At 65.9% G+C, this 112,259-nt stretch carries 114 protein-coding genes, 1 tRNA gene and 1 riboswitch (2 of these 116 running past the window's edge); of the genes, 73 read left to right on the forward strand and 42 right to left on the reverse strand.

Going from position 1 to position 112,259, the window contains the following annotated elements:
- The 12 genes from ptsP to EV665_RS13650 form a co-directional block, all read left to right on the forward strand.
- Positions 1-1,911, forward strand: partial view of a phosphoenolpyruvate--protein phosphotransferase gene (ptsP, locus tag EV665_RS13595; RefSeq protein ID WP_064331810.1) — the 3' portion only. The gene continues 357 nt to the left of window position 1, outside the view; only the last 1,911 of its 2,268 coding nucleotides appear in the window; its start codon lies beyond the left edge, outside the window; its stop codon occupies positions 1,909-1,911.
- 22 nt (positions 1,912-1,933) lie between these two features.
- Positions 1,934-3,016 (forward strand): peptide chain release factor 1, encoded by a 1,083-nt coding sequence (prfA, locus tag EV665_RS13600; RefSeq protein WP_064331809.1) that lies wholly within the window; start codon positions 1,934-1,936, stop codon positions 3,014-3,016.
- Positions 3,013-3,885 (forward strand): peptide chain release factor N(5)-glutamine methyltransferase, encoded by an 873-nt coding sequence (prmC, locus tag EV665_RS13605; RefSeq protein ID WP_133034501.1) that lies wholly within the window; start codon positions 3,013-3,015, stop codon positions 3,883-3,885. The genes prfA and prmC overlap by 4 nt, the downstream gene beginning before the upstream one ends.
- A gap of 328 nt (positions 3,886-4,213) precedes the next feature.
- Positions 4,214-4,891 (forward strand): DUF4167 domain-containing protein, encoded by a 678-nt coding sequence (locus EV665_RS13610; protein ID WP_133034502.1) that lies wholly within the window; start codon positions 4,214-4,216, stop codon positions 4,889-4,891.
- 252 nt (positions 4,892-5,143) lie between these two features.
- The gene (clpB, locus tag EV665_RS13615) at positions 5,144-7,750 is read left to right on the forward strand and encodes an ATP-dependent chaperone ClpB (RefSeq protein WP_133034503.1); all 2,607 of its coding nucleotides are present in this window, start codon (positions 5,144-5,146) and stop codon (positions 7,748-7,750) included.
- Positions 7,751-7,895: 145 nt separating this feature from the next.
- Positions 7,896-8,555 (forward strand): thiamine diphosphokinase, encoded by a 660-nt coding sequence (locus EV665_RS13620; RefSeq protein WP_133034602.1) that lies wholly within the window; start codon positions 7,896-7,898, stop codon positions 8,553-8,555.
- A 3-nt stretch (positions 8,556-8,558) separates the two neighbouring features.
- Positions 8,559-10,385, forward strand: a complete 1,827-nt coding sequence (locus EV665_RS13625; RefSeq protein ID WP_133034504.1) for an ABC-F family ATP-binding cassette domain-containing protein — start codon at positions 8,559-8,561, stop codon at positions 10,383-10,385.
- A 130-nt stretch (positions 10,386-10,515) separates the two neighbouring features.
- Positions 10,516-10,764: a hypothetical protein gene (locus EV665_RS13630; protein WP_064331804.1), complete on the forward strand. Its 249-nt coding sequence runs from the start codon at positions 10,516-10,518 to the stop codon at positions 10,762-10,764.
- Positions 10,765-10,864: 100 nt separating this feature from the next.
- Positions 10,865-10,942, forward strand: a riboswitch (SAM riboswitch).
- Positions 10,943-11,001: 59 nt separating this feature from the next.
- Positions 11,002-11,925, forward strand: a complete 924-nt coding sequence (gene metA, locus EV665_RS13635; RefSeq protein ID WP_064331803.1) for a homoserine O-acetyltransferase MetA — start codon at positions 11,002-11,004, stop codon at positions 11,923-11,925.
- A 3-nt stretch (positions 11,926-11,928) separates the two neighbouring features.
- On the forward strand, positions 11,929-12,381 hold the full coding sequence (locus EV665_RS13640; protein WP_133034505.1) for a GNAT family N-acetyltransferase: 453 nt from the start codon (positions 11,929-11,931) through the stop codon (positions 12,379-12,381).
- Between the two features lie 97 nt (positions 12,382-12,478).
- Positions 12,479-13,495: an aldose epimerase family protein gene (locus EV665_RS13645; protein ID WP_133034506.1), complete on the forward strand. Its 1,017-nt coding sequence runs from the start codon at positions 12,479-12,481 to the stop codon at positions 13,493-13,495.
- 141 nt (positions 13,496-13,636) lie between these two features.
- Positions 13,637-15,544 carry a methyl-accepting chemotaxis protein gene (locus tag EV665_RS13650; RefSeq protein ID WP_133034507.1) on the forward strand — a complete coding sequence of 636 codons (1,908 nt, stop codon included), beginning with the start codon at positions 13,637-13,639 and terminating at the stop codon, positions 15,542-15,544.
- Between the two features lie 67 nt (positions 15,545-15,611).
- Here the strand turns inward: EV665_RS13650 and EV665_RS13655 are convergent, their stop codons facing one another.
- Positions 15,612-16,679 (reverse strand): alpha/beta hydrolase family protein, encoded by a 1,068-nt coding sequence (locus tag EV665_RS13655; RefSeq protein WP_133034508.1) that lies wholly within the window; start codon positions 16,677-16,679, stop codon positions 15,612-15,614.
- A gap of 86 nt (positions 16,680-16,765) precedes the next feature.
- On the opposite strand from EV665_RS13655, the gene EV665_RS33265 reads away from it, so the two are divergent.
- Positions 16,766-17,251 (forward strand): hypothetical protein, encoded by a 486-nt coding sequence (locus EV665_RS33265; RefSeq protein WP_380686062.1) that lies wholly within the window; start codon positions 16,766-16,768, stop codon positions 17,249-17,251.
- A gap of 68 nt (positions 17,252-17,319) precedes the next feature.
- Positions 17,320-17,829 (forward strand): helix-turn-helix domain-containing protein, encoded by a 510-nt coding sequence (locus EV665_RS33270; RefSeq protein ID WP_380686059.1) that lies wholly within the window; start codon positions 17,320-17,322, stop codon positions 17,827-17,829.
- 68 nt (positions 17,830-17,897) lie between these two features.
- Here the strand turns inward: EV665_RS33270 and EV665_RS13665 are convergent.
- Positions 17,898-17,972: transfer RNA gene (locus tag EV665_RS13665), tRNA-Gly, on the reverse strand.
- Positions 17,973-18,192: 220 nt separating this feature from the next.
- On the opposite strand from EV665_RS13665, the gene EV665_RS13670 reads away from it, so the two are divergent.
- The 4 genes from EV665_RS13670 to EV665_RS13685 all read left to right on the forward strand — a co-directional run bounded on the left by EV665_RS13670 (position 18,193) and on the right by EV665_RS13685 (position 20,728).
- Positions 18,193-18,702, forward strand: coding sequence for a prolyl-tRNA synthetase associated domain-containing protein (locus EV665_RS13670; protein WP_024271118.1), 510 nt, complete (start codon positions 18,193-18,195; stop codon positions 18,700-18,702).
- Between the two features lie 57 nt (positions 18,703-18,759).
- Positions 18,760-19,722, forward strand: a complete 963-nt coding sequence (gene trxA / locus EV665_RS13675; RefSeq protein ID WP_133034509.1) for a thioredoxin — start codon at positions 18,760-18,762, stop codon at positions 19,720-19,722.
- 127 nt (positions 19,723-19,849) lie between these two features.
- On the forward strand, positions 19,850-20,530 hold the full coding sequence (locus EV665_RS13680; RefSeq protein ID WP_133034510.1) for an LON peptidase substrate-binding domain-containing protein: 681 nt from the start codon (positions 19,850-19,852) through the stop codon (positions 20,528-20,530).
- A gap of 9 nt (positions 20,531-20,539) precedes the next feature.
- Entirely contained in the window at positions 20,540-20,728 is a 189-nt protein-coding gene (locus tag EV665_RS13685; RefSeq protein ID WP_064331796.1) for a Trm112 family protein, read from the forward strand.
- 20 nt (positions 20,729-20,748) lie between these two features.
- On the opposite strand, the gene EV665_RS13690 is transcribed toward EV665_RS13685, so the two are convergent.
- Complete coding sequence (locus EV665_RS13690) at positions 20,749-21,969, reverse strand: ubiquinone biosynthesis hydroxylase (RefSeq protein WP_133034603.1); 1,221 nt, start codon at positions 21,967-21,969, stop codon at positions 20,749-20,751.
- A 99-nt stretch (positions 21,970-22,068) separates the two neighbouring features.
- On the opposite strand from EV665_RS13690, the gene tesB reads away from it, so the two are divergent.
- The 6 genes from tesB (at position 22,069) to EV665_RS13720 (ending at position 29,489) form a co-directional block, all read left to right on the forward strand.
- A complete protein-coding gene (gene tesB, locus EV665_RS13695; protein ID WP_133034511.1) occupies positions 22,069-22,956 on the forward strand; it encodes an acyl-CoA thioesterase II in 888 nt (295 codons plus the stop codon).
- Between the two features lie 219 nt (positions 22,957-23,175).
- Positions 23,176-23,526 (forward strand): P-II family nitrogen regulator, encoded by a 351-nt coding sequence (locus EV665_RS13700; protein ID WP_064331794.1) that lies wholly within the window; start codon positions 23,176-23,178, stop codon positions 23,524-23,526.
- 28 nt (positions 23,527-23,554) lie between these two features.
- A complete protein-coding gene (locus EV665_RS13705; protein WP_133034513.1) occupies positions 23,555-24,916 on the forward strand; it encodes an ammonium transporter in 1,362 nt (453 codons plus the stop codon).
- A 239-nt stretch (positions 24,917-25,155) separates the two neighbouring features.
- Entirely contained in the window at positions 25,156-27,819 is a 2,664-nt protein-coding gene (locus EV665_RS13710) for a DNA translocase FtsK (RefSeq protein WP_133034514.1), read from the forward strand.
- A gap of 112 nt (positions 27,820-27,931) precedes the next feature.
- Complete coding sequence (locus EV665_RS13715; RefSeq protein ID WP_084438343.1) at positions 27,932-28,588, forward strand: outer membrane lipoprotein carrier protein LolA; 657 nt, start codon at positions 27,932-27,934, stop codon at positions 28,586-28,588.
- A 94-nt stretch (positions 28,589-28,682) separates the two neighbouring features.
- Positions 28,683-29,489: an exodeoxyribonuclease III gene (locus EV665_RS13720; RefSeq protein WP_133034515.1), complete on the forward strand. Its 807-nt coding sequence runs from the start codon at positions 28,683-28,685 to the stop codon at positions 29,487-29,489.
- Between the two features lie 152 nt (positions 29,490-29,641).
- Here EV665_RS13720 and EV665_RS13725 read toward each other — a convergent pair whose 3' ends face one another.
- Both EV665_RS13725 and EV665_RS13730 read right to left on the reverse strand, forming a co-directional pair.
- Entirely contained in the window at positions 29,642-30,097 is a 456-nt protein-coding gene (locus tag EV665_RS13725) for a cyclic nucleotide-binding domain-containing protein (RefSeq protein WP_064331789.1), read from the reverse strand.
- 70 nt (positions 30,098-30,167) lie between these two features.
- Complete coding sequence (locus EV665_RS13730) at positions 30,168-30,851, reverse strand: response regulator transcription factor (protein WP_024271121.1); 684 nt, start codon at positions 30,849-30,851, stop codon at positions 30,168-30,170.
- Positions 30,852-30,961: 110 nt separating this feature from the next.
- Here EV665_RS13730 and EV665_RS13735 point away from each other — a divergent pair, with 110 nt between their 5' ends.
- Both EV665_RS13735 and EV665_RS13740 read left to right on the forward strand, forming a co-directional pair.
- A complete protein-coding gene (locus tag EV665_RS13735; protein ID WP_133034516.1) occupies positions 30,962-31,507 on the forward strand; it encodes a L,D-transpeptidase family protein in 546 nt (181 codons plus the stop codon).
- Between the two features lie 130 nt (positions 31,508-31,637).
- Positions 31,638-32,468 (forward strand): aldo/keto reductase, encoded by an 831-nt coding sequence (locus EV665_RS13740; RefSeq protein ID WP_133034517.1) that lies wholly within the window; start codon positions 31,638-31,640, stop codon positions 32,466-32,468.
- Positions 32,469-32,645: 177 nt separating this feature from the next.
- Here EV665_RS13740 and EV665_RS13750 read toward each other — a convergent pair whose 3' ends face one another.
- The 5 genes from EV665_RS13750 to rplS all read right to left on the reverse strand — a co-directional run bounded on the left by EV665_RS13750 (position 32,646) and on the right by rplS (position 37,193).
- Complete coding sequence (locus EV665_RS13750; RefSeq protein ID WP_133034519.1) at positions 32,646-33,194, reverse strand: SixA phosphatase family protein; 549 nt, start codon at positions 33,192-33,194, stop codon at positions 32,646-32,648.
- A gap of 38 nt (positions 33,195-33,232) precedes the next feature.
- Positions 33,233-34,642, reverse strand: a complete 1,410-nt coding sequence (leuC, locus tag EV665_RS13755; RefSeq protein ID WP_064331785.1) for a 3-isopropylmalate dehydratase large subunit — start codon at positions 34,640-34,642, stop codon at positions 33,233-33,235.
- A 268-nt stretch (positions 34,643-34,910) separates the two neighbouring features.
- Entirely contained in the window at positions 34,911-35,717 is an 807-nt protein-coding gene (locus EV665_RS13765) for an amino acid ABC transporter permease (RefSeq protein ID WP_133034521.1), read from the reverse strand.
- A 9-nt stretch (positions 35,718-35,726) separates the two neighbouring features.
- Entirely contained in the window at positions 35,727-36,524 is a 798-nt protein-coding gene (locus EV665_RS13770) for a transporter substrate-binding domain-containing protein (RefSeq protein WP_064331783.1), read from the reverse strand.
- 150 nt (positions 36,525-36,674) lie between these two features.
- A complete protein-coding gene (gene rplS / locus EV665_RS13775; protein ID WP_064331782.1) occupies positions 36,675-37,193 on the reverse strand; it encodes a 50S ribosomal protein L19 in 519 nt (172 codons plus the stop codon).
- Between the two features lie 407 nt (positions 37,194-37,600).
- Here rplS and EV665_RS13780 point away from each other — a divergent pair, with 407 nt between their 5' ends.
- Positions 37,601-38,347, forward strand: a complete 747-nt coding sequence (locus EV665_RS13780; protein ID WP_064331781.1) for a sulfite exporter TauE/SafE family protein — start codon at positions 37,601-37,603, stop codon at positions 38,345-38,347.
- Here EV665_RS13780 and trmD read toward each other — a convergent pair.
- From trmD to ffh, 5 genes are all read right to left on the reverse strand, one after another.
- The gene (gene trmD, locus EV665_RS13785) at positions 38,329-39,024 is read right to left on the reverse strand and encodes a tRNA (guanosine(37)-N1)-methyltransferase TrmD (protein WP_133034522.1); all 696 of its coding nucleotides are present in this window, start codon (positions 39,022-39,024) and stop codon (positions 38,329-38,331) included. The two genes, EV665_RS13780 and trmD, sit on opposite strands and share 19 nt — an antisense overlap.
- 1 nt (position 39,025) lies before the next feature.
- Entirely contained in the window at positions 39,026-39,604 is a 579-nt protein-coding gene (gene rimM, locus EV665_RS13790; protein ID WP_064331779.1) for a ribosome maturation factor RimM, read from the reverse strand.
- 179 nt (positions 39,605-39,783) lie between these two features.
- Positions 39,784-40,149, reverse strand: coding sequence for a 30S ribosomal protein S16 (gene rpsP / locus EV665_RS13795; RefSeq protein ID WP_064331778.1), 366 nt, complete (start codon positions 40,147-40,149; stop codon positions 39,784-39,786).
- A 34-nt stretch (positions 40,150-40,183) separates the two neighbouring features.
- Positions 40,184-40,507: a chorismate mutase gene (locus EV665_RS13800; protein WP_133034523.1), complete on the reverse strand. Its 324-nt coding sequence runs from the start codon at positions 40,505-40,507 to the stop codon at positions 40,184-40,186.
- An 11-nt stretch (positions 40,508-40,518) separates the two neighbouring features.
- Entirely contained in the window at positions 40,519-42,078 is a 1,560-nt protein-coding gene (gene ffh, locus EV665_RS13805; protein WP_133034524.1) for a signal recognition particle protein, read from the reverse strand.
- A 309-nt stretch (positions 42,079-42,387) separates the two neighbouring features.
- Here ffh and EV665_RS13810 point away from each other — a divergent pair, with 309 nt between their 5' ends.
- The 8 genes from EV665_RS13810 (at position 42,388) to EV665_RS13845 (ending at position 52,270) form a co-directional block, all read left to right on the forward strand.
- A complete protein-coding gene (locus EV665_RS13810; RefSeq protein ID WP_133034525.1) occupies positions 42,388-43,470 on the forward strand; it encodes an MBL fold metallo-hydrolase in 1,083 nt (360 codons plus the stop codon).
- A gap of 79 nt (positions 43,471-43,549) precedes the next feature.
- The gene (gene dapF / locus EV665_RS13815; protein ID WP_133034526.1) at positions 43,550-44,449 is read left to right on the forward strand and encodes a diaminopimelate epimerase; all 900 of its coding nucleotides are present in this window, start codon (positions 43,550-43,552) and stop codon (positions 44,447-44,449) included.
- Positions 44,446-45,723, forward strand: coding sequence for a tRNA (N(6)-L-threonylcarbamoyladenosine(37)-C(2))-methylthiotransferase MtaB (gene mtaB / locus EV665_RS13820; protein ID WP_133034527.1), 1,278 nt, complete (start codon positions 44,446-44,448; stop codon positions 45,721-45,723). Before dapF ends, mtaB begins: the two co-directional genes overlap by 4 nt.
- 14 nt (positions 45,724-45,737) lie before the next feature.
- Entirely contained in the window at positions 45,738-47,258 is a 1,521-nt protein-coding gene (gene ftsY / locus EV665_RS13825) for a signal recognition particle-docking protein FtsY (protein WP_133034528.1), read from the forward strand.
- Positions 47,255-47,905: a septation protein A gene (locus tag EV665_RS13830; RefSeq protein WP_064331771.1), complete on the forward strand. Its 651-nt coding sequence runs from the start codon at positions 47,255-47,257 to the stop codon at positions 47,903-47,905. Before ftsY ends, EV665_RS13830 begins: the two co-directional genes overlap by 4 nt.
- A gap of 116 nt (positions 47,906-48,021) precedes the next feature.
- On the forward strand, positions 48,022-49,584 hold the full coding sequence (locus EV665_RS13835; protein WP_133034529.1) for an alkaline phosphatase D family protein: 1,563 nt from the start codon (positions 48,022-48,024) through the stop codon (positions 49,582-49,584).
- A gap of 134 nt (positions 49,585-49,718) precedes the next feature.
- On the forward strand, positions 49,719-51,548 hold the full coding sequence (gene typA, locus EV665_RS13840; RefSeq protein WP_064331769.1) for a translational GTPase TypA: 1,830 nt from the start codon (positions 49,719-49,721) through the stop codon (positions 51,546-51,548).
- Positions 51,549-51,763: 215 nt separating this feature from the next.
- On the forward strand, positions 51,764-52,270 hold the full coding sequence (locus EV665_RS13845; protein ID WP_064331768.1) for a GNAT family N-acetyltransferase: 507 nt from the start codon (positions 51,764-51,766) through the stop codon (positions 52,268-52,270).
- A 3-nt stretch (positions 52,271-52,273) separates the two neighbouring features.
- Here the strand turns inward: EV665_RS13845 and EV665_RS13850 are convergent, their stop codons facing one another.
- Positions 52,274-52,879, reverse strand: coding sequence for a hypothetical protein (locus tag EV665_RS13850; protein WP_133034530.1), 606 nt, complete (start codon positions 52,877-52,879; stop codon positions 52,274-52,276).
- A gap of 135 nt (positions 52,880-53,014) precedes the next feature.
- On the opposite strand from EV665_RS13850, the gene ppa reads away from it, so the two are divergent.
- Positions 53,015-53,551, forward strand: coding sequence for an inorganic diphosphatase (ppa, locus tag EV665_RS13855; protein WP_064331766.1), 537 nt, complete (start codon positions 53,015-53,017; stop codon positions 53,549-53,551).
- Between the two features lie 4 nt (positions 53,552-53,555).
- On the opposite strand, the gene EV665_RS13860 is transcribed toward ppa, so the two are convergent.
- From EV665_RS13860 to hemC, 8 genes are all read right to left on the reverse strand, one after another.
- Complete coding sequence (locus EV665_RS13860) at positions 53,556-53,882, reverse strand: DUF167 domain-containing protein (protein ID WP_133034531.1); 327 nt, start codon at positions 53,880-53,882, stop codon at positions 53,556-53,558.
- On the reverse strand, positions 53,879-54,175 hold the full coding sequence (locus EV665_RS13865) for a YggT family protein (RefSeq protein WP_133034532.1): 297 nt from the start codon (positions 54,173-54,175) through the stop codon (positions 53,879-53,881). The genes EV665_RS13860 and EV665_RS13865 overlap by 4 nt, the downstream gene beginning before the upstream one ends.
- Positions 54,176-54,300: 125 nt before the next feature.
- A complete protein-coding gene (locus EV665_RS13870) occupies positions 54,301-55,017 on the reverse strand; it encodes a glutamine amidotransferase (RefSeq protein ID WP_064331763.1) in 717 nt (238 codons plus the stop codon).
- A 3-nt stretch (positions 55,018-55,020) separates the two neighbouring features.
- The gene (locus tag EV665_RS13875) at positions 55,021-55,506 is read right to left on the reverse strand and encodes a tellurite resistance TerB family protein (RefSeq protein ID WP_133034533.1); all 486 of its coding nucleotides are present in this window, start codon (positions 55,504-55,506) and stop codon (positions 55,021-55,023) included.
- 180 nt (positions 55,507-55,686) lie between these two features.
- Positions 55,687-57,294 carry a heme biosynthesis protein HemY gene (locus EV665_RS13880; protein WP_133034534.1) on the reverse strand — a complete coding sequence of 536 codons (1,608 nt, stop codon included), beginning with the start codon at positions 57,292-57,294 and terminating at the stop codon, positions 55,687-55,689.
- Between the two features lie 13 nt (positions 57,295-57,307).
- A complete protein-coding gene (locus EV665_RS13885) occupies positions 57,308-58,582 on the reverse strand; it encodes a COG4223 family protein (RefSeq protein ID WP_133034535.1) in 1,275 nt (424 codons plus the stop codon).
- Positions 58,583-58,680: 98 nt separating this feature from the next.
- On the reverse strand, positions 58,681-59,406 hold the full coding sequence (locus tag EV665_RS13890) for a uroporphyrinogen-III synthase (RefSeq protein WP_162853058.1): 726 nt from the start codon (positions 59,404-59,406) through the stop codon (positions 58,681-58,683).
- Between the two features lie 5 nt (positions 59,407-59,411).
- Positions 59,412-60,341, reverse strand: a complete 930-nt coding sequence (gene hemC / locus EV665_RS13895) for a hydroxymethylbilane synthase (RefSeq protein WP_133034537.1) — start codon at positions 60,339-60,341, stop codon at positions 59,412-59,414.
- Positions 60,342-60,414: 73 nt separating this feature from the next.
- On the opposite strand from hemC, the gene tsaD reads away from it, so the two are divergent.
- The 5 genes from tsaD to EV665_RS13920 all read left to right on the forward strand — a co-directional run bounded on the left by tsaD (position 60,415) and on the right by EV665_RS13920 (position 63,984).
- Positions 60,415-61,509, forward strand: coding sequence for a tRNA (adenosine(37)-N6)-threonylcarbamoyltransferase complex transferase subunit TsaD (tsaD, locus tag EV665_RS13900; RefSeq protein ID WP_133034538.1), 1,095 nt, complete (start codon positions 60,415-60,417; stop codon positions 61,507-61,509).
- Positions 61,506-62,492 carry an NAD(P)H-dependent glycerol-3-phosphate dehydrogenase gene (locus EV665_RS13905; protein WP_064331756.1) on the forward strand — a complete coding sequence of 329 codons (987 nt, stop codon included), beginning with the start codon at positions 61,506-61,508 and terminating at the stop codon, positions 62,490-62,492. The genes tsaD and EV665_RS13905 overlap by 4 nt, the downstream gene beginning before the upstream one ends.
- 34 nt (positions 62,493-62,526) lie before the next feature.
- The gene (locus EV665_RS13910; protein ID WP_050745545.1) at positions 62,527-62,820 is read left to right on the forward strand and encodes a YciI-like protein; all 294 of its coding nucleotides are present in this window, start codon (positions 62,527-62,529) and stop codon (positions 62,818-62,820) included.
- Positions 62,821-62,825: 5 nt separating this feature from the next.
- On the forward strand, positions 62,826-63,257 hold the full coding sequence (locus tag EV665_RS13915) for an EVE domain-containing protein (RefSeq protein WP_064331754.1): 432 nt from the start codon (positions 62,826-62,828) through the stop codon (positions 63,255-63,257).
- A 64-nt stretch (positions 63,258-63,321) separates the two neighbouring features.
- Positions 63,322-63,984 (forward strand): class I SAM-dependent methyltransferase, encoded by a 663-nt coding sequence (locus EV665_RS13920; protein ID WP_133034539.1) that lies wholly within the window; start codon positions 63,322-63,324, stop codon positions 63,982-63,984.
- A gap of 15 nt (positions 63,985-63,999) precedes the next feature.
- Here EV665_RS13920 and EV665_RS13925 read toward each other — a convergent pair whose 3' ends face one another.
- Positions 64,000-64,458, reverse strand: coding sequence for a hypothetical protein (locus EV665_RS13925; protein ID WP_133034540.1), 459 nt, complete (start codon positions 64,456-64,458; stop codon positions 64,000-64,002).
- A 300-nt stretch (positions 64,459-64,758) separates the two neighbouring features.
- Between EV665_RS13925 and sdhC the strand changes: the two genes are divergently transcribed.
- The 17 genes from sdhC (at position 64,759) to EV665_RS14010 (ending at position 82,177) form a co-directional block, all read left to right on the forward strand.
- Positions 64,759-65,151, forward strand: a complete 393-nt coding sequence (sdhC, locus tag EV665_RS13930; protein ID WP_064331751.1) for a succinate dehydrogenase, cytochrome b556 subunit — start codon at positions 64,759-64,761, stop codon at positions 65,149-65,151.
- 10 nt (positions 65,152-65,161) lie between these two features.
- Positions 65,162-65,542 (forward strand): succinate dehydrogenase, hydrophobic membrane anchor protein, encoded by a 381-nt coding sequence (gene sdhD / locus EV665_RS13935; RefSeq protein WP_064331750.1) that lies wholly within the window; start codon positions 65,162-65,164, stop codon positions 65,540-65,542.
- 6 nt (positions 65,543-65,548) lie between these two features.
- Complete coding sequence (gene sdhA, locus EV665_RS13940; protein ID WP_064331749.1) at positions 65,549-67,390, forward strand: succinate dehydrogenase flavoprotein subunit; 1,842 nt, start codon at positions 65,549-65,551, stop codon at positions 67,388-67,390.
- Positions 67,391-67,408: 18 nt separating this feature from the next.
- The gene (locus tag EV665_RS13945; RefSeq protein WP_064331748.1) at positions 67,409-68,188 is read left to right on the forward strand and encodes a succinate dehydrogenase iron-sulfur subunit; all 780 of its coding nucleotides are present in this window, start codon (positions 67,409-67,411) and stop codon (positions 68,186-68,188) included.
- Between the two features lie 143 nt (positions 68,189-68,331).
- Complete coding sequence (locus EV665_RS13950) at positions 68,332-68,874, forward strand: AprI/Inh family metalloprotease inhibitor (RefSeq protein WP_133034541.1); 543 nt, start codon at positions 68,332-68,334, stop codon at positions 68,872-68,874.
- A 38-nt stretch (positions 68,875-68,912) separates the two neighbouring features.
- Positions 68,913-70,106, forward strand: coding sequence for a cell division protein ZapE (gene zapE / locus EV665_RS13955; RefSeq protein WP_133034542.1), 1,194 nt, complete (start codon positions 68,913-68,915; stop codon positions 70,104-70,106).
- A 166-nt stretch (positions 70,107-70,272) separates the two neighbouring features.
- Positions 70,273-71,235, forward strand: a complete 963-nt coding sequence (mdh, locus tag EV665_RS13960) for a malate dehydrogenase (RefSeq protein ID WP_064331745.1) — start codon at positions 70,273-70,275, stop codon at positions 71,233-71,235.
- A 67-nt stretch (positions 71,236-71,302) separates the two neighbouring features.
- Entirely contained in the window at positions 71,303-72,496 is a 1,194-nt protein-coding gene (sucC, locus tag EV665_RS13965) for an ADP-forming succinate--CoA ligase subunit beta (RefSeq protein ID WP_064331744.1), read from the forward strand.
- Between the two features lie 17 nt (positions 72,497-72,513).
- Positions 72,514-73,416, forward strand: a complete 903-nt coding sequence (gene sucD / locus EV665_RS13970) for a succinate--CoA ligase subunit alpha (protein ID WP_133034543.1) — start codon at positions 72,514-72,516, stop codon at positions 73,414-73,416.
- A 137-nt stretch (positions 73,417-73,553) separates the two neighbouring features.
- Positions 73,554-76,550, forward strand: a complete 2,997-nt coding sequence (locus EV665_RS13975; protein WP_064331742.1) for a 2-oxoglutarate dehydrogenase E1 component — start codon at positions 73,554-73,556, stop codon at positions 76,548-76,550.
- 51 nt (positions 76,551-76,601) lie between these two features.
- The gene (odhB, locus tag EV665_RS13980; protein WP_133034544.1) at positions 76,602-77,840 is read left to right on the forward strand and encodes a 2-oxoglutarate dehydrogenase complex dihydrolipoyllysine-residue succinyltransferase; all 1,239 of its coding nucleotides are present in this window, start codon (positions 76,602-76,604) and stop codon (positions 77,838-77,840) included.
- A gap of 12 nt (positions 77,841-77,852) precedes the next feature.
- Positions 77,853-78,266, forward strand: a complete 414-nt coding sequence (locus tag EV665_RS13985) for an MAPEG family protein (RefSeq protein WP_064331740.1) — start codon at positions 77,853-77,855, stop codon at positions 78,264-78,266.
- Between the two features lie 13 nt (positions 78,267-78,279).
- Positions 78,280-78,924 (forward strand): LysE family translocator, encoded by a 645-nt coding sequence (locus EV665_RS13990; RefSeq protein WP_133034545.1) that lies wholly within the window; start codon positions 78,280-78,282, stop codon positions 78,922-78,924.
- Positions 78,925-78,927: 3 nt separating this feature from the next.
- Positions 78,928-79,416 (forward strand): hypothetical protein, encoded by a 489-nt coding sequence (locus EV665_RS13995; protein ID WP_133034546.1) that lies wholly within the window; start codon positions 78,928-78,930, stop codon positions 79,414-79,416.
- The gene (locus EV665_RS14000; RefSeq protein WP_064331737.1) at positions 79,413-80,165 is read left to right on the forward strand and encodes an SDR family oxidoreductase; all 753 of its coding nucleotides are present in this window, start codon (positions 79,413-79,415) and stop codon (positions 80,163-80,165) included. Before EV665_RS13995 ends, EV665_RS14000 begins: the two co-directional genes overlap by 4 nt.
- 24 nt (positions 80,166-80,189) lie before the next feature.
- A complete protein-coding gene (gene lpdA / locus EV665_RS14005) occupies positions 80,190-81,596 on the forward strand; it encodes a dihydrolipoyl dehydrogenase (protein ID WP_133034547.1) in 1,407 nt (468 codons plus the stop codon).
- Positions 81,597-81,679: 83 nt separating this feature from the next.
- Entirely contained in the window at positions 81,680-82,177 is a 498-nt protein-coding gene (locus tag EV665_RS14010; RefSeq protein WP_133034548.1) for a DUF2867 domain-containing protein, read from the forward strand.
- A gap of 3 nt (positions 82,178-82,180) precedes the next feature.
- Here the strand turns inward: EV665_RS14010 and EV665_RS14015 are convergent, their stop codons facing one another.
- Both EV665_RS14015 and EV665_RS14020 read right to left on the reverse strand, forming a co-directional pair.
- The gene (locus tag EV665_RS14015; RefSeq protein ID WP_133034549.1) at positions 82,181-83,263 is read right to left on the reverse strand and encodes a TraB/GumN family protein; all 1,083 of its coding nucleotides are present in this window, start codon (positions 83,261-83,263) and stop codon (positions 82,181-82,183) included.
- Positions 83,264-83,453: 190 nt separating this feature from the next.
- A complete protein-coding gene (locus EV665_RS14020) occupies positions 83,454-84,389 on the reverse strand; it encodes a tyrosine recombinase XerC (protein ID WP_133034550.1) in 936 nt (311 codons plus the stop codon).
- A 146-nt stretch (positions 84,390-84,535) separates the two neighbouring features.
- Here EV665_RS14020 and EV665_RS14025 point away from each other — a divergent pair, with 146 nt between their 5' ends.
- The 9 genes from EV665_RS14025 to EV665_RS14065 all read left to right on the forward strand — a co-directional run bounded on the left by EV665_RS14025 (position 84,536) and on the right by EV665_RS14065 (position 95,490).
- On the forward strand, positions 84,536-85,672 hold the full coding sequence (locus EV665_RS14025) for an AAA family ATPase (protein WP_133034551.1): 1,137 nt from the start codon (positions 84,536-84,538) through the stop codon (positions 85,670-85,672).
- Between the two features lie 61 nt (positions 85,673-85,733).
- The gene (locus EV665_RS14030) at positions 85,734-87,938 is read left to right on the forward strand and encodes a primosomal protein N' (protein WP_133034552.1); all 2,205 of its coding nucleotides are present in this window, start codon (positions 85,734-85,736) and stop codon (positions 87,936-87,938) included.
- Positions 87,939-88,041: 103 nt separating this feature from the next.
- Complete coding sequence (locus tag EV665_RS14035; RefSeq protein ID WP_133034553.1) at positions 88,042-88,425, forward strand: AGROH133_08824 family phage infection protein; 384 nt, start codon at positions 88,042-88,044, stop codon at positions 88,423-88,425.
- 261 nt (positions 88,426-88,686) lie between these two features.
- Entirely contained in the window at positions 88,687-89,253 is a 567-nt protein-coding gene (locus EV665_RS14040; protein WP_084438156.1) for a F0F1 ATP synthase subunit delta, read from the forward strand.
- Positions 89,253-90,782, forward strand: a complete 1,530-nt coding sequence (gene atpA, locus EV665_RS14045; RefSeq protein WP_064331730.1) for a F0F1 ATP synthase subunit alpha — start codon at positions 89,253-89,255, stop codon at positions 90,780-90,782. Before EV665_RS14040 ends, atpA begins: the two co-directional genes overlap by 1 nt.
- A gap of 115 nt (positions 90,783-90,897) precedes the next feature.
- Positions 90,898-91,779, forward strand: coding sequence for a F0F1 ATP synthase subunit gamma (locus tag EV665_RS14050; RefSeq protein WP_064331729.1), 882 nt, complete (start codon positions 90,898-90,900; stop codon positions 91,777-91,779).
- Positions 91,780-91,805: 26 nt separating this feature from the next.
- Positions 91,806-93,335: a F0F1 ATP synthase subunit beta gene (gene atpD, locus EV665_RS14055; RefSeq protein WP_084438154.1), complete on the forward strand. Its 1,530-nt coding sequence runs from the start codon at positions 91,806-91,808 to the stop codon at positions 93,333-93,335.
- A gap of 97 nt (positions 93,336-93,432) precedes the next feature.
- On the forward strand, positions 93,433-93,840 hold the full coding sequence (locus EV665_RS14060) for a F0F1 ATP synthase subunit epsilon (RefSeq protein ID WP_064331727.1): 408 nt from the start codon (positions 93,433-93,435) through the stop codon (positions 93,838-93,840).
- A gap of 222 nt (positions 93,841-94,062) precedes the next feature.
- On the forward strand, positions 94,063-95,490 hold the full coding sequence (locus EV665_RS14065) for a mannose-1-phosphate guanylyltransferase/mannose-6-phosphate isomerase (protein WP_133034554.1): 1,428 nt from the start codon (positions 94,063-94,065) through the stop codon (positions 95,488-95,490).
- Here EV665_RS14065 and EV665_RS14070 read toward each other — a convergent pair.
- The 4 genes from EV665_RS14070 to EV665_RS14085 all read right to left on the reverse strand — a co-directional run bounded on the left by EV665_RS14070 (position 95,487) and on the right by EV665_RS14085 (position 98,754).
- Positions 95,487-96,236 (reverse strand): metallophosphoesterase family protein, encoded by a 750-nt coding sequence (locus tag EV665_RS14070; RefSeq protein WP_133034555.1) that lies wholly within the window; start codon positions 96,234-96,236, stop codon positions 95,487-95,489. The genes EV665_RS14065 and EV665_RS14070 overlap by 4 nt on opposite strands.
- 57 nt (positions 96,237-96,293) lie before the next feature.
- On the reverse strand, positions 96,294-96,899 hold the full coding sequence (locus EV665_RS14075) for a thermonuclease family protein (RefSeq protein ID WP_133034556.1): 606 nt from the start codon (positions 96,897-96,899) through the stop codon (positions 96,294-96,296).
- Between the two features lie 23 nt (positions 96,900-96,922).
- Complete coding sequence (locus tag EV665_RS14080; RefSeq protein WP_133034557.1) at positions 96,923-97,684, reverse strand: DUF6030 family protein; 762 nt, start codon at positions 97,682-97,684, stop codon at positions 96,923-96,925.
- A gap of 146 nt (positions 97,685-97,830) precedes the next feature.
- Positions 97,831-98,754, reverse strand: coding sequence for a LysR substrate-binding domain-containing protein (locus EV665_RS14085; protein WP_245507715.1), 924 nt, complete (start codon positions 98,752-98,754; stop codon positions 97,831-97,833).
- A gap of 91 nt (positions 98,755-98,845) precedes the next feature.
- Here EV665_RS14085 and EV665_RS14090 point away from each other — a divergent pair, with 91 nt between their 5' ends.
- The 4 genes from EV665_RS14090 to ubiG all read left to right on the forward strand — a co-directional run bounded on the left by EV665_RS14090 (position 98,846) and on the right by ubiG (position 103,490).
- Positions 98,846-99,988, forward strand: a complete 1,143-nt coding sequence (locus EV665_RS14090; protein WP_133034558.1) for an iron-containing alcohol dehydrogenase — start codon at positions 98,846-98,848, stop codon at positions 99,986-99,988.
- 8 nt (positions 99,989-99,996) lie between these two features.
- Entirely contained in the window at positions 99,997-101,496 is a 1,500-nt protein-coding gene (locus EV665_RS14095; RefSeq protein ID WP_133034559.1) for an aldehyde dehydrogenase, read from the forward strand.
- A 25-nt stretch (positions 101,497-101,521) separates the two neighbouring features.
- Complete coding sequence (locus EV665_RS14100) at positions 101,522-102,646, forward strand: mandelate racemase/muconate lactonizing enzyme family protein (protein WP_133034560.1); 1,125 nt, start codon at positions 101,522-101,524, stop codon at positions 102,644-102,646.
- A gap of 94 nt (positions 102,647-102,740) precedes the next feature.
- Entirely contained in the window at positions 102,741-103,490 is a 750-nt protein-coding gene (ubiG, locus tag EV665_RS14105; RefSeq protein WP_133034561.1) for a bifunctional 2-polyprenyl-6-hydroxyphenol methylase/3-demethylubiquinol 3-O-methyltransferase UbiG, read from the forward strand.
- Positions 103,491-103,514: 24 nt separating this feature from the next.
- Here the strand turns inward: ubiG and EV665_RS14110 are convergent, their stop codons facing one another.
- The 5 genes from EV665_RS14110 to EV665_RS14130 are packed head-to-tail and all read right to left on the reverse strand — an operon-like array spanning position 103,515 to position 106,470.
- Positions 103,515-104,093: a DUF3291 domain-containing protein gene (locus EV665_RS14110; protein WP_133034562.1), complete on the reverse strand. Its 579-nt coding sequence runs from the start codon at positions 104,091-104,093 to the stop codon at positions 103,515-103,517.
- Positions 104,093-104,521, reverse strand: a complete 429-nt coding sequence (locus EV665_RS14115; RefSeq protein ID WP_064331717.1) for a DUF1178 family protein — start codon at positions 104,519-104,521, stop codon at positions 104,093-104,095. Before EV665_RS14115 ends, EV665_RS14110 begins: the two co-directional genes overlap by 1 nt.
- Positions 104,518-105,375: a carbon-nitrogen hydrolase family protein gene (locus EV665_RS14120; protein WP_133034563.1), complete on the reverse strand. Its 858-nt coding sequence runs from the start codon at positions 105,373-105,375 to the stop codon at positions 104,518-104,520. The genes EV665_RS14115 and EV665_RS14120 overlap by 4 nt, the downstream gene beginning before the upstream one ends.
- A 10-nt stretch (positions 105,376-105,385) precedes the next feature.
- Positions 105,386-105,643 carry a glutaredoxin 3 gene (grxC, locus tag EV665_RS14125; protein WP_064331715.1) on the reverse strand — a complete coding sequence of 86 codons (258 nt, stop codon included), beginning with the start codon at positions 105,641-105,643 and terminating at the stop codon, positions 105,386-105,388.
- A 35-nt stretch (positions 105,644-105,678) separates the two neighbouring features.
- Positions 105,679-106,470: a ComF family protein gene (locus EV665_RS14130; protein WP_133034564.1), complete on the reverse strand. Its 792-nt coding sequence runs from the start codon at positions 106,468-106,470 to the stop codon at positions 105,679-105,681.
- A gap of 62 nt (positions 106,471-106,532) precedes the next feature.
- Here EV665_RS14130 and EV665_RS14135 point away from each other — a divergent pair, with 62 nt between their 5' ends.
- Positions 106,533-107,402, forward strand: coding sequence for a methyltransferase domain-containing protein (locus EV665_RS14135; RefSeq protein WP_133034565.1), 870 nt, complete (start codon positions 106,533-106,535; stop codon positions 107,400-107,402).
- Between the two features lie 4 nt (positions 107,403-107,406).
- Here EV665_RS14135 and EV665_RS14140 read toward each other — a convergent pair whose 3' ends face one another.
- The 6 genes from EV665_RS14140 to EV665_RS14165 form a co-directional block, all read right to left on the reverse strand.
- Positions 107,407-107,589, reverse strand: a complete 183-nt coding sequence (locus EV665_RS14140; protein ID WP_064331712.1) for a Flp family type IVb pilin — start codon at positions 107,587-107,589, stop codon at positions 107,407-107,409.
- 38 nt (positions 107,590-107,627) lie between these two features.
- Complete coding sequence (locus EV665_RS14145; RefSeq protein ID WP_064331711.1) at positions 107,628-107,945, reverse strand: hypothetical protein; 318 nt, start codon at positions 107,943-107,945, stop codon at positions 107,628-107,630.
- 112 nt (positions 107,946-108,057) lie between these two features.
- Positions 108,058-108,480, reverse strand: coding sequence for an 8-oxo-dGTP diphosphatase MutT (gene mutT / locus EV665_RS14150; protein ID WP_064331710.1), 423 nt, complete (start codon positions 108,478-108,480; stop codon positions 108,058-108,060).
- Positions 108,477-109,256 carry a GNAT family N-acetyltransferase gene (locus EV665_RS14155; RefSeq protein WP_245507716.1) on the reverse strand — a complete coding sequence of 260 codons (780 nt, stop codon included), beginning with the start codon at positions 109,254-109,256 and terminating at the stop codon, positions 108,477-108,479. The genes mutT and EV665_RS14155 overlap by 4 nt, the downstream gene beginning before the upstream one ends.
- A gap of 67 nt (positions 109,257-109,323) precedes the next feature.
- On the reverse strand, positions 109,324-110,556 hold the full coding sequence (gene argJ / locus EV665_RS14160) for a bifunctional glutamate N-acetyltransferase/amino-acid acetyltransferase ArgJ (protein ID WP_133034566.1): 1,233 nt from the start codon (positions 110,554-110,556) through the stop codon (positions 109,324-109,326).
- Positions 110,557-110,604: 48 nt separating this feature from the next.
- On the reverse strand, positions 110,605-111,504 hold the full coding sequence (locus tag EV665_RS14165) for a peptidylprolyl isomerase (RefSeq protein WP_064331707.1): 900 nt from the start codon (positions 111,502-111,504) through the stop codon (positions 110,605-110,607).
- 237 nt (positions 111,505-111,741) lie between these two features.
- Between EV665_RS14165 and secA the strand changes: the two genes are divergently transcribed.
- Positions 111,742-112,259: the beginning of a preprotein translocase subunit SecA gene (secA, locus tag EV665_RS14170; RefSeq protein ID WP_064331706.1), read on the forward strand. Its footprint extends 2,209 nt past the window's final position; 518 of the gene's 2,727 nt are visible here — the first part of the coding sequence; it begins with the start codon at positions 111,742-111,744; the stop codon falls past the right edge of the window.

Consider the following 112,259-nt stretch of genomic DNA (forward strand, 5'->3'; position numbering starts at 1 on the left):
CCTATCTTGCGCACCGGCAGGGCGCTCGGCGTGCTTGTCGTGCAGAACAAGGCGAGCCGCACCTACCGCGAAGACGAGGTGGAGGCGCTCGAAACGACGGCGATGGTGATTGCGGAAATGGTGGCGACCGGGGAGCTGAAGAAGCTCACCAAGCCCGGCCTGGAGCTGGACCTGTCCCGTCCCGTCGCGATCGAGGGGTCGAGCTTCGGCGAGGGCATCGGCCTCGGCTATGTCGTGCTGCACGAGCCGCGCATCGTCGTCACCAACCTTCTGAACGAGGATTCCGAACACGAACTCGGCCGGCTTGCCGAAGCGCTCGGGTCGCTACGCATCTCGATCGACGACATGCTGTCGCGCCGTGAAGTGTCGATGGAGGGCGAGCACCGCGAGGTGCTGGAAACCTACCGCATGTTCGCGCATGACCGCGGCTGGGTGAGGAAGCTCGAAGAGGCGATCCGCAACGGCCTGACCGCGGAAGCGGCGGTCGAGCGCGTGCAGAGCGAGACCAAGGCGCGCATGATCCGCCTGACGGATCCCTATCTGCGCGAGCGCATGCACGATTTCGACGATCTCGCCAATCGCCTGCTGCGCCAGCTCACCGGCTATGGCGCGAAGCTTTCGGCCAGCAGCTTCCCGAACGATGCGATCGTCGTGGCGCGCGCCATGGGGGCGGCGGAGCTGCTCGATTATCCGCGGCAGAACGTGCGCGGTCTGGTGCTTGAGGAAGGTGCCGTCACCAGCCATGTGGTGATCGTCGCGCGGGCCATGGGCATTCCGGTGGTCGGCCAGGCGGCCGGCGCCGTGGCGCTGGCGGAAAACGGCGACCCGATCATTATCGACGGGGACGACGGCCGGGTGCATCTGCGGCCGCTGCCGGACCTCCAGCGCTCCTACGAGGAGAAGGTGCGCTTCCGCGCCCGCCGGCAGGAGCAGTACCGGGCGCTGCGCGCAGTCGAGCCTGTCACGAAGGATGGCCGCGCGATCAGCCTCCAGATGAATGCAGGCCTGCTCGTCGATCTGCCGCATCTCAACGAATCCGGCGCATCCGGCATCGGCCTCTTCCGCACCGAGCTCCAGTTCATGATCGCCTCGACCATGCCGAAGGCGGAGGAGCAGGAGGCGTTCTATCGCAACGTGCTGAAGCAAGCCGGCGGCCGCCCCGTCACCTTCCGCACGCTCGATATCGGCGGCGACAAGGTCGTGCCCTATTTCCGCGCGGCGGAGGAAGAGAACCCGGCGCTCGGCTGGCGGGCCATCCGCCTGTCGCTCGACCGGCCGGGCCTCCTGCGCACCCAGCTTCGCGCCATGCTGCGCGCCGCGGCGGGCGCCGATCTGCGGCTGATGCTGCCGATGGTGACCGAGGTTTCCGAACTGAAGGAGGTCCGCGACCTTCTCCAGAAGGAAATCCAGCGCCAGTCGAAGATCGGCGAGCAACTGCCCAAGAAGCTGCAGTTCGGCGCCATGCTGGAGGTGCCGGCGCTGCTCTGGCAGCTCGACGAGCTGATGGCCGAGGTCGATTTCGTCTCGGTCGGCTCGAACGACCTCTTCCAGTTCGCCATGGCTGTCGACCGCGGCAATGCCCGCGTCTCCGACCGCTTCGACACGCTCGGCCGGCCGTTCCTGCGCATCCTGCGCGATATCGTGCGCGCCGGCATACGCAACGACACGCCAGTGACGCTTTGCGGCGAGATGGCGAGCAAGCCGATCTCGGCCATGGCGCTGCTCGGCATCGGCTTCCGCTCGGTCTCAATGTCGCCGGCGGCGATCGGCCCGGTCAAGTCGATGCTGCTGTCGCTCGATGCGGGCAAGCTCGAAGCGGTGCTGATGCCGGCGCTCGACGACACCAGGCCGACGGCCTCGATCCGCCAGATCCTCACGGATTTCGCGGCCGAGAACGGCGTTCCGCTTTAAAGACCTGACTGGAGTTTGAACGGTGGCGAAGCTTCCCGTTGAAAAGATGCGCGAACTCGAACGCCGTTTCGGCGAGATCGAGGCGCGCATGTCGGCGGGACCGGATTCGGAGACCTATGTGCGTCTTGCCTCCGAATATTCCGAGCTTCAGCCCGTTGTGGCGAAGATCCGCGAATACCAGAAGGTCAGCGGCGAGATCGCCGATCTCGACGCGCTGCTTGCCGACAAGGCGACGGATCGCGAGATGCGCGATCTTGCGGAGATGGAACTGCCGGAGCTGAAGGAACGGCTGGAGGGCCTGGAAAAGGAGATGCAGATCCTGCTTCTCCCGAAGGATGCCGCCGACGAGAAGAGCGCGATCCTCGAGATCCGCGCCGGCACGGGCGGCTCGGAAGCCGCGCTCTTTGCCGGTGACCTTTTCCGCATGTACGAGCGTTATGCCGCCGCGCATGGCTGGAAAGTGGAGGTCCTGTCTTCCAGCGAGGGCGAGGCCGGTGGCTTCAAGGAAATCATCGCGACCATCACCGGGCGCGGCGTCTTCGCCAAGCTGAAGTTCGAATCGGGTGTGCACCGCGTCCAGCGTGTTCCGGAGACCGAGGCGAGCGGGCGCATCCATACCTCGGCGGCGACCGTCGCCGTGTTGCCGGAGGCGGAGGAAATCGACATCGAGATCCGTCCGGAGGATATCCGCGTCGACACGATGCGCTCCTCGGGCGCCGGCGGCCAGCACGTCAACACGACGGACTCGGCCGTGCGCATCACCCACCTGCCGACCGGCCTCGTCGTGACGAGTTCGGAAAAGTCGCAGCACCAGAACCGCGCCAAGGCCATGCAGGTGCTGCGCTCGCGGCTTTACGACATCGAGCGCCAGCGCGCGGAAAGCGAGCGCTCCGCCGACCGCAAGAGCCAGGTCGGCTCGGGTGACCGTTCCGAGCGCATCCGCACCTACAATTTCCCGCAGGGCCGTGTCACGGACCACCGCATCAACCTGACGCTCTACAAGCTCGACCGCATGATGGTCGGCGAGATCGATGAGGTGGTCGATGCCCTGGTCGCCGACTATCAGGCGGGCCTCCTCGCGCAGCTCGGCGAACAGGGCCGATGAACGGCGCGACGCTCGCCGAGGTGCTGGCCGCGGCGCGGCGCCGGCTTGCCGGGGCGGGCATCACAGACCCAGCCGGCGATGCGCGAACCCTGCTCATGGGTCTGCTGGACCTGACGCCGACATCCTTCATAACCGAGGGCAATCGCGTCCTGGGGGAGGGCGAGCGACAGGCCGTCGACGACGCGCTCGCCCGCCGTATCGCGCGCGAACCGGTCCACCGCATCCTTGGCCGCCGGGCCTTTTCCCGGCTCGACCTGGCGCTGTCGCCGCAAACGCTGGAACCGCGGCCGGACACCGAGGTCCTCGTCGATGCACTCGTGCCCCATGCAGAGCGGATCGTGCGTGCGACGGGCGGTTGCCGCATCCTCGATCTCGGCACCGGAACGGGTGCGATCTGCCTGGCCCTCCTTGATCTCGTGCCCGGGGCGACCGGGGTGGGGGTCGATCTTTCGGCCGGCGCCCTTGAAACGGCGCGGCGCAATGCCGATATCAACGGGGTCGCGGATCGCTTCGAGGCGGTCGAGAGCGACTGGTTTGCAGCCGTGACCGGGGTGTTCGACATCATCGTGTCAAATCCCCCCTATATCGTCCGCTCCGTGGTCGGAACGCTGGACGACGAGGTCCGGCTCCACGATCCGATACTGGCACTGGATGGCGGGGAAGATGGGCTCGATGCCTATCGCGCCATCGCTGCCGGAGCGGGCGATCATATCAGGGATAACGGCCTGGTGGCTTACGAAATCGGTTACGACCAGAAGGATCAGGTCACGGCGATCATGCGTGAAAAGGGTTTTCCGCGGATTGCGGCGATCAAGGATCTTGGCGGCAACGACCGTGTTCTTCTCTTTACAAGGGCGGTTGCCCTGTAATTTGCTGCGCAAGCACAGCAAATTCTGCGACCGCAAAGAAAAGGCTTGGAATCGGGAAGGAAGCGGGATAGGTTGCGGCCACGCACTGGGCAAGCGGTCATGGCACAGAGATTCGTTCCTGCATGACCCGATCGCGAGGATTGCTCTCTCGAAGAGTTGCTAGGGTTGAAGACTGCCTAGTGCGGGTACCTGTTAATTTGACGTCTTACGGCGACAGGACCACCGACCGGCGTGGTTTGCCCGCGGGTAAGGATGCTTGATCTGGCGTGGCCCGATCAGGCGTCAAGACACATGATCATCAAGACACGATACGTTAGGTGAGTGACATATGAGGCCAGGACAGCAAAACAAGCGCGGCCGCGGGCGTAACAACAACAATAATAACAACAATAACAACAACCAACACCGCAAGGGCGGAAATCCTCTGACACGGACCTACGACAGTTCCGGTCCGGACGTGAAGATCAGGGGCACGGCCCAGCATATCGCCGAGAAATATTCAGCGCTTGCCCGCGACGCCCAGAGCGCCGGCGATCGCGTCATGGCGGAAAACTATCTGCAGCATGCCGAGCACTACAACCGCATCATTGCCGCCGCCCAGGCGCAGATGCAGGACCGCTTCCCGCGGGACGAGCGCTCCGACAATGCCGAGCGGACCGATTATAACGACCGCGACGGTTTCGAGCGGGACTCCGACGAGATCGATTCGATGGCCGTCGACGAGCCCGCACCCGTTGCCGCTGCTGCGCCGACCCCGGTCGCTGCGGCTCCCGCCGCAGTCGAACAGCCCGTCATCGATGGCACCGGCCCGCAGCCGGTGATCGAAGGTACGCCGGCCGAGGTCTCGCTCGAGGACGAAGCTGCAGCTCCCGCCGCCGGCCGTGCTCCGGCGCGCCGCCGCAGCACGCCCCGCCCGCGCCGTCCGCGCCGCGGCGAGGCCGAGGCCGCCGGTGAGGGCGCACAGCCCGCCGGCGATGCCGCTCCGGCCCTCGAAGCCTCGGAATAACGGCATTTCGATACCCCAGAAGAACCCGGCCTCGTGCCGGGTTCTTGCGTTTCGCAAGGCGCCTGCGAAAAATCTCGAACGGCGGCCGGACGCTCCCTTTAATTCGGAAAAACCTCCACCATATTCGCTTCAGGCGGTTGATCGGTCGCAAGGCCGGACGATCGCAAGCATGACAGGCTCGCCTTGATGGGGGCCTTATCCTGAAACGTCGACCGGTGCCTCGAAGGGCCGGCCGAGTCCTGGAGGTGAATGATGAATATTGAAAAATACTCCGAACGCGTTCGCGGCTTCCTGCAATCCGCCCAGACGAAGGCGCTGGCCGACGGCAATCCGCAGTTCACGCCCGAACATGTCCTGAAGGTGCTGCTCGACGACGAGCAGGGCATGGCGACGTCGTTGATCGAGCGGGCCGGCGGCAATGCGCGTGACGCGCGGATCGCCAACGATGCCGCGCTTGCCAAGCAGCCGAAAGTTTCCGGCGGCAACGGGCAGGTCTATCTCTCCCAGCCGCTTGCAAAGGTTTTCTCCACCGCCGAAGAGACCGCCAAGAAGGCCGGCGACAGCTTTGTCACCGTCGAACGCCTGCTCCTGGCGCTCGCGATCGAAAAATCCGCGGCGACGTCCGATATCCTGGCGAAGGCTGGCGTGACGCCGGCCAAGCTCAACCAGGTCATTAACGACATCCGCAAGGGCCGCACCGCCGACACGGCGAGCGCGGAGCAGGGTTTCGATTCGCTGAAGAAGTTCGCCCGTGACCTGACGGCCGATGCGCGCGAAGGCCGGCTCGATCCGGTGATCGGCCGCGACGACGAGATCCGCCGCACGATCCAGGTCCTGTCGCGCCGCACGAAGAACAACCCGGTCCTCATCGGTGAACCCGGCGTCGGCAAGACGGCGATCGCCGAAGGCCTTGCGCTGCGCATCGTCAACGGCGACGTGCCAGAGAGCCTGAAGGAAAAGAAGCTGATGGCGCTCGACATGGGCGCGCTGATCGCCGGTGCGAAATATCGCGGTGAATTCGAGGAGCGCCTGAAGGCCGTGCTTGCCGAAGTGCAGGCGGAAGACGGCGAGATCATCCTGTTCATCGACGAGATGCACACGCTGGTCGGCGCCGGCAAGGCGGACGGGGCGATGGACGCCTCCAACCTGCTGAAGCCCGCGCTCGCCCGCGGCGAACTGCACTGCGTCGGCGCGACCACGCTTGATGAATACCGCAAGCATGTCGAGAAGGACGCGGCGCTCGCACGCCGGTTCCAGCCCGTAATGGTGGATGAGCCGACCGTCGAGGACACGATCTCGATCCTGCGCGGCCTCAAGGAGAAGTACGAGCAGCACCACAAGGTCCGGATTTCCGATTCGGCCCTGGTCGCCGCCGCCACGCTCTCCAACCGCTACATCACGGATCGCTTCCTGCCGGACAAGGCGATCGACCTGATGGACGAAGCCGCTTCGCGGCTGCGCATGCAGGTGGATTCCAAGCCCGAGGAACTGGACGAGCTCGACCGCCGCATCATCCAGCTCAAGATCGAGCGCGAGGCCCTGAAGAAGGAGACCGACCGCTCGTCGCAGGATCGCCTCGAAAAGCTGGAGATCGACCTCGCCGCGCTGGAAGAGGAAGCCTCTGCGCTCACCGCGCGCTGGCAGGCGGAAAAGTCGAAGCTCGGCCGCGCCGCCGACCTGAAGCGCCAGCTCGACGAGCTGCGCAACGAACTTGCCATTTCCCAGCGCAAGGGTGAATTCCAGCGCGCCGGCGAGCTTGCCTACGGCATCATTCCGAAGCTCGAAAAGGAACTGGAAGAGGCCGAAGGCCGCGATGTCGGCGATGTCGATCCGATGGTGCAGGAGGTCGTGACCCCCGACAACATCGCCCATGTGGTCTCCCGCTGGACGGGCATTCCCGTGGACAAGATGCTGGAAGGCGAACGCGACAAGCTCTTGCGCATGGAAGACGAACTCGGCAAGTGGGTCGTCGGCCAGGGCGACGCCGTCCAGGCGGTTTCCCGCGCCGTCCGCCGTGCACGCGCCGGCCTGCAGGATCCGAACCGGCCGATCGGCTCGTTCATCTTCCTCGGGCCCACCGGCGTCGGCAAGACGGAGCTGACCAAGGCGCTCGCCCGCTTCCTCTTCGACGACGAGACGGCGATCCAGCGCATGGACATGTCGGAATACATGGAGAAGCACTCCGTGGCCCGGCTGATCGGCGCGCCTCCCGGCTATGTCGGCTATGAGGAAGGCGGTGCGCTGACCGAATCCGTCCGCCGCCGGCCCTACCAGGTCGTGCTGTTCGACGAGATCGAGAAGGCGCATCCGGATGTCTTCAACGTGCTCCTGCAGGTCCTCGACGACGGCCGCCTGACCGATGGCCAGGGCCGTACCGTGGACTTCCGCAACACGATGATCATCATGACCTCGAACCTCGGTGCCGAATATCTGACGGCACTCGGCGAGAACGAGGACAGCGACAGCGTCCGCGACCAGGTCATGGATGTCGTCAAGATGGCGTTCCGGCCGGAATTCCTGAACCGGATCGACGAGATCATCCTGTTCCATCGCCTCCGGCGGTCGGAAATGGGCGCGATCGTCGACATCCAGCTCACGCGCCTGCGCAAGCTGCTGGAGGATCGCAAGATCGTGCTCGACCTCGACGAGGACGCCGTGCACTGGCTGGCCGAGAAGGGCTACGACCCGGTCTATGGTGCGCGTCCCCTCAAGCGGGCGATCCAGAAGCATCTTCAGGATCCGCTGGCGGAGAAGATCCTTGCCGGGGATATCCCGGACGGCTCGACCGTCAAGGTGACCGCCGGTTCCGACCGGCTGCTCTTCTCGCCGCGCGCCGTCGCGGCAAGCAAGGCCGCCTGAGGCAGGCTCCGGTCCTGACCAGAACGAAGCGCGGGCTCTGCCCGCGCTTCTTGCGTTTCATGCCTTCCGCCGGCCATGCCTTGCCCTTCGGCCGCAAAATCTTTCCCTTTCTGAAGAACATGCGCTAAGGGCATCAGCCATGACCATGCCGGTATCGACAGACCCGAAATTCGTCGTCCTTCTCGGGGGCGCGCTCATCGTGACGCCGCGTCTTCGCGCGGACATGGCCGGCGCGCGCGTCGTCGCCGCGGATGGCGGCATGCGGCATGCGGAAAGCCTCGGTGCCGTGCCGGAACTCTGGGTGGGCGATTTCGATTCGACCCCGCCCGAGCTTGTCGCCGCCTGGCCGCAGGTCGAGCGACAGCTCTATCCCGCTGCCAAGAACGAGACCGACGGGGCGCTTGCCGTCTCGGTCGCGGCCGAGCGCGGGGCACGCGCCATCCTGCTCGCCGGCGCGCTCGGCGGCGAGCGCAGCGACCATGCGCTGATGCATCTCCTCCATGCCGTCTCGCTGGAGGAGATGGGGTTCGCTGTGAAGCTCACCTCCGGGGAGGAGGAGGCCTGGCCCCTGCTGCCGGGCCGTCGCGACATCGACCTGCCGAAAGGCAGCCTCTTCTCCATTCTCGGCCTTGCGCCCCTTTCGGGCCTCACCATCGACAATGCGCGCTATCCGCTGAAGGACTTTTCGCTGCCCTTCGGCTCCTCGCGCACCATCTCCAACGTGGCGGAAGGCCCCATCCGCCTTTCGCTCGCCGCCGGCCGCGCCATCCTCATCGCCCGGCCCTACGATCTTTCAGGAGCCTGACCCTTGGCACCGCCCATTCTCAAACTCGACGACATCTTCCTCAGCTTCGGTGGCACGCCGCTGCTGGCCGGCGCCAGCCTGCAGGTGGAGCCGGGCGACCGCATCTCACTCGTCGGCCGCAACGGCTCGGGCAAGTCGACGCTGATGAAGATCGCCGCTGGCCTTGCCGAGGCGCAGTCCGGCGAGGTGTTCCGCCATCCTTCCGCGACCATCCGCTACCTGCACCAGGCCCCGGATTTCGACGGCTACGACACGGTCGCGTCCTATGCGGAGGCGGGCCTCGGGCCGAGCGACGATCCCTATCGCGTCACCTATCTGCTCGAACATCTCGGGCTCACCGGCAGCGAGGATCCGAAATCGCTGTCGGGCGGCGAGGCGCGCCGGGCGGCGCTGGCCCGGGTGATGGCGCCGGAGCCGGACATCCTTCTCCTCGACGAGCCGACCAACCATCTCGATCTTCCGACCATCGAATGGCTGGAAGGCGAGCTGCAGTCCACCCGCTCGGCCCTCGTCGTCATCTCGCACGACCGCCGCTTCCTCGAAAAGGTGTCTAACGCCACCGTCTGGCTGGATCGCGGCCAGTCGCGGCGGCTCAACCGCGGCTTCGGCCATTTTGAGGCCTGGCGCGACGAGGTGCTGGAGGCCGAGGAGCTGGAGCAGCACAAGCTCGGCAAGGCGATCGAGCGCGAGGAGCACTGGCTGCGCTACGGCGTCACCGCAAGGCGCAAGCGCAACATGCGCCGCCTCGGCGCGCTGCACGACCTTCGCGCCCGCTATCGCGGCCACAAGGGGCCGCAGGGCAGCGTGCAGGCCAGCGCCTCCGATGCGCAGGAATCCGGCAAGCTGGTGATCGAGGCGGAGAAGATCACCAAGGCCTATGGCGAGCGCACCATCGTCGCGCCCTTCTCGATCCGCGTGCATCGCGGCGATTGCATCGGCCTCGTCGGCCCGAACGGCGCCGGAAAGACGACGCTGCTCAAGATGCTGACCGGGCAACTGGCGCCCGACAGCGGCATCGTCAAGCTCGGCACGAACCTGGAGATCGCCACGCTCGACCAGCGCCGCGAGGACCTCAACCTCGACGACACGCTCGCCCATTACCTCACGGACGGGCGCGGCGAGACGCTGCTCGTCAACGGCGAACAGCGGCACGTCACCGGCTACATGAAGGAGTTCCTGTTCCAGCCCGAGCAGGCCCGCACGCCGATCCGCAACCTCTCGGGTGGCGAGCGCGCCCGGCTGATGCTGGCGCGCATCCTGTCGCGGCCGACAAACCTCCTCATCCTCGACGAGCCGACCAACGACCTCGACATCGAGACGCTTGACCTCCTGCAGGAGATCGTCGCGGGCTTTGCCGGCACCGTGCTGCTCGTCAGCCACGACCGCGACTTCCTCGACCGCACCGTCACCTCGACCATCGCGCCCGCCGACCCGGAAAGCCCCGACGGTCGCTGGATCGAATATGCCGGCGGCTATTCCGACATGATGGCGCAGCGCCGCGGCGCGATCGAGGAGAAGCGCAAGGCGGAAAAGGCCGAGAAGGCGAAGGCGGCCGAGACATCCGCCGTGGCCTCGGCGGAGAACAGGGGCAAGGCGAAGCTCTCCTACAAGCAGAAATTCGCCCTGGAGAACCTGCCGAAGGAAATGGAGAAGGCGGAAAAGGAGATCGCCGCCCGCGAGGCGAAGATGGCCGATCCCGCCCTCTTCACCAAGGATCCCGCCACCTTCAACAGGCTGGCCGCGGAGATGGAAAAGCTGCGCCAATCCCTGACGGCGATGGAGGAGGAATGGCTGGAACTGGAAATGCTGCGCGAGGAGTTGGAAGGGTAGGGGACCTCGAAATCAGGGTCACCGGCGCCGTGTTCCATCCGGAACAGCGCCGTGTCCGGCAATATGGGACAGTCTGATCACTGGATGAGAGGAGCTCATCCTGTAACCCGGAAGAGATCAGGAGAGTCCCATGCGCAAGTTCGTCATTTCCGCCGTCGTCGCCGTCGTCGCCGCTGTTTCCTTCGCCGCCCCGTCGCAGGCCGGCTATTACGGTTACGGCCACAAGAGCTACGGCTGGAAGAGCTACGGCCACGGCCATCACGGCTACAAGAAGCACTACCGCGTCAAGCGCCACCATGACGGCTACTACGGCCATCGCTGGGGCGGCGGTTGGGGCGGCAAGGTCTATTACAAGAAGCGTTACTACAGCTACTACTGAGCTGCCGCCTTTTTTGTAGAAGCAAGGCCCGGATGCCCGTCGCATCCGGGCCTTGCCCGTTTCCGGCCATGGATTGATTCATCGCCTGACTAGCGCTATTTAAACGGCTCGTGGTGATTTGGCCGGCCGGCTTGCAGCCACGTTAAACAAGTCGCTAAAGGGCCGCGCGAGGAAAAACCTTCCGTGGACCGGTTGCGACACTGTTGCGGCCGGTTTTGTTTTTCGATCGAGTGAGACATGCCCATCAAGATTCCCGATACGCTTCCCGCCTTCGAAACCCTCGTCAACGAGGGCGTGCGGGTGATGACCGAGACGGTGGCGATCCGGCAGGATATCCGCCCCTTGCAGATCGGGCTGCTCAACCTCATGCCGAACAAGATCAAGACGGAAGTGCAGATGGCGCGCCTCGTCGGCGCCTCCCCGCTGCAGGTCGAGCTGTCGCTGGTGCGCGTCGGCGGACACCGGGCGAAGAATACGTCGGAAGAGCACCTGCTCGCCTTCTACGATACGTGGGAGGAGGTGCGGCACCGCAAGTTCGACGGTTTCATCATCACCGGCGCGCCTGTCGAGACGCTCGACTACGAGGACGTCACCTATTGGGACGAGATGAAGCAGATTCTCGACTGGACCACGACCAACGTCCATTCGACGCTGAATGTCTGCTGGGGCGCGATGGCGGCGATCTATCATTTCCACGGCGTGCCGAAGCACACGCTGGAGGAAAAGGCCTTCGGCGTCTACCGCCATCACAACCGCAAGCCTTCGTCGGTCTATCTCAACGGTTTCTCCGACAATTTCGAGGTGCCGGTCTCGCGCTGGACGGAAATCCGCATCGAGGACATCCGGGCGGTGCCGGAACTCGACATCCTGCTCGATTCCGACGAGACCGGCGTCTGCCTCGTGCGGGAGCAGGCCGGAAACCGCCTCTATATCTTCAACCATGTGGAATATGATTCCACCTCGCTCGCCGACGAATATTTCCGCGATGTCTCGGCCGGCGTGCCGATCAAGCTGCCGAAGAACTATTTCCCGCACAACGATCCGTCACTGCCGCCGCAGAACCGCTGGCGCGGCCATGCGCATTTGCTCTTCGGCAACTGGATCAACGAGATCTACCAGACCACACCCTACGATCTGGAAAAGATCGGAACCGGAGCCTGACCCATGAGCCGTGTCGTCATTCGCCCGCTGCATGAAGATGATGAAGGCGAATGGCGACGCCTGTGGACCGCCTATCTCGCCTTCTACGAGACGGTGCTGCCGGAAGAGATCTATGTCACCACCTTCGCCCGGCTGACGGGCGAGGCATCGGAGGGCGAGTATCGGGGCCTCTTCGCCACGCTCGACGGCAAGCCCGTCGGCCTTGCGCACTACCTCTTCCATCGCTCCTGCTGGACGATCGGCAATGTCTGCTACCTGCAGGATCTCTTTGCTGATCCCGACGTGCGCGGCTCCGGCATCGGCCGGGCGTTGATCGAAGGCGTCTATGCCAAGGCAAAAGAGGCGGGCTCGCCCGAGGTTTACTGGATGACGCAGGCGTTCAACACGACGGCGCGCCAGCTCTATGACCGCATCGCCGACAAGACGCCCTTCATCATCTACCAGAAATCCTTCTGAACAGGGTCGTCGAAAAGTATGACTTTTCTGTTGCGGATGAAGGGGAATTGCAGCAGGTTGCCGCGCCGGACCGGCGACCAGCGGAGGAGAGGCGAGCGTGGGCAGCGGAAATGAAATCTTCGGGCGCCTGGAGAATGGCGAAACGGTCGAGCGGATCCGCCTTGCCGGCGGCGGGCTGACGGCGCATGTCCTCACCTGGGGGGCGGTCATCCAGGACCTGCGGCTTGACGGGCACGATGCGCCGCTGGTGCTCGGCTTCGAGGACCTTGCCGGCTATCTCCATCACTCGCCCTATTTCGGCGCGACGCCCGGGCGCTGCGCCAACCGCATCAAGGACGGGCGTTTCTCGATCGACGGCGCGGATTTCCAGCTCGAATGCAACGAGGGTGGGGTCACCCATCTGCATGGCGGCAGAGACGGCATCGGTCGGCAGAACTGGCGCATCGCCGCACAAGACACCGACGTCGTCACCCTGTCGCTGATCGACCCCGCTGGCCGCGCCGGCTATCCCGGCAATTGTGCCATCACCTGCACCTACAGGCTTTCCGGCGAGGGCGTGCTCTCCGTCGTCTATGAGGCCACGACGGATGCGCCGACTCCCGTCAACCTTTGCCAGCACAGCTATTTCAGCCTCGATGGCAGCCCCGACGCGCTCGGCCACGAGATTCGTGTCGCGGCGGAACATTACCTGCCCGTCGATGAAAGACTGATTCCGACCGGCGAGATCCGCCCCGTCGCCGGCACGCCCTTCGATCTGCGGCAATGGACGCCGCTGCGCCGGCAGACGGAGGCGGGCGGGATCGCCTTCGACCACAATTTCTGCCTCTCGCCGCGGCGGCAAGCGAAACGGCCGGTGGCCGAGGTCCGTAGCCCGCAGTCCGGCGTCTCGCTGGAGGTGGCGACCACCGAGCCCGGCGTGCAGCTCTATACCGGCGCCAAGGTCGCCCCGGCCGTTCCGGGGCTGGAAGGCCGCCGTTATGGGGCTTTTGCCGGTTTCTGCCTCGAAACGCAGGTCTGGCCGGACGCCGTCAACCACGGCCATTTTCCGAATGCCGTTCTCCGGCCCGGCGAAGTTTTGCGGCAGGAAACGGATTACGTCTTCCGCAAGGGGTGAAATCCCGCATTGCGGTGCCGGACGGCAACAAAATCGAAACCTTTGTGCCGGAAAAACCAACCCCATGGACCTGGGATGCTGCCAGGTTGTGTGGGATTGAACGTGCCAGGATGGCGGCGCTCGCCCTCAGGGGCGTTGTCCATGAAAATCTCGGATCTCTCCATTTCCCGCAAGGTCGGCCTTCTCATGCTCATGATGGGTCTTGCGGCCGGTACGATCGCCGTCGTCGGCGGTGGCGGTTTGCGCTCGCTCGGTTCGGCGCTGCAGGATACCGGTGCGCGTGAAGAAGTGGCGCGGGAGGCCATGGACCTGCGCATCGACGTCATCGCCATCAGCCGCATGACCTATCAACTGGCGCTTGCACCGGAAAAGGCGGCCGACTTTGCCGCGGAGACGGAAACGCGCGCCAAGGAAATGCTGGATCGCCTGCCGAAGATCGCCTCGACGGCCGATGCCGAGGAGAACAAGCTGCTCGATGGCGTGCGCGCATCGCTGGCACCCTATTTCGAGGACATCCGGGCCATGGTCACCGTCGCCGGCTCGCCGCAGGGCCAGGATCGCGCCGCCATGCTCGCCGCGCTCGACAAGGCGCTGGAAGGCCAGAAGGCGGTCACCGCCGCGCTCAAGCTCTATACGACCTATTCGGCCGAAACGCTCTCGCAATCGCGCGCCGAAGCCCTCTCGCGCTCGACGACGACGCAGGCCGTGCTGCTGGCAACCGCCTTCATCTGTATCGTCGCGGGCATGCTGCTCAGCACGCTGCTTGCGCGCACCGGCATCGTTCGTCCGATCCAGCTTCTGACCGGCGTGATGTCCAACCTCGCCGCCGGCAAGCTCGACGATGCCATTCCCTGCACCGAGCGCAAGGACGAGATCGGCGCCATGGCGCGCACGCTCGACGTCTTCCGCGCCAACGAGATGCAGATGCGCGAGATGGAGGCGCAGGAAGCGGCCCTCCAGGCGCAGAGCAAGGACCTGCAGGCGAACATCAGCTCGATCGTGGCTGCCGCCGCCGCCGGGGATTTCTCCCGCCGCATCACCAAGGCCTACGAGGACGAGGACCTCCGCCGCTTCGCCACCGGCGTCAACGCGCTGGTCGAGAATGTCGACCGGGGCGTCAGCGAAGTGCGCCGCGTGATCGCCTCGCTCTCCCATGCCGACCTGACGCAGGAAATGGCCGGTCATTTCCAGGGCGATTTCGCCGAGCTCCAGGAAAACGTCAACGGCGCGATGCTGACGCTGCGCAGCACGATGACCGGCATCCTTTCGACCGCCGGCACCATCACCGGCAATTCGCGTGAGCTTTCCGCCGCCGCCGACCAGCTCGCCCACCGCACGGAGCAGCAGGCCGCCTCGCTGGAGGAAACCGCCGCCGCGCTCGAGGAAATCACCACCACGGTGAAGACCTCGACGAGCCGCGCGCTGGAGGCCTCCGAGATCGTGCGCGAGGCGAAGGACAGCGCCGAGAAATCCGGCGATATCGTCCAGAACGCCATCGACGCCATGGGCCGCATCGAGCAGTCCTCGCAGAAGATCAACCAGATCATCTCCGTCATCGACGAGATCGCCTTCCAGACGAACCTCCTGGCGCTGAATGCCGGCGTCGAGGCCGCCCGCGCGGGCGAGGCCGGCCGCGGCTTTGCGGTCGTCGCCCAGGAGGTGCGCGAGCTCGCCCAGCGCTCGGCCAATGCCGCCAAGGAGATCAAGGCACTGATCAACGCCTCGGCGGGCGAGGTGAAGGGCGGGGTGGCGCTGGTGCTGTCGACCGGCGACGTGCTTTCGGAGATCAAGGACCTCGTCAACCGTGTCAACGACCATGTCGTCTCGATCACCCGCGCGGCGCAGGAGCAGTCCGCGGCGCTCGGCGAGATCAACACGGCCGTCAACCAGATGGACCAGATGACCCAGCAGAACGCCGCCATGGTGGAGGAGACGACCGCCGCCAGCCAGGTGCTCGCCAGCGAGGCCGCCCAGCTCCAGGCCGCGCTCTCGCAGTTCCATATCGGCGAGGAGCGCGGCAACGCCGCCTACCAGCGCCGGGCGGCGTAAGCCGCATTCCGCACCACATGCCGAAGGGCCAGCGACCGGAACCGGCCGCTGGCCCTTCTTCTTTTGATCAGAACGAGCCCTTCAGGCTGCTCCGGAGGGCATCGATGATCCGCCGTTTCAGCTCGGCATGGATGTCTGCCCGGGTGCGGCCGCCGGGGTCGTCGCAGATCGGATCCACCTCGCCCACGGATTTCAGCAGGTCGGCGCCGCCCTCCTTGCATTCCGGCAGGAAGCTGAAATGCACGGCGTCCGCGATCGCCGCATAGGAGGCCTGCGGCACCAGCGCCGCCAGTCCGTCCGCGATCACCGCTTCGGGGATCGCGTCCGCAGTGCCGAGATTGATGAAGGTGAGCGGGATGTCGATCGCCTTCAGGCTGTCCGCGACATAGGCCTGGGCCAGCCCCGGGTCCACCGAGACCACCGCACGTACCCGCGCATCCCGGTTCGATTGCTCGAAGCGGGCCTTGTCGAGCATGCGCAGGTCGACCTTCTCCACCGCCACCGGCTTGTCGCCGACATATCCCCGGCCGCCGGCGAACCAGGCGCAATCCCACTTGCCGTAGCCGTCGCAATAGCGGGCATAGGCCTCGAGATCGGCCCGTGCGCCGGCAATTTCCATCGCCGCAGCGCCGCCGAGCGAGAAGCCGACGACGCCGATGCGCGCCGGGTCGATCGTCGCCTGCCAGGCGGTGTCCTGCGAAAAGGCATCGATCAGGGCGGAGAGGTCGGCGGTGCGCTCCCAGAGTCTCGGCGTTGCGGCCGGCGTCGAATCGCCGCTCGTCGTGCCGGGATGGTTCGGCCCGGCGACGACGAAGCCGGCCTCGGCCAGCGCCGTCGCAAGCCAGCTCATGCCCTCCACCCGGCTGCCCGAGCCATGCGAGAGCAGCACGAGCGGAAAACGCCCTTCGGCGACGGGTGCATCGCCATGCGCCGGCGCGCCCTTGAACAGCTGGTTGTCGCCGATGAGGCGCGGCGCGCCGCCGGCCTTGGCCGGATACCAGACCGTGACGTCGATATCGCGCCCGCGCTCCGGCGCAAAGACGGTTGTCGTGCGGACGCCGACCTCGGCGGCATGGGCGGGCGTGGCGGCGGCGCTGGCAAGGAGGAAGGCGGAAAACAGGGAAAGGATGGACATCGGAACCTCGTTCGATAGGACTTGACCGGCAGATCCTCGCCGCGACCTGCCCTTCGTCGCGTCCTCGATCGTGTTTGAGGTCGCCCTTGATCGCGATCGGGATCATGATGCCCGCCAACGCCAACCGATCCGTGCTGCCCGTGCTCTTCGTTCCCCTGCCTTTCGTCGTCGCCCTCCTGCTGCTCCTGCGTTTCGTCGCGCTCCTGCGCCAGCAGGAAGGTGGCAACCGGCCGTTCCTCGCCTTGATCGGGCTGTGCATCCTGCAATCGATCGCCGTCGGCCTGCGCTGGGGCTATGACGTGACGGCGGTGCGCTATGTCCTGCCCGTGCTGGCGGGCGGCCTGCCGCCGCTGGTGCTGGCGAGCTTCCAGAGCCTCATGCATCGTGATCGGGCGGATCTTCCCTGGCTGAACGCCGCGCCGCCGGTGGTGATCCTCGCCCTCCTCGTGCTGGCGCCCGATCTCATCGACGGCGCGCTCGTCGTCATCTTCGTCGGCTATGCCGCATCCTCCTGCGGCTCGCCAATGCCGGCCCCGATGGGCTGGACGAGGCCCGGCTCGATGGCGCCGTAGGGGCACACAAGGCGCTGCTCATCGCCGCCGGCTCGCTCTGCCTCTCGGCGTCCCTCGACATTGCCATCGTGCTGGATTTCGAGTGGAGCCGCGGCGAGAACGTGCCGATGATCGTCAGCAACGCCAACCTGCTCAGCCTCTTCCTGGCCGGCCTCACCGCGACGGTCGCTGCCCGCGCCCGCGCCATGCCCGTTCCACCGGAGGAGGGCGATCGGGATGATTCGACGTCGGAACGGGATCGCGACGTGCTGGAGCGGGTCGACCGGCTCCTTGCCGACCAGAAACTCTTCCGCGACGAAAACCTCACGCTTGCGCGCCTCGCCCGGCGGGCAGGCGTGCCGGCCCGGCAGATTTCCGGCGCGATCAACCGCCTCACCGGCAGGAACGTCTCGCAATATATTAACGATTTCCGCATCGCGGAGGCCTGCCGGCTGCTGCGCGACACCGACATGCCGGTGACATCGGCCATGCTCGAATCCGGCTTCCAGACCAAGTCGAACTTCAACCGCGAATTCCGCCGGGTCACCGCCATGAGCCCCGCAACCTGGCGCGCCGAAAACCGCCCGCCCCCGTCATGAGTGCGCAATCCCTGTCGCAGAAAACACAAAAGCCCCGGCGAACCGAGGCTTGCGACGTCTTGGAAGAATGGAGCGGGTGAGGCGATTCGAACGCCCGACCCCAACCTTGGCAAGGTTGTGCTCTACCCCTGAGCTACACCCGCTCATCGTCGACGGCCTGGGGTAGTCGGTGGCCGAAGGTCGCTGCGTTGCGGCGACGGGCGGTATATGGCCCAAGGTTTTTTCAAATGCAACAGGGAAATGTCAGATTTTGAAGAAAAAAATGCAGAGACTTTCAAAGTCCCGGATTCTCAGGCGGTTGCGCTCGTGTGGCCGACGTCCTATCAGCGGATGGACGTCAATTGAGCCGGGACAAGCAGGAAAATGACCGAAGCGCAGCCGAAGACCGACAGGGATCTCTTCCAGTTTCTCGATGATCTGGGCATCGCCCACAGCACGAAGGAGCATGCGCCGGTCTTCACCGTCGCCGAATCGGTGGCGCTGCGCGACGAAATTCCCGGCGGCCACACGAAAAACCTCTTCGTGAAGGACAAGAAGGACAATTATTTCCTGATGACCGTCGAGGAGCATGCGACGGTGGACCTGAAGACCGTGCATTCGGTCATCGGTGCCGCGAGTCGCGTCTCCTTCGGCAAGCCGGAGAAGCTGATGGAGTATCTCGGGGTCATTCCCGGCGCCGTCACCGCCTTCGGGGTGATCAACGACACGGCGGGCAAGGTGAAGATCATCATCGATGCGGACCTGATGGCCTTCGACACGATCAACGGCCATCCGCTCAGGAACGATGCGACGACCTCGATCGGTTCGAAGGATCTCCTGCGCTTCATCGAGGCGACCGGCCACGAGCCGCTTGTCTTGAAAGTCACGGCCTGACATACGATCTGGGGCACAGACACGACATCGAGGCGCTTGGCGCCACAGGAGAGACCCATGAGTGCAGGCGACAACCCCTACGCATCGTCTTATGGCGGCCAGATGAACGTCTCGGCGAGCTTTGGCGGCGCGGCACCGGCGGATGATCTCATCAAGGACACGACGACGGCGAATTTTTCGCGCGACGTGCTGGAGGCCTCGCGCCAGCAGCCCGTTCTCGTCGATTTCTGGGCGCCCTGGTGCGGCCCGTGCAAGCAGCTCCAGCCGATCATCGAGAAGGTCGTGCGGGAGAGTGCGGGCCGCGTGAAGCTCGTCAAGCTCAACATCGACGACCATCCCTCCATTCCCGGCCAGCTCGGCATCCAGTCCATCCCCGCGGTCGTCGCCTTCGTCGGCGGGCGGCCGGTCGACGGCTTCATGGGCGCGGTGCCGGAAAGCCAGATCCGCGACTTCATCGACAAGGTCGCAGGTCCTGCCGGCGCGGATGAGAAGGCCGAGATCGAGGCGCTGCTTGCCGAAGCGAAGACACTGTTCGATGCGGGCGACCTTGCCGGCGCGGCCGACCTCTACGGCGCGCTCTTGCAGGCCGATCCGGAAAATCCGCAGGCCCTTGCCGGCATTGCCGAATGCATGATCGCCGCCGGCCAGCCGGAAAATGCCCGCCAGATCCTCGGCAACCTGCCCGAGGCCGTTGCGGCCGACCCGGCCGTCGCGGCGGTGCTGAAGAAGCTCGGCCAGATCGAGGAGGCCCGCAAGCTCGGCGATCCCGCGGCGCTCGAACAGGCGCTGGCGCTTGATCCGGACGATCATGCGGCGCGGCTGAAGCTCGCCAAGATCCGCAATGTCGAGGGCGACCGCCAGGCGGCAGCCGATCACCTGCTCTTCATCATGAAGCGCGACCGCGCCTTCGATGACGACGGCGCGCGCCGCGAGCTTCTGCAGTTCTTCGACGTCTGGGGTCCGAAGGATCCGGCGACGATCGCCGCACGGCGCAAGCTGTCGTCGATCCTGTTTTCCTGAGGCTTTTTCCGGGAGAACGGCGGGGCATCCCTTGAGAAATGCCGCGCCGACCCCACATTCGAGGGGAGGCGCGCTGGCGCGGGGCGGGAGACGGATCGCGCGCCGGGCGCAATGGGAAGGCACTGTCATGCATGTGGGAAATGCGCGTTATCTGAAGCCGGAGGACCTGCCCGAGGCCATCCCCGTCTTTCCGTTGACCGGTGCCCTCCTCCTGCCCGGCGGGCAATTGCCGCTCAACATCTTCGAACCGCGTTACCTTTCCATGTTCGACGACGCGCTCGCCACGCACCGGCTGATCGGCATGGTGCAGCCCGTCTTCGGCGCCGACCGCGTGGATGACGCCGTGACGGATACGCCCGCCCTCTGCCAGGTCGGCTGCATCGGCCGCATCACCTCCTTTGCCGAGACCGGCGACGGGCGCTACATCATCTCGCTCACCGGCGTCTGCCGCTATCGCCTGCTGGAGGAGATATGCGGTGACAAGTCCTACCGCAGTTTCCGCATCGCGCCCTTCATCACCGACCTTTCGGCGCGCGACGACGAGCAGAGCGTCGACCGCGAGGCGCTGCTCGCCGCCTTCAAGGCCTATCTCGACGCCAACAAGCTGGAGGCCGACTGGGAGAGCGTGGAGCGTGCCAGCAACGCGACGCTCGTCAATTCCATGGCGATGATGTCGCCCTATGGTCCGGCGGAAAAGCAGGCGCTGCTGGAGGCGCCGGATCTCAAGACGCGGGCGGAAACGCTGATCGCCATCACCGAGATCGTGCTGGCGCGCGGTTATGGCGACGTCGACACGATGCTGCAATAGGCGGGCGTGATGAACTCCAGCACCAGCCGCGTCGATCCCAAGCTGCTTGAACTTCTCGTGTGCCCGCTGACAAAGGGGCGGCTGACCTATGACGCGGCTGCGGGCGAACTCGTGTCGGAAAAGGCCAGGCTCGCCTATCCGATCCGCGACGGCATCCCGATCATGCTGATTTCCGAGGCGCGGGAAATCAAGGATTAGACTGCGGGCTGGTCATCGGATCAGATTCGCTGTCCGGCCAGCATGCGCGGATGTCCGCTGCCGGCGGTGCCTTCCGCCTGGCGGATGAAGAAGGATTTCAGCCCCGGCAGGCGATCGACGACGCCGAGGCCGACATCGCGCAGCACGCGCAGCGGCGTCGCATCGTTGGAGAACAGGCGGTTCAGCACATCCGTGGTGATGCCCATGCGCACCGTGTCGAAGCGGCGCCAGCGCTCGTAGCGCTCCAGCACCGAGATCGCGCCGATATCGAGGCCGAGGCGGTCGGCCTCGACGATGGTTTCGGCGAGCGCCGCCACGTCCTTGAAGCCGAGATTGAGGCCCTGGCCGGAAATCGGGTGGATGCCGTGTGCGGCGTCCCCCGCGAGCGCGAAGCGCGGCGCGACGAAGGCGCGGGCGAGCGTCAGGCCGAGCGGGAAGGCGCGCCGGCCGCCGACGACCTTCAGTGCGCCCAGCTTGTGGCCGAAGCGGCGCTCCAGCTCCTCCTCGAAGACGAGGTCATCGCTCTCGACGAGGCGGCGGGCATCCTCCGTGCGCTCTGTCCAGACGAGCGAGGAGCGGTTGCCGGTGAGCGGCAGCGTGGCGAAGGGGCCGGCGGGCAGGAAATGCTCCTCCGCCGTGCCTTCGTGGGGGCGTTCGTGTTCCACCGTGGTGACGATGCCGGACTGGCCGTAGTCGAAGTGAACGGTCTTGATGCCGGCCATGTCGCGCAGTTTCGAGCGCACGCCGTCGCAGGCGACGAGGAGGCGGGTCCGGCATTCGGTTCCGTCGGACAGGCGGACCGTCGTGGCGTGCTGGCCGGTCGCAAAACCCTCCGCCGAGGTCGCCCAGCGCACGGGGATGCCCAGCGTCTCGGCCTGGCGCAGCAGGCTGCTCGTCACGGCGCGGTTGGGCACCATATGGGCGAAGGGCTGGCCGTCGTCACCGGAGCCGGCGCCCTCGAAGGTGAGGAAGACGGGACGCACGGGATCGGCTGTGCGCGAATCGGTGATCATCATGCGGCGGATCGGCTCCGCCTCGGGCGCGATCTCGTTCCAGACGCCGATGACGTCGAGCAGGTTGCGCGCGGCCGCCACGATCGCGAAGGCGCGCTCGTCCTTCTGCCAGGCATGTTCCGGCGCGCCGTCGACCACGGTGACGGCGAGATGCGGGGCGGCCTTCTTGATGGCAACGGCCAGCGACAGGCCGACATAACCACCGCCGGCGACAAGAACGTCGAGCATGATTGCTTCGGGCATGGTGCACTCCTGGCCGCTTGAGGTCTTCTGCCCCTCTATATAGAGGAGGAGGAACCGTATTCCTACCGTCGGAGTCACGTCCAAATGTCGCGTCAGCCTGCGAAGAACCCCGCCATGGATGTCCTTTTGGAGACGCTGGACCTGGAGCGGCTGGAAAGCCGGCTGTTCCGCGGCAAGAGCCCGCAGGTCGGCTGGCAGCGGGTGTTCGGCGGGCAGGTGATCGGCCAGGCGCTGGTCGCGGCGACACGGACGGTGGAGAAGGCGGGGCGTTTCGTGCATTCGCTGCACGCCTATTTCGTCCGGCCGGGCGATCCCTCCGTGCCGATCATCTACGATGTCGAGAACATCCGGGACGGCGGCTCCTTCGCCACGCGCCGCGTCGTCGCCATCCAGCACGACAAGCCGATCTACTTCATGACCGCCTCCTTCCAGGACGAGGAGGATGGTTTCGAGCATCAGGTGCCGATGCCGGACGTGCCGCAGCCGGAAGACCTGCTCGGCGAGGCGGAGCTGAAGGAACGGTTCATGACCGAGGCGCCGGAGCATATCCGCGCCTACTGGCAGCGGCCGCGGCCGATCGAGCTGCGGCCGGTTTCGCTGGCGCACTATTTTTCGGGAGACAAGCTGGAGCCGCGGCAGAACATCTGGGTGCGCACCACAGGTCCGGTGCCGGCCGAGCGCCACCTGCAGGCGGCCGTGCTCGCCTATCTCTCGGACATGACGCTGCTCGATACCTCGCTCTTCGCGCATGGCACCTCGGTGCTCGACCGCACGCTGCAGGTCGCCAGCCTCGACCATGCCATGTGGTTCCATCGTCCGCCGGTTCTCGACGACTGGCTGCTCTACAGCCAGGACAGCCCCTCGGCTTCCGGCGGGCGCGGCATGACCCGTGGCGCGATTTTCACCCGCAGCGGCACCCTGATTGCCTCCGTCGCCCAGGAAGGGCTGATTCGGAAAAAGGCAACTGACTAGTTTTTGCTCAATATCCTATTAATGCCTGATTTTTAATCATGTGCGGTGGCGATTTTTTGCGCCGCAGCATGGCTTCCATTTTTATCGATTTGATTTCAAAAGCTTAGCCGATCCGTTCGAATCTGGCACGCCCCTTGAATGTGTAGTTCCCAGTCGTGGTCGACGTGACGTCGCCAACGATGAGGAGAGATGGCCCCCGGCTGGGGACAAGCACGAAGGATGGGAAACCAGATGAAAATTGTGATGGCCATTATCAAGCCGTTCAAACTCGATGAGGTGCGCGAAGCCCTCACCGCTGTCGGCATCCAGGGCCTGACCGTGACCGAGGTGAAGGGGTACGGGCGCCAGAAGGGGCATACGGAAATCTACCGCGGCACCGAATATGCCGTCAGCTTCCTGCCGAAACTGAAGATCGAGATCGCCGTGCCTGGCGATGTCGTCGACAAGGCCGTCGAGGCGATCGCGTCTGCCGCCAAGACCGGCCAGATCGGCGACGGCAAGATCTTTGTCTACTCGATCGACCATGCCGTGCGCATCCGCACCGGCGAAACCGATTCCGAAGCGCTCTAAGCAAACGGCAGATCAGGGAGCATTCTTAATGTCGTCTAATTCGATCCTCAACACATTCGCCCGCGTCGGTGTCGTCGCGGCAGGCCTGCTGGCGCCGGTGATGGCCCTTGCGCAGGAAGCAACGGAAACGGCAACCGAAGCCGCGCCGGCCGCAGCCGAGGCCGCGATCAACTCCGGCGATACCGCCTGGATGCTGACCTCGACCGTTCTCGTCCTCTTCATGATCCTGCCGGGCCTCGCCCTCTTCTACGGCGGCCTCGTGCGCAGCAAGAACATGCTGTCCGTCCTCATGCAGTGCCTGGTCGTCTCGGCCGCGATCATGATCGTCTGGGTGGTCTACGGCTACAGCCTCGCCTTCTCCAATGGCGGCGGCCTCAACACCTTCGTCGGCGGCTTCGAGAAGCTGTTCCTGGCCGGCGTGACGCCCGACAGCGTCTCCGGCTCGATCCCGGAATATGTCTTCATCGCCTTCCAGATGACCTTCGCCTGCATCACGCCGGCGCTGATCGTCGGCGCGTTTGCCGAGCGCATCAAGTTCTCCGCCGTCGTGCTGTTCTGCATCCTGTGGGTCACCTTCGTCTACTTCCCGATGGCCCACATGGTCTGGTCGGGTGACGGCGCGCTGATGTGGGACTGGGGTGCGATCGACTTTGCCGGCGGCACCGTTGTTCACATCAATGCCGGCGTTGCGGGCCTCGTCGGCGCGATCATGGTCGGCAAGCGCACCGGCTTCGGCAAGGACATGATGGCGCCGCACTCCATGACGCTGACCATGGTCGGCGCCTCCATGCTGTGGGTCGGCTGGTACGGCTTCAACGCCGGCTCGGCAGCCGCCGCTAACGGCGTCGCCGGTCTTGCGATGATCAACACCTTCACCGCCACGGCCGGCGCGGTCGTTGCCTGGTGCGTGATCGAATCCTTCGCCCGCGGCAAGGCTTCCATGCTGGGTGCGGCATCGGGCGTCATCGCCGGTCTCGTCGCCGTCACGCCGGCCGCCGGCGCCGTCGGTCCGATCGGTGCCATCTTCCTCGGTGCGATCGCCTCGGCGCTCTGCTACTTCTTCGTCTCCGTCGTCAAGAACAAGTTCGGCTATGACGACACCGCGGACGTCTTCGGCGTCCATGGCGTCGGCGGCATTGTCGGCGCCATCGGCTCGGGCATCTTCGCGGCCACCTCGCTCGGTGGCGTCGGCTATGCCGAAGGCATCGGCATGGGCGGCCAGGTCTGGATCCAGATCAAGTCGGTCATCGTCACCATCCTGTGGTGCGGCATCGGCTCGGCGATCCTCTACAAGATCGTCGACATGATCGTCGGCCTGCGCGTCACCGTCGAATCCGAGCGCGAAGGCCTCGATCTCTCCTCCCACGGCGAAGCGGCATACCACTCCTAAGATGCCTGCGGCGGCTCCCAGCGGCCGCCGCCAAACATCCCGTCGCGGTCATAGGACATCTATGCCGCCCTTGGCCCGGACCTGTGTCCGGGCCCTTTTCGTTTACCGGAGAGAAACCATGTCGCGAGGCTGCATGGTTAACATGCCATTAAGGCTTCCTTCGTAGGGTTCATAGTCAGGCACAGTCCGCGATTCGGCGGAAAAGGTGCGATTTCTTGCGTGGACCATAGGCTTTAACCATGAGCAGAAGCATTTCGGCAGGACTGGACAACCGTCACGACCGCTTCGTTCTGTCGGCATTCGTCTGGCGGCAGGTGCAGATCCTCCTCGGGATCTGCGTCTTCCTCGGCCTTGCCTTCGCCATTGCCGCGCTCTCCACCTGGAATGTCTCCGACCCCAGCCTCTCCTATGCTTCTGGCGGCGAGCCGGCCAACATCCTCGGTTATTCCGGCGCCGTCTTCGCCGATATCTTCATGCAGTTCTTCGGCCTTGCCAGCGTCATCGCGCTGTTGCCGGTCGTCGCCTGGGGCCTGGCGCTGATCAGCGGCCGGCGCTTCAACCGGGTGCCGCAGCGCGCCGGCGCCTGGCTCGGGGGGGCGATCCTCGCCTCCGCGGCGCTCGCCTGCGTGCCCGGGCCCGTCACCTGGCCGCTGCCGACCGGCCTCGGCGGCGTCTTCGGCGACATGATCCTGCGCTTTCCCGCGCTCTTCACCGGTGCCTATCCGACCGGCCTCTTCGCCAGCATCCTCGGCGGCATCATCGCCATTCCCGCCGCCTGGCTGATGGTCTTCGCCGCGGGCCTGATCGGCTCGGTGGCGATCGACGACGAGGAGGATTTCGCGCCCGTCCCGACGCCGAGCCGCGCCCGCACCATCGCCGAGGAAGAGGACGACGAGCGGGAAGGCCCGCTCACCGTCCTTGCCGGCGCCATGACCCATGCCTGGTATACCGGCCAGGCGCGGTTCCGCCGCATCTTCGGCCTCGCCAACCGCCGCCGCAAGGCGCGCGGCATCGAGCAGCCCTATGATTTCAACGAGGACGAGTTCGGCACGCTGAACGAGCCGGCCCGCGCCCGCACGCCATCCCGCTCCGCCGATCGCGTCGAGCCCTCCCTCGATGGCCGCCGCGTCGTCACCGCCCCGCCGATGGCCGACGATGACGACGACCTGCCCTTCGACATGGACGAGCCGATCGCCCGCCCGAGCGGCCTCCTCCCCGACGACGACATGGACGACATCGCCGCCGACTGGGCGCCGCGCCGCGCGCCGGCCCGCCCGCCCATGCCGGCGACGACCGCCCGCGTCGTTCCCGCTGCCGCCCGGCCGAAGCCCGGCCAGCGCATCGAGCGCGAGGCGCAGACCTCTTTCGTCGGCCCGGATGGTTTCGCGCTGCCGCCGATCCACCTGCTCGCCGAGCCGAAGGGCCAGGTGCGCGACATGACCCTTTCGGCCGACGCGCTGGAGCAGAACGCCCGCATGCTGGAAGGCGTGCTGGAGGATTTCGGCGTCAAGGGCGAGATCATCCATGTCCGTCCCGGCCCGGTCGTCACGCTCTACGAGCTGGAACCGGCACCCGGCATCAAGTCCTCCCGCGTCATCGGTCTTGCCGACGACATCGCCCGCTCGATGAGCGCGATCGCCGCCCGCGTCGCCGTCGTGCCGGGTCGCAACGCCATCGGCATCGAACTGCCGAACCAGAGCCGCGAGACGGTCTACCTGCGCGAGCTCATCGCCAGCCGCGACTTCGAGACTTCGAAGGCCAAGCTCGCCATGGCGCTCGGCAAGACGATCGGCGGCGAGCCGGTCATTTCCGACATCGCCAAGATGCCGCACCTGCTCGTCGCCGGCACCACCGGCTCGGGCAAGTCCGTCGCCATCAACACCATGATCCTGTCGCTGCTCTACCGGCTGAAGCCGGAACAGTGCCGCCTGATCATGATCGATCCGAAGATGCTGGAACTCTCCGTCTATGACGGCATCCCGCATCTGCTCTCCCCCGTCGTCACCGATCCGAAGAAGGCCGTCGTCGCCCTCAAGTGGACGGTGCGCGAGATGGAGGAGCGCTACAAGAAGATGTCGAAGATCGGCGTGCGCAACATCGACGGCTTCAACAGCCGCGTCGAGCAGGCGCTGGCCAAGGGCGAGCAGATCAGCCGCACCGTGCAGACCGGCTTCGACCGCCAGACGGGCGAGGCGATGTACGAGACGGAGGAGTTCGACCTCCAGCCGATGCCCTATATCGTCGTCATCATCGACGAGATGGCCGACCTGATGATGGTCGCCGGCAAGGACATCGAAGGCGCCGTGCAGCGGCTTGCCCAGATGGCGCGTGCCGCCGGCATCCACGTCATCATGGCGACGCAGCGCCCCTCGGTCGACGTCATCACCGGCACGATCAAGGCGAATTTCCCGACGCGCATCTCCTTCCAGGTGACCTCGAAGATCGACAGCCGCACCATCCTCGGCGAACAGGGCGCCGAACAGCTGCTCGGCATGGGCGACATGCTCTACATGGCCGGCGGCGGGCGCATCCAGCGCGTGCACGGCCCCTTCGTCTCGGATGGCGAGGTGGAAGCCGTCGTCGCGCATCTGAAGACGCAAGGCGCGCCGCAGTATCTTGACGCGATCACCGAGGACGACGACGATGACAGCGAGGGTGGCCATGGTCCGGCCGGAACCGCCAATCTCGACGATTCGGACGATCCCTACGACCAGGCGGTGGCTGTCGTGCTGCGCGACGGCAAGGCGTCGACCTCCTATATCCAGCGCCGCCTCGGCATCGGCTACAACCGCGCCGCCTCGCTGATCGAGCGCATGGAGAAGGAAGGGCTGATCGGTCCGGCCAACCACGCCGGCAAGCGCGAGATCCTCGTGCCGACGGAGGATGAAATTTCGGGACGCTGACCGGGAACGGAGCGCCTTTTGCGGCGTTTCGACCGGCAAGTCTCGCGTCAGGGCCGCATGCCATTATGGCGCCGCGTTTGGCCCGCATGAAGAACGCATGAAGGAGACCGACATGATCAGATCGGAAAACGGCCACGCGACCGGAACGCTGACCCGCCGTGGCTTCACCTGCCTGATGGCCTTCACGCTGGCCGCCGGCCTTTCGGCGCTCTCGCCCGTCGAGGCTTCGGCGCAGGCGAGCGGTGCGGCCCAGAAGATCGCCGATCACTTCGCCTCGGTGAAGACGATGATGGGCGAGTTCGTGCAGTTCGGCCCGCGCGGCGAGCAGACCGGCGGCAAGTTCTACATCTACCGTCCCGGCAAGATCCGCTTCAACTACGAGGAGCCCTCGCCGATGCGCGTCATCGCCGACGGCAAGGCCGTCGTCATCGGCAATCGCAAGCTGAAGACCTGGGATCTCTATCCGCTTTCCAAGACGCCGCTCAACCTGCTGCTTGGCGAGAGGATCGACCTTTCCGCCAAGATGGTGCGTAGCGTCAAGGAAGAATCGGACCTGACGACGATCGTGCTCGGCGACAGGAACATGTTCGGCGATTCGACCATCACCATGATGTTCGATCCCAAGACCTACGACCTGCGCCAGTGGACGATCACCGACGCGCAGGGCAAGGACACCTCCGTGATGATCTTCAACGTCAAGACCGGCGTGAAGCTCGACGACAAGGTCTTCTCCATTCCTTACGACGAAGTGCGCAACAAGGGCGGTTAATTCGGGCCTGAAGCCTTTTCCGGTTCGCCCTTCATGCGCTAAGACGCCCCGACCGGCCCGTGAAAACGGGCCGGGTGTTTTTGAGGGCGATGGCATGGCACTTTCGATTGCGACCTGGAACATCAACTCCGTGCGGCTGCGCATGCCGCTCGTCGAGCATTTCCTGAAGACCTTCTCGCCGGACATCCTGTGCCTGCAGGAAACCAAGTGTCCGAACGATCTCTTTCCGTCCAAGCCGCTGAAGGCGCTGGGCTACGAGCATATCGTCATGCACGGCCAGAAGGGCTATCACGGTGTCGCCACCGTCTCCCGCCTGCCGCTGACCGAACTCGTCGAGCGGCGCGACTATTGCGGCGTCGGCGATGCGCGCCATGTCTCGGTGCTCTTCCACCATCGGAACAAATTGATCCGCCTGCACAATTTCTATGTGCCCGCCGGCGGCGACGAGCCGGACCGCACGATCAATCCGAAATTCGGCCACAAGCTCGATTTCATCGAGGAGATGAAGCTGCTGCACGCCGAGGCCGAAGCCGGCATTTCCTCGATCCTCGTCGGCGACCTCAACATCGCCCCGCTGGAGCACGACGTCTGGTCGCACAAGCAGCTCCTCAAGATCGTCAGCCACACGCCGATCGAGACGGAAGGCCTCATCGACGTCATGACCAAGGGCGCCTGGGTCGACCTCATGCGCCGCAAGGTGCCGGCCCATGAAAAGCTCTATACATGGTGGAGCTACCGCTCGGCCGACTGGGTCGCCGCCAACAAGGGACGCCGTCTCGATCATATCTGGTCCTCCGCCGACCTCGAGCCGCATCTCAGCAACATCGCGGTGATCCGCGAGGCGCGGGGCTGGGAACGGCCGTCCGACCATGTGCCGGTGATTGCGGAGTTCGATTTTTAAGGGATTTGCCCCTCACCCTAACCCTCTCCCCGCAGGCGGGGAGAGGGGACGTGCCCCGCGAACGGCTGCTGGTTGGGGAAAAGTGCGCGGCATATCTCCTTCGCCCCGTTTACGGGGAGAAGGTGGCCGGCAGGCCGGATGAGGGGTCTGCCTCAGGCAAACCGCCCGGCGAGCCCGCGCATCTGGCTGATCATCGCCGAAAGGTTCTCGCGGATGCGCGCGTCCACGAGCACGGCGACGTCGGGATATTCCTCCAGCATGCGGCGGAAGAGCGGGCGGTTGATACGGATGACCTCGCTGTCTTCCGTCGCCACGGCCGTATATTTGCGCTCCACGGCGGAAATCATCGCGAGCTCGGAAAGCAGTGTGCCGGCGCCGGCCGTGCCTTCGTCGCGCGTCGTTCCGTCCCGGAGCGTCGAGGTGAGCCGGAACGCCCCGTAGGCGACGACGAAGCCGCAATCGGCCGAGGTGCCCTCGCGAAACAGCGTCTGTCCCTCCACCAGCCGCCGCCGCTCGGCGCCGAAGGCCATCAGCCGCAGCTTGTCGTCGGCAAGGCCGGCGAAGAGCGGCACGCGGGAAAGAAGGGCGATGTCGTCGCTGAGACCCACGGCGGGCGTTCCTCAAAAGCACGTCCAGGAAAAGTGTGAAGCGTTTTTCCGTCCGGAGTTGCGTGAAAAGCTAAGGTACGATCTTGTAACCGCCGTTCTCTGTCACGAGAATCTCCGCATTGGAAGGGTCCCGCTCGATCTTCTGGCGCAGACGATAGACATGGGTCTCCAGCGTGTGGGTCGTGACGCCGGAATTGTAGCCCCAGACCTCCTCCAGCAGCACGTCGCGCGTCACCACCTTCTGGTCGGCGCGGTAGAGATAGCGGATGATCGCCGCCTCCTTCTCCGTCAGGCGGATCTTCTGGCCGTTTTCCAGCGTCAGCAGCTTCTGGCCGGGCTTGAACGTATAGGGGCCGACGGTGAATGTGGCGTCCTCGCTGCTCTCGTGCTGGCGAAGCTGGGCGCGGATGCGCGCGAGCAGCACGGCGAAGCGGAAGGGCTTCGTCACGTAGTCGTTCGCGCCGGCCTCCAGGCCCAGGATCGTGTCCGAATCGGTGTCGTGTCCGGTCAGCATGATGATCGGCGCCTTGAAGCCGCCCTTGCGCAGCAGCTTCACGGCTTCGCGACCGTCCATGTCCGGCAGGCCGACATCCATGATCAGGAGGTCGATCTGATTGGCGCGGGCGGTCTGGATGCCCTTGCCGGCGGTGGTTTCCTCGAGCGTCGAGAACTCCTCGTAGAGCGAAAGCTGCTCGACGAGCGTCTCGCGCAGGTCGTTGTCGTCATCGACAAGAAGGATTGTGCGGGATGTCATGCTTTACCTCTCGGCATTCCTCTGGAAAGTAAGGGAATTGGGACTTTTGGCAAGCCCGCCCATGGCTTAGCCAGTCAGGTTACCACAAGGCGCGAATATGGCGGAGCAACATGAGCCGGATCACATCTGCTGAACATTGCGTGAAGACCATCCTGGTGCGTCCGGCACCGGGCAGGAAGACCCGCGCCATCGTCCAGGTCGGCCCCCTGCGCCTGCCCGCCGCCATCGGCCGCTCCGGGCGAACCAGCCGCAAGCGCGAGGGCGACGGCGCGACGCCGATCGCCGCCATGCCGCTTCTCTCCGGCTTCCTGCGCGGCGACCGGCTGGCCCAGCCGCAAAGCGCCCTGCCGCTCCGGCGCATCCGACCCGCCATGCTGTGGTGCGACGCGCCGCAGCATCCGTCCTACAACCGTCTCGTCCGTGCGCCCTTCAAGCCGAGCCATGAGGAGATGCAGCGCAAGGACGCGCTCTACGACATCTGCCTGGTGCTCGACTGGAACGTGACCACGCGCCGCCGCCATGCCGGCTCGGCGATCTTCTTCCATCTCATCCGCCCCGGCTATGAGCCGACGGCCGGCTGCATCGCCCTTGCACGGCGCGACATGCTGCGCATCCTGCCGCATCTGCGGCGCGGCACGGTCGTGCGGGTGCTGTGAGGATTTTACCGAGGGAGGCTGACATGCGGCGATGCGGAACCTATATCAGCCTCGACCGTCGCCGGGCTTCAAGGCGCCACGGGAAACCCGCCCGGGTTCAAGCACGCCATTTTTTCACGGAGAGATTCTGATGAGCGATCAACCGACAATCCTGTTTCACGACGGCAACAGCATTCCCCAGGTCGGCCTCGGCGTCTGGCAGACCCCGAACGACACGGCCGTGACCGCGGTCAAGGCCGCGCTCGACGCCGGCTATCGCCATGTCGACACGGCCGCGATCTATGAGAACGAGGCTGGGGTCGGCGAGGGCATCCACGCCTCCGGCATTGCCCGTTCGGAGATCTTTCTCACCACAAAGCTCTGGAATTCCGATCAGGGCTATGATGCGACGCTGAAGGCCTTCGACGCCAGCCTGAAGCGGCTCGGCACCGACTATGTCGATCTCTACCTCATCCACTGGCCGGCACCGAAGCGCGACCAGTATGTCGATAGCTGGAAGGCTTTCATCCAGCTCCAGAAGGAAGGCCGCGCCCGCTCGATCGGCGTATCCAACTTCTATCCGGAGCACCTGCAGCGCCTGATCGACGAGACCGGCATCACCCCGGTCATCAACCAGATCGAGCTGCACCCGGACTTCCCCCAGAAGGAGGCCCGCGCCTATCACGACAAGCACCGGATCGTCACCCAGTCCTGGAGCCCGCTCGGTCAGGGCACGCTCCTGGAAAACCCGGTCGTCGCCAGGGTCGCGGCAAAACACGGCCGCACGCCGGCACAGGTCATCACCCGCTGGCACATCGACAACGGGCTGGTGGTGATCCCGAAGTCCGTGACGCCGTCGCGCATCGCGGAGAATTTCAAGGTGTTCGACTTCAAGCTCGACGACGAGGACATGGCGACGTTCGCGAGCCTCGAAAAGGCCGGCAAGCGCATCGGCCCCGATCCGATGACGGCGACGTTCTAAGCCAGCCAAACCGCAAAACCTCTCCTCCGTCATGCTCGGGCTTGACCCGAGCATCCACCACCGCGGGTGCCGCGTGGATGCTCTGGTCAAGCCCGAGGATGACGTGGAGGGTGGGGTACCGAGCGTCGCTGATACGCGCTGATGGCTGCATTGGGGCGGCTTGGCCGCCCGTTTCGTCTATGGCAGCGTCCTCGGCGTCACGAAGCTTTCGAGCCGGCCTGCTCCCGGCGCAATGTCCGTCCATGTCTCGATGTCGAAAGCGATGACGGCGAGCCCCGCCGTCGGGAATTTTATCCGTAGCCGCGCCAGCGCCGTTGCCTCGCCCTGTGGCGCGAGCAAGGCCGCCAGATCCTCGAAACCCGGATTGTGGCCGATGACGAGCAGCGTCTCGCTCTCCGCCGGTGCCTGCCGGATCGCCGCGAGGATGGCCGCCGGTTCGGCCTCGTAGATCGACGCCACCGTGCGGGACGGGCAAGGCTTTGCGAGGGCCGGCGAGACGAGGGCCCAGGTTTCCTGCGTGCGCCGGGCGGAGGAGACCAGCGCGAAATCCGGGTCGAGGCCTTCCGATGCAATATAGGCGCCCATGCGTGGGGCATCACGGCGGCCGCGGTCGGCGAGGGGGCGGGCGTGGTCTTCGACGCCCTCGGGCCAGGCGGACTTGGCATGGCGGAGGAGGAGAAGGCGTTTCACGGGGATCTCTCCTTCAAACGAGAAGGCCGGGAGCATGCTCCCGGCCTTCGATCACGATGGCGATGAAGCCGTGATCACTTCCAGTCGCGGATATCGACGAAGTGGCCGGCGATTGCGGCGGCCGCGGCCATGGCGGGCGAGACGAGATGCGTGCGGCCCTTGAAGCCCTGGCGGCCCTCGAAGTTGCGGTTCGAGGTGGAGGCGCAGCGCTCGCCCGGCTTCAGGCGGTCGTCGTTCATGGCAAGGCACATGGAGCAGCCCGGCTCGCGCCAGTCGAAGCCGGCGTCCTTGAAGATCCTGTCGAGGCCTTCGGCTTCCGCCTGCTCCTTCACGAGGCCGGAGCCCGGGACGATCATGGCGTCGACGGTGGAGGCGACCTTCCTGCCCTCGACGACGGCGGCGACGGCGCGCAGGTCCTCGATGCGGCCGTTGGTGCACGAGCCGATGAAGACGCGGTCGATGGCGATGTCGGTGATCTTCGTGCCCGGCTTCAGGCCCATATAGTCGAGTGCACGCCACTTGGAGGAGCGCTTGGTCTCGTCCTCGATATCGTCGGGGTTCGGCACGACGCCTTCGACGGAGACGACGTCTTCCGGCGAGGAGCCCCAGGAGACAATCGGCGGCAGGTTGGCGGCGTCGAGCACGACGACGCGGTCGAAATGCGCGCCTTCCTCGGTGTAGAGCGTCTTCCAGTAGTCGAGCGCCATTTCCAGCGCCTTGCCCTTCGGCGCGCGCGGCTTGTCCTTGATGTATTCGAAGGTGGTCTCGTCCGGCGCGATGAGGCCGGCGCGGGCGCCGCCTTCGATCGTCATGTTGCAGATCGTCATGCGGCCTTCCATCGAGAGCGAGCGGATCGCTTCGCCGGCGAATTCGATGACGTGGCCGGTGCCGCCGGCGGTGCCGATCTCGCCGATGATGGCAAGGATGATGTCCTTGGCCGTCACGCCTTCGGGAAGCTTCCCGTCGACGCGCACCAGCATGTTCTTCGCCTTCTTCTGGATCAGCGTCTGGGTGGCGAGGACATGCTCCACTTCGGAGGTGCCGATGCCATGCGCCAGCGCGCCGAACGCGCCGTGCGTGGAGGTGTGGCTGTCACCGCAGACGATGGTCATGCCCGGCAGGGTAAAGCCCTGCTCGGGGCCGACGATGTGCACGATGCCCTGGCGCACGTCCTTTTCGGAATAGTATTCCACGCCGAAATCGGCGGCGTTCTTCGCCAGCGCCTCGACCTGGATCCGGCTTTCCTCGTTCTTGATGCCCTGGTGGCGGTCCGGCGAGGTGGGAACGTTGTGGTCGACGACGGCGAGCGTCTTTTCCGGCGCGCGCACCTTGCGGCCGGCCATGCGCAGGCCTTCGAAGGCCTGCGGCGACGTCACTTCGTGAACGAGGTGACGGTCGATGTAGAGAAGACAGGTTCCGTCTTCCTGGCGGCTGACGATGTGATCGTCGAAAATCTTGTCATAGAGGGTACGGGGTGCGCTCATGGCTCTTCATCCGCTTGGCATGTTTAGGGTACAGGAATTTGGCGAGCCCGTGGCTCGCAGGATCGAGAGCGATCAGGATAGGCGGCTGATAAGCGCCCCGAAGACACGCGCAAAGAAGCGTGCCGGCAGGCGCTTGTGATCCTGCAGCACGACGACATGCCTTTCCGTGCATCCGAACTTGGATTCCATGCCCCGCATATAACGATTTTTTGACGGCACGGCAAGTTGGTGCGCGGCGACCGTCTGATCACCCGCGTGCGCGCAGGGATCATGTCCGTCGGAGACGTCTTTCCAGCGCCCGCAGGGCCAGGGAAAGGCCGATGGTCAGGATGAGGTAGACATAGGCGACGATGGAATAGGTCTCGAAAAAGCGGAACGAGCCCGACGCGTAGACCTTGCCCATCTGGGTGATGTCGGCGACGCCGAGCACGGAGACGAGCGAGGAATCCTTCACCATCGCCACGAAGTCATTGCCGAGCGGCGGCAGGATGACGCGCACGGCCTGCGGAAAGACGACGAGGCGGAAGCGCTGGAAGCGCGACAGGCCAAGCGCCTTCGCCGCCTCGATCTGCCCCTTGTCGACGGACTGGATGCCCGCGCGAAAGACCTCGGCGATGAAGGCGGAATAGCCGATCATCAGCGCGATGATCGCCCGCCACATCAGCGAGAGGTCGCGCACCTGCACAGGCTCCAGGTAGCCGGCGGCAAGGAGCGGACCGATGACGAAATTGATCACTGCCACCAGTGCCGGGGCGCCGACGAAGGCGATGTAGAAGAGCAGGACGAGCACCGGCACGCCCCGGATCACCTCCGTGTAGAAGCGCGCGATCTGGCGCAGCGCCTTGCTTTCGGAGAGCGCCATCAGGGCGACGGCGAGGCCGAGCAGGGTGGCGAGCAGGAAGGCGACGAGGGTCACGAAGATCGTCACCCACAGTCCCTTCAGCACGACGCTGAACACCTGCCTGTAGAGGTCATTGGCAATGATGATGCCGGCAAGCGCCAGCGCGATGACGCCGAGGGCGACCAGCCACCAGGGATAGTCGCCCTTCGCCGTATCAGGGGAAGCGGGAGCCATGGCTGCCCGTCACTCACCCATCTTGTAGTCGAGGAACCACTTCTTGTTGAGGCTTTCCAGCGTGCCGTCCGCCGTCAACGCCGCGATCGCCGCGTTGACCGGGGCGACGAGATCGGAGCCCTTCGGGAAGATGAAGCCGAAGTCCTCGGTGCCGAGCGGCCCGCCGACCACCTTGAGCTTGCCGCCCGAGGCATCGACATAGCCCTTGGCCGCGACGCTGTCGGTGAGCACCAGGTCGACGTCGCCGGCCTGCAGTGCCTGCACGGTCGCACCGAAGGTCTCGAACAGCTTGATGCGCGGGTTCTGCTCGTTGCCGTCGAGGATTTCATAGACGGCGGTGTAGAAGGGCGAGGTGCCGGGCTGGGCAGCGATCAGGCCATCGGTCAGCGCCGCGAAGGATTTTGCGTCGTTGAAGCGTTCCTCGTCCCCGCGCACCAGCATGAACTGCTGCGAACGCATGTAGGGGTCGGAGAAGTCGACCTTCTCCTTGCGGTCGTCCTTGATGGTGATGCCGGTCATGCCGATATTGTACTGGTTGTCGGAGACCGCCTGGATCATCGTGTCCCAACTGGCGTTCTGGTATTCGACCTTGAAGTTCAGCCGCTTGGCGATCTCGTTCATCGCGTCATATTCCCAGCCGATCTGCTCGCCCGACTTCGGATCGACGAACTGCAGCGGCGGATAGGCGTTCTCCGTGACGACGACGACGGTCTTGCCGCCGAGATCGGGCAGGTCCGCGGCGAAGGTGACAGCGGGCATGAGGGCGGCGGCGGCAAGGCCTGCGAGAACAGCGCGGCGGGAAAACATCAAAATATGCTCCTGAAATTGTGGCGGCGGAACACTCTCACAGGTTCAGGCAGGGAGGCAAGCACGGCGCTTGCGTGCAAAGGCTTTTCCGTAAAACAAAAAAGCCGTCGGCAAGGCCGACGGCTTCTTCGAATGGATGCGGCTGCCGGATTATTCGGCGGCAGCTTCCGCGGCCTTTGCGGCTTCGGCAGCTTCTGCTGCGGCCTTTTCAGCGGCGAGCGCCTGGGCGGCTGCCACCTTCTCGGCCTCGAGACGTGCCTTTTCCTCGGCAATGGCCTGGCGCTCGGCATCGTTCAGCTTGCGGGCGCGCGTGCCGGTGTTCTCGACGATACGAGCCGACTTGCCGCGGCGATCACGCAGGTAGTAGAGCTTGGCGCGGCGGACCTTACCGCGGCGCACGACGTCGACGCTTTCGACGAGCGGCGAGTAAACCGGGAAGACGCGCTCGACGCCTTCGCCGTAGGAGATCTTGCGAACGGTGAAGCTCTCGTTGAGGCCGCCGCCGGAACGGGCGATGCAGACGCCTTCATAGGCCTGCACGCGGGTACGCGAACCTTCCGTGACGCGCACGTTGACGCGGACGGTGTCGCCCGGGGAGAATTCCGGGAGGGTGCGCTTGGCTTCGATCTTCGCGGCCTGTTCGGCTTCGAGCTGCTGGATGATGTTCATCGGTCTAACCTTCTGGTTCTTCTGAAACAGCCAGAGCGCTCGACGGTCACCTTCTGGGCCATGGCCTCTAAGGTTAGTCCGTTGCCGGACGGAGCGGATTCGCCATTCTTTGATTGCAGGTCGGCGGGAGTAATCCCAAATCCGTGCGGGCCAATACACCAAACGAACCGGCTTGTCATCCCCTAAAGCGCATCGCGACCTTTCCGATGCCCTCCCTGCGCTTCAGGGTTTTGGTTTTGCGCATGCCGCTGTCGCAAGACCGCTGCGCACGTTTGCGCGACATGCGGCTACGGCAAAAGAATCCCGCGCCGGAAGGGCGGTTCTTCGGGCCTTGCCGCCCTTCCGGCGCCACGCTATCACGCGCTTGAGGAGGGCGCGGCCACAGCCGCCGTGCCCGGGGGAGCATCATGACCGTTTTCGACGCCATCTTTCTGTTCATCGCGGGCTTCCTGTCGGGCGTGGTGAACGCCATCGCCGGCGGGGGTACGTTCCTGACCTTCGGCGCGATGACGCTGACCGGCCTGCCGCCGATCGTCGCCAACGCCACCTCCTCGATCACCCAGTTTCCCGGCTATGTCACCTCGACGCTCGCCTATGCCAAGGAAATCCGCGCCGACTGGAAGGAAGCGCTGCTGCTCGGCGCGCTGTCGCTTGTCGGCGGCCTTGCCGGGGCCATGCTGCTGCTCTCGCTCTCCAATCCCTCGTTTCGCGCGCTGGTGCCGTGGCTCCTGCTGGCGGCGACCGCGATCTTCGCGGCCGGACCCTATCTCAAGCCCAGGACGCTGAGCCCGGAAAAGCCGATCTCGCCGCTCGGCCTCGCCCTCCAGGGCATCACCTCGATCTATGGCGGCTTTTTCGGTGCGGGCATGGGCATCATGACGCTCGCCGTGCTGGGCCTCACCAAGGGCGGCGACTATCACCGGCTGAACGCGCTGAAGAATTTCGTCGCCGTCGTCATCGCGGCCATGGCGATCGTCGTCTTCGCCAGCGGCGGCGTGGTCGGCTGGCCGCAGGCGGCGGTCATGGTGCCGGCGGGCGCGATCGGCGGCTATGCCGGCGTCTGGGCGGCGCGGCGCGTGCCGCAGCCGGTCATCCGCGGCCTTGTGGTCGCGGTCGGCCTTGCGCTGACGGTCTATTATTTCGTGACGGGCTGAGCGGAGAGAAGATCGGGCCGACGCGCGCGCGTCAACTGTTCCGCCTCCTCGCGCCGCCATTTCTCGATCGCCGCGTGGTGGCCGGAGGTGAGCACGCCCGGGATCTCCATGCCTTCCCAGACCTGCGGGCGGGTATAGTGCGGGTGTTCCAGCAGTCCGCCCTCGAAGCTCTCATGCTCGCCCGAAAGCGCATTGCCCATGACGCCCGGCAGGATGCGCACCACGGCGTCGAGCAGGATCATCGCCGCCGGCTCGCCGCCGGAGAGGATGTAATCGCCGATCGAGACCTCTTCGAGCTGCCGCCCATAGATGACGCGCTGGTCGACGCCCTCGAAGCGGCCGCAGACGATGATGGCGCCGTCGCCTGCCGCCAGTTCCCGGACACGGGCCTGCGTCAACGGGCGGCCGCGCGGGCTCATCAGGAGGCGCGGGCGGTTGTCGCCTTCAGAGGCATGGTCGATGGCGCGGGCAAGCACATCCGGCTTCAGCACCATGCCGGCGCCACCGCCGGCCGGCGTGTCGTCGACGGTGCGGTGGCGATCGGTGGTAAAATCGCGGATCTGCACGCAGTCGAGCGCCCAGTCGCCGCGCGCGAGCGCCTTGCCGGAGAGCGATTGCCCGAGAAATCCCGGGAACATCTCCGGATAGAGCGTCAGGATGGTGGCGCGGAAAGCCACGTCACTCTCCGCCGTCTTCTTGCGGCGGACGGCGGCGCCGGCTGCCCGGGCCGTCGTTCCCGTCATCCTCCAGGCCGGCGGCGACGGCGTCGATCAGAAGGCGCCCGCCTTCGAGGTCGATCTCCAGCACGGCCGCTTCGGAGAAGGGAATGAGCACGGGCCGCTTGCCGGGCCCCTTGAGTTCGAGAAGGTCGCCGGCGCCGAAATCGAAGATGCCCGTCACCTTGCCGTGGCTGCGGCCGTCGGTATCGACGGCTTCCAGCCCTTCGAGGTCGGCATAGAAGAACTCGTCCTCGTCCAGTTCCTCGTCCGGGAGGTTGTCGCGCTCGATATAGAGATCGGTGCCGGTGAGCGCCTCGGCGGCATTGCGGTCGTTGACGCCGCGAAAGCGCACCACGACGACATTCTTCGCCTCGCGCACTTCGAGCACCTCGAAGGACCGGCCGTCCTCGGTGTGGAGATGGCCATAGTCGCCGATCGCCGTCGGGTCGATCGTATAGGATTTCACGCGGACCTCGCCGCGCAGGCCCTGTGCCGCGCCGACGGTGCCCATGAGGACGGGATTTTCCAGTTTCGCCATGGTTCGGTTCCGTGTGTATGGGACGCCTAGGCTTTATTACGTTCGCGCCACGGCTCCAAATGAAAACGGGCGGCATGAAACACGCCGCCCGCCAGCTTGATGACAAACCTCGCCCCACCCACTGACGTCATGCTCGGGCCTGACCCGAGCACGACGGAGGAGGGGTTGGTCGCGAAGGATTATTCGCCAGCGGCGGCAGCAGCGGCGTCTTCTTCCTTCTGCTTCTTCTCGGCAGCGCGCTCGAGGGCCTTCTTGCCCGGCTTTGCCTTTTCCGGGTTGTTGCGGGCGTCGCGCTTCACGACACCGGCCTCATCGAGGAAGCGGGCAACGCGGTCGGTCGGCTGGGCGCCCTTGGCGAGCCATTCCTTGGCGCGGTCGGCGTCGATCTGGACGCGGTTTGCGTCGTCCTTGCCGAGCATCGGGTTCCAGGAACCGAGCTTTTCCAGGAAGCGGCCGTCGCGCGGCGAACGGGCGTCGGCAACGACGATCTGGTAGTACGGGCGCTTCTTGGAGCCACCGCGGGCGAGACGGATTTTCAGGGACATGTCATTACTCCTTGGATGTGACGTGAGCCGCTTTTCAAGCGGTGTTCTGGTTTGCGCCGCTGTGTTCAGCGGCAATGGCTTCATGGTGCCGGATCACCTCGTGGATGATGAAGTTCAGGAACTTCTCCGCGAAATCCGGATCCAGATTGGCATCCTTCGCCAGGCGGCGAAGGCGTTCGATCTGGTATTCCTCGCGCGCCGGATCGGCCGGCGGCAGTTCATGCGTCGCCTTGAGCACGCCCACCGCCTGGGTACAGCGGAAGCGTTCGGCGAGCATATGCACAAGGGCAGCGTCGATATTGTCGATCGACTGCCGGTATTCCCCCAATTGCTGCTTGACCTTCGGATCGATCGTCATGCCGCGTCCCCTCACTTCTTCTTCGGCAGGCCGGGAAGGCCCGGAAGGCCGCCGAGACCGGGCAGGCGTCCACCCCCGAGGCCCGGAAGGCCACCGCCACCGCCAAGGCCCGGCAGGCTGCCCGGCTTGATGCCGGCGGCTTCCGCCTGCTTGGCGAGCGCCTCGAGCTGCTTCGGGTCCATCTTGGACAGGTCGGGCATGCCGCCCATGCCGCCGCCAAGGCCCATCTTGCTGGCAAGACCGCCCATCATCTGCTTCATCATGCCGCCCTTCTTGCCGCCCATCATCTTCATCATGTCCGCCATCTGGCGGTGCATCTTCAGAAGCTTGTTGATGTCGCTAGCATCGGTGCCGGAGCCGGCGGCGATGCGCTTCTTGCGGGAATGCTTGAGCAGGTCGGGATTGGCGCGCTCGGCCCTGGTCATCGAATTGATGATGGCGATCTGGCGGGCGAACAGCTTGTCGTCGAGGCCGGCGGCGGACATCTTGTCCTTCATGCCGGCCATGCCGGGCATAAGCCCCATGATGCCGCCCATGCCGCCCATCTTCTGCATCTGTCCGAGCTGGTCGGCGAGGTCGTTGAGGTCGAACTTGCCCTTGGCCATCTTGGCGGCCATGGCGGCCGCCTTCTCGGCGTCGATATTCTCCGCCGCCTTCTCGACGAGCGAGACGATGTCGCCCATGCCGAGGATGCGGTCGGCGACGCGCCGGGGGTGGAATTCCTCCAGCTCGCCCATCTTCTCGCCGACGCCGATCAGCTTGATCGGCTTGCCGGTGACGGCGCGCATGGAAAGGGCCGCGCCGCCGCGGCCGTCGCCGTCCATGCGGGTCAGGACGAGGCCGGTGATGCCGACGCGGTCGTCGAAGTTGCGGGCGAGGTTGACGGCGTCCTGACCGGTCAGCGCATCGGCGACGAGCAGGATCTCGTGCGGATTGGACTTCCGCTTGATCTCCGCCATCTCGATCATCAGCGGCTCGTCGATATGGGTTCGGCCGGCGGTGTCGAGGATGACGACGTCATGGCCGCCGAGCTTTGCAGCCTGCACGGCGCGCGCGGCGATATCGGTCGGCGACTGGCCCGCGATGATCGGAAGGGTATCGATGCCAGTCTGCACGCCGAGCTGGCGAAGCTGCTCCTGCGCGGCCGGGCGGCGCGTGTCGAGCGAGGCCATCAGGACCTTCTTCTTGTCGCGCGTCTTCAACCGGTTGGCGATCTTGCCGGACGTCGTCGTCTTGCCGGAGCCCTGCAGACCCACCATCATGATGACCACGGGGGCGGCGGCGTTGAGGTCGATCGAAACGCCTTCGGAGCCGAGCATCGAGACCAGCTCGTCATGCACGAGCTTGACGACCATCTGGCCGGGCTTGATCGACTTCAGGATTTCCGCCCCGACGGCCTTTTCGCGCACGGCATCGGTGAAGGAGCGCACCACTTCCAGCGCCACGTCCGCTTCGAGAAGCGCACGGCGGACCTCGCGCAGCGCCGCCGAGACATCGGCCTCGGAAAGCGCGCCACGGCCTGTCAGTCCATTGAGAATGGAGCCAAGGCGGTCCTGGAGTGTTTCAAACATCACGTCTTCCTTCTTGTTTCCACGTCAGGCGGAAACATCGGTGCCATCCGCGCCAAAAACAAGACGCAAAGCCGAAAAGCACCCGAGGGCGCATCGCGCTGTCGGGTGTTGACCTCCGGGATCTGTTTATACCGCCAATAGGGTCCCGGTCGGTGGCTGCAAGTCTTGTTGCTTGTCGCAGATGGCGCGGCTTAAACAGCAAAGAGGCCGGAAAGTCAAGGACAGCGGGCAATTCCGCTACGCCGTAAATTTTCCGGGAGGTGGCGAGGGCGCATTGCAGTGCGGCGGGACGCAACCTATCTTTCACCGATGAACCGTCGGACGTTCCTCAAATGGTCGGGCATCGGTGCGCTGGCGACGCTCGCCGGCAGCGGCTTTGCGAGCCGCAGCCTTGCGGCCAAGCGCTATTATGACGGGCCGCTCAGCGACCATTTCGACGGCACGCATTTCTTCAATCCGAACGGCGAGGAGCCGAACAGCTTTTTCGAACTGATGCGCTGGCAGCTCGGGGGCGGGCGCTCCGCCTGGCCGCTCGACTGGCCGAGCCCCTTTCCATCAGCCGTTCCGGAACTGCGTATCGCCGGCGATCGCCTCGTCGTCACGCTGGCGGGCCATGCGGCGCTGCTCATCCAGACCGCCGGCCTCAATATCCTGACCGATCCGGTCTGGAGCGACCGTGCAAGCCCGTTCACCTTCGCCGGGCCCAAGCGGGTCAACCCGCCGGGCATCCGCCTTGCCGACCTGCCGAAGATCGACCTCGTGCTCGTCACGCACAATCACTACGACCATCTCGACCTTGCGACGCTGAAAGCGCTCGCCGAGCGGGACGATTGCCGGATCGTCACGCCGCTCGGCAATGATCGCATCATCGTGCCGACGGTCGACAGGGCGCGCATAACGACGATGGACTGGGGTCGCGCGCTGACGGTGGCTGACGGGGTGACGCTCCATTGCGAGCCCTGCCACCACTGGTCGGCGCGCGGGCTCGGCGACCGGCGCATGGCGCTCTGGTCCGCCTTTCTCATCGAGACGCCCGGCGGAAAGATCTACCATGTCGGCGATACCGGCTTTCACCAGGGCATCAACTACCGGGCGATCCGCGAGAAACATGGGCCGATCCGCCTGGCCAACCTGCCGTTCGGCGCCTATGAGCCGCGCTGGTTCATGCGTCCGCAACACCAGAACCCGGACGAGGCGGTTCAGGGCATGGTGGCCTCCGGTGCGGCCTATGTCGCCGGCCACCATTGGGGCACCTTCCGGCTGACGAACGAGGCGATCGACGAACCGCTCGCCGCGCTGGAAGCGGCGCTCGATGCGGCCGGCATCGCCCGCGAACGGTTTCGCGCGCTGCGGCCGGGCGAAGTGTTCGATGTTCCCGCTGTCGCGGTCTGAGCAAGGCACTGGAAATCCGCGGGATTTTCCGCCATATACGGCCGCAAAGGGCGCGTTCGGCCCGGATGGGCAGAGTGTAATGACAAAGACGGTCGATTTCGCGAAGATGAACGGGCTGGGAAACATGATCCTGGTCGTGGACATGCGCGGCCGCAGCGATGTCGTGACGCCGGAGGCGGCGATCGCGCTCAACGCCGATCCCGCCACCCGCTTCGACCAGATCATGGCGATCCACGACCCGCGGGTCGACGGAACGGATGCCTTCATCGACATCCTCAACTGCGATGGCTCCAAGGCGCAGGCCTGCGGCAACGGCACGCGCTGCGTCGTGCAGGCGCTGGCCGCCGAGACGGGCAAGAAGGTCTTCACCTTCCAGACCGTCGCCGGCATCCTGAATGCCGTAGAGCATGAGGACGGCACGATTTCCGTCGACATGGGCAGGCCGGTCTTCGACTGGAACCGCATCCCGCTCGCCGAAGAGTTCTTCGACACGAGCCGCATCGAACTGCAGATCGGTCCGATCGACGCGCCGGTGCTGCATTCGCCGGCCGCCATGTCGATGGGCAATCCGCATGCCGTCTTCTGGGTCGACCGCGATCCGATGAGCTTCGATCTCGAACGCTTCGGCCCCCTGCTGGAAAACCATCCGATGTTCCCCGAAAAGGCGAACATCACGCTGGCGCAGGTGACCTCGAATGCCTCGATGACGACCCGCACCTGGGAGCGCGGCGCCGGCCTGACGCTCGCCTGCGGCTCGGCCGCCTGCGCTGCCGGCGTTTCCGGCGCGCGCACGGGCCGCACGGGCCGCAAGGTCGCGATAACCGTCGCCAGCAGCCCGAACCGCGGCGTGCTGACCATCGAATGGCGCGGGGACGATCACGTCGTCATGACCGGGCCGGCCGAATGGGAGTGGTCGGGCATGCTCGATCCTTCGACCGGCGCCTTCCGCCGGGATGACGCCGAGGCGGCCGCCCTTTGAGCGGCGTAGAGGTCATAACCTTCGGCTGTCGGCTCAACACCTACGAATCGGAAGTGATGCGCGCCGAGGCCGAGAAGGCGGGGCTGAACAATGCCGTGCTTGTCAACACCTGCGCCGTGACGGGCGAGGCCGTGCGCCAGGCGCGCCAGGCGATCCGCCGGGCTCGGCGGGACAATCCGCATGCCCGCATCATCGTCACCGGCTGCGCGGCGCAGACGGAGAAGCACACCTTTGCCGACATGCCGGAAGTCGACGCCGTGCTCGGCAACGAGGAGAAGCTGAAAAGCGCCTCCTACCGCGCGCTGCCGGATTTCGGCGTTTCGGCGGAAGAGAAGCTGCGCGTCAACGACATCATGAGCGTGCGCGAGACCGCGCCGCAGATGGTGAAGCTGATCGACGGCCATGTGCGCGCCTTCGTGCAGGTGCAGAACGGCTGCGACCATCGCTGCACCTTCTGCATCATTCCCTATGGCCGGGGCAATTCCCGCTCGGTGCCGATGGGCGCCGTCGTCGACCAGGCGCGAAAGCTCACCGAGAGCGGCTACTGTGAGATCGTGCTGACCGGCGTCGACGCCACCAGCTACGGCGCGGACCTGCCGGGCCGGCCGAGCCTCGGATACCTCGCCAAGACGCTGTTGAAGCAGGTGCCGGACATCCGGCGTCTTCGCCTCTCCTCGATCGACAGCATCGAGGCGGACGATCACCTCTGGGACCTCATCGCGGACGAACCGCGCTTCATGCCGCATCTGCATCTGTCGCTCCAGCATGGCGACGACCTGATCCTCAAGCGCATGAAGCGCCGCCATTCCAGCGCCGATGCGCGCGCCTTCTGCGGGCGCGTACGCGCGCTTCGCCCCGATATCAGTTTCGGCGCGGACATGATCGCCGGCTTCCCGACCGAAACGGAAGACATGTTCGCCAATGCGGCGCGGCTTGCGGAAGACTGCGGCATCGCCCATCTGCACGTCTTTCCCTACAGCCCGCGCCCGGGCACGCCGGCCGCGCGCATGCCGCAGCTCGACCGGGCGCTCGTCAAGGAGCGCGCAGGCCGCCTGCGCGAGACTGGAAAACGGCTCGCCGAGGCCCATCTTGCTTCCATGATCGGGAAGCGGGAGATCATCCTCGTCGAGAACAACGGCCTCGCCCACACGGAAAATTTCACGCTCGTCGATGCCGCGGGCCTCAAGCCCCGCGACCTTGTGCCGGTCACGATCACCGGCCACAATGGCAGACACCTGACGATGCGGCCCGAAACCGCCCTCTCGCATAACTAGCGGACACATCCTTCATGGCCCTCGGCTTCATCAAGAAGATCTTCACCTTCGGAAAAGACACCGCCCCCGAGCAGAAGCCGGAGGCGGAAGCGCCGGTCGTCGAGCCGAAGGTCGCCGAGGTCGCGCCTGAACCGGCCGCGGAAAGCCTAGAGCCTGCCGTCGTCGAGGAGCGGGACGCGCTGCTCGACGAGGCGGAGGCCGCCAATCCCGAAGCCGCGCAGCATGTGCCCGACGAAGCCGAGCCGGACATCTATCCGCTGCCGCACGCCCCGGATCTGCCCGTTGCGGAAGACCCGGTCGCGCCCGCCGAGATGGAGACCGCCGGTGGCCCGGCGGATGACGCGCCGGCGCCCGATACGGTGGAGGATTCTACCGAGGAAGAGCCAGTCGCTCCCGTCGAGGAGATCGTCGATGCGGAGCCCGTAGCGGCGGAAGAGATCATCGAGCCGCAGGATGAGATCGTCCCGGCCGAAGAAACGGCGCCTGCGGAGACGGAAGACCCGGTCCTCGAAGAGGCGATCCGCAGCGAGCCGAAGGCCGAGGCGCCCGCCTTGCCGAAGGGTTTTGCGACGGCCGCGCGCGAACCGGTCGTGGACGTCCCGGCGCCGCAGGTGAAGCGCACCTGGTTCCAGCGCCTGCGCGAGGGGCTTGCCCGCACCTCCTCGCAGCTCACCGGCCAGATCAGCAGCCTCTTCACCAAGCGCAAGCTCGACGACGATACGCTGCAGGACCTCGAAGACCTGCTGATCCAGGCCGATCTTGGCGTGGAGACGGCGCTGCGCATCACCGATACGCTCGCCTCCGAGCGCTACGGCAAGGACGTCACGGGCGCGGATGTGTCGCGCATCATGGCGAGCGAGATCACCAAGGTCCTCGATCCCGTCGCCAAGCCGCTGGCGCTCGACCTCAACCACAAGCCGCATGTCATCCTCGTCGTCGGCGTCAACGGCACCGGCAAGACGACGACGATCGGCAAGCTCGCGGCCAAGCTCTCGGGCGCGGGCCTGAAGGTGATGATGGCGGCGGGCGATACGTTCCGTGCGGCGGCCATCGAGCAGCTGAAGATCTGGGCGGAGCGCACGGGCTCCGACATCGTCTCCTCGAAGCTCGGCGCGGATGCGGCGGGGCTCGCCTATGAAGCCTATGAGCAGGCGAAGCTGAAGAAGAGCGACGTCCTGATCATCGACACGGCCGGCCGCCTGCAGAACAAGACGGAGCTGATGGCGGAGCTGGAGAAGATCGTGCGCGTGCTCGGCAAGCTCGATCCCGACGCCCCGCACACCGTTCTCCAGACGCTCGATGCGACGACCGGGCAGAACGCCCTGAACCAGGTGGAGATTTTCCGCAATGTCGCGGGCGTCTCGGGCCTGATCATGACAAAATTGGACGGTACGGCCCGCGGCGGCATCCTTGTGGCGATTGCCGCCAAGCACAAGCTGCCGGTCTATTTCATCGGTGTCGGGGAGGGGATCGACGATCTCGAACCCTTCGAGGCCAAGGATTTCGCGGAAGCGATCGCAGGAGTTGAGGCATGAGCAAGGCAACGCTGGACGCCCCGGCCAAGGCGGAGGAGAAGATCAGCCCGCTCCTCAAGATGGTGCTGGAACTCGGCCCCCTCGTCGTGTTCTTCTTCGCCAATTCCCGCGGTGAGTGGCTGGCCGCGCAGTTTCCGGTTCTGGCCGAGATGGGCGGGCCGATCTTCATCGCCACGGGCCTCTTCATGGCGGCGACGGCGATCGCCCTCGTCGTCTCCTGGGTCCTGACGCGCACCCTGCCGATGATGCCGCTGATATCAGGCATCGTCGTCTTCGTCTTCGGCGCGCTGACGCTCTGGCTGCAGAACGACACCTTCATCAAGATGAAGCCGACCATCGTCAATTCGCTGTTCGGCGCCATCCTGCTCGGCGGCCTTCTCTTCGGTAAATCGCTGCTCGGCTACGTCTTCCACGCCGCCTTCAGGCTCACCGACGAGGGCTGGCGCAAGCTGACGCTGCGCTGGGGCCTGTTCTTCGTCTTCCTCGCGGTGCTGAACGAGGTTGTGTGGCGCTCCTTCTCGACGGATTTCTGGGTGGCCTTCAAGGTCTGGGGCACCATGCCCATCACCATTCTCTTCACGCTGTCGCAGATGCCGCTGATCATGCGCCACTCCGTCGAGCAGCCGGAAGAGGGCAAGGCGCCCTGAGGCGCGTCATCGTCCTGTCACCGAATCTTGGGTGAACCGTCATCGTCCCGTTACCGGACTGACATGCCCGGGACTCATGGTCTGCCCGTCGATTCGCGGGCTTGGCCGGAGGTGGCATGGCGATTGTTCCCGAGACGCTGACGCGGCGCTCGTTCCTTCTCACCGCAGGGGCAGGTGCGCTCGCGACCTCCTCGGCGCTGGCCGTTCCCTATTATGCGCGGCGCCATGGCAGCCCGGTCTTTTCCCACGGCGTGCAGTCGGGCGATGTCGATTGCTCCTCCGGCATGGTCTGGGCGCGGGTGGACCGGCCGGCAGAGGTGACGCTGGAATATTCGACGACCGAGAGCTTCCTGAACGCGTCGCGCCTGCCCGTCGAGAAGGCGACGATCGCGTCCGACAACACGGTCAAGGCGATGCTGCAGGGCCTCTTGCCGGACCAGGACATCTTCTATCGCTTCACCGCCAGCGATCCCTATTCCAGCCATCTCGTCTCCGAGCCGGTCGTCGGGCGCTTCCGCACCGCGCCGATGCGCAAGCGCTCCGTGCGTTTCGTCTGGTCGGGCGACACGGCCGGGCAGGGCTGGGGCATCGACGATGTCGGCATGAAGACCTATTCGACCATGCTGCGGCACGAGCCGGATTTCTTCATCCATTCCGGCGATACCGTCTATGCCGATGGTCCGATCCCCGATGAGATCCGGCTGCGGGATGGCGGGATCTGGAAGAACCGCATCGTCACCGACGAGAAGCGCAACGTGGCGCGCACGCTGCATGAGTTTCGCGGCCAGTGGAAATACAATCTGTTCGACGAGCACCTCCTGTCCTTCAACACGCAATGCCCGACCTTCTTCCAGTGGGATGACCACGAGGTGCTCAACAACTGGTCGGAATCGAGTGACCTTACCGGCGACCGGCGCTATCCGGAAAAGGAGATCGGCGTCTACGAGGCCCGCGCCCGGCGCGCCTTCCACGAGATGACGCCGATCCGCTATTTTCCCACCGAGCCCGGCCGCATCTTCCGCAAGATCGCCTACGGGCCGCTGCTCGACGTCTTCTTCGTCGACCTGCGCTCCTATCGCAGCCCCAACCGGGGCGGCACGGAAAACGGCCTGTTCGGCTGGCGGCAGGCGGATTGGCTGCGGCGGGAGCTGGCGGCCTCGCGCGCCGTGTGGAAGGTCATCGCCTGCGACATGCCGCTCGGCCTCGTCATCTGGGACGACTATGCCAACAGCCTCGGCTACGAGGGTGTCGCCGACGGCCTCAACGGTCCGCCGGCGGCGCGCGAGCGGGAGATCGCCGACCTTCTCTCCTTCCTGCGCGACAACGCGGTCCACAACGTCGTCTGGCTGACGGCGGACGTGCACTACACGGCCGCGCACCACTACGATCCGTCGCGGGCGAAATTCCAGGAGTTCCATCCGTTCTGGGAGTTCGTCTCCGGGCCGTTGCATTCCGGCACCTACGGGCCGAAGCCGCTCGACATGACCTTCGGGCCGGAGGTGCGGTTCATCAAGTCGTCCAAGGGCGGCATCGACAGCAACCTGCCGCCCTCGGCCGGCCTGCAATTCTTCGGCCTCGTCGACATCAACGGGACGAGCGAGGAGATGACGGTGCGCCTGATGGACCGGGAAGACCGGGAACTCTGGAACATCACGCTGCCGCCGGTGCGCGCCTCTTGAGGCCGGGCCCTGCGCGGCGCGGGCAACAGAGTTGCGCCCCGCCTCTTTCGCATTTGCGGAAAAACATGTAAGAGCCCGGCCATTGAAGACGGCGCCCCCCTATACCGCGCGCCCCGAACCTCAGAGATTAAACCATGTCCATCCGCAATATCGCGATCATCGCGCACGTCGACCATGGCAAGACCACGCTTGTCGACGAGCTCCTGAAACAGTCCGGCTCGTTCCGTGAAAACCAGCGCGTCGCCGAACGCGTGATGGACTCGAACGATCTCGAAAAGGAACGCGGCATCACCATCCTCGCCAAGGCCACCTCGGTCGAGTGGAAGGGTCACCGCATCAACATCGTCGACACGCCCGGCCACGCCGACTTCGGCGGCGAGGTGGAGCGCATCCTCTCGATGGTGGACGGCGCGATCGTTCTCGTCGATAGTTCGGAAGGCCCGATGCCGCAGACGAAGTTCGTCGTCGGCAAGGCGCTGAAGGTCGGCCTGAAGCCGATCGTCGCGATCAACAAGATCGACCGTCCGGACGGTCGTCACGAGGAAGTGCTGAACGAGGTCTTCGACCTCTTCGCCAATCTCGACGCCACCGACGAACAGCTCGACTTCCCGATCCTCTACGGTTCGGGCCGCAACGGCTGGATGAACGTCAACCCGGAAGGCCCGACCGATGAAGGCATGGCCCCGCTGCTCGATCTCGTGCTCAAGCACGTTCCCGAGCCGAAGGTCGCCGAAGGCCCGTTCCGCATGATCGGCACGATCCTCGAAGCCAACCCCTTCCTCGGCCGCATCATCACCGGCCGCATCCATTCCGGCTCGATCAAGCCGAACCAGACCGTCAAGGTTCTCGGCCAGGACGGCCAGCTCATCGAAAACGGCCGCATCTCGAAGATCCTCGCCTTCCGCGGCATCGAGCGCACGGCGATCGAAGAGGCCCATGCCGGCGATATCGTCGCCATCGCCGGCCTCACCAAGGGCACCGTCGCCGACACGTTCTGCGATCCGTCCGTCTCGGAAGCACTGAAGGCGCAGCCGATCGACCCGCCGACCGTCACCATGTCCTTCATCGTCAACGATTCGCCGCTCGCCGGCACCGAGGGCGACAAGGTGACGAGCCGCGTCATCCGCGACCGCCTCTTCAAGGAGGCCGAAGGCAATGTGGCGCTGAAGATCGAAGAGTCGGGCGACAAGGATTCGTTCTTCGTTTCCGGCCGCGGCGAACTCCAGCTCGCCGTCCTCATCGAGACCATGCGCCGCGAAGGCTTCGAGCTCGCCGTGTCGCGTCCGCGCGTCGTCATGCACAAGGACGAGGCGACCGGCCAGATGCTGGAGCCGATCGAGGAAGTCGTCATCGACGTGGATGAGGAACATTCCGGCGTCGTCGTGCAGAAGATGTCGGAGCGCAAGGCCGAGATGGTCGAGCTGCGTCCCTCCGGCGGCAACCGCGTCCGCCTCGTCTTCTTCGCGCCGACCCGCGGCCTCATCGGCTACCAGTCGGAGCTTCTGACCGACACGCGTGGCACGGCGATCATGAACCGCCTGTTCCACGACTACCAGCCCTACAAGGGCGAGATCGGCGGCCGCGTCAACGGCGTGCTGCTCTCCAACGAATCGGGCGAGGCCGTCGCCTACGCCCTCTTCAACCTGGAAGACCGCGGCCCGATGGTCATCGATGCGGGCGAGAAGGTCTATGCCGGCATGATCGTCGGCATCCACACGCGCGACAACGACCTTGAGGTCAACGTGCTGAAAGGCAAGAAGCTCACCAACATCCGCGCCGCCGGCAAGGACGAAGCCGTCCGCCTGACGCCGCCGATCAAGATGACGCTGGAGCGCGCGCTCTCCTGGATCCAGGACGACGAACTCGTCGAGGTGACGCCGAAGTCCATCCGCCTGCGCAAGCTCTATCTCGATCCGAACGACCGCAAGCGATTCGAAAAGCAGCGCTCGGCCGGCGCGGCCTGAGCGGTTTTTCCGAAACGGGACGATTTTTAACCCCGGCGCCCACGACAGAGGGGCGCCGGGGTTTTTCATGTGTGTGTCATCGTTTTACGACTTGTGACGTTTGTTAAAAAAGCGTTAACTTTTCGGCGTGCCGCCCGGAACTCGCCTGTGGGCAAAGGAAGCCTCCATGCCCCGCGGGATTCCGGTGGAATCGGTGCCGGAATATGAGTCGTGTTATGAAAACACTGTCGATCGATGTGCGGCGCGCCGAGCCGCAGGATGCACGTGCGATATCCGAGACGCATCGGATATCGTGGCTGCAGGCCTATGGCGGTCTCATCCCGCACAAGCCGCTTATACAGATGGTCGACCGCCGCGGTGAGACCTGGTGGCGCAAGGCGACGCGGGGTCCTGCGACCTTGCTGGTGCTCGACGTCGCCGGCACGGTGGCGGGTTATGCCACGCTCGGCCTCAATCGGGCCCGGGCGCTGCCGCAGGAAGGCGAGATCTACGAACTCTACCTGCGGCCGGAATACCAGGGCATCGGTCTTGGCCGGCTGCTCTTCGGCGAGGCGCGGCGGCTTCTGAAGTCGCTCGGCTGCGAAGGCCTGATCGTCTGGTGCCTGGAGGACAGCGAGCATGCCGAACGCTTCTTCCGCTCCGCCGGCGGGCGCGACATCGCCGAGGGCATGGAGAATTTCGGCGACAAGGAACTGAAGAAGCTCGGTTTCGTCTGGCCCTGAACCCTATTCGACCGCCTGCGGCAGATACCGCATCGGTTCGCCGGCCAGCCTGCCGCGCGCGCCGTGCCATTGCGGCTCGGCCATGCCGCAGGCGAAGTCATGCGCCTCCTCGTCCGCCACCTTGCGGGCGAGGATATTGGCGTCCTTGTTCTCCAGGGCGTCGACATAGCCGACGACGCAGCTTGTCGGGTTCTGCGCCGTCGCGACCGTCGAGACGACGAGGACCTGGCCATAGCGTGTATCGGTGTCGCTCGTGGTCTCCGGGTCGGAGACGAACCAGCGCACGATGGCCGCGACCGGTTTTCCATCCGCCGCAAGCCGCCATTCGATCGTGGCATTGGTGTGGTTGAACGGACCGAAGCTCTCGAAGGCCTCGTCCAGCCAGGCCTTGCCGACCGGGCCGTAGGCCTGGCTCTGGCGGAGGTCGCCTTCCTTGAAGTAAACCGGAAAATCCTTGTAGCCGGCGCATTCAAGGGTGATGCTCGGGCCTTCGTCCTCCTGCGAGAGCGTCTTGCAGGCGTCGAGATTGCGGTCGGAATAGGCGCTCTCGTTGGCCTGGGCGGCCGAAGCGGCGAGGGCGGCGACAAAGAGAAGGGGCATCAGGCGCATGGATCATCCTCCGGTCTTCATGGAGACGGGGCACGGAGCTCGTCTATTCGCCTCCGGCGAAAGTCATGTTGCACTGCAATGGGATTCGCATTAGGAAGCCCGCGAACCGAACCATTCCACCTGAGGGAGCCCCCCATGCGTATCGATGCGATTTCCGTTGGCAAGAACCCGCCGGACGACGTGAACGTCATTGTCGAGGTGCCGGTCGGCGGCCATCCGATCAAGTATGAGATGGACAAGGAAGCCGGCGCCCTCGTCGTCGACCGTTTCCTCTACACGCCGATGACCTATCCCGGCAATTACGGCTTCGTGCCGCACACGCTCTCGGAAGACGGCGACCCGATCGACGTGCTGATCGCCAACACCCGCCCGCTCGTTCCGGGCTGTGTCATCAACGTGCGCCCGATCGGCGTCATGGTCATGGAAGACGATGGCGGCAAGGACGAGAAGATCATCGCCGTGCCGGTGCCGAAGCTGACGCGCCGCTACGACAAGGTCGAGAACTACACCGACCTGCCGGAGATCACGCTGAAGCAGATCGAGCACTTCTTCGAGCACTACAAGGATCTGGAGCCCGGCAAGTGGGTGAAGATCGCCGGCTGGCAGGACGTTACCGTCGCCAAGAAGATGATCCTGGAAGCCGTCGAGCGTTATCAGGCGAGCAAGAAGTAAGCGCTCAGCGCGCTCCGGCGCCTTCAAGTCTTGAAACGATGTCCTCCGGATCGCCGTCGATCCGGAGGATTTTCTTTCTCTGGGTGTCGCCGCTGACAAGGCGCACAGCGGACTTGGCCACGCCGGCCGCCTTGGCAATCAGCGCCACCAGCGCCTTGTTCGCCCTGCCCTTGTCGGGCGGATCACTGACGCGGGCCTTGAGGTAGCGCTCGCCGTCGGCGCCGGTTTCCCAGCCGTCGATCGCATCGCGCCCGCCGTTCGGCGTCAGCCGCACCGTCAGGCGCACATGATCGCCATGGCGGCGGAGCGCGGCGCCGGCCTGTTCGGTCACGGCGCCAGGAGGGCCGGCGCCAGCACGCTGCGGATCACCTGCTCCAGGAAGAACAGGATGACGAGCACGACGAGCGGCGAAAGGTCGACGCCGCCGAAATTCGGCAGGACGCGGCGGATCGGGCGGTAGATCGGTTCGGTCAGCTGGTAGAGCGAGCGGCCGATGGTCGCGATCACCTGATTGTTCGCGTTGATGACGTTGAAGGCATAGAGCCAGGAGAAGATCGCCGAGGCGATCACCAGGAACCACGCTATGCTGATGATGAACAATAGGGTGTTGATGACCGCTATCATTGATGTCTCCAATTGGTTTCGTCTCGACATGTAGCCATTGCGCGCCCTGCCAGCAAGGCCGGGCGCCGGGCGGTGCGGCAACATGTTTAATGGCGCGGGGCCCGACGCCGTCGCGGCAAGCGCCCTCAGGCCTCGTGGAAGATGCGCTCGAGGAAGGACGTCATCCAGAGGCGGAGCGCCGCATCGTGCAGGAGGCGCCCGTCGAGATGGGCGCGGCCGGCCTGTGCGCCCGGCAATTCGAAACGGTGCGCGCCGCGCACCACCCAGCGATGCATCATGGCGAGCGTCAGTTCGCCGTGGAACTGGATGCCCCAGGCATTGTCGCCGTAGCGGAAGGCCTGGTTCTCGTAGTGGTGGCCGGTGGCGAGCAGCGTCGCGTCCCGCGGCAGGTCGAAGCCCTCGCGATGGAACTGGTAGACCATGTCCGGCCAGGCCATCAGCGCCGAGCCCGCCTGCGTCGCCGCCAGCGGATACCAGCCGATCTCGGTCCAGCCCTCCGCATGGCCGAAAACCGTGCCGCCGAGGTTCTTCACCAGCATCTGCGCGCCAAGGCATATGCCGAGGAAGGGGCGGTTCTCGGCAAGGGGCACGGAGAGCCAGTCGATCTCCGCGCGCACATAGGCCTCGTCGTCATTGGCGCTCATCGGCCCGCCGAAGACGACCGCGCCCGCATGATGGGACAGCGTGGCGGGCAGCGGATCGCCGAGCACGGGGCGGCGGATATCCAGCGCATGGCCCATCGCCTGGAGGATCTGCCCGACGCGGCCGGGGCTGGAGGTCTCCTGATGCAGGACGATCAGGACGGGGCGCTTGCGGCGCGGCTTGTGCGGAAAATCGAGCATGGCTCAGCCTTCGTCCGGCTGCTCCGGACCTGCCGCGGCGCCCACGCGTTCGGCCACTTCCTGCCGCTTCATGATGCGCTCCCGGCCGGAGACGCCGAGCAGGTCCGCGATGCGCCAGATGGCATGGTCCTCCATCTCGCTGCGCTCGCCGTCGGCATAGACGATCTCCCAGAGCAGGCCGATCAGGTCGACGCGCTGCTCCTCGGAAAGCTGGCGCTTCAGCTCCGAGGTGAAGCGGAAGAAATCGATCGCCTCGCTCTCCGCATCGGTGCCGGCGGCAACCAGCGCGTCGAGCTCGGTCTCGTCGAGGCCGTAGAATTCCTTCAAGCGGGCGCGCAGCGCCTTCTTCTCGACATCGAGGATCTTGCCGTCCGCTTCCATCACCTGGATGCACAGCGCCATGACCGCGACACGCGGGTCGTCGGCAGCAAAGGTCGGTCTGTCACCACCGGAAAGGCTCGCCAGAAACTGCTGCAAGCGTTCGAACATTCAGTGTCGCCCCGTTCCTCAAGCCCTGGAAGGTTTCCGCATCTTTCCGATCAGCGAAAACGCCGCCTTCGTCCGTCAGCCTTCAGTTTGGAGCGATCCCGCTGAACCGGAATTGCTCCAGCTTCTTGTTTTCACCGCATTGTCCCACGCCGAGGCGATGCCGCTTCGGCCGGACATGCCCTAGAACAGCCGGAAGCCGCTCGTCCCGTCCCGCTTGACGGCGCCTTCCTTGACGCCCGGATCATCCGGCAGGCCGAAGAAGGGGCGCTCCTCTTCCTCTGCGGCCACCGTCTCCCTGACCTTTTCCGGTGTTGCCGCCTTCACCGGCGCAGCCTCCACCACCGTGGCGACGACGACGGGCTTTTGCACGACTTCCACCGTCTCGACCTTTGCGATCTCTTCGACCCGTGCGGCGGGCTTGGCCTCGATGGCAAGCGGCGGCAGGGTGCGGAGCGCCTCGTCAACGGCGGCGGTCGAGCCTTCCTCGATCGGTCCGTCGAGCGGGCTGACCGGCGTCTTCCACTCGAAGGCGTCGAGGCGGCCGGTGACCGGCGAGACGGCCCGCCATTCCGGTGCCGTGATGCCGTCGGCCGTCCAGGCCGGATCGCGCGGTGCCTTCAGCGCCTGGTTCATCCAGTGGCGGATGCGGCCCTGGTCGCCCGTCTCGGCATCCTCGATGTCGGCGAGCAGCAGGAAGGCGCTTTCGCGGGGCGACAGGCGGGCGGCCGCTTCGGCCTTGCTGCGAGCGAGCGCGAAGTCGCGCGTTTCCAGCGCGGCTTCCGCGACGGCATAGAGCGCTTCGGCATTGTTCGGGCGCATCGCTTCGAGCTTTTCCGCCCGCTTCAGGCGGTCGGTCGCCGAATCGCCGCTGCGCGCACGGACATAGAGTTTCGCGACATCGCCATGGGCCGTGGTCTTCCAGAGTTTTTCCAGGATGGCGGCGGCCTTGCGCAGGTTGTCCTCGCGCAGATAGGCCTTGGCCGCGATGAGGCCGGCGGGCACGAAGGTCTCGTCGAGCTTCAATGCCTGCTGGGCGTCCTCGCGCGCGCCCTTCGGATCGGCATCGAGCCTTGCGGCGGCGCGGGCCGTCAGCAGCACCACCTTGCGGCGGGCATGCGTCTTCTTCTCCTCGGCCGAGCCGGAGCGGCCGTCGCCGAGAAGTTTCAGCGCCTCGTCCCAGTCCCCGGCTTCGGAGCGATATTCCAGCGCGGCTTCCGCCGCCCAGGGAAGCTGCGGGGCCTTTTCCGCGGCACGTTCGGCATATTGCCGGGCGGCCTCGTTGGCACCGAGCCGGCGGGCCTCCAGATAGAGGCCGCGCAGGCCGAGTTCGCGCGTTTCCGGATCATCCGCCATCAGCTCGAATTTGCGGCGCGCGTCGTCATAGCGGCCCTCGATCATCGCCGCCTGCGCCTCGAGCAGGTGGATGAGCGGCTCCTGGTCGGCGCTGAGCAGGCCCTTCGTGCGTCCCAGCATCTTCCGCGCACCGGCGGCATCGCCCGCGCCGGCGGCGATGAGGCCGGTGGAGAGCGCCTGGTAGCCGCGGTCGCGCTTGCGGGCGCGGAAATAACGCTGGATCGAGTGCGGCGATGTCCACACGACGCGCACGATCCACCAGGAGAACATCACGGCGGCGACCAACGAGACGACGAGCGTGGCGGCGACCATCAGGCTCATGTCGGCCCGCTGGCCCTGCCAGATGATGGAGAGCTCGCCGGGACGGTCGGCAAGCCAGGCGAAGCCGGCGGCGAGCGCGAGGACGAAGAGGGCGAAGACCAGAATGCGAATCATGAAGCCTGTCTCCTCAGCCCTGGTTGCCAGCGGTGCCGGTCGTGCCGTTCAGGGCGCCGGAAACGACGGTGCCGATCAGGCCCTCCACGGTGACACGTTCGTCGAGCTTGCGCTTGTAGTCGGCCGCCGCGCTCTGGCCTTTCTCCGGCAGGGTCTGCCATTCGATCTGCGCGCCTTTGAAATCGCCGTTCTGCAGCTTGTTCTCGATGCGCGCGACAATCGCTTCCGGCGTATCGCCCTCGATGCTGCCGACGGGGCGCACGCGGATCGCCGAGGCGGCGCTCGCCATCAGGCGGTTGAAGATGCCTTCGTCGCCTTCCGGCTGGTGCACGGCATCGAGGATGGCATCGGCCGTTCCCTGGAAATCGCGCACGAGATCCGAGCGCGACGGTACGCCGATGGCGGCGTGTTCGCGCAGGCCGGCAAGGGACGGATCGTCCGGCGAGATGCTGGCGAAGGCCTCCAGTTCGGCGAGATAGGGGCCGCCGCGGTCGATCGCGGTCTTCAGCGCGCTGGCGGCCACGGCCCGCGCCATCTCGATGTCGCTGCGCGGCTCGTCGAGCTTCTGCTCGGCGGCGGCGATGCGTTCGGCAAGCTGGTTTTCCGTCGCGCTGACCGCTTCGGTGGTGCGCGCGATGGCCTCGCGCAGCGCCGCAAGTTCCGTCGTCAGCCGGGTCACGTCGCCTTCGAGCTTGCTGACGGCTTCCGGGCTTGCACCGGCGGTGGCGGTGTTCTCACCTGCCGATTTTTCCAGCGCGGCGATCCGCGTCTCGATCGGCTGGAGATCGACCGGGTTTGCGACCGGGGCTTCGGCCAAGGTTTCGGAAAGCCGCGTCTTCAGGGCCTCCACCTCGTTCGACAGGGTGGCGACGGCGTCGGATTCGCCCGCCCGGTCGGGCCCGAGCGTCGGCAGGTAGCCGCCATATTGCAGGCTGCCGGCGCCCAGGAGTGCGATCAGGCCGCCGAGAATGCCGGCCGCCAGCGTGCCGGCATTGCTGCGCTGCGGTGGCGGTGGCGTTTCGGCGCGCACCGGCTCCTCGTAGGTCGTGCGGGCAGGTTCGATCGGCTCGGCCTTTTCCTCGGCGGGCTCGGCGGCGGTTTCGGCCGCCGCGGGTTCCGCCGTTACCGTTTCGGAGGTTTCCGGTACCTGGTTTTCCGGCGTTTCGGTTGTCGCCGCGTCCTCGGCCGCCAGCGCCTCGTCGCTGACGGAGGCGGGAACCGCTTCGAGGTCGATCGTCACGGGTTCGTCGCCTGCCTTCTTGCGACGGGACGGGGTTTCCGGTTCCATGGCGACCTCCTGGCGTTCATGTGCATTGCATTAAACGTAGACAGGGAAGCCAGCGAGGGAAAGACCCTTGCGGCAAATTCCTCCGCCGTCGTCTGCCCTTAGAGCAGATCCAGCAGGCTCTCCTCGTTGGGCGACGAGGCGATGACGGTGGATGCGGCAAAGCGCTGCGGCACGGCTTTGGCGACATTCGCGCTCATGCAGAGCATCAGCGTCGAGAGGAAGCGCTCGGGAATCTCCACGAGCGGGGAAAGCGTGAAGAAGGCCCGCGCGCTTTCGCCGGAATAGAACAGCACGGCATCCGGCACCGGCTTGAGAAGCGCGGCCTCCGCCTCCGTGCGGCGCGGGACGACGGGCACCATGCGGTAGGCCTCCACGGTGCGGAACGGAATGCCGGCTTCGGCGAGGCGCGCCTCGAAGCTGCGCGCGCGCGGCACGCCGGCGAGATAGAGGATCGGTTCGGCCGGCATGCCGAAATCCCGGCAATGCGCGACGATCATGTCGGCAAGGTCCCTGCCGTCGCCGCCGGGGGTGAGCACGGTGCGAAAGCCGGCCGCGCTGGCGGCATCCGCCGAGGCCTGACCGACCGAGAAGACCGTGGTCAGGAGGTGGCGGTCGATCGCATCGCCAAGACGGCCGAAGAGGCGCGCCACCTCCGCGCTGGTGATGGCGATGGCCGAGTGCCGCTCCGCGAGCGCCGCCTTCACCGCATCAAGATCGTGCTCGGGCTTCGACAGCGGCAGGCAGACGGTCTCGTGGCCCAGCGCCGCGAGCTTGCGGGCGGTGCGGGCCGCCGTCTGTTCCGGGCGAAGGACGAGGACGCGCACGCGGTTCAGCCCCAGCTTTCGAAGAAGTCCGCTCCCGCCTTCTCGCGGATCGCCTGTCCCGCCGTCTCGCCGAGCCGTCCGGCCTCGCTTGCCGGGCCGCTCGTCTCGATCTCGTGGAACCGGCTGCCGTCCGGCGTCAGGATCATGCCGCGGAACTGGAGATGCCCGCCCTCGACAGTCGCATAGCCGGCGATCGGCGTGCGACAGGAGCCGTCGAGCGTGGCAAGGAAGCCGCGTTCGCAGGAGACCGCCGCGCGCGTCGCGCGGTCGTCGATGGCGGCAAGCAGGCTTTCCGTGCCCTTGTCGCCGATGCGGCTCTCGATGCAGATCGCGCCCTGCGCGGGGGCGGGTGGAAAGGAGACGGGATCGAGGATTTCCGTCGGCACGTCGAGCTTGCCGAGGCGTTTCAGGCCGGCATAGGCGAGCAGCGTCGCATCCGCCTGGCCTTCGGCGAGCTTGCCAAGGCGGGTATCGACCTGGCCGCGGAAGACGATGACGTTGAGATCGGGCCGAAGACGCCGGATGAGTGCCTGGCGGCGGAGCGAGGCGGAGCCGACGGTCGCACCCTGCGGCAGGTCGAGCAGGCGGGCGACGCTGCGGCCGATGAACGCATCGCGCACGTCCTCGCGCGGCAGGAAGGCGGAGAGGTGTAGTCCCTCCGGCAGCTTCGTCGGCATGTCCTTGGAAGAGTGCACGGCGAAATCGAGCTCGCCGGAGGAGAGCTGCGCCTCGATCTCCTCGGTGAACAGGCCCTTGCCGCCGATCAGCGCCAGCGAGCGGTCGGTGATGCGGTCGCCCTTGGTCGAGAGCACGACGATCTCGAACATGTCTTCGGGCAGGCCATGGGCCGCCATCAGGCGCGAACGGGTCTCGTAGGCCTGGGCGAGCGCCAGCGGGCTGCCCCGCGTGCCGATCCTGAAAGGTTTTGTTTGCATCCGCCTTGATCCGTTGTTACCGGGATGTCTCGTAACCGGGTTTCCGGCCCATCGCAATCAATCCTAGTGCTTCATGTCGTCCCATCTGACCATTCTGGGCATCGAAACGAGCTGCGACGAGACCGCCGCGGCCGTGGTCGCGCGCGATGCGGAAGGCCGGGGCGAGATCCTCGGCGAGGTGGTGCTGAGCCAGCTCGAAGAGCACAGCGCCTATGGCGGCGTGGTGCCGGAGATCGCCGCACGCGCCCATGTGGAAGCGCTCGACAGCCTGATTTCCGAGGCGCTGCTGCGGGCCGGGCGCTCGCTTGACGATGTCGATGCCATTGCCGCGACGAGCGGGCCGGGGCTGATCGGCGGGCTCATCGTCGGGCTGATGACCGGCAAGGCGATCGCCCGGGCGACGGGCAAGCCGCTCTATGCCGTCAATCATCTGGAAGGCCATGCGCTGACGGCGCGGCTGACGGACGGGCTCTCCTTTCCCTACCTGATGCTGCTCGTCTCCGGTGGCCATACCCAGCTCGTCCTGGTGCGCGGCGTCGACGACTACGAGCGCTGGGGCACGACGATCGACGACGCGCTCGGCGAAGCCTTCGACAAGACGGCCAAGCTGCTCGGCCTGCCCTATCCGGGCGGCCCGGCGGTGGAGCGCATGGCGAAGACGGGTAACCCCGAGCGGTTCACCTTTCCGCGGCCGCTCGTCGGCGAGGCGCGGCTCGATTTCTCCTTTTCCGGCCTCAAGACGGCGGTGCGGCAGGCCGCGCAGTCCATCGAGCCGGTGACGGAGCAGGACGTCGCCGATATCTGCGCCTCCTTCCAGCGCGCCGTCTCGCGCACGCTGAAGGACCGCATCGGCCGCGGCCTCGAACGGTTCCGCACGCTTTTTCCGGATGTCGAGACGCCGGCGCTGGTCGTTGCCGGCGGGGTGGCGGCCAATGCGGAGCTGCGCGCGACCCTGCAGGCGCTGTGCGACAAGCATAAATTCCGCTTCATCGCCCCGCCGCTGGCGCTGTGCACCGACAATGCATCCATGATCGCCTGGGCGGGCCTGGAGCGCATGGCGGCCGGTTTCGCGCCCGATGACCTTGCCGTCGCGCCGCGCTCGCGCTGGCCGCTCGACCGCGAGGCGGCGACGGTCCTGGGATCCGGCAAGCGGGGAGCCAAGGCATGAGCAGCACTCCGAGGATCGCCGTCATCGGCGCGGGTGCCTTCGGCACGGCGCTGGCGAGCGTGGCCGCGGCAAGCGCCGGCGACGTCACGCTGATCGGCCGCGACGCGGCGGCCGTCGACCTGATGCGCGCCTCGCGGCGCAACGAAAAGGCGCTTCCCGGCATCGACCTGCCGCCGACCCTTTCCTTCAGCGCCGATGCGGCGGCGATCCGCGGCGCCGGCATCGTGCTGTTCGCCATGCCCTCGCAGGCCCAGCGCGAGGCGGCGCGCTCCCTTGCGCCCCTGCTCGCGCCGGGCACGGCCGTGGTGATCTGCGCCAAGGGCATGGAAAAGGGCACCGGGCGGCTGCTGACGGAGGTGCTGGAAGAAGAGCTTCCGGGCCGCGAGATCGCCGTGCTCTCCGGCCCCGGCTTTGCCGCCGACATCGCGAAGGGCCTGCCGACGGCGATGGTGATCGCCGCGCGCACGGCCGAGACCGGCGCCTGGCTGGCGCAGGCCCTTTCGGGGCCGACCTTCCGTCTCTATCCCTCGACCGACCGCATCGGCGTGCAGCTCGGCGGCGCGCTGAAGAATGTGCTGGCGATCGCCTGCGGCATCATCGAGGGGGCCGAGCTTGGCGATTCGGCACGGGCGGCGCTGATTTCGCGCGGGCTTGCGGAACTGTCGCGCTTCGTCGCGGCCCATGGCGGGGAGGGCGCCACGGTCACGGGGCTCTCCGGCCTCGGCGACCTCGTGCTGACGGGAACGAGCCACCAGTCGCGCAACCTGCGCTTCGGCATCGCGCTCGGCCGTGATGGCGACGCCGCCGGCTGGTCGGGCGATCTTGTGGAGGGCGCCTTTGCCGCCTCGGTCGCCTCGGGCGTTGCCGCGCAGAAGGGCATCGACATGCCGATCACCGATGCGGTTGCCCGCATCATCGATGGCAGCCTCGACGTGAAGACCGCCATCGGGCAATTGATGACGCGCCCGATCACCCAGGAATGACACAGCGGCCAGGAACAGAAGGAAGGATCGTTTCATGCATTTCGCATTTCTCTGCCAGGACAAGCCCGGCGCGCTGCAGGTGCGCCTCGATACGCGCCCGGATCACCTCGCCTACCTGAACGGCCTCAATGCCGACGGCAAGCTCGCCTTCGCCGGCCCCTTCCTCGGCGATGACGGCAAGCCGACCGGCAGCCTCGTCGTGGTCAAGGCCGAGACGATCGAAGAGGCCCGGCAGATCGCGGAGAACGATCCCTATGCCAAGGCCGGCCTCTTCGCTTCTGTCGAGGTGAAGGCCTGGAACTGGGTCTTCAACAATCCGGAGGCCTGATCCGCATGGCATATTGGCTGTACAAGTCGGAACCCTTCAAGTTCTCCTGGGAGAAGCTGAAGTCGAAAGGGGAGGCCGGCGAAGAATGGGACGGCGTGCGCAACTACCAGGCGCGCAACAACATGCGGGCCATGAAGATCGGCGACAAGGGCTTCTTCTACCACTCCAACGAGGGGCTGGAGGTCGTCGGCATCACCGAGGTCTGCGGCCTGTCGCATCCCGATTCGACGGCCGGCGAGGACCCGCGCTGGGATTGCGTCGACATCCGCGCCGTGTGCGACATGCCGAGGCCGGTCTCGCTGAAGGACGTCAAGGCCAACCCGAAGCTCGCCAACATGTCGCTCGTCACCTCCATGCGCCTGTCGGTGCAGCCGGTGACCGAGGACGAATGGATCGAGGTCTGCCGCATGGGTGGTCTCGACAAGCCGCCGCGCTGATGCCGTCTGTTTTTCGCATCGCTTCCTGGGAAAACCGGCTTCCGCCGCTCGGAGCGATCCCCTTGTGAAAACGGATCCCGAGGTCTTCATCCGCGACAATACCGATGTGCTCTCACCGCCGCATGTGCCGGAGGTGACGCTGCATCTTGCCACCGAGGCGCACGACCTCTGGCTGAAGACCGAGGAGGAACTGGAGGAGATCGGCCTGCCGCCACCCTTCTGGGCCTTCGCCTGGGCGGGCGGGCAGGGGCTTGCTCGCCATGTGCTGGATCATCCGGCGCTGGTGGCCGGCAAGTCGGTGCTGGATTTTGCCAGCGGCTCCGGCCTTGTCGGCATCGCGGCGCGGCTTTCCGGCGCTGCGGCGGTGCTGGCGGCGGATATCGATCCCTGGAGCAGGACCGCGATCCGCCTGAACGCCGCCCTGAACGGCGTCGATCTCGCTTATACTGCCGAAGACATGGTCGGCCGGGACGAGGGCTGGGATGTCGTTCTGGCCGGCGACGTCTTCTATGACCGCGGTTTTGCCGACATGCTCATTCCCTGGTTCTCGGCGCTTGCGGCGCGGGGTGCGCTGGTGCTCGTCGGCGATCCCGGCCGGGCCTATTGCCCGCGCGAGCGCATGGAGACGCTCGCCATCTATACGGTGCCGGTGACGCGGGCGCTGGAGGACAGCGAGGTCAAGAAGACGACGGTCTGGCGTTTTTGCGAAAGCCCGGCAAGAGCGTAACGCTTGTCGTTGCCGTCAGGGGCCCGGGCGGATGACGCAGACGCCGGCTTCCCAGGAACACCCGTTCTGCCCCGGCGTCACCACGATGACCTTCGACCCGCGGTTTTCGACGAGGGGGGCATCGATCAGGTCGTCGTAATAGCGATCCCGGTCGATATAGAAATAGATGCCGTTGCCGGGGTCGCGATAGGCCGAGAGGGCGCCGCCGTAGAAATTGCGGTCCTTGCGCCAGTGGCGGTCGCGATGCCGCTCCACCCGGCGGTCGTCTCGGTCGCGCGGGCGCCAGTCGCGGTGCTCGCGCCGCTCGATGCTGCGGCCGATGAAGCGGCCTTTCGACCAGTCCGTGTCGGACTTGTCCGACCAGCCGATATCGGGGCTGCGGTCGCGGGCCGCGGCGGCCGTCATGCCGCCGGCTGCAAGGGCGACCGCAAGCGCTAGAACTTTGGTCGCATGGGACGCTGAAAACAGAGTCATTCTGTCCTGCCTTCCGGATTACGCTTAACAGATCCTTAACGGCAAGATGGGGCAGCGCCCGGCAAAAGTCACGGATTTGGTTATGAATTTTCCCGTTATCGTTAATTGGCGGGGCGCGTCCCGGAATGGCACAAACGCGGCAGGTCGCTTAATCGATTAAATTCATTTTGCACTGCAAGAAGGCTTGTGGTTCCGCTTTCCGGTGATTAAACGTCGCAATCACTGCATTGTGCACAACATACTGCAATTCCGGAGAAAATTTGTCCAGTTTATGGCTCTCCGGGGTTCCGTGAGGTTCAGATGGCGAATGTCACTCGAAGCCGGCCGCTCTCGCCGCATCTCCAAGTCTACAAGCCGATCCCGACGATGGTCATGTCCATCGTGCATCGCATAACCGGTGCCGCCCTTTACTTCGGTACGGTGCTCGTCGCCTGGTGGCTGATCGCCGCCGCCTCGGGCGAGGCCTATTTCGACTGGGTCAACTGGTTCTTCGGCACGCTGATCGGCCGTCTCGTGCTCTTCGGCTATACCTGGGCGCTGATGCACCACATGCTGGGCGGTCTTCGCCACTTCATGTGGGACATGGGCCGCGGCTACGAGAAGCATTTCAACACCAAGCTCGCCATCGTGACCCCGTTCGTCTCCGTCGCCCTGACGGTGCTGGTCTGGGTTGCCGGCTATCTGGCACGCTGAGGAGAGTTTCATGGATATGCGCACTCCCCTCGGCAAGGTTCGCGGCCTCGGCTCGGCAAAGGACGGCACGGAGCATTTCTGGCGCCAGCGCCTGACGGCCGTCGCCAACGTTCCGCTTCTCCTGTTCTTCGTCGGTTTCCTGATCTGCTACAACGGCGCTTCCTATCAGGAGGTGACGGCCGCGCTGTCGCACCCGATTGTCGCCGTCCTCATGGGTCTCGTCGTCGTCTCCGGCCTCATCCACATGAAGCTCGGCATGCAGGTCATCATCGAGGACTACGTGCATGCGGAAGGGGTGAAGATCGCCCTCCTCATGCTCAACACCTTCTTCGCGATCCTGGTCGGCGGGCTCTGTCTTTTCGCCGTCCTCAAAATCGCTTTCGCAGGATAATCCATCATGGCAGCGATCTCCTCCCCGGCGGCCAACGGCAAGGCCTATAATTACGTGGACCATTCCTTCGACGTGATCGTCGTCGGTGCCGGCGGCGCGGGCCTGCGCGCCACGCTCGGCATGGCCGAGCAGGGCCTCAAGACGGCCTGCATCACCAAGGTCTTCCCGACGCGCTCGCACACCGTCGCCGCCCAGGGCGGCATCGCAGCCTCGCTCAGGAACATGACGCCGGACAGCTGGCAGTGGCACCTCTACGACACCGTCAAGGGTTCCGACTGGCTCGGTGATGTCGATGCCATGCAGTATCTCGCCATGGAAGCGCCGAAGGCGGTCTATGAGCTGGAGCACTACGGCGTGCCCTTCTCGCGCAATGCGGAAGGCAAGATCTACCAGCGCCCGTTCGGCGGTCACATGCAGAACTATGGCGAGGGGCCGCCGGTGCAGCGAACCTGCGCGGCCGCCGACCGTACCGGTCACGCCATCCTGCACACGCTCTATGGCCAGTCGCTGCGCAACAACGCGGAATTCTTCATCGAATATTTCGCGCTCGACCTGATCATGTCGGCCGACGGCCGCTGCACCGGCGTCGTCGCCTGGAACCTCGACGACGGAACGATCCACCGCTTCGCGGCCAAGATGGTGGTGCTGGCGACCGGCGGCTACGGCCGCGCCTATTTCTCGGCCACCTCGGCCCACACCTGCACGGGCGACGGCGGCGGCATGATCGCGCGCGCCGGCCTGCCGCTGCAGGACATGGAGTTCGTGCAGTTCCACCCGACCGGCATCTACGGCGCCGGCTGCCTCATCACCGAGGGTGCCCGCGGCGAGGGCGGCTATCTCGTCAATTCCGAGGGCGAGCGCTTCATGGAGCGCTATGCGCCGTCGGCGAAGGACCTCGCTTCGCGCGACGTCGTCTCGCGCTGCATGACGATGGAAATCCGCGAAGGCCGCGGCGTCGGCAAGAACAAGGACCACATCTTCCTGCATCTCGACCATCTCGATCCGGCCGTTCTGCACGAACGCCTGCCGGGCATTTCCGAGAGCGCGAAGATCTTCGCCGGCGTCGACGTGACGCGCGAGCCGATCCCGGTCCTGCCGACCGTCCACTACAATATGGGCGGCATTCCCACGAATTACTGGGGCGAGGTGCTGAACGCCGACAGCCAGAACCCGGAGCGCATCGCGCCCGGCCTGATGGCGGTGGGCGAGGCGGGCTGCGCCTCGGTGCACGGCGCCAACCGCCTCGGCTCCAACTCGCTGATCGACCTCGTGGTCTTCGGCCGGGCCGCCGCGATCCGCGCCGGCCAGGTGATCGACCGCAACGAGGCGGTGCCGGCGCTGGACGTCGCCGCCTGCGACCGGATCATGGATCGCTTCGATCGCCTCCGGAACGCCAATGGCGGCACGCCGACGGCGATCCTGCGCGACAAGATGCAGCGCACCATGCAGGAAGACGCCGCCGTGTTCCGCACCCAGGAATCGTTGGAAAGCGGCTGCCGCCGCATGACGGACATCTGGAAGGAACTGCCGGACATCAAGGTCACCGACCGCTCGATGATCTGGAACTCCGATCTCGTCGAGACGCTGGAGCTGGAGAACCTGATGGCCAACGCCATCACCACCGTCTACGGCGCCGAGGCCCGCAAGGAGAGCCGCGGCTCGCATGCCCGCGAGGACTATGCAACCGGCCCGCTCGGCGGCCGCGACGACGTCAACTGGCGCAAGCACACGCTGTCCTGGGTGAACGAGGCGGGCGACGTGACGCTCGACTATCGCCCTGTTCACACCGACCTTATCGCGGACGGGATCGATCCCAAGAAGATCGAGCCCAAGGCCCGCGTCTACTGATCCCGAGGAGAACAGGACATGGTTGAACTCGCTCTCCCGAAAAACTCGCAGATGACCGAAGGCAAGGTCTGGCCGAAGCCGGAAGGCGCCACGAACACCCGTGAGTTCCGCATCTACCGCTGGAACCCCGATGACGGCAAGAACCCGTCGATCGACACCTTCTACATCGATGTCGACGATTGCGGCCCGATGGTGCTCGACGCGCTGCTCTACATCAAGAACAAGATCGACCCGACGCTGACGCTGCGCCGCTCCTGCCGCGAGGGCATCTGCGGCTCCTGCGCCATGAACATCGACGGCACCAACACGCTCGCCTGCACCAAGGGCATGGATGAGATCACGGGTGCGGTGAAGGTCTATCCGCTGCCGCACATGCCGGTCGTCAAGGACCTCGTTCCCGACCTCACGAACTTCTACGCCCAGCACCGCTCGATCGAGCCCTGGCTGAAGACCGTGTCGCCGACGCCGGCGAAGGAGTGGAAGCAGAGCCATGAGGACCGCCTCAAGCTCGACGGCCTCTACGAGTGCATTCTCTGCGCCTGCTGCTCGACGTCCTGTCCGAGCTACTGGTGGAACGGCGACCGTTATCTCGGCCCGGCCGTGCTGCTCCAGGCCTATCGCTGGCTGATCGACAGCCGCGACGAAGCCACCGGCGAACGCCTCGACAACCTGGAAGATCCCTTCCGCCTCTATCGCTGCCACACGATCATGAACTGTGCCCAGGCCTGCCCGAAGGGGCTGAACCCGGCCAAGGCGATCGGCGAAATCAAGAAGATGCTGGTCGAGCGCCGGCTCTGACCCATATGATAGGCATTCATGAAACGTGAGGAGGCGGCCCGGTTATTCGGGCCGTTTCGTCTTGATTCGTGCGGGCGATTCACGTTAATTCGGCGGAAATTGCTGCACAGCAGCAGTATCGGGCAGATATCGGGAGTAACGACATGCGGATTCACCATGTGGCAGGCGGGCTGATGATGGCGCTTGCTCTGGCCGGTTGCCAGCGCACGTCGATGGACAGCGTCAATACCCAGCAGAACATCACGCCGCTGCAGGCCCAGCCGATCGGCAGCGTCTCCTCCAGCCAGCTGCCCGATCCGACGACCGATACCTCGCAGTTCCCCGAAAAGCCGACGACCGACACGGCAATGGCGACCGGCACGGGTATTGCCGGCGGCGCGGCGGATGCGGCAGCCGCGACGGCGCTCGACGTCACCAAGGAATCCATGGTCGGCAACTGGCGCGTGGCAAGCGGCGCGTCCTCCTGCGACATGTTCCTGACGCTCACCAATCTCGGCAGCGGCTCGCGCGGCGGCACGCGCGGCTGCGCGGGCGAGCTGACGACGATGGGCTCCTGGGAAGTCGCCGGCAAGCAGGTCGTGCTGAAGGACCGCAACGGCAATGCCATCGCCCGCCTCTACAAGACGGCCGATGCCCGTTTCGACGGTTCGACCAATTCCGGCCAGTCCGTCAGCCTTTCGCGCTGAACCCGCCCTGGCGACACCGACACGGATAAAAGCCGCCCATGGGCAAGGACTGGGACAGTGGATCGACACATCCGGACCATGGCGTCTCGGATAGGCTGCAGGCCCTTGTCCAGAGCGGCGAGCTGAAGCCGGACCCGGCGCAGAAGGCCATGGCCGCGCGTTTCGACAGGCTGCTCGCCGATCTTCATGCCCAGCGTCCGGCCCGCAAGTCCAGCGCGCTCGGCTGGCTCTTCGCTTCGCGGAAACCCGAAACCGTCAGCGCGCCCAGGGGCCTCTACATCCATGGCGGGGTCGGGCGCGGGAAGACCATGCTGATGGACATGTTCTTCGAGCTGGCGCGGGTGAAGCGCAAGCGGCGGGCGCATTTCCATGAATTCATGGCCGATGTGCACGACCGCATCCACAAGCACCGCCAGAAGCTGAAGGCCGGTGAGACCAAGCAGGCCGATCCCGTGCCGCCGGTCGCCGCCAGCCTCGTCGAGGAGGCGCGGCTGCTCTGCTTCGACGAGTTTTCGGTGACGGACATCGCCGATGCGATGATCCTGTCGCGGCTTTTCGGCGAGCTTTTCCAGCGCGGCTGCATTCTGGTCGCGACCTCGAATGTCGAGCCGGACAATCTCTACAGGGACGGCCTCAATCGCAGCCTTTTCCTGCCCTTCGTCGATCTCCTGAAGAAACATGTCGAGATCCTGCCGCTGGATTCGCTGACGGACTACCGCATGGAGAAGGACAGCGGCCTGCCGGTGTTCCGCCATCCGCTCGGCGTCGAGGCCGACATGGCGATGGATGCGGCCTGGCGGCGCGAGACGGCGGGCGGGGCGGCCAAGGCCGAGACGATCTCCTTCCGGGGCCGCAGCATCCCGGTGCCGCAGGCCGTGGGCCGTATCGCACGGTTTTCCTTCGCCGATCTCTGCGAGCGCCCGCTTGGCGCCGCCGATTACCTGGAAATCCTTGCCCATTACGACACGCTCTTCGTCGACCACGTTCCCTTCCTCGGGGCGGAGAAGCGCAACGAGACGAAGCGCTTCATCAATCTCGTCGATACGATCTACGATCACCGCGCCCGGCTCTTCGCCTCCGCCGCGGCGGCGCCGGAAAACCTGCTCGTGACCCGCAAGGGCACGGAAGGTTTCGAGTTCGACCGCACGGTCTCGCGCCTTTTCGAGATCCGCAGCACGGAATATCTCGCCGATCACAAGGCCCGCTATAGTGGGGATGTGACGAAAGCGTGACGGAAATTCTTACGTTTACGTAAGAATTTTTGTATCTAACCGATTGAAAAGCTTCAGTCCAAAAGTATGTGTTGAATTTTTAACCTGACAAGCGTAAGCCCTTGCGCCGAAAGGTCCCGCAATTGCGACATTGGGGGCCTGTTGATCGGAGCAAGAGGAAGCTTTCATGGCCCGCAAGAAGATCGCACTTATTGGTTCTGGAATGATCGGTGGCACGCTGGCGCATCTGGCCGGCCTGAAGGAACTGGGCGACATCGTCCTCTTCGACATTGCCGACGGCATTCCGCAGGGCAAGGGCCTCGACATTGCCCAGTCCTCGCCGGTCGAGGGCTTCAATGCCTCGCTGACGGGTGCCAGCGACTACGCCGCCATCGAAGGCGCCGATGTCTGCATCGTCACCGCCGGCGTTGCCCGCAAGCCCGGCATGAGCCGCGACGACCTGCTCGGCATCAACCTCAAGGTCATGGAACAGGTCGGCGCCGGCATCAAGAAATATGCCCCGAACGCCTTCGTCATCTGCATCACCAACCCGCTCGACGCGATGGTCTGGGCGCTGCAGAAGTTCTCGGGCCTGCCGAAGAACATGGTCGTCGGCATGGCCGGCGTGCTGGACTCGGCGCGCTTCCGCCTCTTCCTCTCCGAAGAATTCAAGGTCTCCGTGCAGGACGTCACCGCCTTCGTTCTCGGCGGCCATGGCGATACGATGGTGCCGCTCGCCCGTTACTCGACCGTCGCCGGCATTCCGCTGACCGATCTCGTCAAGATGGGCTGGGTCACCAAGGAGCGCCTCGAAGAAATCATCCAGCGCACCCGTGACGGCGGCGCCGAGATCGTCGGCCTGCTGAAGACCGGCTCGGCCTACTATGCCCCGGCCGCTTCGGCGATCGAGATGGCCGAGTCCTACCTCAAGGACAAGAAGCGCGTCCTGCCCGTCGCTGCCCACCTTTCGGGCCAGTACGGCGTCAAGGACATGTATGTCGGCGTTCCCACGATCATTGGCGCCGGCGGCGTCGAGCGCATCGTCGAGATCGATCTCAACAAGGCCGAACAGGAAGCCTTCGACAAGTCGGTTGCTGCCGTTGCCGGCCTTTGCGAAGCCTGCATCAACATCGCGCCCGCGCTGAAGTAATCCCGGCTCTTTTGTTTCACGCAATTCCAGCAGGCCCTGCTGGAATTGCTCAGACAGGATTTATCCCATGAACATTCATGAATATCAGGCCAAGGCTCTCTTGAAGAGCTATGGCGCTCCGGTCGCCGAGGGCGTCGCGATCTTCTCCGCCGACGAGGCGGAAGCGGCCGCCAAGTCGCTCCCCGGCCCGCTCTACGTGGTCAAGAGCCAAATCCATGCCGGCGGCCGCGGAAAGGGCAAGTTCAAGGAGCTCGGCCCCGACGCCAAGGGCGGCGTGCGCCTCGCCTTCTCGATCGACGAAGCCAAGGCGCATGCCAGGGAAATGCTCGGCAACACGCTCGTCACCGCGCAGACCGGCGAAGCCGGCAAGCAGGTGAACCGCCTTTATATCGAGGACGGCGCCGACATCGACCGTGAACTTTATCTCTCGCTGCTCGTCGACCGTTCCGTCGGCCAGGTCGCCTTCGTCGTTTCGACGGAAGGCGGCATGGACATCGAGGCTGTCGCCCATGACACGCCGGAAAAGATCCTCACCGTCGCGATCAATCCGGAAGCCGGCGTCACCGCCGACGACCTTGCCAAGCTGACCGCGGCGCTGAAGCTCGAAGGCGAAGCCAAGGCCGACGCGGAAAAACTCTTCCCGATCCTCTACAAGGCCTTCGTCGAGAAGGACATGAGCCTCCTGGAGATCAACCCGCTGATCGTCATGAAGAACGGCCGCGTTCGCGTGCTCGACGCCAAGGTCTCGTTCGACGGCAACGCCCTGTTCCGTCATGACGACATCAAGGCGCTGCGCGACGAGACCGAAGAGGACGCCAAGGAGATCGAGGCCTCCAAGTGGGACCTCGCCTATGTGGCGCTCGACGGCAATATCGGCTGCATGGTCAACGGCGCGGGCCTTGCCATGGCGACGATGGACATTATCAAGCTCTACGGCAAGGAGCCGGCGAACTTCTGCGACGTCGGCGGCGGCGCCGGCAAGGAGAAGGTCGCGGCGGCCTTCAAGATCATCACGGCCGACCCGAAGGTCGAGGGCATCCTCGTCAACATCTTCGGCGGCATCATGAAGTGCGATGTCATCGCCGAGGGCGTGGTCGCAGCCGTGCAGGAAGTCGGCCTCAAGGTTCCGCTGGTCGTTCGCCTCGAAGGTACGAATGTCGAGCTTGGCAAGAAGATCCTGAACGAATCGGGCCTGGCGATCACCGCCGCCGACGATCTGGACGACGCCGCCAAGAAGATCGTCGCCGCGATCAACGGCTAACTGAAGGACCTGACCTCATGTCGATTCTCGTCAACAAGAACACCAAGGTCCTCGTTCAGGGCCTGACCGGCAAGACCGGCACCTTCCACACCGAACAGGCGCTCGCCTATTACGGCACGCAGATGGTCGGCGGCATACACCCGAAGAAGGGCGGCGAAACCTGGACCGGCTCGAAGGGCGAAAGCCTGCCGATCTTCGCCTCGGTTGCCGAAGGCAAGGAAAAGACCGGCGCGGACGCATCGGTGATCTACGTGCCGCCGGCAGGCGCCGCGGATGCGATCATCGAGGCGATCGAAGCGGAGATCCCCTTCATCACCTGCATCACCGAGGGCATTCCGGTTGCCGACATGGTGCGCGTCAAGGCCCGCCTCGACCGCTCCAATTCGCGCCTGCTCGGCCCGAACTGCCCGGGCATCCTGACGCCGGAAGAGTGCAAGATCGGCATCATGCCGGGCTCGATCTTCCGCAAGGGCTCGGTCGGCATCGTCTCGCGCTCCGGCACGCTGACCTATGAAGCCGTGTTCCAGACCTCCAACGAGGGCCTCGGCCAGACCACGGCCGTCGGCATCGGCGGCGACCCGGTCAAGGGCACCGAGTTCATCGACGTGCTGGAGATGTTCCTGGCCGACGACGCCACGACCTCGATCATCATGATCGGCGAAATCGGCGGCTCGGCCGAGGAAGATGCGGCGCAGTTCCTCATCGACGAAGCCAAGAAGGGCCGCAAGAAGCCGATGGCCGGCTTCATCGCGGGCCGCACGGCCCCGAAGGGCCGCACCATGGGCCATGCCGGCGCCGTCGTCTCCGGCGGCAAGGGCGATGCGGAATCCAAGATCGCGGCGATGGAGGCGGCGGGCATCCGCGTTTCGCCTTCGCCGGCGCGCCTCGGCAAGACGCTGGTCGAAGTCCTCAAGGGCTGAGAAACGAAAACGGGGTGGGCCGGCTGAAAATGCCGGCCGATCCGTCTCTTCCCGGCGCGGTGCGCGCCGGGCGGCAAGCCGGGGAGGCCCGGTCAACACGATCGTTCGGGAGGCGGGCGCGGCGCCCGCGAAACACCATGGCACGGCAAGACGCCAACGAACAATTCCTGGCCACGTCCTTCCTCGACGGGGCGAACGCAGCCTATATCGAGCAGCTCTACGCGAAGTACGAGGCCGATCCCGCCTCGCTCGGTGAGGAATGGCAGGCCTTCTTCAAGGCCCTCGAAGACCAGCCCTCCGACATCGTGAAGGCCGCCAAGGGCGCCTCCTGGAAGCGCGCGAACTGGCCCATCGCGGCCAATGGCGAGCTCGTCTCGGCGCTCGACGGCAACTGGGGCATTGTCGAGAAGGTCCTGGAAAAGAAGGTGCAGGCAAAGGCCGAGGCCGTTGCGGCCCAGACCGGCACGCCCGTCAACCAGGCCGACGTCAACCAGGCGACGCGCGATTCCGTGCGCGCCATCATGATGATCCGCGCCTACCGCGCGCGCGGCCACCTGCACGCCAAGCTCGATCCGCTCGGCCTTGCTGTCCCCGTGGAGGACTATAACGAGCTTTCGCCCTCGAACTACGGTTTCGAGGAGAAGGATCTCGACCGCAAGATCTTCATCGACAACGTGCTCGGCCTCGAATATGCGAGCGTGCGCGAAATGGTCGAGATCCTGGAGCGCACCTATTGCTCGACGATCGGCGTCGAGTTCATGCACATCTCCAACCCGGAAGAGAAGGGCTGGATCCAGGAGCGCATCGAGGGCCCGGACAAGGGCGTCGACTTCACGCCCGAGGGCAAGAAGGCGATCCTGCAGAAGCTGATCGAGGCGGAAGGCTTCGAGCAGTTCATCGACGTCAAGTACAAGGGCACCAAGCGCTTCGGTCTCGATGGTGGCGAGTCCCTCATCCCGGCGCTGGAGCAGATCATCAAGCGCGGCGGCCAGCTCGGCCTCAAGGAAATCGTGCTCGGCATGGCCCATCGTGGCCGCCTCAACGTGCTCACCAACGTGATGGCCAAGCCCCATCGCGCCGTCTTCCACGAGTTCAAGGGCGGCTCCTATGCGCCGGACGACGTGGAAGGCTCGGGCGACGTGAAGTACCACCTCGGCGCCTCCTCGGACCGCGAGTTCGACGGCAACAAGGTGCACCTGTCGCTGACCGCCAACCCCTCGCACCTTGAAATCGTCAACCCGGTCGTCATGGGCAAGGCCCGCGCCAAGCAGGACCAGATGGCGACCGTCTTCGAGGGCGACATCATTCCGCTGCGCGAGCGCGTCAAGGTCATGCCGCTGCTGCTGCATGGCGATGCGGCCTTCGCGGGCCAGGGCGTCGTTGCCGAAATCCTCGGCCTGTCGGGCCTGCGCGGCCACCGCGTCGCCGGCACGGTGCATGTCATCATCAACAACCAGATCGGTTTCACCACGAACCCGGCCTTCTCGCGCTCCTCGCCCTATCCGTCGGATGTGGCGAAGATGATCGAGGCGCCGATCTTCCATGTGAACGGCGACGATCCGGAAGCGGTGACCTATGCCGCCAAGGTCGCGACCGAATTCCGCATGAAGTTCCACAAGCCGGTCGTGCTGGATATCTTCTGCTATCGCCGCTTCGGCCACAACGAAGGCGACGAGCCGGCGTTCACCCAGCCGAAGATGTACAAGGCGATCCGCGCGCACAAGACCGTGGTCAACCTCTATGGTTCGCGCCTCATCGGCGAGGGCGTGATCAGCGAGGGCGAGTTCGAGAAGATGAAGGCCGACTGGCGCGCCAATCTCGAACAGGAATTCGAGGCCGGCCAGTCCTACAAGCCGAACAAGGCCGACTGGCTGGACGGCGCCTGGTCGGGCCTGCGCTCGGCCGACAACCAGGACGAACAGCGTCGCGGCAAGACCTCCGTGCCGATGAAGCAGCTCAAGGAGATCGGCCGCAAGATCGCGACGATCCCGGAAGGCTTCAAGGCGCACAAGACCATCCAGCGGTTCATGGACAACCGCTTGCAGATGGTCGAGACGGGCGAGGGCATCGACTGGGCGATGGCGGAAGCGCTCGCCTTCGGCACGCTCTGCGTCGAGGGCACGAAGATCCGCCTGTCCGGCCAGGATTGCGAACGCGGCACCTTCTCGCAGCGCCACTCGGTGCTCTACGACCAGGAGACCGAGGACCGCTACATCCCGCTCGCCAACCTCTCGCCGACCCAGGCGCGCTACGAGGTCATCAACTCGATGCTCTCGGAAGAAGCGGTGCTCGGTTTCGAATACGGCTATTCGCTCGCCCGTCCGAACGCGCTGACCCTCTGGGAAGCCCAGTTCGGCGACTTCGCCAACGGTGCGCAGGTCGTCTTCGACCAGTTCATCTCGTCGGGCGAACGCAAGTGGCTGCGCATGTCCGGCCTCGTCTGCCTCTTGCCGCACGGCTATGAGGGCCAGGGTCCGGAACACTCCTCCGCCCGCCTCGAACGCTGGCTGCAGATGTGCGCCGAGGACAACATGCAGGTCGCCAATGTCACGACGCCGGCGAACTATTTCCACATCCTGCGCCGCCAGGTGAAGCGCGACTTCCGCAAGCCGCTGATCATGATGACGCCGAAGTCCCTGCTGCGCCACAAGCGCGCCGTCTCCTCGCTGTCGGAAATGGCGGGCGAAAGCTCGTTCCACCGCCTGCTCTGGGACGATGCCGAGGTCATCAAGGACGGCCCGATCAAGCTGCAGAAGGACGCCAAGATCCGCCGCGTCGTGATGTGCTCGGGCAAGGTCTATTACGACCTTCTGGAAGAGCGTGAAAAGCGCGGCATCGACGATGTCTACCTGCTGCGTCTCGAACAGCTCTATCCGTTCCCGGCCAAGGCGCTGATCAACGAACTGTCGCGCTTCCGCAATGCCGAGATGGTCTGGTGCCAGGAAGAGCCCAAGAACATGGGTGGCTGGGCGTTCATCGACCCCTATCTCGAATGGGTGCTCGCCCATATCGACGCCAAGTACCAGCGCGTGCGCTACACCGGCCGTCCGGCCGCTGCCTCGCCGGCGACGGGCTTGATGTCGAAGCACATGGCGCAGCTCGCCGCCTTCCTCGAGGACGCGCTGGGCGGTTGATCCGCCCGGCTTCCCAGTAACCACGATAAGAATCACGAACGGAACACACTCATGGCTACCGAAATCCGCGTCCCGACTCTGGGCGAATCCGTCAGCGAAGCGACCGTCGGCACCTGGTTCAAGAAGGTCGGCGACGTCATCAAGGCCGACGAGCCGCTCTGTGAGCTCGAAACCGACAAGGTAACGATCGAAGTGCCCGCGCCGGCTGCCGGCGTCCTGTCGGAAATCACCGCCGCCGCCGGCGAGACCGTTGCCCCGGGCGGCCTGCTCGGCCAGATCGCCGAAGGCGCTTCCGCCGGCGCTGCGGCGCCGGCCGCTGCCGAAAAGGTCGAGAAGGCCGCTGTTGCAGCACCCGCCGCCGAGGCCAAGCCTGCTGCCGGCGCCTCCGCCATGCCGGCCGCTCCGGCTGCTGCCAAGATGCTCGCCGAAAACAACCTTTCGGCCGATCAGGTCGACGGCTCCGGCAAGCGCGGCCAGGTGCTGAAGGGTGACGTCATCGCTGCCGTCGCCAAGGGCATCACGGCCTCCACCGCCGCTGCCGCCGAGCCGGTCAAGGTCGCCGCCCGCGCCCCGTCCTCCGAGGCGGATGCGCCGCGCGAAGAGCGCGTGAAGATGACGCGCCTGCGCCAGACGATCGCAAAGCGCCTCAAGGACGCCCAGAACACCGCCGCCATGCTGACCACCTACAACGAGGTGGACATGTCGGCCGTCATGGACCTGCGCAACCGCTACAAGGAGCTCTTCGAGAAGAAGCACGGCGTCAAGCTCGGCTTCATGGGCTTCTTCACCAAGGCGGTGACCCACGCGCTGAAGGAACTGCCGGCCGTCAACGCCGAGATCGACGGCACCGACATCATCTACAAGAACTACTGCCATGTCGGCGTTGCCGTCGGCACGGACAAGGGCCTCGTCGTCCCGGTCGTGCGCGATGCGGACCAGATGTCGATCGCCGAGATCGAGAAGGAAATCGGCCGCCTCGGCAAGGCCGCCCGTGACGGCGCGCTCTCCATGGCCGACATGCAGGGCGGCACCTTCACCATCTCGAACGGCGGCGTCTACGGCTCGCTGATGTCCTCGCCGATCCTCAATGCCCCGCAGTCCGGCATCCTCGGCATGCACAAGATCCAGGATCGTCCGGTCGTCGTCGGTGGCCAGATCGTCATCCGCCCGATGATGTATCTCGCCCTCTCCTACGACCACCGCATCGTCGATGGCAAGGAAGCCGTGACCTTCCTCGTGCGCGTCAAGGACAGCCTGGAAGATCCGGAACGCCTCGTTCTCGATCTCTGAGCGGAGAACCCCATGGAGGCGGCAGCGTCAGCGTCTTCGCCCATGCTCGTGCTTCTGGCATTGAGCGTGGCGCTGCTCGTCTTCCATATCCTGCTCCAGGGCATGCTCTCGACACGGGAGCTCGGCTCTGCCTGGAACGCCGGCCCGCGCGATGAGCCGCGGCAGCCGGCCGGCCTCATCGCCGGACGCGCCGCGCGTGCGTCGGCGAATTTCCGGGAGACCTATCCGGCCTTCGTCGCGCTCGCCCTGGCGCTCGCCATCGCGGGCGATCCGGCGGGCTGGGGGCTTGCCGGCGCATGGTTGTGGTTCGTCGCCCGGCTCGTCTATCTTCCGCTCTATCTGGCAGGCATACCCTATATCCGCTCGCTCGTCTGGACCGTTGCTTTGGCGGGACTCGCGGTCATGGCGGGCGTGATCATCCTCTAGGAGGCAGGCATCCATGAGCAACTATCTCCTCGAACTCGCCTCGCTGATGGCGATCTTCGCCTTCGCCATCGTCTCGCCCGGCGCGGATCTCGCCATGGTGATGCGCCAGTCGATCGTGCATGGGCGGCGCGCGGCGATCGTCACGTCCTTCGGCATCGGCACGTCGCTGATGTTCCACGTCACCTATACGATCCTCGGCCTCGGCATCATCATTTCCCAGTCGATCTACCTCTTCAACATCGTGAAATGGTGCGGCGTCGCTTACCTCGTCTATATCGGCATCAAGGCGCTCAGGGCCGGCAAGGCCGACCTTTCCGTCGAGGCGGTGAAGGGCGGCGAGGATGGCAAGGGCGGACAATCGGCCGTCCGCGCCTTCGGCCTCGGTTTCCTCGCCAATGCGCTGAACCCCAAGCCGGTCTTCTTCTTCCTGTCGATCTTTTCGACCGTGGTCAGCGCCCATACGCCGATCGCCATCAAGTTCGGCTACGGCCTCGTCATGGCCACCTGCCTCATCGCCTGGTTCGTCGGCGTCTCGCTCTTCATGACGACGCCGAAGATGCGTGCGGCCTTCGCGCGCATGAGCCAGTGGATCGACCGGGCGAGCGGCCTCGTCTTCATCGCACTCGGCATCAAGCTCGCCACGGAAAAGGCCCATTGAGCGATGCGCGGCGCCCTCGTCCTTGCCGGTTTCCTTGTTGCAACCGCCGCCTCCGCGGCGGAGTGCCGGCAGGACCGCGCGCTCTATGCGGATCGCGACGGGGGCTATGAGCTCACCTTCGAGCCTGTCGGTTCCGACGCGGCAGCGACGAGCCATCATTTCAAGCTGAAGGTCCTGGCGAGCGGCGTGGTGCTCGACGGCGTCGTCATGCCGGGCGAGCCGACCCGCTCCAACGGCATGGTCATGCACGATTGTCCGGAAGGCGACGTGACCGGCGAGGAGATCGCCGCCTGCACCATCTGGGAAGGCGTGATCTACGCGCTCGACGGCGCCGGCGATGCCGGCCTCCTGCCGGAGGAGGGTGCGGCGGCGGCCGAGACCCTGCTCCTGTCCGGCTTCGGGCCGTCGGTGCGCTATTCGAAGCTTTGGGACGACGGCAAGGCGCGCGTCGCGCCATGGGATGTCTTCAGGCGGAAGGGATGTGCGACATGACGGAAGCTCCCGTTCTCCTCGTCACCGGCGGCAGCCGGGGCATCGGCGCCAGCGTGTGCCGCATGGCGGGCGCCGCCGGCTGGCAGGTCGCGGTGAACTATGCCACCAATCGCGACGCGGCCGAGACCGTGGTCGCCGACATCAGGGCGCTCGGCGGCTCGGCGATCCCGGTTGCGGGCGATGTCGGGACGGAACTCGGCCTCGCCTCCATCTTCTCCGCCATCGACGGCACGTTCGGCCGGCTCGACGGGCTCGTCAACAATGCCGGCATCGTCGCGCTGCCGCAGCGCGTCGACGAGATGTCCGCCGAGCGGCTGGAGCGCATGTTCGCCGTCAACGTGATGGGTTCGATCCGCTGCGCCCAGGAGGCCGTCCGCCGCATGTCGACCCGTCACGGCGGCAAGGGCGGCTCGATCGTCAACATCTCCTCCGTTGCGGCTCTCCTCGGCGCGGCCGGGCAATATGTCGACTATGCCGCCAGCAAGGGCGCCATCGAGAGTTTCACCGTCGGCCTCGCGCGCGAGGTCGCCGCGGAGGGCGTGCGCGTCAATCTCGTGCGCCCCGGCATCATCGATACCGACATCCACGCCTCCGGCGGCCTGCCGGACCGGGCGCGCGACATGGCGTCGCTCATCCCGATGCAGCGGCCGGGAACGGCCGATGAAGTCGCCCATTCCATTCTCTATCTTCTCTCCGATGCGGCGTCCTATGTGACGGGTGCCGCCCTCAACGTCAGCGGCGGGCGCTAGGCCCCCGCGCAGGAAGGACTTGTCATGGCATATGATCTCATCGTTATCGGTTCCGGCCCCGGCGGCTATGTCTGCGCCATCAAGGCGGCCCAGCTCGGCCTCAAGGTCGCGGTCGTCGAAAAGCGCGCCACCTATGGCGGCACCTGCCTCAATGTCGGCTGCATCCCTTCCAAGGCGCTGCTGCATGCCTCCGAGACCTACAGCCACGCCGCCCACGGCCTGGACGCGCTCGGCATCGAGGGCGTCACGCCGGTGCTGAACCTCGCCAAGATGATGGCGCACAAGGATGCGACGGTGAAGTCGAATGTCGACGGCGTCGCCTTCCTCTTCAAGAAGAACAAGATCGACGGCATCCAGGGCACCGGCAAGGTGCTCGGCGCGGGCAAGGTCTCCGTCACCAACGACAAGGGCGAGGAACAGGTCCTCGAGACGAAGAACATCGTCATCGCCACGGGCTCCGACGTCGCCAGCATTCCGGGCGTCCCGGTCGAGATCGACGAAAAGGTCATCGTCTCCTCCACCGGCGGCATCGCGCTCGACAAGGTGCCGGGCCACCTCATCGTCGTCGGCGGCGGCGTCATCGGGCTTGAGCTCGGCTCCGTCTGGGCCCGCCTCGGCGCCAAGGTCACCGTGGTCGAATATCTCGACACCATCCTCGGCGGCATGGACGGCGACGTCTCCAAGCAGTTCCAGCGCATGCTGGTCAAGCAGGGCATGGAGTTCAAGCTCGGCGCGAAGGTGACGGGCGTCGAGAAGGCGGGGTCCGGCGCGAAGGTGACCTTCGAGCCGGTCAAGGGCGGCGAGGCCGCCACGATCGAAGCCGACGTCGTGCTGATCGCCACCGGCCGCAAGCCCTATACCGAAGGCCTCGGTCTCAAGGAAGCCGGCGTCGCGCTGGACAATCGCGGCCGTGTCGAGATCGACAACCACTTCCAGACCAACGTCGCCGGCATCTATGCCATCGGCGACGTGGTGCGCGGCCCGATGCTCGCCCACAAGGCGGAAGACGAGGGTGTCGCCCTCGCCGAGATCCTCGCGGGCCAGGCCGGCCACGTGAACTATGACGTCATTCCGAGCGTCGTCTACACCCAGCCGGAAGTCGCCTCCGTCGGCAAGACGGAAGAGGAGCTGAAGGCCGCGGGCATCGCCTACAAGGCCGGCAAGTTCCCCTTCACCGCGAACGGCCGCGCCCGCGCCATGCTGGCGACGGACGGCTTCGTCAAGGTGCTGGCGGACAAGGAGACGGACCGCGTGCTCGGCGTGCACATCGTCGGCTTCGGCGCCGGCGAGATGATCCACGAGGCGGCCGTGCTGATGGAATTCGGCGGCTCCTCCGAAGACCTCGGCCGCACCTGCCACGCGCACCCGACCATGTCGGAAGCCGTCAAGGAAGCCGCGCTCGCGACCTTCTTCAAGCCGATCCACATGTGATCCGGTCAGGCGGCTGCGACAACCGGCCGCCTGTCTTCGCCCGGTGAAGAGGCGCACCATGGAGGCCTCAAAGGATGGCCTTCATGTCCCCCGTTTCGAGACCCGTCTCGCTTCCACATCCGCTTCTGCCTGCCGCCGACTGGGCGGATCGCTTCACGCTGGGCCTGCCCGTCGAGAACCTCACAGCGCGGGAGGCGGCGCGGCTGGCGCTCGAACACCCGCCGGCCTGGGTGCGCCGGCTCATGGCGCTGCGCAATGCGCTCGTCCGGCCTTTCGGCCTGAAGGGGGCGGCTGAGAAGGTCGCGCCGTCGGAGACGGAGATCGGCGGCTTTCCGGTGGTCAGCGCGAGCGACGACCGGGTGGTGCTCGGCTTCGACGACAGGCATCTCAATTTCCGCATCGTCATCGATGTCCGGCAGGACCGGCCGAGCGGCCAGACGCTCAGCGTGATGACGCTCGTCCACCGCAACAACCTGCTCGGCCGGCTCTATCTCGCAGCCGTCATGCCGTTCCACAAGCTGATCGTGCGCACCATGCTGGCCGGCATCGGCCGCAGGATCTCACGCACACAAGAGCCATGAGGCTCAGGGGACAACGGTCACGCTGAAACCCTGCTTGCGCAGCAGCTCCACCACCCCTTCCGGGCCGGCAAGATGCAATGCGCCAACGGCGATGAAGACGTTGCCGCCGGCGAGGATTGGCGCGGCGCGCTCCGCCATCGTGTGGTTGCGGTCGATGATGATGCGCTGCTCGAAATCGGCATAGGCCTGAATGTCCGCGTCCGTCTCGGGCGCGGCGGCGCGCATCATCGGCATGATCATGCCGGTATCGCCGGAAAGGTAGAGCTGGCTCATCGTCTCGATGACGTCCTTCAGCGTGTCGCCGAGTTCCAGCGTCTGGACAAGGCCCTGGACCTGCGGTTCGAGCGGCAGGGAATCGAGGGCGGAAATCTGCTCGACGAGCGTTTCGAGACCCTTCAGCGTCTTGCCCTCGGCAAGCGCATCCTTGGCGAGGCGCTGGTCGAGGAAGGCGGCGCCGGCCGTCTTGCGGGCGATCTCGCAGGCCGGCAGCGCCACGAAGCTCGCGATCATCCACGGTTTCATGCGGCCGACCGCCGCGAGCGAGAGCCCGCGGCTCTTCAGGCCTTCCGCCAGTTTCTCCGCGCCCTCCTTGTCGAGGAAGTCGGTGATGGACCTGCCATCGGTGAACATGGTGAGGTCGGGGCGGGCGAGCATCGCCGCGCCGGCCTTCTTCTCGTCGGCGATCTCGTCCGATTCGACCACGATCGTGGCGGCCGCGGCAAAGGCGGTACGTGCCGCCTCCGGCATGGCGAGCACGCGCGGGTCCGTCACATGCATGGTGCCGAGCAGCCAGGAGGCGGGCTGGCCGTCCTTCTCGATCTTCCAGAAGATGCCCTTGCCGTTCGGCATGCCATCGGCCTCGGCCCGCAGTTTGGCATAGCCGGCCGGATCGTCCTTTTCGAATTTTTCGAGCAGATTGACGCCGCCGCAGACCGGCGGCTCCTCCGCGCGGGCCGGCGAGAGGCCAGCAAGCACGAAGAGGAAGGAGAGGGCGACCAGCACATGGACGGCAGCCAGCCCCCAGAGGCCGGCATCGGCCAGCCGGTCGGCAAGTGCTTGGCGCTGTCTGCGAAGAAGGACTGTCATGGTCGAACTCCCTGTTTTTTCGGCGGCCCTGAAACGCGTCGCGATCCTCTGGATTCGTCCCCTGCGCTTCAGGGCCTTGATTTTACGCCTGTCGTTCTCGCAAAACCGCTGGGCACTTTTGTGTGCGACATGCTCTAGTCCGGTTGCCCCTCACAATCCCTTAACGGCCTGTGCCCTTGACGAAGCGGCCTCATGCCCGCGGATGGGCGCGGTCGTAGATTTCGAGCAGCCGGGCGGAATCGACACCGGTATAGACCTGCGTGGTGGAAAGGCTGGCATGGCCGAGCAGTTCCTGGATGGTGCGCAGATCGCCGCCGCCGGCCAGCAGGTGCGTGGCGAAGGAATGGCGCAGCGCGTGCGGCGTCGCGCTGTCCGGCAGGCCGAGGGCACCGCGCAGCTTCTGCATCTCCCGCTGGATGATTGCCGGTTGCAGGGGGCCGCCGCGCGCGCCGCGGAAGAGCGGTTTGTCCTCTGCCAGCGGGAAGGGGCAGAGTTTCATGTAATCCTCGACGCCGGCAAGGGCTGGGGCGATCAGCGGCACGATGCGGGTCTTGTCGCCCTTGCCGGTGATGCGCAGCGCGGTCGGCGTGCCGGCGAAATCGGCCGGCGTCAGCGACAGCGCCTCGGAAATGCGCAGGCCGCAGCCGTAGAGGAGCGTCAGGACAGCGGCGTTGCGCAGGCGGATCCACGGTTCCTCGGCCAGTTGTTCATGGGCGTCGACGACGGCGATCGCCTGCCGGTCGGAGAGCGGCTTCGGCAGCGATTTCGGCTGTTTCGGCGAGCGCACCGCCGAAGCGCCGGCGGCATTGGCAAGGCCCTTGCGCTCCAGGTGGCGCAGGAACGAACGCAGGCCCGCAAGGCCGCGGCCGAGCGTGCGCGCACCCGCGCCGTCGCGGCGCCGGGCCGCGAGGAAGCCGCGCAGGTCTGCCGGCCGCAGGTCGTCGATGTCCTTGAGCCGCGCCGGGGTGGCAAGGTGCTGCGTCAGGAAGGCAAGGAACTGGCGGGTGTCGCGCTCATAGGCGTCCAGCGTGTTGTCGGAAAGCCGTCGCTCCTCCGCCAGCGCGGCGAGCCAGCCCTGGCGCTCGGCCATCAGTGTCGGGTCGGCGATGATGAGGAGATCGGTCATGTCCTGCCCTTTGGCGTTTGCCGGAGCATGGGCGATTTCCGCTTAAGGTTTTGCTAACGTTCGCGTCGGGGCTGGGCAAAGCGGCCCGCCTTCCTCTAGACACGGTGGCTGGTATAGAGAGGGTCTTTCTCCATTCCGGGACCATCATGCTTTTGCGTTCCATGTCTGCCGAAAACTATCGTTCGCTGCGCTCGATCCGCATGGATCTCGGGCGTGTGAACCTGTTCGTCGGCGAGAACGGGGCGGGGAAATCGAACCTCTACCGATCGCTGCAACTGGTGCAGGCCGCGGTGCGCGGCAGTTTCGCCCATGAGATCGCGGCGGAAGGCGGCATGGCTTCGGCGCTCTGGACGGGCAGGCGGCGAGGGAACGAGCCGGTTCGCATCCGCCTTGAGACCGAACTGCTCGACGAGGACCGGGCGATCACCTTCCGTTACCGCGTGGAGGCCGGGTTGCGCCCGCCGAAGGCCGCCGCGGGCTTTGCCTTCGAGCCGCAGGTCAAGGCGGAGGAACTGACCATCGAGACCGGGCGGCGGCCGGTGACGGTGATGAAGCGCGCCGGGCCGGGCATCCTAGTGCGCGACGAGACCGGCCGCATGGTCGAGCATCCCGAACAGGCGCTGACCTCGGAAACGGCCATCGCGCTGCTCGGCGATGCCGGGCATTACCCGGAGATTGGCACTTTCCGCCGCGCCATCTCGCAATGGCGCTTCTTCCACGGCTTCCGCTCCGATCGCGATTCGGCCCTGCGCCAGCCCTGCCTTGCCGTCACCGCGCCGCTGCTCGACCAGGACGGAGCCAATATGGCCGCCGTCTTCGCGACGCTCACCTGGACGCGGGAAGATACGCTCGACCTCGACCGGGCGGTGGCGGACGCGTTCGGCGGGGCGCGGCTTTCCGTGCCGGAGCCGGAGGAGTTCGCCTCCTACGGGCTGGTGTTCCCGCAGTTTCCCCAGCGCGTCTTCCAGCCGCGCGAGCTTTCGGACGGGCAGATCCGCTTCCTGGCGCTCGCCGCGGCCCTTCTCTCCTATCGCACGCCGCCGCTGATCGCGCTGAACGAGCCGGAAGCAAGCCTCCATCCGGACATGCTGGCACCGCTTGCCGACATGATCGCGCGGGCCGCGCAGTCGAGCCAGCTCTGGATCGTCACCCATTCCGAGCGGCTGGCACAGGAGGTGGAGACGCGCTGCGGCGTCCGGGCGAAGCGGGTCGTGCGCAATGACGGGGCGACCTGGATCGACGGCATGCGGCTGACGGGCGAAATGGCCGGGGACGACGAATGAGCAGGCCGGCGGCGATCTTTGCGGTTTTCTTCGCACGGCGGCGGGGGCATCTTCGCGCCTGATGACCAGCGATTCGACCGACCTTTTCGGGGAAAGACTCTTTGCGCGCACGGTGCCCGTGATGGTGCCGGTGCCGACGCCCTTGCCCTATTCCTATTCGGTGCCGGAGGGCATGGCGGTCGAGCCGGGCTCGATCGTGCAGGTGCCGCTCGGCCCCCGGCTGGTGCCGGGTGTCGTCTGGGACGGCGGCGACGACGGCAAGGTCGATCCGAAGAAGCTGCGGCCGATCGAGAAGGTGTTCGATTGCCCGCCGCTCTCCAAGGAGATGCGCGATTTCCTCGACTGGGTCTCCGCATACACGGTGACGCCGCCGGGCCTCGTTGCCCGCATGGCGCTGCGCGCGCCCACCGCCTTCGATCCCGAGCCGATGATCGAGGGGCTGCGCTTCACCGGCCACCGGCCGGAGCGGCTGACGAGCGCGCGTGAACGCGTGCTGGAGCTGATCGAGGACGGTGTTCCCTGGACGCGGTCCGGCCTTGCGCATGCCTCCGGCACCTCGACGAGCGTCATCGACGGGCTCGTGAAGCAGGGCACGTTCGAGACGGTCTTCCTGCCGCCGCCGCCGGTCGTGGCGCTGCCCGATCCGGACTATGTCGCACCGCGGCTCGAAGGGCCGCAGACGGAGAGCGCCGCGGAACTGGTCGAGAGCGTGCGGAAGGGTGAATTCTCCGTCTCGCTGATCGATGGCATCACCGGTTCGGGCAAGACGGAGGTCTATTTCGAGGCGATCGCCGAGACGCTGCGACGAGGGCGGCAGGTGCTCATCCTCCTGCCGGAAATCGCGCTGACGGCGAGTTTCCTGGAGCGGTTCCAGGATCGTTTCGGCGCCAAGCCCGCGGAGTGGCATTCCGATCTCGCCCCCCGCACCCGCGAGCGTGCCTGGCGGCAGGTGACGACGGGGGATGTCCGGGTCGTGGCCGGCGCGCGCTCGGCGCTCTTCCTGCCGTTCGAAAATCTCGGCCTCATCATCGTCGACGAGGAGCACGACCCGGCCTACAAGCAGGAGGACCGCGTCTTCTACAATGCGCGCGACATGGCGGTGGTCCGGGCGCGCATCGGTGACTTTCCGGCCGTGCTGGTCTCGGCGACGCCTTCGGTGGAAAGCCGTGTCAACAGCGATGTCGGCCGCTACCGCAAACTGCACCTGCCAACGCGTTACGGCGATGCGGCGCTGCCGGACCTGCACCTCGTCGACATGCGGCGGCATCCGCCGGCGCGCGGCGGCTTCCTGTCGCCGGTCATGCTGCGCGGCATCCAGCGCACCATCGAGAAGGGTGAGCAGGCGCTGCTCTTCCTCAACCGCCGCGGTTATGCGCCGTTGACGCTCTGCCGGGTCTGCGGCCACCGCTTCCAGTGCCCGCAATGTTCGAGCTGGCTGGTCGAGCACCGTTTTCGCGGGCAGATTCAATGCCACCATTGCGGTTATGCCGAGCGTACGCCGGAGGCCTGCCCGGAATGCGGCACCTTCGATCACCTCGCCGCCTGCGGGCCGGGGGTGGAGCGCATCGCGGAGGAGGTGGAGCGGCATTTTCCCGAGGCGCGCACCATCGTGCTCTCCTCCGACCTGATGGGCGTGAAGCGGCTCAGGCTGGAGCTGGAGGCGATCGCGCGCGGCGAGGCGGATATCGTCATCGGCACGCAGCTCGTCGCCAAGGGGCACAATTTCCCGCTGATGTCGCTGGTCGGCGTGGTGGATGCGGATCTCGGGCTTTCCAACGGCGACCCGCGGGCGGCCGAGCGGACCTTCCAGCTTCTTTCGCAGGTGACGGGGCGTGCCGGGCGTTCTGGCCTGAAGAGCCACGGCCTCATCCAGACCTACCAGCCGGCCCATCCCGTCATGCAGGCCATCGTCTCCGGCGATGCGACGGCGTTCTATGACCGCGAGATCGGCGAGCGGGAGAAGGCGCTGCTGCCGCCGTTCGGCCGGCTCGCCTCGGTCATCGTCTCGGCCGATAGCCGCGGCGAGGCGGAGGCGCATGCGCGGGGGCTGCGGCAGGCAGCACCGCAGGTCTCCGGCATCTCCATCCTCGGCCCGGCGGAGGCGCCGCTGGCGCTGATCCGCGGCCGCCACCGCTTCCGCCTCCTGGTGCACGGCCGGCGGGGCAGCGACATGCAGGCCTTCCTGCGCGCCATGCTGGCCAACGGGCCGAAGGAACGGGCCTCGCTGCAGGTGCAGCTCGACATCGATCCGCAGAGTTTCCTCTGACATGCGTGGTTAACAAAGAGTTGTGCGAACTTTCCCGGCGCGCTTCTGCCCGTCGCGGGCCTGTGCGATAGAGGGCGGCGGGCAGGCAAGGAGAGGCGCCGAGATGGAATTCTACATCCCCACCGAGACGGGCGAGTTCCTGGCGTTCTGCGCTGCCATCGCGACCGTGCTTTTCGGCCTCTTCGCCCTCTTTGCGCCGGGCACGGCCTTGAAGCTCGCCGGTCTCCAGGTCCGGGACGGCACTTCGGAAGGATATGCCTTCGCCCGCTCGGCCGGCGGCTTTTATGCGGGGATCGCCATCGTCGCGCTGCTGATGGCGCAGAGCTGGATCTACATGGCCATCGGCGGCGGTTTCGCGCTGGCCGCCTTCGGCCGCATCCTGTCGCTGATGTCGGACGGTTCCTTCACGCTCAAGAACCTTGCCGCGCTCGCCGCGCAGGCGGTGCTTGCCGCCCTGCCGCTCGGCTACGCCTTCGGCTTCCTCTGACCGGAAAACCGGCTTCCGGCCTCCATAAACGCCAGAACAGAGTGCGCGCAGTCAACTTTTGCCCCGACTGTGGCCGACTTATGGCGCATTCCTGCGTCCGGCGTGTTGCGAGTCCCGGTTTCGTATGCTAGACGAACCGCGAAATTCAGAAAAAGCGGGCGCCAAAGCCTGTAGGGACTGAAGATTACCGCAACGATTTCAAGTGGTTAGGACCGTAGCTTCGCTACTGCCCGGCCTCTTGAATGAAAAGAAGAGAAGCTTGTGCCCGTGGCAGACACATCCCAGCTTGTTTCCGGTGTTGCAGAAAGATACGCGTCTTCGCTTTTCGACCTCGCTCAGGAAGCCGGTTCGGCTGACAGTGTCGGTGCCGATCTTGCCCGTTTCCAGGCACTGATCGACGAAAGCGACGACCTGAAGCGGCTGATCCTCAGCCCCGTCTTCTCCGCCGAAGATCAGACCAAGGCCATTGCCGCCGTTGCCGCAAGGGCCGGCATCACGGGTCTCGTGGCAAACTTCCTCAAGGTGGTTGCGTCAAATCGCCGCCTCTTCGCCGTTCCCGGCATGATCAAGGCATACCGCGTCATTGCGGCCCGCGCCCGCGGCGAAATCACGGCCGATGTCACCTCGGCCCATGCGCTGACCGCAGCGCAGGAAACAGAATTGAAGGCGGCGCTGAAAGGCGTCACCGGCAAAGACGTGGCGATTGCCGTCACCGTCGACCCGTCCATTCTCGGTGGTCTGATCGTCAAGGTCGGGTCCCGCCAGATCGACACCTCCCTTCGCACCAAACTCTCTACCCTTAAGCTTGCACTGAAAGAGGTCGGCTGATGGATATCCGCGCCGCGGAAATTTCCGCAATTCTCAAAGATCAGATCAAAAATTTCGGCAAAGAGGCGGAAGTCTCGGAAGTCGGCCAGGTGCTCTCCGTCGGTGACGGTATCGCCCGCGTTTACGGCCTCGACAATGTCCAGGCTGGTGAAATGGTGGAGTTCCCCGGCGGCATCCGCGGCATGGCGCTGAACCTGGAAAGCGACAATGTCGGTGTCGTTATCTTCGGTTCCGACCGTGACATCAAGGAAGGCGACACCGTCAAGCGCACCGGCGCCATCGTGGACGTGCCGGTCGGTCCGGAACTGCTCGGCCGCGTCGTCGACGCGCTCGGCAACCCGATCGACGGCAAGGGCCCGATCAATGCCAAGCAGCGCGCCCGCGTTGACGTCAAGGCTCCGGGCATCATCCCGCGCAAGTCGGTGCATGAGCCGATGTCGACCGGCCTCAAGGCCATCGACGCCCTCATCCCGGTCGGCCGCGGCCAGCGCGAGCTGGTCATCGGCGACCGCCAGACTGGCAAGACCGCCATCATCCTGGACACGATCCTGAACCAGAAGGCGATCCACGACAACGGCCCGGACGGCGACAAGCTGTACTGCGTCTACGTCGCCATCGGCCAGAAGCGTTCGACCGTCGCCCAGTTCGTGAAGGTGCTCGAAGAGCGCGGCGCGCTCCAGTACTCGATCATCGTCGCTGCAACCGCCTCCGACCCGGCGCCGATGCAGTATCTCGCACCGTTCGCCGGCTGCGCGATGGGCGAATATTTCCGCGACAACGGCAAGCACGCCCTCATCGGCTACGACGACCTTTCCAAGCAGGCCGTTTCCTACCGCCAGATGTCGCTGCTGCTGCGCCGCCCGCCGGGCCGCGAAGCCTATCCGGGCGACGTCTTCTACCTGCACTCGCGCCTGCTGGAACGCGCTGCAAAGCTCAACGACGAGATGGGCGCCGGCTCGCTGACGGCCCTGCCGGTCATCGAAACCCAGGGCAACGACGTTTCGGCCTTCATCCCGACCAACGTGATCTCGATCACCGACGGCCAGATCTTCCTTGAAACGGACCTGTTCTACCAGGGTATCCGCCCGGCCGTGAACGTCGGCCTGTCGGTGTCCCGCGTCGGCTCGTCCGCCCAGATCAAGGCGATGAAGCAGGTCGCCGGCTCGATCAAGGGCGAACTCGCCCAGTATCGCGAAATGGCCGCCTTCGCCCAGTTCGGCTCGGACCTCGATGCCGCAACGCAGCGCCTGCTCAACCGCGGTGCACGTCTGACCGAACTCCTGAAGCAGCCGCAGTTCTCGCCGCTGAAGACGGAAGAGCAGGTCGTCGTGATCTTCGCCGGCGTCAACGGCTATCTCGACAAGCTGCCGGTCGCCCAGGTCGGCAAGTTCGAGCAGGGCCTGCTCGGCTACATGCGCTCCGAAGGCAAGGCGATCCTCGACACGATCCGCACCGAAAAGGCGATCAGCGACGACACCAAGGGCAAGCTCAAGGCTGCTCTCGACGCCTTCGCCAAGAGCTTCGGCTGAGACCTAACGGTTCGAGCCCTGCGCGCCGCCGGCGCGCAGGCAGCCCGGGAACTTTGATTGACGCATGATCCGCTGAGGAGACCTCTCCCGGATCGTGTTACAGGACGGAAAACGGATGCCTTCACTTAAGGATCTGAAAAACCGGATCGCCTCCGTCAAGGCGACGCAGAAGATCACCAAGGCGATGAAGATGGTCGCCGCGGCAAAGCTTCGGCGCGCCCAGGAAGCGGCCGAGGCCGCCCGGCCCTATTCGCAGCGCATGAGCGCCGTTCTCGCCAATATCGCCCAGGCCGTCGGCCAGGACGATTCGGCGCCGCGTCTGATGACCGGCACGGGCAAGGACCAGGTTCACCTGCTCGTCGTCTGCACGGCCGAACGCGGCCTGTGCGGCGGCTTCAACTCGCAGATCGCGCGCCTTGCGCGTGACCACACCCGCAAGCTTCTGGCGAGCGGCAAGACGGTCAAGATCATCTGCGTGGGCAAGAAGGGTTTCGATATCCTGCGCCGTGAATTCGCGTCGCTGATCATCGACCGCGTCGACCTGCGCGAAGTCAAGCGCATCGGCTTTGCCAATGCAGACCAGATCGGCCACAAGGTCATCGGCCTGTTCGAGCAGGGCGAATTCGACGTCTGCACGCTGTTCTATTCCGAGTTCAAGTCGGTCATCGCGCAGATTCCGACCGCGCTCCAGCTCATCCCGGCCTCCGCTCCGGCGGTCGCTGCCGAGACGACGGGCGCCACCGCGATCTACGACTACGAGCCGGATGCTGGCGCGATCCTCGGGGACCTCATCCCGCGCAACATTTCCGTCCAGATCTTCCGGGCCCTGCTCGAGAACGTCGCCGGCGAAATGGGCGCCAAGATGAGCGCCATGGACAACGCGACCCGCAATGCTGGTGAGATGATCAACAAGCTGACGCTCAACTACAACCGTCAGCGCCAGGCTCAGATCACCAAGGAACTCATCGAAATCATCTCGGGCGCTGAAGCGCTCTAAGGACCAGGACAAAGAGGGTAAGAGACATGGCTAAGGCAGCTACCCCGAAGGAAACCGCCGCAGTGGAAAAGAAGCCGGCAGCGCGCAGGCCGGCAGCGAAGACTGCTGCTGCAACCAAGGCGGCGGCTCCGGTCGCAGCCGGCGCGACCGGTCGCGTTACCCAGGTTATCGGCGCCGTCGTTGACGTCGCCTTCGACGGCGACCTGCCGCTCATCCTGAACGCGCTGGAAACCGACAACAACGGCAACCGCCTCGTTCTCGAAGTCGCCCAGCATCTCGGCGAAAACACGGTTCGCACGATCGCCATGGACTCGACCGAAGGTCTCGTCCGCGGCCAGCCCGTGACCGACACCGGCGCCCCGATCTCCGTTCCGGTCGGCGACGAGACGCTCGGCCGCATCATGAACGTCATCGGCGAGCCCGTCGACGAAGCCGGCCCGCTCGTCACCAAGGCGAAGCGCGCCATCCACCAGGACGCTCCGGCCTATGTCGAGCAGTCCACGGAAGCGCAGATCCTGGTTACCGGCATCAAGGTCGTCGACCTGCTGGCTCCCTACGCAAAGGGCGGCAAGATCGGCCTCTTCGGCGGCGCAGGCGTCGGCAAGACCGTTCTCATCATGGAACTGATCAACAACGTCGCCAAGGCGCACGGTGGTTACTCGGTGTTCGCGGGCGTCGGTGAACGCACCCGCGAAGGCAACGACCTCTATCACGAAATGATCGAATCGGGCGTGAACAAGCACGGCGGCGGCGAAGGCTCCAAGGCCGCCCTCGTCTACGGCCAGATGAACGAACCGCCGGGCGCACGCGCGCGCGTCGCTCTGACCGGTCTGACGATCGCTGAAGACTTCCGCGACAAGGGCCAGGACGTTCTGTTCTTCGTCGACAACATCTTCCGCTTCACGCAGGCCGGTTCCGAAGTGTCGGCTCTGCTCGGCCGCATCCCGTCGGCCGTGGGCTATCAGCCGACGCTCGCCACCGACATGGGCCAGATGCAGGAACGCATCACCACCACGACCAAGGGCTCGATCACCTCGGTCCAGGCCATCTATGTTCCCGCCGACGACTTGACCGACCCGGCGCCGGCAACCTCGTTCGCCCACCTCGACGCAACGACGGTTCTGTCCCGTTCGATCGCCGAAAAGGGCATCTATCCGGCCGTGGACCCGCTCGACTCGACCTCGCGCATGCTCGACCCGATGGTTGTCGGCGAAGAGCACTACGAAGTCGCCCGCAAGGTCCAGACGACCCTGCAGCGCTACAAGGCTCTCCAGGACATCATCGCCATCCTCGGCATGGACGAACTGTCGGAAGACGACAAGCTGGCCGTTGCCCGCGCCCGCAAGATCGAGCGCTTCCTGTCCCAGCCGTTCTTCGTGGCCGAAGTCTTCACCGGTTCGCCGGGCAAGCTCGTCGCACTCGAAGACACGATCAAGGGCTTCAAGGGCCTCGTCAACGGCGAGTACGACCACCTGCCGGAAGCTGCCTTCTACATGGTCGGCTCCATGGAAGAAGCCGTCGAGAAGGCCAAGAAGCTGGCTGCCGAAGCGGCTTAACAGCGAATAGGAAATAGGGAGTAGCGAATAGGGAAAACGCGAACTTCGAATACGAATTCTATTCGCTATTCGCTATTCGCTATTCGCTAAGATGGTCATGGCAACAGAATTCAACTTTGAACTCGTTTCCCCCGAGCGCCTGCTGGTTTCCGGCAGCGTCAGCGAAGTCGTCATCCCGGCGACCGAGGGCGAGATGACCGTCATGGCCAACCACGCGCCGACCATGACGACGATCAAGCCGGGTATCGTCACCGTGAAGTTCGCGGACGGCAAGAAGGACCGTTACGTGGTCTTCGGCGGTTTCGCCGACATCGTCCCGACCGGCTGCACGCTGCTGGCCGAATCGGCCGTGCATGTCGACGACTTCAAGAGCGAGGACATCGTTCGTCGCATCGAAGCCGCCCGTGCCGAGCTGAACCATGCCAAGTCGGACGACCAGAAGTTCGGCATCGAGACCTATCTCGCCGAACTCACCACGCTGCAGGGGATCGTCGTACCGGCCTGATTGCGGTACGCGTTTCCGCCTGTCAAACCCGCCGTTCCGGCGGGTTTTTTGTTGCCTGCGATTTACCGCTTTCGGAGAAGGTCCTCTTTACCCTATCCGCAACATTGCGTACCCGACCGGAACGCCAGGTTGTGGTAATTTGCTGTTTCTTTACGACGCCGGGCGAGAGTGGCGCGCAAGGCGTGCGCCATGAGGGCGGACCAACGCATCAGGACGAGCAGGATGAGCAGCAAGATCGTACCCGTCATCATGGCCGGCGGTAAGGGCACCCGTCTCTGGCCGCTGTCGCGCGCCTCCGCGCCAAAGCAGTTCCTCGAATTCCTCGGGGAAACCACGCTCTTCCAGAAGACGCTGGCGCGCGTCGCCGATGCGGGGGTCTATGCGGCGCCGATCGTCGTCACCAACAGCGACTTCCGCTTCCTCGTCGCCGAGCAGGCCCGCGCGGCCGGCGTCGCGCTGACCTCGATCCTGCTGGAGCCCGTTGCCCGCAACACGGCGCCGGCGCTCGCCGCCGCCGCGACCTTCATCGCCGGCCTTCATGGCGACGACGCGATCATGCAGGTGCTCGCCTCCGATCATGAGATTGATGCCAACGCGACCTATTTCGACTGCATCGCCAAGGCGGCGGCGGCTGCACGGGCCGGCCGCCTCGTGACCTTCGGCATCACGCCGAGCGAGCCTGCGACCGGCTACGGCTATATCGAGATCGGCGAGGACCTCGGCAACGGCGCCAATGCGGTGCGCCGCTTCGTCGAGAAGCCCAACCACGAGAAGGCGACGGCCATGCTGGCGGCCGGCGGTTATCTGTGGAATTCCGGGATGTTCATGCTGCCGGTCGGGCTCTTCCTGCGTGAACTCCGGCAATATGCGCCGGACGTGCTGGAGGCGGCCGGCGAAGCGGTCGCCAAGGCCCAGCACGATCTCGACTTCGAGCGGCTCGACGAGGCGGCCTTTTCGCGCGCGCCCGATATCTCCGTCGACTATGCCATCTTCGAGAAGACGCCGATCGCCGCCGTCGTGCCTTCGCCGATCACCTGGTCCGATCTCGGAAGTTGGGATTCGGTGTGGAAGACCGGCCGGCAGGACGAGGCCGGCAATGTCGTCGACGGCAGCACGACGGTGCTCGACACGCGCAACTCGCTGGTCATCTCGCGGGACATCCACGTCGCCGTGCAGGGCCTCGACAATGTCGCCGTCATCGCCAGCGAGGACGCTGTCTATGTCGGCCGCATGGAGGACAGCCAGAATGTCGGCAAGCTGGTGAAGCATCTCGCCAGCCTGCCGAAGACGGCGAAGCTGACCGAGACGCACCCGACCTCCTACCGGCCTTGGGGCGGCTATACCTCGGTGCTGAACGGCGAGCGTTTCCAGGTCAAGCGCCTGTTCGTGACGCCGGGCAAGCGGCTGTCGCTGCAAAAGCACCATCATCGCTCCGAACACTGGATCGTCGTGCGGGGCACAGCCGAGGTGACGATCGGCGACAGGACGATCCCGCTGCGCGAGAACGAGTCCGTCTACATTCCGCAGGGCGAGGTGCATCGCCTCGCCAATCCGGGAAAAATCCTGCTCGAACTGATCGAGGTGCAGACCGGCTCCTATCTCGGCGAGGATGACATCATCCGGATCGAGGACGAGTTCGGGCGGGGCTAAACCAGGTCCGCGCCCGCAAGGGTCACCCTGAGGGCGGTCAGCCGGCCGGTGGCGTAGCAGGTCGTGTCGATGCAGATGCGGCCCTTGCCGAAGACCGGCTCGCGCCCGGCTGTATGGCCGTGGATGACCGTCAGGGGCAGGCCGGGGCCTTCGCTGAGGAAGGGTTCGCGGATCCAGATCAGGTCTTGGTCTTCCTGCCGGGCGAGCGGAATGCCGGGCATGATGCCGGCATGGACGAAGAGCCGGTCGCCGCTCGTCAGCGCGATCGGCATGGCCTGCAGGAAATCGATATGGTGCTGCGGGACCGCCCGGCGCAGGGCCGCGCCGAGCGCATGCACCGCCTCGTCTCGGTCGGTATAGTCCGCAAGGTCCAGCCCGTAGGAGCGCAGCGTCGCGTCGCCGCCGTAGTCCAGCCAGCGCAGGTGCTGGTGCGGATTGAAGATGAATTTCAGGAACGTGTCGTCATGGTTGCCGCACAGCGCGATGCGCTCGATGCCGTCGCCATGGTCGGGCTTCGCCAGATGCTCGATGACCGCCCGGGAGGCAGGGCCGCGGTCGACATAATCGCCGAGATAGAGGATGAGCGGCCGCTCGGCCATGCGGGGCGCGGCGTCCGCACGGATCCTCTCCTCCAGCGCCAGCAGGGCGTCGAGACAGCCATGCACATCGCCGATGGCGTAGATGAGCGGCCGGTCGGCGGCAAGCGTGAGACGCTGACGAAAGATGGGTTGGGCAGGAAGGGTCATGGCCTGTCATAGCGGGGATGGAGCGGGGAGGGAACCGGCAAAGTGGTGCCATCGCCTTCAGCGCCGCCGCCCCGGCGGGCATCGCTTGAGTGCGCGGCATTCCGCGTCGATCCAGATGCCGGTCTTGCGCCGCATGGCGTCCTCCTGCGTGCCGGCAAGCCGCGGCGTGGCGGCCGAGGCCGCGCCGGTCGCGACGAGCGTTTCGGCAAGATCCCTGCCGCCGGCCGAGCAGGTGAGGAAGGACACGCCGGAAAACCGGATATCCTCCTCGCAGGTCAGGCTCTTGCCGGCGACCAGCCGCCTGAGGGCGATGCGCGCCTGCTGGCCGCAGACGGCGACCGTGCCGTCGGCATCGCGGCAGAACCGCTTCGGATCGACCGGCACGGCGTCCGTCAGCACATAGAGCCGGCCGCCGTCGGCGAAGGAGGCGCTGTCGAAGACGGTGACGCGGGCGGTCGGATGAAGACGCAGGGGCAGCACGATCGGCTCCACGGCCAGCCGTTCATAGGCCTGCGCCTTCCGGTCGATGCGCACGGGCTTGTCGGTCCAGATCGGATCGTCCGAAACCGGGCCGGATTCGAGGCCGGCGGCCTGGGCGGTGACCGCCGAGAGGAGGAGGGCGAGCACCTGTGCCAACCCTGTGCGCTTTGCCGGTCTTTTCATGGCAGGCTTCATCTTGCCACCTGTCACAACTTGTCGGGCAGCGGCAGCCAGCGGCCGCGGTCGAAATAATCCGGCAGGTAGGAACCGCGGTTTCGCGTGCGGTCCGGCGTGATGATGAAATTGTAGCGCGGCGTCTCGCTGAACTCCTTCTTGAGCTGGATGCGGTTGCCGAAGCGGATGATGTCGAATTCCTTGAGGGCGCGGATATCGGCGAAGATGTCGGGCGCCTCTTCCCAGCGCACCTCGTCGAGGAAGACCTCGATCGCCGCGATGACGGCATCCGTCACGCGGTTCTGCGTCGCCGTGTTCTCGATGTTGAGCTTGATGCGGAAGGAGGAGACGCGCGTTTCCGCATTGCCCCTGATCGACAGGAAGGCGGAGGAGGACGGGTTCGTGCCGTCGCTCGCGTCCGGGAATTCGCGGTAGGACTGGCATTCCCAGCTCTGCTGGTCGAACAGCCCGGCCTTCCAGCCGGCCGTCTCGAAGCCGCTGCGGCGCAGCGCCTCGCAGAGCATTTCCGGTGCCTTGCGGATGGTGCGGACGAACCGGGTCTGCATCGGCGTGACGGGCGTCAGGAGCCGTTCCGGGATGAGGCCCTTTGCGCGTGGCACGCGGTTGCCCTTCATCTCATAGGGACGCAGCGCGCGCGTCTGCGGCGTCACGGCGACGGGATCGTAGCCGAAGCGGGCAAGCAAGCGGTTGAGATTGCGGTAGTCGTTGGCCAGGAGCACGGTCGCGCCGATGGCCCCGAGCAGCACGATGGCCAAAAGCCCGAAGACAACCAAGCCGGATCTGCCTTGCTTCCGCTCCGTCATGCCGAACCGCGCCGTTGCCCGTGTCGATGCGGTGGTGCCGGACCCATGCCGGGCCGGATCCATCGATCTCCCGCTCCTGATAGGCTACTCCCCGGATGCCTGCAAGCGCGGGAGCCTTACGGCGCGGCGCGGCTGGCGAGCAGGCTGTCGTGCAGCCGGAGTGCTTCGGGCGGCGAGGTGCGGAATTTCGGCAGGCCGAGATGGTAGCCGTAGCCGGTGACGAGGCGCGTCTCCCCGAGCTGCACCAGTGTGCCCTCGGCAAGCGCGGCGGCAAGCAGATCGAGGCTGCCGAGCGCCACGCCATCGCCGCTGATGGCCGCGTCGATGGCGAGCGCATAGGTAGAGAAGGTGAGGTGCGGCCGCGGCGGCGCCTTGCGCAGCGCCTGTGGCGCGACCCGCTCCAGCCAGGGGCGGAAGGAGATCCAGTTGGCATTGAAGCGCTCGTAGTCGATGAGGTCGAGGGCGATGAGATCGGCCGGGACGATGGCAGCGGCATCAAGGCCCTTGCGGGCGATATAGTCCGGCGAGGCCACGGGGGCGAGCGTTTCGGCGAGAAGCGGCGTCAGCGTCCAGCGGGGGTGCTCGCCGGCGCTGTAGGGGATGACGAGGTCGTTGTTCTCCGAGGCGAGGTCGGCCGGGCTGTCCGACGTGACGAGGCGGAGCGCGACGTCGGGATTGTCGCGGGAGAAATCGCGCAGGCGCGGGCCGAGCCAGAGATGGGAGACCGATCCGCTTGCGGCGAGCGATATGCTCTGTCCCGCACCGGTGCGGAACGGCTCCAGGCTTTCCTCCAGATAATCGAGCGAAGCGCGTACGCGCTGGAACAGCCTTTCGCCGCGCGGCGTCAGGGCCAGGTTCTTGCCGCTTCGGGCGAAGAGCTGCGTGCCGAGATGATCCTCTAGCCCCTTGATGCGCCGGCTGACGGCCGCCTGGGTGATGTTCAGCTCCCGTCCGGCGCGCGAAAAGTTCATGTGCCGGCAGGCGGCGTCGAAGACACGGAAGGCTTCGAGGGGGATATGGGCGAGCATGGCGTCCTTCATGATCTGAAGTTATCAAAAAGACTGAAAAATCCAAGGATTTGAAAATCTGAAATTGTGATGCACGGTTCGGCAAATCCGTTCGGGAGGTTCCGTGCCGTTCACAACGTCTTTCGTGCCCGAGATCCGTTTCGGCGAAGGGGTCCATGAGACCATCGCCGCATCCGCCCATGCGCTCGGTGCCCGCTCCGTGCTCGTCGTCATCGATGGTTTCCTTGCGGCCGGCGGGCTCGGCGAGCGCCTGGCCGGTCAGTTTGATGCCGAGGGCGTGGCGGTGGCGTTCTTCTCCGGTTTTGCCGGCGAGCCGAAGCTGGCCGCGGTCGAGGCCGCCACGGCTGCCGCCCGCGGCAAGGACCTCGTCGTCGGTCTCGGCGGCGGGTCGGCGCTCGATATCGCCAAGATCGCGGCCTGCGTGGCGGCGGGCGCGGACGGCCCGATGCATTATGCGCTTGCCGCCCACCCTTTGCCGGGCCGGCCGCTGCGCAAGATCCTGGTGCCGACGACGGCAGGCACCGGCTCGGAAACGTCGGCGACGACCATCTTCACCGGGCCGGAAGGCAAGAAGCTGTGGATCTGGGGGCCGGAGACCAAGGCGGACCTCGTGCTGCTCGATCCGGCGCTGACCGTGACACTTCCGGCAAATCTTACCGCCTGGTGCGGCCTCGACGCCTTCGTGCATGCCTTCGAGGCGGCGACCAACCGCAACGCCCATGCCGGCGCTGCGCTCTATGCCCATGCCGCCCTCGGCCTCCTCGTGGAGGCGCTGGAAACAGCGGTGAACAACCCGGCGGACAGGAAGGCGCGCGGAAAAATGCTGCTCGGCGCCTGTTATGCCGGCATCGCGATCGACAATTGCGGCACGGCGATCGCCCATACGATCAGCCATGCGCTCGCCGGCCTTGCGCCGGTGCATCACGGGCTCGCCACGGCGCTCGGCTTCGAGGCGACGCTCGGCTGGCTCGTCGAGGCCGACACGGCCGACCTTGCCGCGGCCGCGCGGGCCTGCGGCCTGCAGGATGCGGCGATGCTGCCCGGCTTCGTCGCCGACCTGATGGACCGTTGCGGCATCGTCCGCGCCCTGCCGGCCGCCTTTGCCGCCTTCACCGCCGAAGACCTCGCCCGTGAAATGCGCGCGCCGGAGAACCAGCCGATGCGCCGCTCGACGATCCGGGCGGTTGCGGATGCCGATATCGATGCCTTCGCCACCAGCATGATGGCTCTGCCCCGGACGCTCTGAGGACGACCATGATCGAACAGTACAGCCGCGCCTATTGGGAAGAACGCCTTGCCGGCCTCTCGCTTGCCCGCGGGCATTTCATCGACGGCAGGACGCAGCCCGCCGTTTCCGGCCGGACCTTTACCCGCACGCGGCCCATGGACGGCCAGCCCGGCGCCGTGCTGGCGCGCGGCGATGCGGCCGATGTCGACCGTGCCGTGGCCTCTGCCCGCAAGGCCTTTGCCAGTGGTGCGTGGCGTGGCAGGGATCCGCTGGAGAAGAAGCGGATCATGCTGCGCTGGGCGGAATTGATCCGTGCCCATGGCGAAGAGCTGGCGCTTCTCGAAACGCTCGATGTCGGCAAGCCGGTGCAGGCCTCGCTCGGCGTCGACGTGCGCCTCTGTGCCGAAGGCATCCAGTATTACGGCGAGATGATCGACAAGATGTATGACGAGATCGCGCCGACCGGGCCGAAGGCGCGCGCCCTCGTCCGCAAGGTGCCGCTCGGCGTCGTCGCGGCGATCACGCCGTGGAACTATCCGATGATCATCGATGCCTGGAAGCTCGGGCCGGCGATCGCGGCCGGCAATTGCGTGGTGCTGAAGCCGGCCGAGCAGTCCTCGCTCTCGGCGCTGCGGCTCGCCGAGCTTGCCGTCGAGGCGGGCCTGCCCGCCGGCGTCTTCAACGTCGTCACAGGCTTCGGCGAGGAGGTCGGCAAGCCGCTGGCGCTCCACGCGGATGTCGACATGGTCGCCTTCACCGGCTCGACCGAGGTGGGCAGGCTGATCATGAGCTATGCCGCCCGGTCGAACCTCAAGCGCGTGGCGCTGGAACTCGGCGGCAAGTCGCCGCTCGTCGTCTTTGCCGATGCCGATCTCGACGCGGCGGCAAGCGCGGCCGCTTGGGGCTGCTTCTACAATTCCGGCGAGACCTGCCATGCCGCCACGCGTCTTCTCGTGCAGCGTCCGGTGCAGGACGCGCTGATCGAGAAGATCGAGGCGGTTGTGAAGCGCGAGATCGTGCTGGCGCACCCCTTCGAGCCGGAGGCGCAGATCGGCGCGTTGATCGAGGCGGAGCACATGGACAAGGTCCTCGGCCTCGTCGCGGCGGGGGAAGCGGACGGCGGGCGCCGCGTCTTCGGCGCGGAGCGGGTATTGTCCGAGACGGGCGGCTGCTATGTCTCGCCGGGTGTCGTCACGGATGTGACGAACGACATGCGCATCGCCCGGCAGGAGATCTTCGGCCCTGTGCTTGCGGCCATCGCCTTCGACACGGAGGAGGAAGCGCTCGCCATCGCCAATGACACCATCTACGGGCTTGCCGGCGCCGTCTTCACCCGTGACATGGACCGGGCGCACCGTTTCTCCGAGGGCATCCATGCCGGCACGGTCTGGATCAACACCTACGACATGTCGAATTTCGCGACGCCCTTCGGCGGCTTCAAGCAATCGGGTTTCGGCCGCGACCGCTCGGTGCATGCGATCGACAAATATTGCGACTACAAGACGATCTGGCAGCAGTTCGGTTGAAGGCTCAAGTCCAGGGGAGGAGCGCATGAGCAGGATCGTTTCCATCGGCATCAGCCATCACCGGCTGCCGCTCGATCCGCCGTTCAAGGCGAGCTGGGACGGGCGCCCACGCAACCATTTCGACGCGACGATCGTGCGCGTGCGTGACGAAGAAGGTCGCGAAGGTATCGGCTCCGGCGACCTGATGAAGGGGTTCGAGGGCCACGAGGACCTGTTCATCGGTGCGGACCCGCGCCATCTCGAACGGCATTACGAGGTGCTTTCGCATATCAATTTCCACTATGGCCGCTGCTGGCCACTCGACCTGGCGCTCTGGGACCTCGCAGGCAAGGTGACGGGCGAGCCGGTCTGGCGCATGCTCGGCGGCCGTGCCGACCGGGTGCGGCTCTATGCGTCCTCCGGCGTGCTGCGCGAGCCCGCCGCCATGGCCGACCAGGCCGAGCGCTACATCGCGGAAGGCTTTCCGGCGATGAAGGTGCGGTTCTCCTCCTCCGCCGGCGGGCGCAACGACTGGCGCGAGGACGTGAAGGCGCTGGAGGCGATCCGCGCGCGCGTCGGTGACCGGCTGGAGCTGATGGTCGACTGCAACCAGGGTTGGCGCATGCCCTGGGACACGACGCTCTCCTGGACCTTCAAGGATGCGCTCGTCGTCGCGCGGGAGCTGGAACGGCTCGGCATCTACTGGATGGAGGAGCCACTGCACCGCTCCGACCGCAAGGGCATGAAGGCGTTGAAAGAGGCGACGAGCGTGCGCATCGCGGGCGGGGAGATGACGCGCGAGCTCTATGAGTTCCGCGACATCATCGAGGAGCGCGCCTTCGACGTGATCCAGCCGGACGTGGCGTTGGTCGGCGGCATCACGGGATGCCGGCGGCTCGCCTTCCAGGCGCGCGAGGCGGGCGTCGCCTTCACTCCGCATTCCTGGACGAACGGCATCGGCGTGCTCGCCAATGCGCATCTGACGGCGGGGGCGGGTGATGCACCCTTCCTCGAATATCCCTATGACGGGCCGGAATGGAGCGAGGCGCGCCGTGACTACCCGCTGCAAGCGCCGCTGCGGCACGAGGACGGCTGGCTGGTGCTGGGTGAAACGCCCGGCCTCGGCGTGGTCCTCGACGAGGACCGGCTCCGGGCGACGCGGCTCGGCTGAACCGCTTCACTTCGTCTCCTTCCGCATTCGACCCTTGACATCCGCCCCAGGGAGGCCGACTTCACGGGGGACACGGACGCGAAGGAGACGAGCCATGAGCGAGGCAGCCCGCACGACGATCGACCAGGCGGAAGTCGACCGCTTCTCGGCGATGGCGGCCGAGTGGTGGGATCCGGCCGGAAAGTTCCGGCCCTTGCACAAGTTCAATCCGGTCCGCCTCACCTATATCCGCGATCTCGTATCCGGTCAGTTCGGCCGCGACCCCGCGGCGCATCGCCCGCTGGAGGGCCTGCGCATCCTCGATATCGGCTGCGGCGGTGGCCTGCTCTCCGAGCCGATGGCGCGCATGGGGGCGGATGTGCTCGGTGCGGATGCCTCGGAAAAGAACATCGGCATCGCCAAGGCCCATGCGGCGGGCAGCGGCGTTCCGGTCGACTACCGGGCCGTGACCGCCGAGGCGTTGGCGGAAGCCGGCGAGACCTTCGACGTCGTGCTCAACATGGAAGTGGTCGAGCACGTCTCCGACGTCGATTTCTTCCTCACCACCTGCGCCTCCATGGTGCGTCCGGGCGGCATGATGTTCGTCGCCACGATCAACCGCACGCTGAAGGCGGCGGCGCTGGCGATCTTCGCGGCGGAGAACGTGCTGCGCTGGCTGCCGCGCGGCACCCATCAATATGAAAAGCTGGTGCGCCCGGAGGAAATCGAAAAGCCGCTGACGGCCTCGGGGCTGACGGTGACCGATTGCACCGGCGTGTTCTTCAACCCGCTGTCCAACCAGTGGAACCTGTCGAAGGACATGGACGTGAACTACATGATGGTGGCGCGCCGCGCCTCCGCCTGAAGCCGGCCCGCACGGAAGCTCAGGTCACGCCTTCAACGTCTTCGCGACGGCCAGCAGGTCCTGTTGCCCGGTCGCATTGCGCGCGGCTATCGTCTTCACGCTTTCGCGGTCGATGTCGACGGTGTTGCCGTCGGGGCAAAAGGCCGTCTTGAAGGTGAAGGCGCGCGGCGACGGGCCGTGATCGGCAAGATGCTCCAGCCGCTCGGCGCCATCAGCCCAGAGAGGCCGGGTGCCTTCCGCCACCCACCAGAGCACGAGGGCAGGCCAGGCCTGCCGCTGGTTCCAGTTGCGGGCGTGTTTCAGGGCGTCGGCGTGCACGCCATTGTAGGTGAAGGCCATCAGCGCTTCGAGCCCGCTCCACAGCGAGAGCGAGGAGGGGGCATCGGCAAAGCCGCTGCCGGCGATGAAGCGGGGATAGGCCTTCTCGCCCCAGCTTTCCGGCCCCGGCTCGCCCTCATAGCCGGAACGGCCGATGAAGCCCTCCGCCCGGTTCGCCGCCTCGAAATTCAGCGGTTCGCGCAGGCGAAAGCCTTCGACGCGCGGGCTTTCGTAGTCATCGACATGCAGGCCGAAATTGTAGATCGCGAGATGGTGGCCGCGCATCAGTTGGTTTCGTCGGGCAGGACGGGAAGCGGCGCGACCTCGACGCCCTCCTCCAGCAGCTCGCGCACCTCGTCCGCCGAGGCCCGGCCGATCAGGCCGCGCTGTTCGGCCTCGCCGTAATGGATCTTGCGCGCTTCTTCGGGAAAACGCTCGCCGACATCCTCCGAATTGGCGCGGATGGTCGAGACGATCTCCCGAAGCTTGTTCATCATCTCCTTCTGGCCGGCCTGCACCACGAGCTCCTGGCGGCGCTCCTTCTTGCGGGCGGTCGAGACGGAGGGCGCCATCAGGCGCTTGGCGACATGGGTGGAGCCGCAGGTGGGACAGGAGACGAGCGCCCGCTTCTGCTGGCGGTCGAAATCGTCCGCCGAGCCGAACCACCCTTCGAAGGCGTGCCCGTTGTCACAGGAAAGCTCGTAGCGGATCAAGCGGCAACGCCTCCCTTCGCAGGCGCCTTCGCCGTTTCCAGCGTGAAGGTGCGCCCGTTGCGCAGGTTGGGGATCTTGTCATGCGCGGCCTTGACGGCGGCGCTGTCGACTTCGGCGAGCACGATGGCTTCGCCCGTGCCGCCGGCGCTGGCCAGGACGCGGCCCCACGGGTCGATGATCATGGAATGGCCGAAGGTCTCGCGGCCGTCCTCGTGCACGCCGGCCTGCGCGGCGGCGATGATGTAGACGCCGTTCTCGATGGCGCGGGCGCGCAGCAGCGTTTCCCAATGGGCTTCGCCGGTCTGCCGCGTGAAGGCGGCGGGAACGGAGATGATCTCGGCACCGGCCTGAGCCTGTATCTTGAAGAGCTCGGGGAAGCGCACGTCGTAGCAGATGGCAAAGCCGAGCCGTGCGAAGGGAAGGTCCGCCATGCGCGCGACGACGCCCGGCGAATAGACCGCGCTCTCGCGCCAGCTTTCGCCATTGTCGAGATCGACGTCGAACATGTGGATCTTGTCGTATGTGCAGACCTGTCCGCCATCGGGGCCGAACAGGAAGCCGCGATTGGCGACCTTGCCGTCGGCAAGCGCGATGGCGGTGGAGCCGACATGCACGTGGATGCCGAGCTCGGCGGCAAGTTCGGCCGCGGCGGCGACCACGAGATCGTCGGCCTCCATGCGCAGGATGGCGCGCAGCCCCGCGCGGTCGCGCTGGAGCGCGCCGGTCATTTCCGGCGTCTGGACATAGACGGCGCCCTTGGCGGCCGCTTCGCGCACGAGGCGCCGCATCGTCTCGACATTGCGGACGGGATCGGTCCCGGAGCACATCTGGAGGGCGGCGATCGTTGCGGTCATGAAAAGGTCCTCAGGCGGCGAGCAGGGCGTCGAGCTCGCCGGCGCGCTCCAGCGCATGCAGGTCGTCGCAGCCGCCGACATGGCGTTCGTCGATGAAGATCTGCGGGAAGGTGCTGCGGCCGTTGGCGCGCTTGATCATCTCCTGGCGGATCTCCGGCGCATAGGTCGCGTCATGCTCCTGGTAGGCCACACCCTTGGTTTCGAGAAGTTTCTTGGCGGCGCTGCAATAGCCGCAGAACTGACGCGTATAGATGACGACCGAAGCCATATTCTCCTGCTCCAAAGCTTGGAAAACCTTGTCTTTCATATAGGTCCGGGAAGCGCCCTTGCAAAGGTCAAAACGGTGATGTCGGCGGCGCCCGCCCGTTTCAGCGCGCGCGTGACGGCCGAAACGGTGGCCCCGGTCGTATAGACGTCGTCGACGAGCACCACGCGGCGGCCGAACAGCGCCTCGCGGCCCTCCGGCGTGACGGTGAAGGCGCCGCGCACGTTCTCCTCGCGGGCGCGAGGCCCGAGGCCGATCTGGCGGCGGGTGCGTTTCGTGCGGCGCACGGCATCGACGAGAACGGGCCGGCCGGAAAGCCCGCCGAGCGCGCGGGCAAGTTCCGACGACTGGTTGAACTTGCGCCAGAGGAGGCGGAAGCGATGCAGGGGAACGGGGACGATGGCGTCCGCGGCCTCCACGGTACCGTCGCCGGCCCGCAGCATCCACCCGGCCATCATCGGCGCGAGATCGGTGCGGTCGCGGTATTTCAGCGCATGGACGAGCACGCGGGCAAGGTCGTCGTAAAGCGCGACGGAGCGCAGCCGGTCGAAAGGCGGCGGGTTGGCGATGGCGTCGGCGCTGAGGATGCCCGGGCCGAGATCGTGCGAGAAGGGGGTGCCGAGCACCTCGCAATAGGGGCGCTCGATCAGGGCGAGCTTCGACCAGCACCGCGGGCAGAGGCCTGCACGGCTGCCGAGCAGCACGCCGCAGCCCGCGCAGGCCGGCGGATAGACGAGGTCGAGGGCGCTGCCCGCAAGGCCGCGCAGCCGGCGGGCAAGGGCCTGCCGGAGCGGGACTGCCGGCGCTGCCTCGGCCTCGATTTCGCCCATGCGGTTGACAATAGTCGGTCCAAGCGGCCAAAGCGAATGGAATTGCGAACCGGACCTCTCCCATGGAAACGCTCTTCGACCAATCCCTGATCGACACGAACCGACGGCGCGCGCTTGCCGGCGAGCCGGCGGACTTCCTGCTCGACGTGGTGGCGCGCGAGCTTGCCGAGCGCCTCAGCGTCATCGAGCGCCGCTTCGAGCGGGCCGTCGAGCTGCACGGCCACACCGGTGCCGCCGCACGGGCGGTCGTCGCGACAGGCAAGGTGGACGGGATGGAGCGGGTGGAAAGCGACGCGCGGTTCGCCGCGCCGGGCGAGGCGCTGACGGTGTCGCCGCTCGAAACGGTGCCGCTGGAGCCGCAGTCGGCCAACCTCATCGTCTCGCCGCTGGCGCTGCACCTCACCAACGACACGCCGGGTGTCTTCGTGCAGATCCGCCGTGCGCTGAAGCCGGACGGGCTGTTCCTTGCGGCCATCCCCGGCAGCGGCACCCTGCAGGAACTGCGCGAGGTGCTGCTTGCGGCGGAAAGCGAGATGACGGGCGGGGCGAGCCCGCGGGTCATCCCCTTCCCGGATGTGCGCGATGTCGGCGCGCTTCTCCAGCGCGGCGGCTTCGCCCTGCCGGTGACGGACCGGGAGACCTATACGGTGCGCTATGATTCGATCTTTCCGCTGATGAAGGACCTGCGGGCCATGGGCATGGCCAATCCGCTTGCCGGCCGCAGCCGCCGGCCGCTCACGCGCGGCGTCCTCCTGCGCGCGGCGGAGCTTTATGCGGAACGCTTCTCCGATCCGGACGGGCGCATCCGCGCGAGCTTTTCGGTCATCTATGTATCGGGCTGGGCGCCGCACGAAAGCCAGCAGAAGCCGCTGAAGCCCGGCTCGGCGAGGATGCGCCTTGCCGATGCGCTGAAGCAGGGCGGCCGCGGCTGACCGGCTATTTCTTGCCGGCGGAGTCCATGCTGTTCGAGATCGTGGTGAGGGTATCGGAGAGGCCGTTGCTGAAGGCTTCGAGGCCGGCCAGCAGGCCGATCGAGATGAGCGCCAGCAGGAGCCCGTATTCGATGGCCGTGCCGCCGGCGCGGTCGGAGCAGAATGATTTCAGCAATTTCGGCACCATTCCACTCTCCCGCGCCCTTTGCGCATGTCCATGTCTCTTCAGCAGCCGTTGCTGATACCGTTGCCGTTGACGATGCATACGGCACCGGGCATTTCCTGCAGGACGCTGCGGCGCACCGTATAGCGTTTTCCGCCTTCCGACGGGATCGAGCCCGTCGAGATCATGTCGAATTCATCGGGCACATTCGCCATCATGCGCTTGTCGGTCTTTGCGGAGAGGACCGGGGTCAGAACCAGAGCAAGCGCGATGACGGCGGTGCCGAAGAGCAGGGCAAGGTTGAGCGCGCCCGTCCGGCTGTCGCCGGCCGGCGTGAAATCCTTCTCCTGAACGGTTTTCCAGAAGTCTTCGTCACGCATCTGAGGGTCTCGTAGGCATTCATTGCAACGTTAGACCCAATCTTTGAACCATGGTGCTAAACGATTGCTTAACGGAGACTGAAAAAGACGGGGTAAATCCCTGCCGTTCCGTTCAGAGAAGGTCCATCAGGAAGGGAATGAGCGGCTCGTCGGCCGGCGGCATCGGGTAGTCGCGCAACGCCTTCGGGCGCACCCACTTGATCGCCTGTCCCTCGCGGCCATGCGCGGTGCCCTCGAAGCGGCGGCAGATATAGAGCGGCATCAGGAGGTGGAAGTCGTCATAGGTGTGGCTGGCGAAGGTCAGCGGGGCGAGGCAGGCGACCTTCGTGCGGATGCCGAGCTCCTCGTCCAGTTCGCGGATCAGCGTCTCCTCCGGCGTTTCGCCGGGCTCCACCTTGCCGCCGGGAAACTCCCAGAGACCGGCGAGCGCCTTTCCTTCCGGACGCTGTGCCAGGAGGATGCGGCCATCGGCATCGACGAGCGCGCAGGCGGCGACGAGCAGGATGCGGCGGGGTTTCGTTTCGATCTCGCTCATGCCGCGGCAGGCCCCCGGTAGCTGTACTGGTAGACGTCCTTGAAGCCGGCTCGGCGGTAGAGCGCGATGGCGGCGGCGTTGTCGGCCTCGACCTGCACCCAGGCCTGGCGGGCGCCCTTCAGCTTCGCCCAGCGCAGGGCGGCGTGGAGGACCGCGGTGCCGAGGCCGCTGCCGCGCTGCTCTTTTACGACGCCGAGCTGGAGGATGCCGACGAGGTCGTTGTCATGCACGGCGATCGCCACGGCCGTCGGGCCGAAATCGGGCTCCTCGAAGATGAAGAGGCCGGTTTCCGGCTTGATGGCGTTGATGATCTCGGTGAGGCCGGGCTTCAGCGCCGGGTCGTCGCCGGCAACGCGGATGCGGGCGTCGACGAAGCGGCCGACGTCGCGGCTCGGCAGATGGTCGAGGCCTTCGTCGCGCGGCAGCGTCGCAAGGTCCGCCATCATGACGATGGTGCGGCCCGCCTCCGCCCAGCCGGCCGCATCCATATGGGCGACAAGCTTCGGCGGGGTCAGCGGCGTCTGGCGCACCAGGAGCGGGCGGCCGTAGTCGGAAAACTTCTTCGCCGCCTTCTGGAGGCGGATGTCGAGGTCGCGGATGTCGGACGGGTCGAGCGGGTTCACCGAATTCAGCCGGCGCGAGGGGTGGCCGGCGGTCAGGCGGAAGAGCCAGCTTCCGTCATAATGCACGGACGCGGCCGGCCAGGCGCGGAAGCCGACGGCCTCGAGCCGGCGGACTTTCGGCAGATCGCTGATGTTTTCTTCTGATGGCGTCACGCTGCCAGGCCTCTATTTCTGCGCGGTACCGGGAGCAAAATCGCTGCACACTTCTGCTGGAACCGCTTTAGCTGCGATAGTCGCCGTTGATCTCGACATATTCCTTGGTGAGGTCGCAGGTCCAGACGGTCGCCTTGCCGGTGCCGAGGCCGATCTCGACGCGGACAGGGATGTCCTGGCGCTTCATGACGGCGGTGGCCGCCTCTTCGGAATAGGCGGGGTCGCGCTCGCCGTCGACGGCGACGCGCACGTCGCCGAACCAGATGGCGAGACGGTCGCGGTCGGCCATCTCGCCGGATTTGCCGACGGCCATGACGATGCGGCCCCAATTGGCGTCCTCGCCGGCAACCGCGGTCTTGACCAGCGGCGAATTGGCGATGGAGAGCGCGATGCGCTTGGCCGCCGCGTCGTTTTCGGCACCCTCGACGGTGATTTCCACCATCTTGCGCGCGCCCTCGCCGTCGCGCACGACCTGGAGCGCGAGGTCGCGCAAGAGGTCGTTCAGCGCCGCGCGGAAATCATCGAGCGCGGCATCGTCCGCGGTGACGGGCGCCTGGCCTTCGGCCGCGCCGGTCGCAAAAAGCATCAGCGTGTCGGAGGTCGAGGTGTCGCTGTCGACGGTGACGGAATTGAAGGTCGGGCCGGCGCCGGCCGACAGCAGCGATTGCAGCACCGGTGCCGGGATATCCGCATCCGTCACGACGAAGGAAAGCATGGTCGCCATGTCGGGCGCGATCATGCCGGCGCCCTTGGCGATGCCGTTGATGCGCACGGTGACGCCGCCGAGCTCGGCCGTGCGCGTGGCGACCTTCGGATAGGTGTCCGTCGTCATGATGGCCTTGGCGGCCTCGAACCAGAAGTCCTCCGTGCCGGAGGCGGCGAGGCTGTCGAGCACGCCGGAGAATTTCGTCGCGTCGAGCGGCTCGCCGATGACGCCGGTCGAGGCGAGGAAGACCTCGCCTTCGCTGCAGCCGACGGCCCCTGCGGCGGCTTCCGCGGTCATCTTCGTCGATTCGCGGCCCTTGCGGCCGGTGAAGGCGTTCGCATTGCCGGAATTGACCACCACAGCGCGGGCGATCCCGCCGGGCAGGTTGGCGCGGCAGAAATCGACCGGCGCCGAGGGGCACTTGGAGCGGGTGAAGACGCCGGCGACGGTTGCGGGGCGGTCGAACACCATCATCAGCACGTCCGTCCGACCCTTGTACTTGATCCCGGCGGCGGCGGTCGCCATGCGCACGCCGCGCACCGGCGGCATCTCGGCATAGGTTTTGGGAGCGAGCGGAGAGAGGGAACCGGACATCGTGCTTTCCTGTCAAGAAAGGCCCGGCGGCTGCCGGGCCGTTGTCGATTACTGCTGGCCTTCGGTTTCCGGCGCGGCTTCGCCTTCACCCGCGGCTTCCGGCTTGTTGACCGCGTCATAGGCGGTCTTCAGCGCGGCGTCCTGGATGTCGACGGGGGCTGCGGCCTTGGCCTTTTCCAGGAGCTCCAGATACTTGTCGCGCATGACGAGCTGACGAACCTGGCTTTCGACCTGGTCGAGCGCCGGGGGCTGCTGCTTGCGCTTGTCCTCGATCTTGATGACGTGGAAGCCGAACTGGCTCTTCACCGGCTCCTTGGAATAGGCGCCCTTCTCCAGCGCGAAGGCGGCCGTCTCGAATTCCGGAACCATGCGGCCCTTGCCGAAATAGCCGAGGTCGCCGCCTTCGGACTTGTTCGGGTCGGTCGACTTTTCCTTGGCGATCTCGACGAAGTCCTTGCCGGCGTCGAGGTCCTTGATGATGGCCTTGGCCTCTTCCTCGGTCTTGACGAGGATGTGGCGGGCGCGGATCTCGTCTTCCGGCTCGATGGCGGCGACTTCCTTGTCGTAGCGCGCCTTCACCTCTTCCGGGGTCACGGCGTCGACGACGTGCTTCTTGAAATAGGCATTGTGCAGCTCGCGATCCGTGAGGAAGGCGAGGCGCTGCTTGAAGTCGGGCGTATCCTGCAGGCCTTCCTTGCCGGCATCGGCGGCGAGCAGCTTCACGTCGATGATCGAGGAAAGGGCGGCGACGCGCTTCTGCTCGTCCGGCAGGTTGGCGAGCTGCGGATCGAGGCCGGTGATGGCGAGCTTCAGCTCCGATTCGCGGATTTCCAGCGCGCCGACCTTGGCGATGACGGGATCGGCCGCCGCATCCTCAGCGCGGACGCTGGTGCTTGCGGCGGCAATCGCGATGAGGGCGACTGCTGCGAGCTTGCTGTACTTGAACATATCGAAGAGACCTTTCACATCCTCGCCGGAATCGGGCCGATATCCGGTGCCAGACGGCTCAACACCACCAGAATGTGGCAGTTGTGCAACCGCCTGAGCCGTTGACATCATTCGACCCCCCTCTTATCTGTCACGCAATCCCGCGTCCAGAACAGTTTCCGGGCGTCTCAAGGCTTTGCGCGCAAATATCGTGCGACCTGTCACGCGCCGGGTGCCCATAAAGAAAGGACCATCCTGATGGTCAGCCTCGGCGGCATAGCCCGCAAGTTGTTCGGTTCCTCGAACGATCGTCGCATCCGCTCCTACAAGCCCCGCGTCGATGCCATCAATGCGCTCGAACCGCAGATGAAGGCGCTTTCCGATGATGCGTTGCGGGCAAAGACCGTGGAATTCCGCGAACAGCTCGCGGCCGGCAAGACGCTCGACGACATCCTGGTTCCGGCCTTTGCCGTCGCCCGCGAAGCGGCCTTCCGCGTCCTTGGCCTGCGTCCCTTCGACGTCCAGCTCATCGGCGGCATGATCCTGCACGAAAAATCGATCGCCGAGATGAAGACCGGCGAAGGCAAGACGCTGGTGGCGACGCTGCCCGTCTATCTCAACGCGCTCGCCGGCAAGGGCGTGCATGTCGTGACTGTGAACGACTACCTCGCGACGCGCGACAGCGCGCTGATGGGCAAGATCTACGGCTTCCTGGGGATGACGACCGGCGTCATCGTGCACGGTCTCGACGACGACCAGCGCCGCGCCGCCTACGC

The sequence above is a fragment of the Shinella granuli genome, assembly GCF_004341885.1.
In the GTDB taxonomy this organism is placed as follows: Bacteria; Pseudomonadota; Alphaproteobacteria; order Rhizobiales; family Rhizobiaceae; genus Shinella; species Shinella granuli.

Bases quoted from the DNA above. Each gene is read 5' to 3' on its own strand.
- prmC (WP_133034501.1), top strand. From the start codon at position 3,013: ATGAACGGCGCGACGCTCGCCGAGGTGCTGGCCGCGGCGCGGCGCCGG.
- EV665_RS13610 (WP_133034502.1), top strand. From the start codon at position 4,214: ATGAGGCCAGGACAGCAAAACAAGCGCGGCCGCGGGCGTAACAACAAC.
- clpB (WP_133034503.1), top strand. From the start codon at position 5,144: ATGAATATTGAAAAATACTCCGAACGCGTTCGCGGCTTCCTGCAATCC.
- EV665_RS13620 (WP_133034602.1), top strand. From the start codon at position 7,896: ATGCCGGTATCGACAGACCCGAAATTCGTCGTCCTTCTCGGGGGCGCG.
- EV665_RS13630 (WP_064331804.1), top strand. From the start codon at position 10,516: ATGCGCAAGTTCGTCATTTCCGCCGTCGTCGCCGTCGTCGCCGCTGTT.
- metA (WP_064331803.1), top strand. From the start codon at position 11,002: ATGCCCATCAAGATTCCCGATACGCTTCCCGCCTTCGAAACCCTCGTC.
- EV665_RS13640 (WP_133034505.1), top strand. From the start codon at position 11,929: ATGAGCCGTGTCGTCATTCGCCCGCTGCATGAAGATGATGAAGGCGAA.
- EV665_RS13650 (WP_133034507.1), top strand. From the start codon at position 13,637: ATGAAAATCTCGGATCTCTCCATTTCCCGCAAGGTCGGCCTTCTCATG.
- EV665_RS13655 (WP_133034508.1), bottom strand. From the start codon at position 16,679: ATGTCCATCCTTTCCCTGTTTTCCGCCTTCCTCCTTGCCAGCGCCGCC.
- EV665_RS13670 (WP_024271118.1), top strand. From the start codon at position 18,193: ATGACCGAAGCGCAGCCGAAGACCGACAGGGATCTCTTCCAGTTTCTC.
- trxA (WP_133034509.1), top strand. From the start codon at position 18,760: ATGAGTGCAGGCGACAACCCCTACGCATCGTCTTATGGCGGCCAGATG.
- EV665_RS13680 (WP_133034510.1), top strand. From the start codon at position 19,850: ATGCATGTGGGAAATGCGCGTTATCTGAAGCCGGAGGACCTGCCCGAG.
- EV665_RS13685 (WP_064331796.1), top strand. From the start codon at position 20,540: ATGAACTCCAGCACCAGCCGCGTCGATCCCAAGCTGCTTGAACTTCTC.
- EV665_RS13690 (WP_133034603.1), bottom strand. From the start codon at position 21,969: ATGCTCGACGTTCTTGTCGCCGGCGGTGGTTATGTCGGCCTGTCGCTG.
- tesB (WP_133034511.1), top strand. From the start codon at position 22,069: ATGTCGCGTCAGCCTGCGAAGAACCCCGCCATGGATGTCCTTTTGGAG.
- EV665_RS13700 (WP_064331794.1), top strand. From the start codon at position 23,176: ATGGGAAACCAGATGAAAATTGTGATGGCCATTATCAAGCCGTTCAAA.
- EV665_RS13705 (WP_133034513.1), top strand. From the start codon at position 23,555: ATGTCGTCTAATTCGATCCTCAACACATTCGCCCGCGTCGGTGTCGTC.
- EV665_RS13710 (WP_133034514.1), top strand. From the start codon at position 25,156: ATGAGCAGAAGCATTTCGGCAGGACTGGACAACCGTCACGACCGCTTC.
- EV665_RS13715 (WP_084438343.1), top strand. From the start codon at position 27,932: ATGATCAGATCGGAAAACGGCCACGCGACCGGAACGCTGACCCGCCGT.
- EV665_RS13720 (WP_133034515.1), top strand. From the start codon at position 28,683: ATGGCACTTTCGATTGCGACCTGGAACATCAACTCCGTGCGGCTGCGC.
- EV665_RS13730 (WP_024271121.1), bottom strand. From the start codon at position 30,851: ATGACATCCCGCACAATCCTTCTTGTCGATGACGACAACGACCTGCGC.
- EV665_RS13735 (WP_133034516.1), top strand. From the start codon at position 30,962: ATGAGCCGGATCACATCTGCTGAACATTGCGTGAAGACCATCCTGGTG.
- EV665_RS13740 (WP_133034517.1), top strand. From the start codon at position 31,638: ATGAGCGATCAACCGACAATCCTGTTTCACGACGGCAACAGCATTCCC.
- EV665_RS13750 (WP_133034519.1), bottom strand. From the start codon at position 33,194: ATGCTCCCGGCCTTCTCGTTTGAAGGAGAGATCCCCGTGAAACGCCTT.
- leuC (WP_064331785.1), bottom strand. From the start codon at position 34,642: ATGAGCGCACCCCGTACCCTCTATGACAAGATTTTCGACGATCACATC.
- EV665_RS13765 (WP_133034521.1), bottom strand. From the start codon at position 35,717: ATGGCTCCCGCTTCCCCTGATACGGCGAAGGGCGACTATCCCTGGTGG.
- EV665_RS13770 (WP_064331783.1), bottom strand. From the start codon at position 36,524: ATGTTTTCCCGCCGCGCTGTTCTCGCAGGCCTTGCCGCCGCCGCCCTC.
- rplS (WP_064331782.1), bottom strand. From the start codon at position 37,193: ATGAACATCATCCAGCAGCTCGAAGCCGAACAGGCCGCGAAGATCGAA.
- EV665_RS13780 (WP_064331781.1), top strand. From the start codon at position 37,601: ATGACCGTTTTCGACGCCATCTTTCTGTTCATCGCGGGCTTCCTGTCG.
- rimM (WP_064331779.1), bottom strand. From the start codon at position 39,604: ATGGCGAAACTGGAAAATCCCGTCCTCATGGGCACCGTCGGCGCGGCA.
- rpsP (WP_064331778.1), bottom strand. From the start codon at position 40,149: ATGTCCCTGAAAATCCGTCTCGCCCGCGGTGGCTCCAAGAAGCGCCCG.
- EV665_RS13800 (WP_133034523.1), bottom strand. From the start codon at position 40,507: ATGACGATCGATCCGAAGGTCAAGCAGCAATTGGGGGAATACCGGCAG.
- ffh (WP_133034524.1), bottom strand. From the start codon at position 42,078: ATGTTTGAAACACTCCAGGACCGCCTTGGCTCCATTCTCAATGGACTG.
- EV665_RS13810 (WP_133034525.1), top strand. From the start codon at position 42,388: ATGAACCGTCGGACGTTCCTCAAATGGTCGGGCATCGGTGCGCTGGCG.
- dapF (WP_133034526.1), top strand. From the start codon at position 43,550: ATGACAAAGACGGTCGATTTCGCGAAGATGAACGGGCTGGGAAACATG.
- ftsY (WP_133034528.1), top strand. From the start codon at position 45,738: ATGGCCCTCGGCTTCATCAAGAAGATCTTCACCTTCGGAAAAGACACC.
- EV665_RS13830 (WP_064331771.1), top strand. From the start codon at position 47,255: ATGAGCAAGGCAACGCTGGACGCCCCGGCCAAGGCGGAGGAGAAGATC.
- EV665_RS13835 (WP_133034529.1), top strand. From the start codon at position 48,022: ATGGCGATTGTTCCCGAGACGCTGACGCGGCGCTCGTTCCTTCTCACC.
- typA (WP_064331769.1), top strand. From the start codon at position 49,719: ATGTCCATCCGCAATATCGCGATCATCGCGCACGTCGACCATGGCAAG.
- EV665_RS13845 (WP_064331768.1), top strand. From the start codon at position 51,764: ATGAAAACACTGTCGATCGATGTGCGGCGCGCCGAGCCGCAGGATGCA.
- EV665_RS13850 (WP_133034530.1), bottom strand. From the start codon at position 52,879: ATGCGCCTGATGCCCCTTCTCTTTGTCGCCGCCCTCGCCGCTTCGGCC.
- ppa (WP_064331766.1), top strand. From the start codon at position 53,015: ATGCGTATCGATGCGATTTCCGTTGGCAAGAACCCGCCGGACGACGTG.
- EV665_RS13865 (WP_133034532.1), bottom strand. From the start codon at position 54,175: ATGATAGCGGTCATCAACACCCTATTGTTCATCATCAGCATAGCGTGG.
- EV665_RS13870 (WP_064331763.1), bottom strand. From the start codon at position 55,017: ATGCTCGATTTTCCGCACAAGCCGCGCCGCAAGCGCCCCGTCCTGATC.
- EV665_RS13875 (WP_133034533.1), bottom strand. From the start codon at position 55,506: ATGTTCGAACGCTTGCAGCAGTTTCTGGCGAGCCTTTCCGGTGGTGAC.
- EV665_RS13880 (WP_133034534.1), bottom strand. From the start codon at position 57,294: ATGATTCGCATTCTGGTCTTCGCCCTCTTCGTCCTCGCGCTCGCCGCC.
- EV665_RS13885 (WP_133034535.1), bottom strand. From the start codon at position 58,582: ATGGAACCGGAAACCCCGTCCCGTCGCAAGAAGGCAGGCGACGAACCC.
- hemC (WP_133034537.1), bottom strand. From the start codon at position 60,341: ATGCAAACAAAACCTTTCAGGATCGGCACGCGGGGCAGCCCGCTGGCG.
- tsaD (WP_133034538.1), top strand. From the start codon at position 60,415: ATGTCGTCCCATCTGACCATTCTGGGCATCGAAACGAGCTGCGACGAG.
- EV665_RS13905 (WP_064331756.1), top strand. From the start codon at position 61,506: ATGAGCAGCACTCCGAGGATCGCCGTCATCGGCGCGGGTGCCTTCGGC.
- EV665_RS13910 (WP_050745545.1), top strand. From the start codon at position 62,527: ATGCATTTCGCATTTCTCTGCCAGGACAAGCCCGGCGCGCTGCAGGTG.
- EV665_RS13915 (WP_064331754.1), top strand. From the start codon at position 62,826: ATGGCATATTGGCTGTACAAGTCGGAACCCTTCAAGTTCTCCTGGGAG.
- EV665_RS13925 (WP_133034540.1), bottom strand. From the start codon at position 64,458: ATGACTCTGTTTTCAGCGTCCCATGCGACCAAAGTTCTAGCGCTTGCG.
- sdhC (WP_064331751.1), top strand. From the start codon at position 64,759: ATGGCGAATGTCACTCGAAGCCGGCCGCTCTCGCCGCATCTCCAAGTC.
- sdhD (WP_064331750.1), top strand. From the start codon at position 65,162: ATGGATATGCGCACTCCCCTCGGCAAGGTTCGCGGCCTCGGCTCGGCA.
- sdhA (WP_064331749.1), top strand. From the start codon at position 65,549: ATGGCAGCGATCTCCTCCCCGGCGGCCAACGGCAAGGCCTATAATTAC.
- EV665_RS13945 (WP_064331748.1), top strand. From the start codon at position 67,409: ATGGTTGAACTCGCTCTCCCGAAAAACTCGCAGATGACCGAAGGCAAG.
- EV665_RS13950 (WP_133034541.1), top strand. From the start codon at position 68,332: ATGCGGATTCACCATGTGGCAGGCGGGCTGATGATGGCGCTTGCTCTG.
- zapE (WP_133034542.1), top strand. From the start codon at position 68,913: ATGGGCAAGGACTGGGACAGTGGATCGACACATCCGGACCATGGCGTC.
- mdh (WP_064331745.1), top strand. From the start codon at position 70,273: ATGGCCCGCAAGAAGATCGCACTTATTGGTTCTGGAATGATCGGTGGC.
- sucC (WP_064331744.1), top strand. From the start codon at position 71,303: ATGAACATTCATGAATATCAGGCCAAGGCTCTCTTGAAGAGCTATGGC.
- sucD (WP_133034543.1), top strand. From the start codon at position 72,514: ATGTCGATTCTCGTCAACAAGAACACCAAGGTCCTCGTTCAGGGCCTG.
- EV665_RS13975 (WP_064331742.1), top strand. From the start codon at position 73,554: ATGGCACGGCAAGACGCCAACGAACAATTCCTGGCCACGTCCTTCCTC.
- odhB (WP_133034544.1), top strand. From the start codon at position 76,602: ATGGCTACCGAAATCCGCGTCCCGACTCTGGGCGAATCCGTCAGCGAA.
- EV665_RS13985 (WP_064331740.1), top strand. From the start codon at position 77,853: ATGGAGGCGGCAGCGTCAGCGTCTTCGCCCATGCTCGTGCTTCTGGCA.
- EV665_RS13990 (WP_133034545.1), top strand. From the start codon at position 78,280: ATGAGCAACTATCTCCTCGAACTCGCCTCGCTGATGGCGATCTTCGCC.
- EV665_RS13995 (WP_133034546.1), top strand. From the start codon at position 78,928: ATGCGCGGCGCCCTCGTCCTTGCCGGTTTCCTTGTTGCAACCGCCGCC.
- EV665_RS14000 (WP_064331737.1), top strand. From the start codon at position 79,413: ATGACGGAAGCTCCCGTTCTCCTCGTCACCGGCGGCAGCCGGGGCATC.
- lpdA (WP_133034547.1), top strand. From the start codon at position 80,190: ATGGCATATGATCTCATCGTTATCGGTTCCGGCCCCGGCGGCTATGTC.
- EV665_RS14010 (WP_133034548.1), top strand. From the start codon at position 81,680: ATGTCCCCCGTTTCGAGACCCGTCTCGCTTCCACATCCGCTTCTGCCT.
- EV665_RS14015 (WP_133034549.1), bottom strand. From the start codon at position 83,263: ATGACAGTCCTTCTTCGCAGACAGCGCCAAGCACTTGCCGACCGGCTG.
- EV665_RS14020 (WP_133034550.1), bottom strand. From the start codon at position 84,389: ATGACCGATCTCCTCATCATCGCCGACCCGACACTGATGGCCGAGCGC.
- EV665_RS14025 (WP_133034551.1), top strand. From the start codon at position 84,536: ATGCTTTTGCGTTCCATGTCTGCCGAAAACTATCGTTCGCTGCGCTCG.
- EV665_RS14030 (WP_133034552.1), top strand. From the start codon at position 85,734: ATGACCAGCGATTCGACCGACCTTTTCGGGGAAAGACTCTTTGCGCGC.
- EV665_RS14035 (WP_133034553.1), top strand. From the start codon at position 88,042: ATGGAATTCTACATCCCCACCGAGACGGGCGAGTTCCTGGCGTTCTGC.
- atpA (WP_064331730.1), top strand. From the start codon at position 89,253: ATGGATATCCGCGCCGCGGAAATTTCCGCAATTCTCAAAGATCAGATC.
- EV665_RS14050 (WP_064331729.1), top strand. From the start codon at position 90,898: ATGCCTTCACTTAAGGATCTGAAAAACCGGATCGCCTCCGTCAAGGCG.
- atpD (WP_084438154.1), top strand. From the start codon at position 91,806: ATGGCTAAGGCAGCTACCCCGAAGGAAACCGCCGCAGTGGAAAAGAAG.
- EV665_RS14060 (WP_064331727.1), top strand. From the start codon at position 93,433: ATGGCAACAGAATTCAACTTTGAACTCGTTTCCCCCGAGCGCCTGCTG.
- EV665_RS14065 (WP_133034554.1), top strand. From the start codon at position 94,063: ATGAGCAGCAAGATCGTACCCGTCATCATGGCCGGCGGTAAGGGCACC.
- EV665_RS14070 (WP_133034555.1), bottom strand. From the start codon at position 96,236: ATGACCCTTCCTGCCCAACCCATCTTTCGTCAGCGTCTCACGCTTGCC.
- EV665_RS14075 (WP_133034556.1), bottom strand. From the start codon at position 96,899: ATGAAAAGACCGGCAAAGCGCACAGGGTTGGCACAGGTGCTCGCCCTC.
- EV665_RS14085 (WP_245507715.1), bottom strand. From the start codon at position 98,754: ATGAAGGACGCCATGCTCGCCCATATCCCCCTCGAAGCCTTCCGTGTC.
- EV665_RS14095 (WP_133034559.1), top strand. From the start codon at position 99,997: ATGATCGAACAGTACAGCCGCGCCTATTGGGAAGAACGCCTTGCCGGC.
- EV665_RS14100 (WP_133034560.1), top strand. From the start codon at position 101,522: ATGAGCAGGATCGTTTCCATCGGCATCAGCCATCACCGGCTGCCGCTC.
- ubiG (WP_133034561.1), top strand. From the start codon at position 102,741: ATGAGCGAGGCAGCCCGCACGACGATCGACCAGGCGGAAGTCGACCGC.
- EV665_RS14110 (WP_133034562.1), bottom strand. From the start codon at position 104,093: ATGCGCGGCCACCATCTCGCGATCTACAATTTCGGCCTGCATGTCGAT.
- EV665_RS14120 (WP_133034563.1), bottom strand. From the start codon at position 105,375: ATGACCGCAACGATCGCCGCCCTCCAGATGTGCTCCGGGACCGATCCC.
- grxC (WP_064331715.1), bottom strand. From the start codon at position 105,643: ATGGCTTCGGTCGTCATCTATACGCGTCAGTTCTGCGGCTATTGCAGC.
- EV665_RS14130 (WP_133034564.1), bottom strand. From the start codon at position 106,470: ATGGGCGAAATCGAGGCCGAGGCAGCGCCGGCAGTCCCGCTCCGGCAG.
- EV665_RS14135 (WP_133034565.1), top strand. From the start codon at position 106,533: ATGGAAACGCTCTTCGACCAATCCCTGATCGACACGAACCGACGGCGC.
- EV665_RS14140 (WP_064331712.1), bottom strand. From the start codon at position 107,589: ATGGTGCCGAAATTGCTGAAATCATTCTGCTCCGACCGCGCCGGCGGC.
- EV665_RS14145 (WP_064331711.1), bottom strand. From the start codon at position 107,945: ATGCGTGACGAAGACTTCTGGAAAACCGTTCAGGAGAAGGATTTCACG.
- mutT (WP_064331710.1), bottom strand. From the start codon at position 108,480: ATGAGCGAGATCGAAACGAAACCCCGCCGCATCCTGCTCGTCGCCGCC.
- argJ (WP_133034566.1), bottom strand. From the start codon at position 110,556: ATGTCCGGTTCCCTCTCTCCGCTCGCTCCCAAAACCTATGCCGAGATG.
- EV665_RS14165 (WP_064331707.1), bottom strand. From the start codon at position 111,504: ATGTTCAAGTACAGCAAGCTCGCAGCAGTCGCCCTCATCGCGATTGCC.